The organism is Amycolatopsis sp. NPDC089917, from assembly GCF_040684635.1.
Taxonomy (GTDB): Bacteria; Actinomycetota; Actinomycetes; order Mycobacteriales; family Pseudonocardiaceae; genus Amycolatopsis.
On sequence record NZ_JBFBGL010000003.1, the window covers coordinates 115,344 to 206,207 of the forward strand.

Genomic DNA, 90,864 nt, shown 5'->3' on the forward strand with positions numbered 1-90,864 from the left:
TCTTGATGCGCTGATCCGGACCGCAGGTGGTGATGTCCCGCAACCCCGGACCGCCGAACGTGATCCGGACCAGGCTCTCGCCAACGGGCGCGGTCGCGAGCACCACCGCGTCGAAGTGAAGGAACGGCTCATTCCGGAGCAGGTCGGTCTTGCCGGTGGTCATGCGAATCCATCCCTCTGCGCGACTCGATCAGACGACGAAGGGTAGCCTAACCATACAGGGGGGTGGGTCCGCTAGATCTGAACGAATCATTGGACCACTTCCTCTCCGTGCGCTTGCCCACAGCGGAATCCCCGCCTCGCACACTTTCCCGGTATCGGAGGAAGGCCGTCCGCCGGGACGGGACCACCCGGCGTGGCAGGCCTCGCCGGTCGAGATGTTCACGGACCCGGTGACGACCCGAGCCAGGGGCGCCCTGGCGCGGATCCTCCCGCACGAGTCCGACTTCAGCCGATTCACGATCGTGACCGACGTCGGCGGCGCAGAAAGCACGCTCCTGACGGAGATCCTGCGAGCCCGTCCTCGCTGCGCGGTGCGGCCTCAGGAGTGCCCGGTCGAGGGCTGCAACGTGTTCTCCTCGTGATCGAGCTCGCTCTGCAGGATCCTCAGGCTCGTGTCCGGAAGACGGCCCGCGTCACGCCAGCGCAGAAGCTCCTCGCGTCGAGCCTCGATGACACTGTGCCGCGCGTGGACGGCTGCTTCGTACTCCGGTCCTCGACGACACCGACCTCCGCGGAACCAAGCTGACCGACAGCCGGGGTGTCACCCGGGAACAGCTACAGCGAGCGGTAACCGATCACCTCACCGAACTTCCGCACGATCTCGTGGAAGGCGGCCACTAGGACGGGTTCGGGGTGGCCGGGCTTGTCCCGGATACGCCTCGGCTTCTTGCCCGATGCTCCCGAATCCATCGACCTGGGCGGTCTGCGCGAAGCCGATCCCCGAAGCGGTGAGCGAGGCGGGGAGGTTCCTCGGTACTCCCTGATCCGGCGATCCCGGAGCACGACGGCAGACCACAGGTCCAACCAGAGCCGGTCCTGACGATCCCCACCACTTGATGGCTTGATAGATTCATCAAACCAGGAGGTGGTGCCCGTGCCCGCGAGGTCCCGCATGACCGAACCGCTTTACCGGATCAAAGCCGACTTGTTCAAATGCCTCGCCCATCCGATACGGATCCAGGTCCTCGAGGTCCTGGCCGCGGCCGGAGACCGGAGCACCCCGGTGACGCGACTACTCGAGGTCACCGAGTGCGAGGCCTCCCAGCTGTCTCAGCACCTGGCCTTGCTTCGCCGGAGCGGATTGGTCACCTCGAGTCGCACGGGCAACAACGTCGGTTACTGGCTCGCGGAACCACTGGTGGCCGAACTCCTCGTCGTGGCCCGCGCGTTCCTCCTCGCGAGCCTGAACCCCGATTCGGACCGGCTTCGCGCAGCGCACGCCCTTCCGCCACTGCCCGGCGCGACCCCGCAAGAGATGCTCGACGCGATCGCGGCCGAGACATGAAACTTCCTTCGGCGATGACCGGACTGCTGCCTTCCCGGGAGGACTTCGACCTCCGCCCCTCGACGATCCGCGTGGATCTGCTGGCCGGGGTCACCGTCGGGATCGTCGCCCTTCCTTTGGCCCTGGCGTTCGGGGTCAGTTCGGGCGCGGGCCCCGCAGCCGGTCTCATCACCGCGGTGGTCGCCGGGGTCGTGGCCGCGTTGTTCGGCGGCTCCCCGGTACAGGTATCCGGCCCGACCGGCGCCATGGCTGTCGTGCTGGCACCGATCGTGGCCGTGCACGGCAGCGGTTCGGTAGCGCTGGTCGCGGTCCTGAGCGGCGCGCTCGTGCTGATCGCGGGCACGGCCCGGCTGGGCAGGCTGGTCGGTTACCTGCCATGGCCGGTAGTGGAAGGCTTCACTCTCGGTATCGCCTGCATCATCTTCCTGCAGCAGATCCCGCCCGCGGTCGGCACGACCGCGTCGCCGGGTGAGAATCCGTTTCTTTCCGCCGTCGAAGCGCTGACCCAGGTCACGATCGGCACCGCGGCGGCCTGGCCACTGGCCACCGTTGCGCTAGTGGGGGCGATCATGATCGTGCTCCCGCGCCTGCACCGCGGCCTGCCCGCGTCCCTGTTCGCGGTCACCGTGACGACCGTCCTCGCCGAGATCGTCCACGCTCCCCTCACCCGGATCGGCACACTTCCCAGCACCCTGACTCCGACGCTGCCACACTTCTCACCCGGCACGATCCGGGACCTCTCCGGCGCGGCCATCGCGGTCGCCGCGCTCGCCGCGATCGAATCACTGCTGTCGGCACGAGTGGCGGTCACGATGACCCGCGGCGGTCCTCGGGTCACCCCGACCCATCCGGACCGGGAGCTCGTCGGACAGGGGCTGGCCTCGATCGCCAGTGGTCTGTTCGGCGGGATGCCAGCCACCGGTGCGATCGCCCGCACGGCGGTCAATGTGCGCTCCGGCGCCCGGACACGACTGGCCGCCATCACGCACGCCCTGGTCATTCTCCTCTTCCTCGCCATCGCCACGGCGGTCGTGTCCCGGATCCCCCTGGCCGCGCTCGCCGGCGTTCTCATGGTCACCAGCCTGCGGATGGTGCCCATCGGCACTGTCCGTGAAGTCGTCCGCGCGGGCCGTTCCACCGCGGTCACCTTCGCCGTGACCGCTGCCGTCACCATCGCCGCCGACCTGATCCTCGCCGTGGAGATCGGCCTGCTCGTCGCCGCGTTCTTCGCACTCCGCCACCTCGCACGCACCACGCGAGCACGGCTCGACCATCTCCCTGGCCCTTCGGAAAACGGTGACCAGCACATTGCCGTTTTCCGATTCGAAGGCGCGATGTTCTGGGGGGCCTCCGAACGCGTCCTGTCCGAGGTGGCGAACACCGCCGGGAATGTCCTCGTCGTCGTCCTGCGGATGTCGCGACTGCACCTTTTGGACGCGACCGGCGCCAAAGCACTGGGCCATACCATTCAGGAACTCGAAGCGAGAGGAATCACCGTTCTCGTCAAAGGCGTTCAGGACGACCACCGCCGCCTGCTCACCGCTACCGGCGCCCTCTCCAGTCTCCACGCGGACCACCTCTTCCAAAGCCTCGATGACGCGGTCACCCACGCCCGATTCCATGTGCAAGAGGCCCTCGGCACCACACGCGGACCGGCATCGGGCTGACCACCCAGCAGCGTCACTACGCTCTCCCACTCTGAAGGCAAAGGCTCGACGTCGACCGTCGACGGCAAACCCGGCACCCGATGGTCCAGCGGCTCCTGGGGCAACCAGCGACTGAGCGTCGATCTCGGCGCCACCAAGACCATCGACGGCGTCCAGCTCCAGCGGGAGACCGCCTACGCCGGCAGCTACCGCGTCATGACCTCGGACGACGGCCGGAACTGGACCACCGTCCACTCGACCACCTCAGGCGACGGCGGCAACGACTTCGTCCCGCTGCCCGCGACTCGTTCCCGCACGGATGTCCGACGAGCACTGGCGTCCTTTGTGGACTTTCCGGCCGGTCCGAGCGGCACCTGTCTTCGACCCGGACCGGCGGGTGGCCTCGCACCAGCATCGGGCGAGGCCACCCTTCGAGCCAGATCAGCCGAGACCGAGGAGACCACCATGGTCATCGCACTCGTCGTGATCCCAGCCGATGCCGTGACCGTGCAAGCCCAGCCAGATGCCGAGGTTCAGATTGAGGCCGAGACCCTGATGGTGGTGGTGATGGCCGTGGTCGGATGGTGCTGAGGGCGCAGGTGCCGCCGAGGCGGTCCCTGCGCCCGCCAGCAGGATGCCGAAAGCCGCTGCGGGCAAGACGACGACAGCGATGATGCGGCGACGAATGGTGCTCACGATCATGCTCCTTTTCCTGGGGCGAACATCGAACACGACCCTCGTCAGACCGGTCACGCTCTGATCCGGATCACGAACGATTCGTAGCGGAAAGGCAGGAGAGCAGGCCGTCTGGAGAATGATCACGCCTGTAGGTGACGCCGGAGAATCCCTCGAGAAGGTTGCCGGTACCCGGATCGACGACTGCCGATCGTGTGGCTCGAATAGCGGCCGTCGACCTCAGAGCACTCCCGACAGCTGCTCCGGTCGTGCCATCCTGCCTGCTGGTATCAGCACGAGAATCGACGGGATATCGTCACTGAATCGCCTTATCGGTGTGGATTCAGTTCTTGAGGACCGCTACCTTCGACGATTTCCGACGCCACGTCTCTCACCTTCAGGCTTCTCCGGCGCGCGTGGTCACGCAACCGGCTGAACGCCTCCCCCACCGAAACGCCGAAACGTTCGGACAGGACACCTTTCGCTTGCTCGATCACGACACGGCTGTGCAGCGCCCCCTGAAGCTGGTCCACGGTCAGACGGAGATCGTGCATCGAGTGACGCTGCGCGGCACAGGCCGTGGCCGCGTCAGCGAGGACCCGGGCCACACGCACCTCTAGCCCCGACAGCACCGGCTCCGCAGTGTTCACGAGCATGAGAACGCCCGCCTTCGCGTTCTGGATGCGCAAAGGAATGGCTGTGACCGCGGTGATGCCCGCCTCGCTGGCATAGCGGTCGAAACGCGGCCAGCGCCGATCACCCGAGCCGAACCTGACCGGCCCCAAGGATTCCCGGTTGTGCGCACTGTCCCAGCACGGCCCCTCGGCCAACCTCAGTTGCGCTTCCATCAGATCACGGCACAACCTGTTCGACGCGACCGTGCGACGCACTCTGCTACGCCCGTCCATCCGGGTGATGGCAACAGCCTGGACATTCAGGAGATCGTGCACGTGAACCGCGAGACCGCCGAGCAGATCCGGAGCGTTGGGCGCTCCCGCGCGGTGGGAGAGATCGAGCACCGCGTCAGCGATGCGAGCCTCGCGTTCAGTGGCCACGGTCTACTCCCCCAGTGCTCTGGTTTTCCATCGACGCCCCACCGCGGGCGCGGGAAACTTGCGGACTTCACAATGAGCCGGAGAAATACACTAGAGCACAGTACCAGCGGACACCATCAACACTTGTTCACCCGTGATCGGCTGAATGTCCGTACTGGAACGGTACTTAAGCCAGCAGGATGACACGCCTTGTTCCCGACATTCGGCTTTTTTAGGCTGTACACCCGGAACGAGGTCGAGCAGCCGGCCGTCGCCAGAGCACCCCACTCCGCCGCTGGGTGCCTTACCTCGAATTCGGAGGTCAGGATGACGTCGAGCAAGATCGATCTCGCCTGGCTGGGTCTCGACGGGATCACCATCTCCGTGATGACCGCCGCCACCATCGAACTGGCCTGGTTCAGCGACGAGACCAGCGCCCGGCTCGACGACGAGCAGTTCACGGCGGGAGAAGGACCGGTCTACGATGCCATCACCGGCTGCGAGCCGATACTGTGCCCAGCCCTCGCGACCACCTCTCGCTGGCCAGGGTTCACCGCTCAAGCCCTGAGACTCGGCGTGGGAGCCGTCTTCGCCTTCCCCATGTTCCTCGGATCGACCTGCGTCGGCGCGCGCATGTGTCATCGACAGGACACCGGGCCGATGAGCGACGCGCAGATAGCCGCGGCCACGACGCTCACCGACCTGCTCCACCCCCATCTCCTGGCCGGGGATCCCGACAATGACGGACCACAGGGACCTCGCTTGCGCCGGGCGGAGGTTCACCAAGCCGCAGGCATCCTGCGCGAGCGCCTCGACGTCCCCGTCGGTGACGCACTCGCATGTCTCAGGGCCTACGCCTTCAGTCAGCAGCGACCGATCATTGCCGTAGCCCGCGAGGTCACAGCCGGACGCCTGCGCCTCCTCTAGGACACCGCCTGACCACGACGTCACGTCCGGCCCGTCAGCAGTAACAACGAGATGAGTGGGCACTCCCTGCCACCCATTTCGACGCCAGAGTCCCAGCCGCGACCGGCGGGGCCCCGAACGCTGTGGCCGAGGTGATCACCGCGATCTCACCGATCGTGTCCTGATACTGCGCCGGACGGTTGCGCTCCACGGGGATCCCACCCGAGGACGTCGTCCAGGACGTACTGCTCGCCGTGTTCCTCGCCCTCTCGCGATACCGGAAACAGGGCGGACTCTCTTCTGCCGTTCGTGTTCGGTATTGCCGCGCACGAGGTCACCGACGCCCGAAGGTGCCGCCGCCCGTGACCGGCTCGAACTCGTCGCCGAGGTTCCGGACACCGGCGACGAAGACAACGCACCGCGATCGCCAGGGACTCCGCCGGCGAGCTCTACCGCCTGCTGGACACTGTGCACTTCACCCCAAGACAGTGGGGGACTCGTCGCGGGGAGCCGCTTCGCCGTTCTCCATCAACACCAGCTGTGCGACGAGATCGAAGATCGGCGTGGTTTCGTGCGGGAACGACTGCCGGGGTGTGTCCGTCTTGTCACTACTCATCAACCACAACTCCTTCAAGCGCCGCAGCCTCGGTCTTGCCACAGCCACAGGCCTTCATGATGGCGGTAGCACAGCGGGAGGCGTCGAGCAGGTCGGCGCGTAAGTCGTCGATCCGCCCATGCCGGGCATGGGCGAAAGCGGAACTGAGATATCCCAGGATTTCCGGATCCTTCTCCGCCAGCACTGGCTCAGCCTCAGCCGCCGTCGCAGCGAGTCCGCCCAACATGTTTTGCACATCAGCAGGGCTGGGGACCACTGTCAACACGACCACAAGTGCTTGCAACTGTTTGTGCAAACACTTGAGGCACTTCACTGAAGAACCCTCGTCCAGCCGATCCATCCCAGCTGCCTCCCCGCACATCCCGTAAACCCGGCCACTTCGCGGTGAGACGTTCACGCCACTGATTCGTGACGACACGAGAGGGAACTCTGCCGCCCAGGCCGCCCGGCCCGCGTACGGCTCGACGCACGATCCTCGAACATCACACGAACGTGTCACTTTGGCGGAGTGGACGTGGGAGCGAGGCAGCGCGGCCAGCGCACCGGGTATGAACGTTTCGACATCCCCATTGCCCGGGACGGCGGCATAGCGGACCTGCTCGCCGAGGCCAAGCGGCCCGACCGCCGCTTCGATGTGGTGATCTGCGAGTCGATGTCCCGGATAGCGCGGAAGATGTATGAGAACTTGTCCGTCGAGCGAGAGCTGGAACGCGCCGAGGTTCAGGTCTTCGCGTCCAACGAGCCGATCCTGCAACGCCGGATCAACCAATCGGTCGCCGAGTACGAAGTCCTGAACATGCTGGAGCTGTCGTGGGGCGGCACCTGCACCCATGTCCGCGAGGGCTACAACATCGGCAAACCACCCTACGGCTACCGCGCGAAGATCCTGCGCCATCCCAACCCCGCGAAAGCCGACAAAGGGATCACGAAGACGCGCCTGGAACCAGACGGAGCACGAGCGAAAACCGTGGCTCTGATCGCCAAGTGGCGCTATCACGAGGCGCTGGGGTTCGACACCATCGCCGAGCGCCTGAACCAGGACCTCGATGAGCACCCACCACACAGCCACCCGGTGGGAGCCGGGCGTGGGGCGTGGTCGAAGTCCAGCGTCGCCGACATCATGAAGAACCCGAAATACACCGGATATCAGGTCTACAACCGGCGAGCCCGCCGCAGCCGCGGCGCACGGAACCGGCAGAACCCACCCGAAATGTGGGTCTGGTCAACCGAACCCGTGCACGAACCGCTGATCCCCAAGTGGATGTTCGACGAGATGACCGCCACCAGGACCCAACGCCGAGGGTCACGCGACGGCGCCCGACTGAAACAGGACCCCCGCACGAAACGCACCTACCTGCTGCGAAGCCGCGTCACCTGTGATTGCGGCCGCCGCATGATGGGCACACCCCGAAAATCCGGCGTCTACTACCGCTGCCACCCGGCAGGCAACAACGGGGGACGACCGGACAAACACGAGGGCCACCCGCCCACCGTCTACATCCGCGAAGACCTCATCTTCGACCAAGTAGAGGCCTTCTTCAACGAGCGACTCTTCGGCACAAAACGCCACGCACTACTGGTCACGGACCAAGATGACAGCCACACCACCAAGAAACAGGACACCGAGCGCCAGCGTCGAGCAGTCCAGAAGAAGATCGCCGACGCTGCCCGCAAACAAGACAACCTGCTACGCCAAGCAGAAAACGCAGACCCCGACGACCCCTTCACCCAGGGCCTCAGACAGCGCTACAACGACGTCTTCAACGAGCGCAAGACACTCCTCGACGAACTAAGCCGAATCCCGGACGATGCCGACGACCCCCACCAAACGGGTCCAGCCCAGCTGAATTTGCTAGCCGCTCTGCCCTACCTGAAAGCCAACCTGCGCCACGCCCCAGCCGACCTGCTGCGCCGTCTGTTAGACCTGACCCAGCTCACGATCAAGGTCCACTACCAGACCGACCAGGCAACTATCACAGCCACCCTGCCCGGAGACCTGGATGCGATAACTGCCATCGGCGACGCCGCATCACGACAACAATGCCCAGGCCAGACCCAATGTGCATCCTGCTTGTGCCCCCGGTGAGATTCGAACTCACACTGGACGGGTTTTGAATCCGTTGCCTCTGCCAGTTGGGCTACGGGGGCGCTGCCGGACGAACTTTACGGGATCCCGCGAGTGCGCCTTCCGCCGGGCCCGGGAGTGTGACGACCGTCTGACGTGGTGAACGCCATCTCGCCGACTGGATCGTTCCCGGTAGGCTTCAGGTTCGCGGACAGCCCGCGAGCCGAACTGCCCGACGACCTTCAGGAGGACCCCGGTGACCGAGCAGGCTGCCGAGGCCAACGGTGCCGTCGCCGCACCCCAGCGGCGGGTGCTCGTGGCCGAAGACGAGGCCCTCATCCGTCTGGACCTCGTCGAGATGCTCCGCGAAGAGGGCTACGAGGTTGTCGGTGAGGCCGGGGATGGCGAGCAGGCCATCAACCTCGCCACCGAATTGAAGCCCGACCTGGTGATTCTCGACGTCAAGATGCCCAAGCTCGACGGTATCGAGGCCGCGTCCAAGATCACCGGCGACCGGATCGCGCCGGTCGTCATCCTGACCGCGTTCAGCCAGCGCGACCTCGTCGAGCGGGCCAGGGACGCGGGCACGATGGCGTACCTGGTCAAGCCGTTCGCCAAGCGTGACCTGGTGCCCGCCATCGAGCTGGCCGTGAGCCGGTTCGCCGAGCTCCAGGCCCTCGAGTCCGAGGTCGCGGGCCTCACCGACCGGCTCGAGACACGGAAGGTCATCGACCGCGCCAAGGGGTTGCTGATGAGCCGTCAGGGGCTCACCGAACCGGACGCTTTCCGCTGGATACAGCGCACCGCGATGGACCGCCGGACCACGATGAAGGCCGTGGCGGAGGCCGTCGTCGAGAGCATCGGCTGACGAAGCCGGAAAAGGGCCACCTCCGTCGCCGGAGGTGGCCCTTTCTCGTCAGAGACCGCTTGCCGCCCGCATCACCCAGTAGACGTCGGTGTTCTCGACCGTCCCACCCAACCGGGCCGAACCGGGGCCTTCCGCGGTGACCGGGGTGTCGGCGCCGGTGTGGTCGTGCGTCGTCCAGTCCACAGTGAACTTGAGTTTCGAGCCGGGTACGTCGAACGGACCGTCCTGGTCGGGGCCGGTGTCCTCGGCGTCGTAATTCTCGATGCTCAGTCCGCCGGTCTCGTGGTCGCCGCCGATGATCACCAGCGTGTCGGGGTGCGCGCGGACGAACCGCAGGACCTCGGCGATCGTGGCGTCGAGCGCGCGGCCGGCGTCGATCACACCGTGCGCGTTGTTCTCGTGCGACATCCCGTCGGTCCCTTCTTCCTCCAAGAAGAGGAAGAAGCCGCGCGGATTCTTCGACAGCGTGTCCAGCGCCTTGCGCGCCATCTGCTGGAGCGGCACCCGCGGCGCGTACTTCCCGACGCCGTCGGGGCCGTAGTCGACCATGTCCTCGTTGGCGAACAGGCCGAGGATCCGGTTCGCCCGCGTGTTCCGCAGTTCGTCGCCGTCACGCACGTACGTGTAGCCCGTTCGCTGCGCGCGTTCGACCAGGTTGCCGTACGGGCTGCGGCTCTCCTCCCCCGGCTTGTCCGGCCAGAGCCCGGGGTGGCCCTTCGGGTACCACCAGTCCTCGCCGCCGCCGAGCAGCACGTCCGGGCGGCTGTCCTCGATGTACTGCTTCGCGATGTCGCTCTGCGAATCCCGGCTGGGCACGTGCGCCGCGAAGGCCGCGGGCGAGGCACCTGTCACCTGCGCGGTGGTGACCAGGCCGGTCGACTTCCCCGCCCGTTTCGCCCGTTCGAGGATCGTTTCCAGCGGACGCCCGCGCGTGTCGACCCCGACTGCGCCGTTGCGCGTCTTGTGCCCGGTCGCCAGGGCGGTGGCCGCCGCGGCCGAGTCGGTGACGATCTCGTCCTCGTCGTCGGACGACGTCCGCACGAGACCGGTGGCCGCGAGCCCGTCCATGGCCAGTTCGCCGTGTTTGCCCTTGAGCGCCAGCCGGAGCAGGTCGCGCTGACCCAGACCGAGCCCGTCGCCCTGGATGTAGATGATGTTGCGCGCCGAACGCGCCCCGGACCCCGCCGTCGTCGTCTCCGCGACGGCGGCCGAACCGCCGCAGAGGACCACCAGAACCGTCGCCGCCGCCAGACCACGTCCGCGCACATCGCCTCCCATTAGTTAGGAACCTTTCCTAACAGAGAACCCACACGAACACCAGACAAAGCCGAGAGGGATACCCACCGGCGATGAGATCCAGACCACACGATCGGGTCGTGACGATCTTCTCCCGGCTGGGTCTATGGAGTGTGGAAGCAAACCGGGCGACCGCGAACTTCCGCCACAGGCAACGGAATCCGAACCGAGGAGATTGCGATGACGAACACCGCCACCACCGCCAAGCCGAGCTCGAACTCCGCCGCCCCCGCCGAGAACAGCGCGCTCGCTTCCACCCAGGGCGTCACCACGATCGCCGACACCGTCGTGCAGAAGGTCGCCGGCCTCGCGACCCGGGAGATCACCGGCGTCCACGCGCTCGGCGGCGGTGCCGTGCGCGCCTTCAACGCGCTGCGCGAGCGCATCCCGGGTGCCACCGCGTCCGCCGGACAGGGCGTCTCCGTCGAGGTCGGCGAGCGCCAGGCCGCGGTCGACCTGCAGATCGTCGTCGAATACGGCGTCGCGATCGCGGATCTCGCCAAATCGGTGCGCCGCAACGTGATCGGCGCGGTCGAGCAGATGACCGGGCTCGAGGTCGTCGAGGTCAACATCAACGTTTCCGACGTGTACATCCCGGGCGACGACGACGCCGACGACCACACCGAATCCGGCCGCGTCCAGTGACCACCGGCGCCGGCCCGCGCCCGACACAGCAAGGAGAACGTTCATGAACGCCACCCATCTCGGCCTGTTGACCGGTCTCGTGCTCGGCGTGGCCGGCGCGTTCGGCGGCTTCGGCGCGTTCCTCGTCGTGCTCGTCCTCGCCGTCCTCGGCCTGCTGGTCGGCCGGTTCCTCGACGGCAAGCTCGACCTTTCGGCCCTGGCCGGCCGCGACAGGGGCTGACCGCCATGACGACCATGACCGCCGCCGCACCGGACACGGACGGGCGCGGCGGGCTGACCGTGGCCGGCGGTGCCGTCGAGCGGATCGCCGCGCAGGCGATCACCGAACTCGACGGCATCGGCGGCGCGGCCTCCCGGGTGCTCGGGATCGCGGTCGGCGGTGAGGACCTCGACCAGGGCGCCAAGGTGAGCGCGCACGTCACCGGCTCGACGGTCACCTTGGCCGTCCGGCTCTCGGTGAAGTATCCGCTCTCGGTCCGTGCCACCACCGAAACCGCGCGAGAGCACCTGATCCGCCGCGTCGGCGACCTCTCGGGGCTGACCGTCACCCGGGTCGACGTCACCGTCACGGCCCTGCACTCCGCGGAGACCGAAACGAGGAGGGTCCGATGAAACGACGTCCTCGCCGCAGCGTCCCGGCCGTGCTCGTCGGCCTCGTGGTCCTCGCCGGTTGTGTCCTGGCCACCGCCGTCGCGGTCCAGACGATCATCGGGGAGAAACCGTGGATCAGCTACGACGCCGTCGCGTCCGCGTTGCATGGCACCCGATGGAGTGATCCGCTGCCGGCGATCGTGGGCGGCGGTGTCGCGCTGATCGGCCTGCTGCTCCTGGTGAGCGCGATCGTCCCGGGGAGGCCGACCGTGCTGCCGCTCGACGGCGGCCCCGATGTCGGTGCCTCCCGGCGCAGCTACCGATCGACGCTGCGCGCCGCCGCGTCCACTGTGGACGGCGTCTCGGCGGCGAAGCTGAAGCTCAAGCGGCGCGGGATCGTCTCGGTGGTGACCACCGGGCGGACGAACACCGCGGGACTCGCCGACGCCGTCCGCGCCGCCATCGAGCACCGTCTCTCCCAGATCGGCCCCGCCGCCGTTCCCGCCGTGCGGGTCCGGGTCAAGGCCACCAGGAGCGTGTCATGAGCGACCTCAACCGTCCCGCCCGGCTGAACCGCACCCTCCTGATCCTGACGGGGGTCGTGCTGATCGCCGGTGGCGCCTTCGCCGTCGGCACCCATTTCGGCAAGATCCCCCTGCTCGCTCCCACCACCACGCTCGTCCCCGGGACGGCCATGCCGCCCGGCTGGGTCTGGTACGCCGTCGCCGGGGGCGCGGTCGTCCTCGGCCTGCTGACACTGCGCTGGCTCGTCGCGCAGCCCGTCCGCAAACCCAAGTCCCGCACCTGGCGCTTCGACCAGGACACCGGCCAGACCGCGCTGGCCGCGAGCACCGCGGTGGAACCGTTCGTGGCGGAGGTGGCGGCCTATCCCGGCGTCCACGCCGCGCACGCCACGCTGGGCGGCACCCAGGACGCGCCGGTACTGGCCGTGGTGCTGAGCGCCGAACAGGACGGCGACCTGGCCGCCATCCGCGCACAGATCACCGAGGAAGGGCTCCCGCGGCTGCGTCAAGCACTGGATCTCGACGAGCTCCCGGCGACCATCGAGTTCCGCTTCTCCGCCAAGACCGGTTCCCGCCTGCAGTGACACCAGTCCGCTCCCCTGTCCGCTCCGAACACCTCGTGAGAGGTGTGGCGGCGAGGGGAGCTGGGTGCTGTGAACGGTGGCCAAGCCGAGCTGGAAGCCGAGCTCGACCGATTCTGCCGTCGCGTCGCCGGCGCCGCGGAAGTCATGCTCGACCTGCGGAATCTTCCCGAACTGCGCGATATCCGCGCCGTGGTCGCCGACCGGCTCGGCTTCGGCCGCGGCGAGGACGAACCCCTCGGGGCTCTGCTGCTGGTGGTCGACGAGCTGGTCAGCAACGCGTACCGGCACACCGACAGGCCCGGTGAACTGCGCGTCAACCGGCAGGTCCGCAGCTTCCTGGTCGAAGTCTCCGACGACGAACCCGACGTGGAAGCCCTGCGCTCCCCCGCCGAAAACGCGGGCTACGGACTCCGTCTGATCCATCACCTTTCCCTCGATTGGGGTTTCCGCCGGGAGCCGACCGGGAAAACGGTGTGGGCGCTGGTTCCCGCCCAGCTGTATTACGAACGTTGAGGAGCAGCCGTATGTCCACAGTGACCCGAGCCGCCGACACCATGCTCGACCGGACCCTGCTCGGTTACAGCAGCATCGGACACTTCCTCCGACGCCAGTGGTGGCCGGCGGACCCCGCCCCGGACGCGCTCGTGGGCAAGGTCGCCGTGGTGACCGGCGCGAAAGCGGGCCTGGGCAAGGCGACCGCCATCGGCCTGGCCAAGCTGGGCGCGACCGTCCGGATCGCGGTCCGCGGCGACGGTGAAGCCGCCCGCGCCGAGATCGAACGTGCCGCGCCCGGTGCCCGCGTAGTCGTCGACCATTGCGACGTCAGTCTGCTGTCGTCCGTCCGCGACTACGCGAAGGATCTCGACGGCGACGTCGACATCCTCGTGCACAACGCCGGGGTGATGCCCGCCGAACGGACGGAAACGGCGGAGGGCAACGAGGTCATGCTGGCCACGCACGTGCTCGGACCGCATCTCCTCACCGCGTCGCTCCGGCCGAAGTTCGCCGACGGCGCGCGGGTGATCTGGGTCAGCTCCGGCGGCATGTACGGCCAGCCCCTGCGCACCGACGACCTCCAGTACCTCCAGGGCGAGTACAAACCCGCCGCCGGATACGCGCGCACCAAACGCATGCAGGTGGTGCTCGCCGAGCTCTGGGCGGACGAGCTGGACGACTCCGGGATCACCGTGCACAGCGCCCATCCCGGCTGGGCCGACACTCCCGGGGTCGCGACCTCGCTGCCGACGTTCCAGAAGCTCACGCGACCGATCCTCCGGAACGCCGAGCAGGGCGCCGACACCTTCGTCTGGCTCGCCGCGGCCGAGGAACCGGCCCGGTACAACGGGATGTTCTGGCACGACCGCGTCCAGCGGCCGACACACTACCTCGGCAAGACCCGGGAAACCGCCGCGCAGCGCCAGGAACTCTGGCAGGCCTGCGGGCGGCTGACCGCCTAAGCGAGGTTCACCATGACGACCGCCGGGACGGTGGGAGCCACCGAACCCCCGGCGGGCTCCGCGGTGATGCCGACCCGGTCGATCCCGCCCGGCAAGTCCGCGAGGACCGGACGAGTCCGATGTGGACCGTCGTCGGCCAGCAGCCCGGCGGAATGCACGCCGCTCTTCCCGATGAGCCAGACCTGATACGCCTTGCCAGGCGCCAGCGGCGGGAGATCACCCGCCAGCACGACGATCTTGCCCTGGCTCCGCGAGGTCACGACCGTGGTCGTCCCGGGCACGGCGCCCTTGATCGTCGAGGAGTCGGGCGCGGTGAGCACCGAGTTCACCGAAGCGAGCTGCTGCTGCGCGGGTTCGGTGCCCTGCTCGGTGTTCGCGGTGACCAGGCCGAACACCAGCGCCCCGACGGCGGCCGCCGCGGCACCCCACAGCGCCATCCGCACGGGTGGCCTCTTCGCCGGCCGGGTGCTCCGGACGGCCGCGACCAGCGGAGGCCACTGCCGGGTCTGGGCGACCTGCGTGAGCGTCGCTACCCGCAGCCTCGGCGGCGGCACCGTGCCGAGCGCCGACCCCAGGCGCGCCGCGGTCTCCTGGAACTCCTTGACTTCCTGGGCGCACGCGGGGCAGCCGCGCAGGTGCTTTTCGAAAGCCTCGGCTTCTTCCTCCGGGACGGCGTCCACGGCGTAAGCCCCGGTCAATGTGTGCAGTTCCGCGGTCATTGCCCCACCCCCAAGCAGTCACGCAACCGAATGAGACCGTCGCGGATGCGGGTCTTCACCGTGCCGGGCGCGGTCTTCAGCACTTCCGCGACTTCCGGGTACGAATAGCCGTTGTAATAGGCCAGCACCACCGATTCCCGTTGCAGATCGGTGAGCGCGGACAGACACTGGCGCACGCGTTGCTGCTCCAGGTTGGTGATCGTGGACTCGGCGACCTCGTCGAACGGGCGCCGGAAGTCGAGCCTGCCCGCCCGGTCGTCCCGGTCGAGCGCGGCCTGATGCGAACGCACCCGGTCCACGGCGCGCCGGTGCGCGATGGTGAGCACCCAGGCCAGCGTGCTCCCCTTGCCCGGCTTGAACCGCGCCGCCGTCCGCCACACCTCCACCAGGACTTCCTGGGTCACCTCCTCGGCGAACGTGCCGTTGCGGACGACCCTGTTCACCACGCCCCAGACCGGTCCCGCCACGACGTCGTACAGGTCGGCGAACGCCTGTTCGTCACCGGCCGCGACCCGTTGCATCAGGCTCGCCCCGGCCGGCTCCGTTCCGGTGCCACCGCTTTCGCGCGGACTCGTCCGCACATCCTCGACCATCAAGCTGCCTCCACCTCACCCCGACGCCCGGCTACGCGGTTCCGTGGCGTCTGGGAAGGATTCGACGCCGAGGGCGGCGCGGACTGGTCGAAGTGGCGAGAACACTCGGACGGGGCCGGAGGGCCTACCCCTGTTCTTCGAGCACTTCGTCCATTGTGGACCGCAGGTGGCGCAGAAAGGCCTCGAACCGTTCGATCTCTTCCACCGGGTACTCCGCGACGAGCGCCATGAGCCCCGCGCTGAACGGGCCGAAGAACTCCCGCGCGAGCCCCTGGATGTCAGGGCCGCTGCGCAGGGTCACCTTCCGCCGATCGGCGCTCTCCCTGGTCCGCACGACGTAACCGAGGTTCTCCAGCCGGTTCAGCAGGTTCGTGGTCGCGCCGGAGGTCAGCGCGATGCGATCGCCGAGCCGCGCCGGGGAAAGCGGCGAGCCGGTGTCTTCGGCGTAGAGGATCTCCACGAGCGCGGCCGCGTCGGTGGAGTGCAGGCCGAGCCAGTTCGCGAAACGCCTGGTGAACTCGGTGTAATTCGCCCCGAAGCCGCGGAGGCCGTCCAGCAGCGACGCGCTCCGCGCCACGACGTCGTCCTCCATCACCCCTCCTCGGATCCGTGCTTTGACAACCTACCGGCCGCAAATATACCTTCATGATGAAGCTACTTTCTCATGAAGGAGTTGCCTTGCTCCCCGATCCCTTCGCCGCGACGACCCGCGGCATCACCGAGCCCGATCCCGTCCGACCGGCTCTGCGGACCGCCGGTCCCCTCGTCGAAGTGGCCGCCCCGGCGGGCGGAAGCGCGTGGATCGTGACCGAAGAGGAGCTGGCCCGCGAAGTCCTCTCCGACCCTCGCATCGCCAAAGACCCCGCGTGGGCGCCCGAAGACTGGGACCGCGCCGGACTCGAACAGACCGCGGCCGAGCAGCCGTCCTTGACCACGCTGGACGGCCCCGACCACGCGATCCTGAGGCGTGCGCACGCCCCGCTGCTGAGCGCCAAAAGGATTCAGGCGCGGGCCGGCCGGATCCACGAGATCGCGCGCGAACTGCTCACGGGCCTGGGCGAGGAGCCCGTCGATCTCATGGACGGGTTCTCCACCCGGTCCCCGCTGACGGTTCTGCTCGATCTGCTCGGCATCCCGCTCGACCTGCTCGACGCCGCCGTCGACGCCTGCCGCCGCATGTCCAGCCCGGAACCGGACGCGCAGGGCAAGGCCATCGGCGCGATCGCGGGTCTCGCGGCGGCGGGGCTGACGTCCGACCGGCACGGCCTCGCGGCGGAACTACGCGACCGCGTCCCGCCCGGGACGACCGAAGACGACCTGAGATATCACCTGTTCGCGTTGATCTTCGCCGGGCAGCTGACCACCGACGCCTCGATCGGCTTCCTGATCTCGCGGCTCCTCAACGGGGACAAGGCAGCCGAGGACGACCTCGTCCGCGAAACCCTGCGGGACCATCCTCCCGCGCCGTTCACGCTCTGGCGGTTCACCACCGCGGAACTCGACCTCGCCGGGGTCCGGCTCCCCGCCCGTGCTCCCGTGCTCGTCGACATCCAGGGCATCAACAGCGATCCCGGCCGACGGCCCGGACCGGATCTGGCCTTCGGCGGGGGTCCGCACTTCTGCGTCGGCGCCCAGCTCGCGCAGCTCGAACTGCGGGCGGCGGCGACGGTTCTGCGCACGGACTTCCCCGGCGCCAAGCTCGCCGTGCCCTACGCCGAGCTCCGGCAGACGTTCTTCGGCGGCATCCAGGGCACGCGGCTGACCAGCCTGCCTGTGCTGCTGCACGGGTGAAGAACGGGCCGGGGCGCGGAAACCCGCTGCCCCGGCCCGGAACGACCCGCTACTTCTTGAAGGTGTCGCGGATCTTGTCCGCCGCGTCCCCGACGGCGTCCTTCACGTTCTCGACGGCGCCCTTGAGACCGGCCTTCGCCTGGTCCGCCTGGCCTTCCGTGCGCAGTTCTTCGTTGCCGGTGGCGTCGCCGGCGGCCTCCTTGGCCTTACCACCGAGCTCTTCGGCCTTGTTGCTGATCTTGTCGCCCAACGACATCGGATCCTCCTCCGTCCGTGGCGCCCGGATCGTGCGCCGTACGAGGGAAGGACAAGCGAAGATCAGGATTCGTCACGCGCACGGACGGGTGATCGCGCTCACCCCACCCGCCAGGGCATGTGCTGGAGCGTCCAGGTGTTGCCGTCGGGATCGCTGAAGGCCGCGTAGAAGACGCCGCCCATGTCCTCGACCGGCCCGACTTCGGTGCCCCTGGCGATGAGCGCGGCGCGGGCCTCTTCGATGTCGGCGACCACGAGGTGCAGCCCGCGCAGGGTCCCGACCGGCATGTCGAGCGACGCGAGCCCGGTGGTCAGGGTGATCGAACAGGCCGAACCCGGCGGCGTGAGCTGGACGATCCGGACCCCGTCGGCGGGCCGCACGTCGACGTCGAGATGGAAACCGAGCCGGTCGGTGTAGAACTCCTTCGCCCGGTCGATGTCGCTGACCGGTACCGGGACGAGTTCGAGCAGGAACGTCCCCGGCGGGACCGGGGGCGCGGGCGGGGTGTCGGTCACCAACGTTCCTTTCGCCTGAAAGCCTTACCGAAGCAGTGAAGCTACCGCCGCGGCGAACGCTTCCGGAGCCTCCTGAGGAACGTTATGCCCGACCCCCGACAGAACCCGGTGCTCGTACGGGCCGGTGAAGTACTCGCGGTCGCCCTCGGCGCCGGGCCCGCCGATGCCGTCGTCCCCGCTTTCCAGCACGACCGTCGGCACCGTGATGACCGGTTCCTTCGCGATCAGGTCTTCGAGCGCCTGGTACCGCGGATCCCCTTCCGCCAGGCCGAAGCGGTGCCTGTACGAGTGGATGACGACGTCGACGAAGTCCGGGTTGTGGAGGCTGGGCGCGCTGGCGGGGAACGCCGCGTCGGCGCCTGCCCAGGTCGGCGACCAGGTGCGCCACAGCAGGCCGCACAGCTCTTCACGGTTCTCCGTCAGCCCGCGGCGGCCGCGTTCGGAGTGGAAATAGAACTGATACCAGTAGGTCCGTTCCCATTCGGGCGGCGCCGGTTCGCCCGCGTAGGCGAGGTTCTGGACGTTGTAGCCGTCCGCCGAGACCAGCCCGCGCACCCGCTCGGGCCGGAGCGCGGACACGATGCACGCCGCGCGGCCGCCCCAGTCGTATCCGGCGACGACGGCCTTTTCCAGCCCCAGCGCGTCCATGAAGTCGAGCAGATCCTGCGCGAGCGCGGCCTGCTGCCCGGAACGGGGCGTGGCGTCGTCGAGGAACCGCGTCCCGCCGAACCCGCGGAGATACGGGGCGTACACCGAGGCGCCGCCGGCCGCGAGGACCGGGACGACCTCGTCGTAGGCCCGCACGTCGTACGGGAACCCGTGGAGCAGGATCACCGGCGGCGCGTCCGCTTCACCGCTGTGTTCGTACTCGATCTCCAGGACCGGGGTGGTGACGCGCTTCGTGGCCATCACCCGATCCTTTCACGAAGATCAGCCGGACCAGCCGCTCAGCCGAGTCAGAAGCCGTTCCAGGACCTCGGGGTCGGCGCCGACGGGCTCACCGGAGACGGGTTCGTCCACCAGGGTCCGGCGATCGCCCCGCCGGGGCAGCCGGACCTGTCCGGCGGACAGGCCACCAGGCAGCGGCAGCTCGCACCAGAAGGTCACACCGCCGGTCGCGCTCGGCGCCACCCCGGTCCGCTCACCCGGCGCGGGAGTCGGCACGGGGAGGCCGTCCACCTCGTGGTCGACCTCGATGACCAGCACGTCCGACTGCAGGCGCAATCTCAGCGTCAGGAAGGGCGGCTCCTTCGGATCGGCCGCGTCGATCAGCGTGCCCACCAATCTGGCGGCGGCGGTCTTCGCCTGATCGAGCAACGGCCGCAAGGACCAGTCCGACAAGATGAGACGGACGAAGAGCTCGGAGCACAACACCGCGTTCGGTTGTGCCACCAGCCGGAGGTCGTCCACCTGGGAAGTGCGCGCGCTCAAACCAAGGCCTTCCTCGTCGACGTGCGAGCGTGCATCATGCCACTCCATCCGGTGAAGGACTCCGGCCGCCTCACTCAACGGTTTGGTCCACTGGAGTTGGCTGGCTTTGGCTCTGTCCGCGAGGCCAAACGGCGCGCAGAGTGGTCCTCGTGAGCATCGCCTTCCTGATAACCACGCTGATCGTGGTCGCCACGCCCGGCACCGGGGTGGTCTACACCTTGTCCGCCGCCCTGGCCCGCGGCAGGCGTGCGAGCATCGTCGCCGCGACCGCCTGCACCCTCGGGACAGTCCCCCACATGGTGGCCGCGGTGACCGGCCTCGCCGCGCTGCTGCACGCGAGCGCGGTGGCGTTCGAAATCATCAAGTACCTCGGTGTGGCCTACCTGCTCTACATGGCCTGGGCGACGTTGCGGGACCGGGACGCGATCGTCGTCGAGAGCGATCCCGAACCGGCTTCGACGCTGCGGACGATCACCTCCGGCGTGCTGATCAACGTCCTGAACCCGAAGCTGACGCTGTTCTTCTTCGCGTTCCTGCCCCAGTTCGTCCCGGCGGGCGAGCCCGGTTCCGTCCCGCGGATGCTGCTGCTCGGCGGCGTGTTCATGCTGGCGACGTTCGTGGTGTTCAGTGTGTACGGCATTCTCGCCGCCGGTGTGCGCCACCACGTCCTTTCCCGGCCGCGCGTGCTCGCCTGGACCCGGCGCGTCTTCGCCGGTTCGTTCGCCGCGCTCGGCGCCAAACTCGCGTTCACCACCCAGTAGACAGGTCTCCCATGCGACTCCAGCACCATCCCGACGTCCGCGCCGAGCACCCCACCCTCGCCGTCGGCACGTTCGAGGCCACCGGCATCACTCCCGAAATGCCCGTCGACCTCGAAAAGTTCATCGCTCGGGCGACGCGGCGGCTCGAAGACGGCCCGGAATCGGAATTCCCCGAGATCCAGGCCTGGCGGCGGGCGTTCGCCAAGATGGGCCTGAAACCCACGCAGTACCGCTGCGCGTCGGAATCGCTGCTGCGGCGGCTCCGGAAAGAGGGCACGCTCCCCCGGATCCATCCGGTGATCGACCTCTGCAACGCGGTCTCGGTCGCCTACGCCATCCCTGTCGCGGTGCTCGACGTCGCGAAGATCAGCGGCTCGCTGGAGGTCCGTCACGCGCGTGGCGACGAGAAATACGTGACCTTCGGCGGCACGGTCGAGCATCCGAACCCGGGCGAGGTGATCTTCGCCGACGAAGACGGGCAAGCCCACGCGCGCCGGTGGACGAACCGGCAGAGCGGGCATTCCGCGGTCTCCGCCACGACGTCCGACGTGCTGATCGTTTCCGAAGGGCTGCACGCGACGGCGGCCGAGGACGTCCGGCTGCTGATCGAGACCATCGAAGACGAGCTCAGGAGGCCTTGAGCGCCTTCTCCAGCCCGGCGCGCGTCATCTTCGAACGCCCCTTGATGTCCCGCTCCCGCGCGAGTTTCTCCAGATCCGCCTTCGACAGCGAGGACAGGTCCTTTTTGCCAGGCGGCTTCTTCGCCCCGGACTTCTTCTTGGCCTTACCGCTCTCGACGCTCTTCGAAAGCGCCTCGAACAGGTCGACGACCTTCGTCGGCTCACCGACCTCGGTGGCGGGCGTGATGGTCTCGCCCTTCTTCTTGGCCTTGATGAGCTTCCGGACGCGATCGGTGTAGGTGTCGCGGTAGTCCTCGGGCCGCCAGTCGTCGCTCATCGCGTCGATCAGGTCGGCGGCCATGTCGAGTTCCTTGCCGCGCGCCTTGGGTCTGCCCGGCAGATCCGGCAGCTCCGCGGCGGGATCGCGCAGGTCCGCGGCGAAATGCAGGGTGTTGAGCACCATGACGCCGTCCCCGGACCGGACCAGCGACAGGTACTCGCGGCCACGCATGACGAACTTCGCGATCCCGGCCTTGCCGGACGAACGCATCGCTTCGAGCAGCAGCGCGTACGGACGCTCGAACTCGTCTTTCGCGGGCGCGAGCCAATACGTCTTGTCGAAGAACATCGGGTCGACGGCGTCCAGCTCGACGAAGCTCTCGATGTCGAGCGACTTCGACCGGCCGGGGGCGATCTCGTCGAGCTCGCCCGGTTCGACGACCACGTACTCGCCGTTGTCGAGCTCGTAACCCTTGACGATGTCGTCGAAGTCAACTTCCTTGCCCGTGCGCTCGTTCACCCGCCGGTACCGGATGCGGTCTTCGGTACCGCGCTGGAACTGGCGGAAGTGCACGGTGTGGTCCTCGACCGCGCTGTACAGCCGGACCGGCACCGTCACCAGACCGAGCGAAAGCGAACCGCTCCAGACCGGACGCATGGGCAGACTCCTCTCCTCATGCGCCTGATACCCGCGAGAGCGGCGGATCACACCTGGTCAGAGGCTGAACGCGAGAGATTGGAGCAGGACGACACCGAGGAACACGAGGGTGAAGGCGAGATCGAACGCCACCCCGCCGGCTCGCACCGGGCGGACCACGCGGCGGACCGGCGCCAGCACGGGTTCGGTCAACCGGTGGGCGATCCCGCGCGCCCGGAAAACCCAGGAAGGCGGTCTGGTGGCGAGGGTGACGGCCCAGTCCAGCACCATCCGGACGACGAGCACGATCAGGTACAAGGTGAGCAGGAAGCCCAGCAGATCGCCGAGAGTACTCATGACGGCACACTCCTCTTTGGTCCAGTGTGCCGTGCTTTGCTGGGAGAAACCTGTGACCAGGAAAGGGGCTACCAGGGCGGTTGGCCACCCCCAGTACGAAGGCCAACCGCCGCGGAGCCCCCTGCAGACGGTTCGGCGCGCTGCCCCGTCGCGCCGTGCCCGCCGACTGAATGTCTTCAGCTTTCCAAGGGCCTGCATCGGAATTACATCGGCTCGTCACCGCCGGGCATCCGCGCAGTTCAGGGCCGCCAGGCGTAGAATCGGACCGGTCCGAAGGCACGAAAGAGCCCGCCCGTTGGGCCGAATGCCGTAACGGCGTCCCCGCGCCGATCTGGCTGGAGGCCGAGGCGGTGGGCTAGGGTGCCGGTCAGCTGGCGAACGGACTGGAGGTAGTGCGTGAGCACGCTCACGGTCTCGGACGACATAGTCGCATATGACCGCTGAACGTTTACCCGAATCGGCGGAATCGGCTCGAACTTCCGGCGATCCGAACCCCCCTGGCCAGCGATCCCATCTCGGCTTTTCCGTTCTCGGCCCGCTCGAGGCCGAGGTCGACGGCGTGCCCGTCCGGTTGGGCGGACGCCGTGAGCAGCGCCTCCTCGCCGCCCTGCTGATCAACGCGGGCAGGCTGGTCCCGGTGTCGTACCTGATCGGCACGATGTGGCCGGAAAACCCGCCGAAGACCGCGGTCCGCCAGGTCAGCAACGCGATCGCGCGGCTGCGGAACGATCTCGGCGTGGCCCGGTCTGCCGTGGTCACCACCGGCTCGGCCTACCGCGTCGTCACCAGCAGCGCCTCGGTCGACTCGGTCCGGTTCGAAGCGGACTACAACCAGGGCGCCGAGTTCCTGGCGGCCGGACTGCTCTCCCAGGCGGCCGCCAAGCTCGCGGACGCGCTCGCGCTCTGGCGCGGCCCGGCCTTCGACGGTCTCGAAGGCGACGCCATCGAGCAGACGGCGCGAAGGCTCGACGAAGAACGCCTCGCCGCTTCAGAGCTCCTGATCGGCGCGAGGCTCCGGCTCGGCGAGACCGAAGCGGCCGCGCGGGAGGCCTTCGACCTGGCCGCCTGGCATCCCACCCGCGAGACCCTCCAGGTCCTCACGATGCTGGCGCTCTACCGGGCGGGCCGCGGCGCCGACGCGCTCCGGGCGTTCGACCGGACCAGGATCGCGCTCGCCGACGAGCTCGGCGCCGACCCGAGCGCCGAGCTGAGCGCCCTCCACCAGCAGATCCTGCGCACCGACGCCGAATTGCTGCAGGACGCCGCCCTCGCGCGGTACGGCGTCGGCGGGCTCCGGGCCGGGATGGACACCGGCGGACGGCGCGAGGACGCGGACGCGCAGAAGGCCCTCTTCCCTCGTCCGGCGCAGCTTCCCGCGGACCTCCCGGCGTTCGGCGGGCGCACCGAGGAGCTGCGGACCGTCCTCGAAATCGGCCAGGACGACTCCTCGATGGGGCCGAGGCTGATCGCGATCGACGGGATGCCCGGTGTCGGCAAGACCGCGCTGGCCGTCCACGCCGCGCACCGGCTCGCCCCGTTGTTCCCCGACGGGCAGCTCTTCGTGAACCTCGAAGGGTTCTCGCCGGCGGGAGACCCCGTCGACCCGGGGACCGCGCTCGAAGGGCTGCTGCGGTCGTTCGGCATCCAGGGTTCGGACATCCCCGCCGGGACCGACCAGCGCGCGGCGTTGTTCCGCAGCTGCCTCTCCGGCAAACGCGTGCTCGTGGTGCTGGACAACGCCATCGGGGCGAAGCAGGTGAGCCCGCTGCTGCCCGGATCGGCGAGTTGCTGCGTGCTGATCACCAGCCGGACCCGGCTCGTGGACCTCGACGGCGCCGAACTGCTCTCCCTGGAACCGTTCAGCCGGGCGGACGCGGTGGACCTGCTGGGCCGGATCGTCGGGGCCTCCCGGCTGAAGCGGGAATCCCCCGACGCGGCCGACCAGGTCGCGAGCCTGTGCGGCGACCTCCCGCTCGCGCTGGCCGTCACGGCGAGCCGGCTGCGGGCGCGGGCGTCCTGGACGCTCGACTTCGTCGCCCGGCAGCTGCGGGACGAGCGGAACAGGTTCGGCGAGCTCACCGCGGGGGAACGCGACGTCGCGGGCGCCTTCCGACTGTCCTATCTGAACTTGACCGAGACCGAGCGCCGGGTGTTCCGCCGGTTGAGCCACCATCCGGGCGCCGCGTTCGATCTCCACTCGACGGCGGCGCTGGCCGAAGTGGACCTCGGCGAGGCCCGCCGCCTGGCCGACCGCCTCGTCGACGTGAACCTGCTGCGGCAGCCGTCGATGGACCGGTACGAGATGCACGACCTCCTCCGCAGCTACGGTCGCGAACTCCTGCTCGCGGAGGAGCCCGAACACCAGCGTGAAGCGATGATGCGGCGGCTGTTCGACTACTACCGCAGCACCGTCGCGGCCGCGATGGACTTCATCGACCCGGACTCCGAAGAGGAGCCGGGCGGCCTGGAGGCGCCGAAGAGCGAGTTCGGACAGTCCTTCGCCGACTACGACCAGGCCGCGCACTGGATGGACGCCCAGTGGCAGAACGTCCTGCCGGTGGCCGTCGCGATGAACAACCACCAGCGCTACTCGGATCTCGTGCTCTTCTGTTCGGCGGTCTGGCGCTACTTCGACAACCGCGGCTACTACCGGCAGGCCAGGGAGCTCGAAACCCTCGCCCTGTCCGCCGCGCGGGTCACGGGGAACGTGGTCCTCGAGTACCAGGCCCTGCACATGTACGCGCTGACCCTGTGGCGGCTCAACGAGTTCACCGAGGCGAACCGGCTGTTCAACGAGGTGTTCGAGCTGGCCTCGACCACCGGTGATGTCCGGATGCAATGCCGGGCCAGGGGCAATTCGGGGGTCACCCACTGGCTCAAGGGCGAGTCCGACCAGGCGATCGAACACCTCGGGTGGGTCCGCGAGACCGCCCACGCCCACGGCAGCGTCCTCATCGAAGCCCGGGCCAGGCATCGGATCGGGCTGATCCTCACCGAGAACAGGCGCTATGCCGAAGCCGCCGAGGAACTCGACCAAGCACTGAGACTGGCCCACGAGAACGAATCGCCCGATCTCGAGGCGGAATGCCTTCTCGCTCTCGGTATCAATTCGCGTGCACTCGGCGATGGCGCACTCGCGGTCACCCAGTTCAGGACCGCGATGAAAGTGCTCGAATCGACCGGTAATCGCAGCATGCTGCCCATCGCTCACAAGGAGTTGGCGGCCGCTTTCGACATTCTCGGTGAGCAGCTGAATGCGGAACGTCATCGCCGGTTCGCTTTGCGCTTATACACCGATCTCGGCATCTCGGAGTCCCCTGACGTTCGCGAACTCAAACAGCACCTGAACGATTACTCGGCGTAATTCTCCGTTTTGCCCCGGTACTCTGATGGCGTAGGTATATTCGCTTGACCGGAGTAACCGCTCACGGAGAGGATCGGCGACATGCACGACGAGGATGACGACGAGTTCTTGTACGAGCTCGAAGCGGAGTACAAGGCACAGAGCACTTGGGGCGGGTTCGAGCCGCCGCCGAACGGCGGGCCTCCTTTCCGTTCGCGATACTGAATGACCTGAAGTATTCGGAAAGAATTACTGGGGACTGGGGCGCAAGACTTTCGATGCTGGTAAGGGTTTCCTCCTGCGGAACGCTCTATTGGTCCGAGGGTGACCTCGTCTGGGACGATCACCTCGGACATCGCCAGCTCAAACTCGCCGAAGGAACCGAACGCGTCCTGCGATGGTTCGGTTCTTGGCGAGAACCGGAATCGATTCGCGAAGCGGACGAGAATCCCGAGACAGGGGAAAGACTCGTCCGTATCGCGCGAGCGATGATCCGGTACGACGTGCTGGTGGTCAAAGGTTCTTCCCGGCAACAACGGGAAGAAGAGATCCTTCGGGATTGGGGTCCTTGGGGAACGTCCGCGCGGGCGTTCCATTTCGGCACCCGCTCCTTGCGTGAGACCGAGTTCACGACCAGCGACATGACCGCGAAAACCTTGCTGGAGAAGGCGAAGGCCAGCCCTCCGCCTTCCCCGGTGAGGCCTACGGGCGAGTTCGACTCGATAGCACTGCCCGAACCGTCACCGGAGCCGCTGAACGCGATCGGGCTCGGCGACGCGTTGAACAAGCGCAGGAGCGTCCGTGAGTTCGGTGACGAACCCTTGCGGCTGCTCGATCTGAGCACGCTTCTCACCGCCGCCCGGCCGACGAGGCCGGAAACGCATCCCGACATCCCCGCCACCGGGAACGTCTTCAAGACGAGCCCGTCGGGTGGGGCGAGGCATCCGACCGAGGCGTACGTCTACGCGAGGAACGTCGAGGGCCTGGATCGGGGGATCTACCGCTACGACGGCTTCCGGCACGGGCTCACGCCCTTGGACGGCAAGATCGACGACGACGAACTGGTCGCGCTCGCCGGCGATCAGGACTGGACCAGGAACGCCGGCGCGCTGCTGATCTACACCAGCGTCATCGAGCGGAACCAGTGGAAGTACCCGGTGAGCCGGACCTATCGGGTGCTGCTGATGGACGTCGGGCACCTCAGCCAGACCGTCTACCTGCTGGCGACGGCCCTCGGGCTGAACGTCACGTTCACCGCGGCGCTTCGGGACGAACTGGTCGAGGACCTTCTCGGATGCGATCCGGCGAACGAACTGGTGCTCGGGATGTCGGTGCTCGGCACTCACTTGTGACGGCACGAGTCTCCGGATCGGGGTTCAAACAACCCCGGACGCCAAGAACTGCGGTACAGCAACGAAACCGTCACACCCAAGCTGCCCGGCGAGCCAGACTTCCCCTCTTCAGCGGAAACCGCCCCCACCCGCACGGCCGCCTCCGCCAACCCGCGGACGAGCCGATCCCCGCCGAAGAACCCGACGACTCCCTCCATCGAAACCTCGCGAAACCCGTTTTCCTCAAGCAGCCGCCGAAATCCTCGCGCGATCCGGGGCGCGGTGACCTCCGACGCGCGGGCCCGCACGATCTCCCGTGTCAGCGCCGGATGAGAGGAGTCGATGATCAGCGCCTCCCAGTCATGCCCGGACAGCACGATCCGCCCGCCCGGAGCCAGAATCCGGCGTGCTTCCGCGAGTGCGCGCTCCGGTCCCGCCAGTTCATGGAACACCTTGTCCGCTCGATATCCCGCGAACCCGCCGTCCACCGGGAGCGCGCAGGCGTCCCCGACCCGGAATTCCGCTTCGGGCGAACGCCGTCGCGCCTCCTCGACCATCTCGGCCGAGAGATCGACACCGACCGCGCGGAATCCGCGCGACGACAGCTCGGCCACGGCCAGCCCGGCTCCACAGCCGACGTCGAGCACGGCGGAACCCGGTTCGAGCCGCAGTAGTTCGTAGGTCCGGGCCCGCAGTTCGGCGGCTCCCGGCAGGACATCGGCGGCGTCGAGCCGCTGCACCATGGACATACCGGGGATCGTCCGACTTAATGACGACATGAAGTCAAGCACCTTGAGCGTCGGCGAGGTCGCGGAGCGCTTCGGCCTGGCGACGCACGTCCTGCGCCACTGGGAATCCGTCGGCCTTCTCAAGCCCGCGCGGTCCGGTGACCGGCGACGGTACGACGACGGCGACCTGTACCGCGTCTCGGTCATCCTGCGCGCGAAGGAAGCGGGTCTCAGCCTCGACGGCATCCGCGAGATGTTCCAGAAGCCCGCGGCGCGGGACGCGATTCTCAGGCGCCACAAGGAAGAACTCACCCGGCGCATCGCGGCCGCGCAGGCCTCGCTCACGATCATCGACTGCGCGCTCGGATGCGAACACGACGACTTCACCCAGTGCGCGCATTTCCGCGCGGCGGTGGCGCGGACCGGATGATCCGGACCCGCGCCACCGTCCTGCTCAGCCCAGCAAGGCGCGCATCTCGGTGATCTCGGCCTGCTGACCGTCGATCACCTTCTGCGCCAAGGCTTTCACCTCGGCGTCGCTACCCTGCCGCAACGCGGTCCTCGCCATCGCGAGCGCACCCTCGTGATGTTCGACCATCATTTCGAGCCACTGCTTGTCGAACGCGGCGTCCTTGGCCTTGCCGAGTTTCGCGAGGTCGTCCTCGGTCATCATGCCGGACATCGCGCCGTGCTCGGAGTGGCCGGCCGACGGCGCCACTCCCCAGCTCTTCAGCAGACCGTTCAGCTGCTGGATCTCCGGGTCCTGCGCCCGCTGGATCCGCGCGGCGAGGTCGACGACCTTCGCGTCGCGGGTGCGTCCCTCGACGAGTTTCGCCATCGTGAGCGCCTGCTCGTGGTGCGGGATCATCCCCTGGGCGAAGGCGACGTCGGCCTGGTTGTGCCCGGCCTGCTGGGGGTCCGGCGCCTTCATCGTGGACATGTCGTGCCCGCTGGACGCGGTGTCGGAGCTCGCGCAGCCGGTGAGCACGGCGAAGGAGGCCAGGGCGGCAAGGGCCGCCCCGACCAGTTTCCTGCTGGTCATGGTTCTTTCCTCAAGTCGGTTTTCGGGTAGGGCCAGGCGAACTCGCCTGTCACACCCGCAACACGCAGAGGAACGACAATCTCTCCGGAACCGGTCTCCACCGCGGCGGATCACGGCCCGACGACGAACCGCCGCCCTGCCACGACTTCCACGGCGCCGCGATCCGTCCTTTGCGGACGAGCAGCCAGGTGACGATCAGCAGCACGGCCGCGGCCAGCACCGCGAGACACAGGTGCAGTCCACTGTGTCCGCCGTCGTCGTGCGAAGGCGTGTCCGCGCAACAGGGATCGGCCATCGCGACCGCGGCGGTCCCGTGTCCCGCGCCGTGACCGGTTTCGGCGATGACGTGATGCATGCCGACCAGTCCCAGCGCCACCACGCACAACAACAGCCACCGCAGGGCGGCCGGGTACGAGGACTGGGTCACCGCTCCACCGTAGCGGGATTCAGCGCGCCGCCGGCCGGTGGGGTTTCCCCGCCGAATGCAGGGCGGGGATGTCGCGATCGATGTGGTCGGCGTGGAACAACGCCTGGGCGAGCAGGCCGCGGACATGGTCGTTGGCCGCCGAGTAGTAGACGAACGTCCCTTCGCGACGCCCCTTGACCAAGCCCGCGAGCCGCAGTTTCGCGAGATGCTGGCTGACCGCCGTCGGTGCCGCGCCCGCCAGGTCCGCGAGACAGGCGACGGAGGACTCACCCTGCAGAAGCGCCCAGAGGACCTTGACCCGCGTCGGATCCGCGAGCAGCCGGAACGTCTCCGCGGCCAAGTGGACCTGCTCCTCGGTGGGCATCTCGAAATCCGGGACCGACTCGTGCATGCCGGGAGGATACCCGCTACCCTTCTGCCTGCGTATCTGCATGACTGCGCAGATAGCATGACAGTGAGGTGAGGAATGACCGGGCACGGACACGGCCATGGGCACAGTCACGGTCACCAGCCGCGGAAGAGCCGTCTCCGCCATCTGCTGACCCCGCACAGCCACGACAGCGCCGACCGCGTCGACACCGCGCTGGAGACCAGCAAACGCGGGGTCCGGACGCTGATCTGGTCGTTCGCCGCCCTGTCCGTCACCGCCTTCGCCCAGCTCGCGCTCGTGCTGGTGACCGGCTCGGTGGCGCTGCTCGGCGACACGATCCACAACTTCGCCGACGCGCTGACCGCGGTCCCGCTCGGCATCGCCTTCCTGCTCGGCCGCCGCGCCGCGACCCGCCGCTACACCTACGGGCTCGGACGCGCCGAAGACCTCGCCGGCGTGCTCGTCGTGGTGCTCATCGCCGCGTCGGCCTTCCTCGCCGGGTACGAATCGGTCGAGCGGCTGCTCGATCCGCGTCCGGTCCGGCATCTGTGGGTGGTCGCGGCGGCGGGTGTGATCGGCTTCGCGGGCAACGAACTCGTGGCCCGCTACCGGATCACCGTCGGCCGCGAGATCGGGTCCGCCGCGCTGGTGGCCGACGGGCTGCACGCGCGCACGGACGGCTTCACGTCGCTCGCGGTCGTGCTCGGCGCCGTCGGGGTCGCGCTCGGCTTCCCGCTGGCCGACCCGATCATCGGCCTCGCCATCACGGTCGCGATCCTGTTCGTCCTGCGGGACGCCGCCAAGGAGGTCTTCCGCCGTCTGATGGACGCCGTCGACCCCGCCGACGTCGATCGCGCCGAACGCGCGGCCGCCGAGGTCCCCGGCGTACTCGGCACACGCGACCTGCGGATGCGGTGGATCGGCCACAGCCTGCGCGCGGAACTGGCGGTGTCGGTCGAGTCCGGGCTGACCGTCACCGAGGCGCATCACCTGGCCCATCGGGTCGAGGGGAGGCTGCGAGAGGTCCTGCCACGGCTCACGGAAGCCGTCGTGCACACCGAACCGGCGCACGCTCATGAGATCGTCAGCGGGTGACGCTGTCCGACAACGACATCCGCGCCGTACGCGCCCGCGCTCAGCTGCTCGGCGCCCCGGCCACCGACGTGGTCACGGTGGCGCGGTCCGCCGCCGCGATCCAGGCGCAGTCGAGTCCCGCCGCCAGGCTCGCGATCCGGGCTCGAAGCCGGGGTCTGACCGCGCGGGACGTCGACGCGTCCCGAGCGGTGGCGCGCACCTGGCTGATGCGCAAGACGCTCCACCTGGTGCCGACGGCGGATCTCCGCTGGCTGAACCGGCTGTTCGGCCCGCGCAACGCCCAGGCGGGGCAAGGACGCCGCCGTCAGCTGGACCTCACCGACGACCTCTGCGAACGCGCGCTGGGGAGCCTCCAGGATCTCTTTCCGGGCAAGGCACTCACCCGCCGGGAGATCCTCGACGGCTTGGCGGCCGGCGGCGTCGTGCTCGACGCGAAGTCCCAAGCACCCGCGCATCTTCTGGCGTACGCGGCCAACCGCGGCCTGCTCTGCCGAGGTCAGGACGACGGCGCCGAACCGACGTATGTCCTCCTCGACGAGTGGGCCACCGAGGACCACAGCCCGGACGAGCCGCACGCGGAACTCGCCCACCGCTACCTGACCGCGTACGGCATCGCGACGGCCGAGGACTTCAGCGTCTGGTCCGGGCTCCCGCTCGGCCCGTGCCGCAAGGCCTTCGACGCGCTGGATCTCGTGTCCGTCGGCAACGCCTTCGCCCTCGCGGAAACCGAACTGTCCGCTCCCCCAGGTCCCCCACGCCTGCTCGGCGCCTTCGACACCTTCCTGCTGGGCTATCGCGACCGCGATCTGCTCCTCGACCCGGCCGAGGCGAAACGCGTCAACGCCGGCGGCGGGATGATCGCGCCCACCGTACTGGTCGACGGCAGGATCGCCGGAACCTGGCACACCAAGCGCACCGCGAAGCAGACGAAGGTCTTCGTAGAACCCTTCGCCACGCTTTCGCGGACCGCCATCGCCGGACTTGAGTCCGAAGTGGACGATTACGGCCGCTTCCTCGGGGAGACGGCCGTCCTCGTCAGGTGAGGGACCGGAAGAACTCCCGCACGTCCGCGACCAGGATCTCGGGCTCCTCCATCGCCGCGAAGTGGCCACCACGATCGACGTCGGTCCACCGCACGATCGTATGCGCGTCCTCCGAGTACCGCCGGATCCCGACGTCGTGCGCGAAGATCAGCGCCGCCGTCGGCACGCCGGAGTTCTTCTCCACCGCTCCCCACGTCTCCGCCTGCGCGTAACCGACGTACGCGGACGAAGCCGCCGTGCCGGTGAGCCAGGTGAACATGACGTTGGTCAGCAACCGGTCCCGGCCGATGATCTCCTCGGGCGGCGTCGGGCGCGGATGCGTCCACTCACGGAACTTGTCCATGATCCAGGCCAGCTGCGCGACCGGGGAGTCCACGAGCCCGTAGCCCAGCGTCTGCGGTCGCGTCGACTGGATCGCGATGTATCCGAACTCCTCCCGCATGAAGGCCTTGATCCGCTTGATCCGATCGCGTTCGAGGTCGGTCAGCGAGGCGAGTTCCTCGTCCGAGAGCGACATCGGGGGCATCGGCGTCAGACCACCGTTGACGTGCACGCCGATCACCTTGTCCGGCGCGGACCGGGCCACCTCCGGCGACACGGAAGCGCCCAGGTCGCCGCCCTGGACGCCGTAGCGTTCGTAGCCGAGCCGTCGCATCAGCTCCGCCCAGGCACGGCCGATCCTCGGCATGGTCCAGCCGGAATCCGAGACAGGGCCCGAGAAACCGAAGCCGGGCAGCGACGGGATCACGAGGTGGAACGCCTCCGCCTCGTCGTCCCCGTGCGCTTTCGGGTCGGTGAGCGGACCGATGACGTCCAGGAACTCCACGATCGAACCCGGCCAGCCGTGCGTCAGGATCAGCGGTGTCGCGCCGGCTTCGGGCGAGCGGACGTGCAGGAAGTGGATGTTCTGCCCGTCGATCTCGGTGGTGAACTGCGGGAAGCGGTTGATCTCGCGTTCGGCAGCGCGCCAGTCGTAGCCGTCGCGCCAGTACTCGGCGAGTCCGCGCAGCCACGCCACCGGCACTCCCGTGTCCCAGCCGTCGCCGGGGAGCGGCGACGGCCAGCGCGCGCTGTCGAGCTTCGCGTGCAGGTCGTCCAGCTGATCCTGGGGGACGTCGAGGTGGAAGGGGCGGATCTCGGTGTTTTCCATGACGTCCACGCTACGAGGCATTGCGGACAGGTTCGGTCCTCGATGGAAAGGGCTTCCCGGATACGGGAGGATGCGTGGGTGACGGACAAGTACCTGGCCTACGGCACGCTCATCCGCGACGGGAAGTTCCTCTTCATCCGGCGTCGGCCGGGCTCTTTCCTCGGTGGCCGGTGGGAACTGCCGGGCGGGACCGTCGAGCCGGGTGAACCGCCCGCCGAGACCGTGGTCCGCGAGTTCGCCGAGGAGACCGGGCTGACCGTGCACGTCACCGGCGAACTCGGCACCCACAGCTGGGACGACGTCGCGGGCAGGCCGATGCGGATCCATGCCACGGTTTACGCACTCGCCGAGGAAAGCGCCGCCGACGTCGTGCTCGACCCCGAGGAACACGACGCTTTCGCCTGGCACACCCGGGAAGAAGCCGCGAAACTCGACCTCGCCGCTCACTTCCGCGAAGCGCTCGAAGGCTGATTCCGGGACCCGTCCCGAGTGGACCTCCCTACGCTCCCGGGATGCACCGACGCGTTTGGGTCCCCCTCGTCGCCCTCCTTCTCGTGGCGGGCTGCGGTCCGGACGCGCCCGAGCCCCCGAAACCCGCGGACGGCACGGATCTGGCGGCCTGCGCCGACGGTCTCTGCGAAGTGAGCGCACCGGTGGGCGCGAAAATGGCGCTCCCCGAACGGACCAACGTCGAATCCGTGCACGTGCAGTCCGTGGACGCCGAAAGTGTCGTGCTGATCGCCAGGGGCATCGGGAAGAGACAGGGCGGATCCTGCTCCGGCAGATGCGAGGCCTCGGGGGCGGGCAAGGATTTCAAAGCCAGGCTATGGGCGGGCGGCGAGCTGACCTACAACGACCTGTCGATCAAGCTTCTCGGCGTGGGCGACCGTGCCGCCGTCCTCAAGTTCACGCCGCAGTGACCGCTCCGCCCAGCGAACGGCGGGCGTGGTGAGCGTGCCCGCGAGCAGGAACAGCCCGCCCAGCACCACCCAGCCGAGCGCGCCGCCCACCAGGATCAACCCGGTCAGCAGGACCGGGCCGAGCATACGGGCGACGGCCGTCCCGGCGCCGAAAAGTCCTTGGTACTGACCCTGTTTGCCGTCGGGAGCGAGCCCGAAGCCGATCTCCCACGAGCCCGCCGCCTGCGCCATCTCCCCCACCACCTGCAGCGCCGCCCCCGCGAGCAGGACCAGCGCGGCCGCCCACGCGGAACTGCTCACTGCGGAGAACGAGAAGATCAAGCAGGAGAGGAAAAGCAGGAAGCCCGCGTACCGGGCATGGCGCGAGGCGCTGCGCAGACCGGTCACGCCGCGCGCCACCCGCACCTGGAAGACCACCACGCTCGCCGTGTTGAGCACGAGCATCGCCGAAACCAGCCAGCCCGGGGCGGCGGTCCTGGTCGAGATCCACAGCGGCAGGACCAGGCTGAACAGCGGCATGTACAGCAACATGACCATGTTGAGCAGCGCCAGCAGCGCGTACGGGCGGTCGCGGAGGACGGCCACGGACGGCTCGCCGGTCTTCGACGGCACCGGCGCGACCGTGGGCACCTCGCGGAGGACGAGAGCCGCGGCGACGAACGCCAGCGCGTCGAGGACGAAGACGGTCAGGAACGCCTCGCGCGTCCCGAGCGCCAGCGCGATCCCGCCGAGTGCCGCGCCGATCGCGATCCCCGCGTTGGACATCGCCTGCAAGCGAGCCCGGAACGTCGTGCGCTCGGCCGGGTCGATCAGTCCGGCGAGCAACGCCTGCCTCGCCGCGCCGAGACCGCATTGGAAGCAGGCGTAGACGCAGGCCGCGATCACGAACGCGACGACCGAGTCGACGAAGAGGAAAGCCGTGACCGACGCGGCGGTGCCGAGTCCCAGGAAGACGGCCGTGCCCTTCGGCCCGCGACGGTCCGCCACGTGCCCCAGCGCGACGCCCGCCACCGAGCCGATCGCCCAGCCCACGGTGAGGCCGAGGCCCACTTGCGCGGGCGAAAGCCCGACGATCACCGTGAAGTACAAGGCCGAGCTGACGTAGTAGGCGCCGTCGCCGACGGAGCTGATCAGCTGGGCCAAGGCCAGTCTCTTCGTGGACTCCATGGACTCAAGTTAGGCTCCGGATTGGCCACATCCCAGTTCCAATATCGAGCATTCCGATTGGGCCAATATAGGCTCGGGGCGTGCCGTTCCACATCAGCCTCGACGGTCAGACCGATCTGGCCGCCCGGATCTACCGCCAGCTCCGCGAAGGCATCCTCGACGGGCGCCTGCGCACCGGCGAACGCCTGCCGCCGACCAGGGAACTGGCCCGCGAGCTCGACGTCTCGCGCAACACGGTCGCGGTCGCCTACGAACGGCTGACCGCGGAGGGCTTCCTCGAAAGCCACGTCGGACGCGGGACGTTCGTCAGCGCCGATCCCGTGGCACGGGCGGGACGCGCCGCGCCGTCCGGCGCCGGGGTACGGCCGATCGCCCGCTGGCGGTCGCTCCCGGCCCCGCTCGGCGAAGACCGGCCTGCCCCCGAGTTCGACTTCCGCGTCGGCGTCCCGGATCCGGCCCTCTTCCCGCTGCGGACCTGGCGGCGGCTGGTCAGCCAGGCGCTGCGGCCTTCGTTGCTGCCGCCTTCGGGGTACGCCGATCCCGCCGGGCTCGAAGCGCTGCGGGTCGCGATCGCCCGGCACATCGGCGTTTCCCGGTCGGTGCGGGCCGCCGGCGAGGACGTCCTGGTCACCCAAGGGGCGCAGCAGGCCCTCGACCTGATCGGCCGGGTGCTGATCGAACCCGGGACGCGGGTCGCCGTCGAGGATCCCGGCTATCCCCCGGCCGAGCGGCTCTTCACCGTTCTCGGCGCCCAGGTCGTGAAGGTGCCTGTGGACGCCGAAGGGCTCGACGTCACCGCGCTCGTCCAGGGAACGCGCTTGATCTACACGACACCGTCGCACCAATTCCCGCTCGGCACGCCGATGTCACTCGCCAGGAGGACGGCGTTGCTGGCATGGGCGGAGCGGAACGGCGCCGTGATCGTCGAGGACGACTACGACAGCGAGTTCCGGTTCTCGGACCGGCCGCTCGAACCGCTCCAAAGCCTGGACCGCGACGGCAGGGTGATCTACGTCGGATCGTTTTCGAAAACCCTGCTTCCCTTGTTGCGGCTGGGTTTCCTCGTCGCGCCCGCGTCGCTTCGACCGGCCTTGCGGCAGGCGAAGCAACTGACGGACTGGCATGGCGACCTCGTCACGCAAACCGCGTTGGCGAGCTTCGTCGACGAGGGTTTGCTCGCCCGCCACGTACGCAAGGCGACCCGGGAGTACGCGGTGCGGCGGGACCGGATCCTGACCTTCCTGCGGGACGTCTTGGAGGTGGTCCCTTCCAGCGCCGGACTCCATTTGTGCGCTTTGGCCGATCCACATGCGACGGTCACTGTGGACAGTGTCGTCGCGGAAGCGGCGCGGGCCGGGGTGGCGGTCGAGAGCCTCTCCGCGTACGGAGGCACGCGCGAGGGGCTGGTGATCGGGTACGGGCTGGTCGGTTCCGATCGGATCGAGGAGGGGCTCGCTCGGCTCGGGGACTGCTTTTCGGCGGCCGGGATGTCAGGAAAGGGTCGTTCAGGACACTTTTCGTCTTGAACGACCCTTTCCTGACACCCGGCCGCCGCGGGACGCCGGAAACTGTCGTACCCCGGTGGTCTCCTCTTCCCAGGCGACAACGGGCCCGGCCGGGTCCGTGCGCGGAAGCGAGGAGGAAGTCCCATGGCAGGCGAAACGGTGCTCACGGTGATCGGCAACCTGACGACCGATCCGGAGCTGAGGTTCACCCCGTCGGGAGCGGCGGTCGCGAACTTCACGGTCGCGTCGACACCGCGCGTGCTGGACCGCGCGAGCGGGGAATGGCGCGACGGCGACCCGATGTTCCTGCGCTGCTCACTGTGGAAACAGGCCGCGGAGAACCTGGCCGAGTCACTCACCCGGGGCACCAGGGTGATCGTGCAGGGCAGGCTGAAACAGCGATCGTTCGAGACCAAGGAAGGCGAGAAACGGACGGTGATCGAACTCGACGTCGACGAGATCGGCCCGTCGCTGCGCTACGCCACGGCGAAGGTGAACAAGGCGGGCCGGAGTTCGGGTGGCGCCCCGTCCGACGGAGCGTGGGAGCGAACGCCAGTGACCGCGGGAAGCCCAGAGCCGCCCTTCTGACCCGGCCGCCGAACGACCCCACGGCGCGCGCGGCCGGGGTTAGGGTGGCGTGATGGCCACTGAAACCCTGGAAAACGTCGAAGGCCGCGACATCGGTTCCGGAGTCTCGATCATCCGCGAACGCACCGATGTCGACGGTTCCGGACCGAGGCTGCACCGGCACCCGTACCGCGAAACGTTCGTCATCATCCGCGGCCGGGCCAGGTTCACCGTCGGGGACACCGAACGCGATGGAGGGGCGGGCGAGGTCCTGGTCATCCCCGCGGACACCCCGCACAAGTTCGCCGTGATCGGTCCCGAAATCTACGAGGCCGTCCACATCCACGAAAGCGACCGGTTCGTCACCGAGTGGCTCGAATAAATTCTGTCGGCCGCAAGAAAAGCCTTCCCCGGGCTAGAATCCGACGACGTGCTCGTGGTCGGCGGGCACCCGAGGCGACGGGAACCGGGAACTGTGACCGACGTTGCGGACCGCAGCGGTGACGAAACCCGCCGGGTGGACAGATTCGATCAGCGACGCGCGCAGCTGGCGATGTCGGCACTGGTCACGTTGTCCGAATTGGGCTACGCCCGCACGAGCCTGCGGGAGATCGCCCAGAACTCCGAGTTCTCCCATGGAGTACTGCACTACTACTTCCGGAACAAGGCCGAGCTGATCACCTACTGCGTCAAGCAGTACAAGGCCGAATGCGTCACCCGGTACGACCGGATAGTCGAGACCGCGGAGACCGCCGAAGAACTGAAGCTGGCCTTCGGCGCCGCGACGGCGGGCACGTTGCGCGAGAACGCCCCGCTGCATCGGCTCTGGTACGACCTGCGCAACCAGAGCCTGTTCGAGAAGGTGTTCCAGGCCGACGTGCTCGCCATCGACGAGACACTCGAACTGATGATCTGGCGGGTCGTGTCCCGGTACGCGGAACTGCTGGGCAAGCCGCTGGATCTCGCGCCGTCGACGACGTACGCGCTCTTCGACGGGCTGTTCCAGCAGGGTCTGCTGAAACACCTCGCCGGCCGGGAGGACGCGGCGAGGTGCCTTCAGGATTCGGTCGGGCAGGTACTGGCGAGGCTTTTCACCATTTGACGGTCGGATACCAGATGACACCGGTCCGGCCGAGCACGCGCAGATCCCAGTACAGCAGCGTGAACGTGCCGGCGACCAGCAGCGCGGCGCCGGTCACGACGGCGATCCTGGTGGGTTTGGCGAGCATCCAGCGCTGCAGCCGTCCGCCGGTGCCGTTCGTGAGCAACAGGAACAACAACGCCATGACCACGATGTTGCCGACCGATTGGAGGGCGAACGCGGCCGCGCCGTAGAAGACGTTGTGGCTTTCGGCCGCGCTGCGGAACATCATCCGGAACAGCGGGAACGGCCTGCCGATCAGGAACCCGCCGATGAGCGCGCCCATCAGGACGAGCGGCGCGGGCGGGAACCGGCGGGTGAGCCCGGCGATCGGGTTGCGGACGATGCCGACGGAAGCCAGCCCCAGCACGATGAACACGATCCCGATCACGCCGTAGACGATCATCGACTGGATGTTCCGCGGCGTGAGCCCGCTCGGCGGCGAAGCGGTCGAGAACTGCGGCATCCGGGTACCGACGAGCGCGACGATCACGCCGTACACCACCGAAACCGTCAACATCCCCGCCGCGATCCAGCCCAGCGGTTTCACCGTGTCGACGAACTTCGGCCGCCCGGCGGTCTCGCCGCCGACGAGCGGGGCGACGGCGCCGAAAGCCGCGATGTTGCACGCGGTGAACGTGCCGGCGAGTCCGGAGACGAACGCGAAGAGCGTCCCGGCGAGGACACCGCCGATCGGGGTCTCCTTGGCGTTGTGCCCCAGGAGGGTGTTGGCCACACTGTCACCGATCACACTGTCCACAAAGGGCGCGGACCAGATCACCGTCAGCGCGAAACCGGCGAGGACGGACCAGGCCACCACGCGCCACCGATGCTCCGGGTACGGTCCTGAACCGAGGAAATTCGCTTGTGGCGTAACGGGAACGCTTTCGGTCACGGACATTCGTTCCTCCAGCGGCAGATGGCTTCCCCCTGACGCACATCGTCGTTCCGCCGAGGGGAGCCCGCCACCTCCAAAATGCCGATCTCCCCTTGGTCCGACCGGCTCCGGGCAATCCGGATTCACCGGTCCGGCGGGTGGCTCGGCGAAAGCCGATACGCTAGGCGCACACGGTGGCCCGGAACGGATCTTCGCCTCTCGGCATTCGCCGCCGAACTCCGCCACTTGCAGCACCGGCGTCGGCCATGACTCCCGAGAACCGCCGGCTGCCTTGATCCGAACGGAGCCGTGAACCCCCATGAGTGGTCCGATCCCCAACGCCGACGCAGTCCGGACCGCGCTGACCCGCCTCCGGACGCGAACCGGGCTGAACGCGGCCCGGCTGCGTTCGACCGAGGTCAGGGTACGCGCCCTCTTCGACCTGCCCATCGTCAAACGGGCCACGTCCGCCGACGGGCTGGCGCCGGAGGCGGCGGACACGGTCATCCGGCGGGTCGCCGGCCAGCTGCCCCTGACCGAGCTCGCGATCGTCGACGCCGCGCTGTCGCTCGGCCTGCTCGCGGAACGGCTGCCCGACCACCGGGAGATCGCCTCGCTCTACGCCGCCGACGTCGGCGAACGCCGTGAGCGCCTGGTGGAACTGTGGGGCCGGATCCACGAATGGCTCGGAGTGCCTGCCCCGGCCACCTCGATGACGGTCCGCGGCCTGCGCACGACGCAGGAGGCCGACGCCATCGAGAAGCTCGCCGAACTGTGTGTCCGCGAATCGTGGCCGGATCCGGTCCCCGCCGAAGCGAGCAGGTCCCGTGACGGCGAAGCCGGGGCGACGCTCACGGTGATCGGTTCCGCGGTGATGGACCAGGTCTACGTCACCGACCACCTCCCCGAGTCCGGGGCGTCGGCGGAACTGGAGACGTACGAGACGCATCCGGGCGGGAAGGGTCTCGTCCACGCCGTGGCGAGCGCTCGGATGGGGATGAACGTGCACCTCATGACCGCGATCGGTGACGACGCGCCGGGCCGGGAGCTGACCGGGTACATGGATCGCGAAGGGCTGAGCACGGATCTGGTCAAGATCACGCCGAACGCGATGTCGCCCGTCGTCGCGGTGCTCAAGACCCCGTCCGGCCGGGGAAGGTACCTCTCGTGGCCGAACCAGGAGCTGGTCCGCCTGGTCCCCACCGATTTCCACACCACGCGACTGCGGAGCGCGCTCGAAGCGTCCGACGCGGTCGTGCTCACCTTCGAACAACCGCTCGACACGGCCCGCGCCGCACTGCGCGCGGTACGAGAATCGGAGAACGATCCTCTCGTCGTGGTCAGGCCGTCACCTCCGGTGAAGGATCCCCAAGCGCTTTACGACCATTTCCGGGACATCGACTTCTTGATCGGCGATCGCTGGAACTGCGGAAGCTCATGCCGGGCTGTCAGGGCGAGCTGAGCATCGAAGAGCTGACGGAAGGCTTGCGGGCGCTGGGCGTCCGCGGGGTCTGCGTCACGGAGGAATTCGGCTGCGTCGTCCGTTCGGAAAGCACTGATCTGGACATCGCGCGGTTCCCGGCCCGGCTCCGGGACACCCCCGGAGCTCGCGAAGCGTTCAGCGCGGCCTTGATTCACCGGGTCCTGGCGAAGAAGCGGAATTTCGACCACGCCGATCTCGAATGGGCCACCGCCGCCATGAGCGCGTCGCAGTCCTCCGGCGGCGTCGCCGATTCGATGCCCGATGTCCACAAAGTCGAGCGGGTCGTCGAGGCGAGGGTGGAACGTGACCGGATATCCCCGAAAAGCTGAAAGCTCCGGAGTCTCATGGGATCATCGTCAGACGTGACAGCCACCTGATCTGCCCCTGCGGAGGACGATGGACTTCGACGAGGTCGCGGACGAGCTCTACGCCGGCGATCCGGCCGAGTTCGTCTCGGTGCGCAACCAGCGGGCGAAGGAAGCCAAGGCGGCCGGTGAAGCCGCCTTGGCCGAACGGATTCGCGCGCTCCGGAAACCCACGCTCGCCGCGACGATCCTCAATCGCCGCGCGGGCTCTCCGGAGCTGGCGGAACTGGCCCGGCTGGGTGACGATCTGCGCAAGGCGCATTCGGCGCTGGCGGGCGCGGAGCTGCGCAAACTCACCCGCCGGCGGCAGGAACTGGTGAACCGGATCCTCCAGGACGAGCGTTCGATGAGCGAGCCCGTCACCCGTGAGGTCGAAGCGACCCTCGAAGCCGTCGTGGCCGATCCCGAGGTGGCGGCGCTGGCGCTGGCCGGTCGGCTGAGCAGCGGCGCGGACAGCGCGGGCGACCAATGGCTGACCAGTGGGTTCATTCCGAGACCGAAGCAGGAGAAACCCGCTCCGGAGCGGGAAAAGCCCGCCACCGTGTCGCATTTGGACGATCGGCGCAAAGCGAAACGGGAGGCCGCCGAGAAGGCCGAGCAGGAGCGGATCGAGAAGGCCCGGGAAGAGGCCGAACGCGAACAGAAACGGCTGGCGGAGTTCAACCGGCTCCGGCGCGAAGCGGCCGATCTCGCGAAAGCCTGCAAACAAGCCGAAATCGACCTCTCCCGCGCGGAACGCCGGACCGAAAAGGCCACGGAGAAGGCGAACGAACTCCGGCGGCGGCTCGCCGACGCCGAACTCGAAGAAGAGACGGCGAACGACGAGACCGCCTCCGCGCAAACCGTCTTGGACGATTTGCGCGCCGAAGCGGACCGGATCGAGCAGGCTCTCGAACAGTTCTAGGCTCTAGGCGAGCCGGCTTTCGCGGGTCCGCGTCGCGGTCACACGGCGTCCGTAAGCCGTCTTGCCACCCGGCTTGTACACCGACAGCACGGTCATGGTCAGGTACATCGTCGAGGACACGATGATCGGGTAGAACCCGTCGACCCGGCGGCCCATCGGCACCAGTTCGCCGTCCATAGTGGACTCGGCGGCCGCGGCCAGTTCACGGAGCCCTGGCAGCAGGGAGAACAGCGTCAGCCCGAGGGCGATCAGAGTCAGCACCAGTTTGATCGCGACCCATTTGTACCGGATCAGCCCCCATTTCGTGCCGACGCTGAGCACGATCCCGCTGATCAGCGCGGTCAGGCTCACCGGCACCAGCAGGTAGCCGCCGACCTGGTCCATCATCAGGATGGCCGCGTGCTGGCGCCGGGCGTCGTCGGTGAACACGGAGGTGAAGGTCAGGACCGCGTTCACCATGGTGATCCCGAGCCAGCCGAGCGACGACACGATATGGACGACGAGGACGAACTTCCGCCACCGCGGGGTGAGCGTCCTCGGCGGTCTCCGCATTGTGGAAGTACTCATGCGCCCAGTGTTTCGGCGGGCGGGGCTCCCGTCGTCCGTCGAGGAGCGGCACCTCGGCTACGTATCGCGGAGTACGAGCCCCCGGAGGTACGCGGCCTGCCCGGCGTGCTGGAGGTCGTCGGAAAGCACGCTGACCAGGCGAACCCCGAGGGTGACGGGCGGATCCCAGGCGTCGTCGACGACCCGGTCGAGGTCGTCCTCGGTGAGGCCCGCGACCCACGCCGTCGTCGCTTCGTGCACCGCGTCGTAGTACTCGGTCAGCAGGTCGGCGGAGTCGACCCGGACCGCCTCGACGTCTTCGGGACGGTGCCCGTAGCCGATGTCGGCCGCCGGGAACGGCAGGCCGAACCGGTCCAGCCTGCCTTGTGCGGTCCAGAGCTGCTCGGTGCCCATCAGATCGGCGACGTGATCGTCCTGCACGCGGGTCAGATGCCAGACCAGCCACGCGATCGTGTTCGAGCCCGGCGCCGGGCTCCAGATCAGCTGCTCGGCGTCGAGACCCTCGACGGCTTCGTGCACGACCTCCCGGACGCGGCCGAACCCGTCGGCCAGCACCTCGGCCAGTTTCATCGATTCCCCTTCCGGCGTCTCCCGCCCACGATGCCACCGCGAGGTGACCCCTGCCTTGCACCCTTGACTTATATAAGCCCAGGCCGTGATAGTTGCCGGATGCACGCGTTCGACGTCCTGGGGGATCCGGTGCGCCGCCGGATCCTGGAACTGCTGACGGGCGGGGAACTGAGTTCCGGCGACGTGACCACGGTGGTGCGCGCCGAATTCGGCATCTCGCAACCCGCGGTCTCCCAGCATCTGCGCGTCCTGCGCGAGAACGGCTTCACCACGGTCCGCGCCGAGGGCGCGCGACGGCTGTACTCGGTGGATCCCGGCCCGCTCAAGGAGATCGACGGCTGGCTGGAGCAGTACCGGCGGTTCTGGACCGGGCCGCTCGACGCGCTCGCCACCGAAATCGCGCGCGGCCGCCGCGAACGCCGGAAGGCCGCCGAGGAGGACTAGAGTCTCCCCATGCGCAAGCAGTGGGGGCGCGCGGTGGTGATCGCCGTCGCGAGCGTCGTCGTCGTGCTGGGACTCGTCTTCGCGGTCACGATGCGGCGCGGGAAATCCGACGGCATGCAGTGGCTCTCGGCCGAGCAGGCCCCGGTGACCACACCGAAGACGCCGTCGTACTCCACCGCCGCGCCGATCCCCACGTCGCGGCCGACGTTGACCGTCGACAGCGGCTGCCGCCTCGGCCAGGGGCCCGCCGAGCTCGACCCGGTCCCCGAGGCCACCACCCGCCGGGTGAACGCCGCCTGGGACCGCGTCGAACGCTGGCTCGCGGCCAAGGCGCCGACCACGGCGGCGACCCTCCAGCCACCCGCGACGATCGCGCGGATCACCGAGGCTCAACGGCGGAGCGGCGTCGCCTTCCCCGCCGAACTCGTCGCGTCCCTTCTGCGGCACGACGGCGTTTCGGTCATCGGCGACAGCTTCGCCCTTCCGCCGTTCTACCACCTCGCGTCCGCGGAGAACGTGGAGCGCGAGGCGAAGGTCCTGTGCGAGGTGCTGATGTCGAGCGGCTCGGACGACAGCGTCGGTTCCTGGTGGCACGGACGGTTCGTGCCGATCGCCCTCGACGGCGGGGGCGACGGCCTGTTCCTCGACCAGCGCACCGCCACCGGGCGGCTCGGCGAGTGGGACCACGAGGGATCGGTGCGTTTCGATCAGTGGCCCGCCAGCCTGACCGAGCTGCTGGAGCAGACCGCGACGGCGCTCGAAACCGGCGGGCCGGTCGTCCACGGCTACCGGCCGGTCGTCACCGGAAAACGGTCGCTGGACTGGGACATCCCGCGTTGAGGCGCGCGGGCGCGTCGACTGTCGGACCCCGCCCCTAGAATCGTCCGGGTGGCAGCCCCCGACATCGGTACCTCGGAAGCCCTCGAAACGCTGAACCGCGTCTTCGGTTACGACGACTTCCGCGGCGATCAGCACGCGATCGTCGATCACGTCATCGCAGGCGGTGACGCGCTCGTCCTCATGCCCACCGGCGGTGGGAAGTCGCTGTGCTACCAGATCCCGGCGCTGGTACGGCCCGGGGTCGGCGTGGTGATCTCACCGCTGATCGCGTTGATGCAGGACCAGGTCGACGCCCTGCGCAACCTCGGCGTGCGCGCGGGCTTCCTCAACTCGACGCAGGACTACACCGAGCGGAACAAGGTCGAGGCCGCGTTCCTCGCCGGCGAGCTGGACCTGCTGTACCTGGCGCCGGAACGGCTTTCGGTCGAATCCACGGTGCGGCTGCTCGACCGCGGCAAGATCTCGCTGTTCGCGATCGACGAGGCGCACTGCGTCTCCCAGTGGGGGCACGACTTCCGGCCCGACTACCTGATGCTGTCCGCGGTGCACGAACGCTGGCCGGACGTGCCGCGCATCGCGCTGACCGCGACGGCCACCAAGACGACCCACGCGGAGATCGCGTCCCGGCTCAACCTCGAAGACGCGCGCCACTTCGTCGCGAGTTTCGACCGGCCGAACATCCAGTACCGGATCGTCGGCAAGAACTCGCCGCAGCGCCAGCTGCTGGAGCTGCTGCGCACCGAGCACAAGGGCGACGCGGGGATCGTCTACTGCCTGTCCCGGAATTCGGTGGAGAAGACCGCGGACTTCCTGGTGGAGAACGGGATTCCGGCGGTGCCGTATCACGCCGGGCTGGACGCGCGGACGCGTGCGAAACACCAGTCGCGGTTCCTGCGCGAGGACGGGCTGACCGTGGTCGCGACGATCGCGTTCGGCATGGGCATCGACAAGCCGGACGTCCGGTTCGTCGCGCATCTGGACCTGCCGAAGTCCGTCGAGGGCTACTACCAGGAGACCGGTCGCGCGGGCCGGGACGGGCTGCCGTCGACGGCGTGGCTGGCGTACGGCCTCCAGGACGTCGTCCAGCAGCGCAAGATGATCGACCTGTCGGAGGGATCCGAGGCGCACAAACGGCAGCAGAGCGCCCACCTCAACGCGATGCTGGCGCTGTGCGAGACGGTCGAATGCCGTCGCGTGCAGGTGCTGACGTACTTCGGTCAGCACAGCGAGCCCTGCGGCAACTGCGACACCTGCCTGGCGCCGCCGGAGACGTGGGACGGCACGATCCCGGCGCAGAAGATCCTCTCCACCATCGTCCGGCTGCAGAACGAGCGGCGGCAGAAGTTCGGCGCGGGGCAGATCATCGACATCCTGCTCGGCAAGTCGACGCCGAAGGTGACCCAGCACCGGCACGATTCGCTGAAGGTCTTCGGGATCGGCACGGAGCTGAAGGAGCCCGAGTGGCGGGCCGTGGTCCGGCAACTGCTGGCGCAGGGGCTCGCCGCGGTCGAGGGCGACTACGGCTCGCTCGTGCTGACCGAGGGCAGCTCCGAGGTGCTGAACGGGCAGCGGAAGGTCCAGCTGCGGCGTGAGCCGGAGCGGGCGGCCAAGGCCGCGGCCCGGTCCAGCGCAAAGAAGGCGGCGGCCGCCGACATGCCCGCCGAGGCGGCGCCGGTGTTCGAACTGCTGCGTTCGTGGCGGGCCGCGGCGGCGAAGGAGCAGGGAGTGCCCGCGTACGTGATCTTCCACGACGCGACCCTGCGCCAGATCGCCACCAAACGGCCCACCACGCTGCAGGAACTGGGCACGGTCAGCGGCGTCGGCGAGAACAAGCTCGCGAAGTACGGCGAGCAGGTCCTCGAGACGCTCGCCGAGGCTTAGGGCTGGTCGGGACGACGGGGCGGCCGTCCGGTCATCCCGTCGACCTTGCGCACCGCGCCGTCGATCTGGCTGTGGTACTTGCCCTTGGTCTTGTGATCGACGAAGGTCGCGGCCTTGTTCACGGCCTTGGACACCTTCTCGGGGTTCTTGCGCACGTAGGCACGCACGGCCCCGGCGGTGCCGGCCAGGGCGGTCAACTTCCGCAGTAGAGCCACGATGGTCCCTTTCCTCGGGGTCGTCTGGTTGCCTGCTCAACGACCGATCATGGCCGCCGGGTTCCCCGTAGCGCGCCAAATCACTCATTTCGGATATCAGGCTCCGGGAAAACGAGGCGCGCGACCGGTGCCAGGCCGCTAGGTTCGGGCTCATGCGGGATCTTTCGGTGCTGCCCAAGGCTCATCTGCACGTCCACCTCGAAAGCACCGTCCGGCCGGACACGCTCCGTGACATCGGGGAGGCGAACGGCATCGCCGTCCCCGCGGAACAACCCGTTTTCGAGGGGTTTCGCGCCTTCGGTGACTACAACGGGCTGCTGCGGTCCTGTCTGCGGAGGCCGGAGGACTTCGAACGGGTGGCGCGGGAGTTCTGCGAGGACCAGGTCGCCGACGGCGTCCGCTACGCCGAGGTCACCTTCACCGCGGCGTCGCACGGCGAACGGCTGGGCGAGCCGGACATGCCGCTGGCGTCCGTCCTCAAAGGACTCTCGGCGGGCGCGGCCGAACACGGGCTCCACTGGCGGGTGATCCTGGACCATTCGCGCCGCCGGTCGGTCGAGCGCGCCCGGCTCACCCTCGACCTCGCCCGCCGGTACGCCGGGGACGGGGTGTTCGCGATCGGCCTCGCCGGGGAGGAGAAGTACCCGCTCGCGCCGTTCGCCGGGATCTGCGACGAGGCCGAGGAAGCGGGGTTGAGCCTGATCCACCACGCCGGGGAGGACGCCGGACCGGCCAGCATCCGCGAGGCCCTCGAAATCGGCCGCAGCGAACGGATCGGCCACGGAATCCGGATCCTGGAGGACGACGCGCTGGTCGCCGAGGTGCGGGAACGCGGGATCGCGCTGGAGGTCTGCCCGTCGTCGAACGTGACGATCGGCCTCGTGCCGTCGTTCGAGGAGCACCCGCTGCCCCGGCTGGTCGACGCCGGGCTCGTGGTCACCCTCAGCACCGACGTCCCGTCGATCACCGGGACGACGCTGACCGACGAGTTCCTGCGCACACGGGAGGCGTTCGCCTACGACGACCTCGCGCTCGCCGGTCTCGCCCGGGCGTCCGTCGACGCGTCCTACGCGCCCGCCGAAGTGAAGCGCTCGATCCACGCGGAGATCGACACCTGGCTCACCTGACGAGTGGCCCAGCTCACCTGGACAACGGGCCTCACAAGTTCTCCACATTCGTCACGTACCGTGGATCCGGTGACCGCTTCGTCCCCTTCGGCGCTGGACTTCATGGACCAGTGGCAGCCTCCGCCCAGGAAACGCGGCCCGCGTGGCTGCGTGATGCTCTCGCTCCTGGTCGTGGGCGCCTTGGTGGCCGGTGCCGTCTGGGTCGTGGTCAGCCTCAACGACCGCGACCCCGTCCCGGTCAAACCGGCGTTCACCGTGCCCGCGCTCTCCCCCGCGCCGCGTTCGGCGATCCCCGGCGACGCCGGACCGCTGCCCGCCGCGGCCGCGAAGGACGCCTGGATCGCGAAGGTGTCGGAGAACACGGACATCCCTTCGCGCACCCTGCTGGCGTACGTGAACGCGGCTGAGAAGACCGCGAAGACCACTCCCCGCTGCGAAATCACCTGGGCGACCATCGCCGGGATCGGCCGCACCGAGTCGCAGCACGCCCGGCACGACGGTTCCCGCGCCGGCGAGGACGGCGTCGTGACGCCGCCGATCATCGGCATCCCGCTCGACGGCTCCCCCGGCGTGATGGCCGTCGTCGACACCGACAAGGGCGCGCTCGACGGCGACGCGAAGTGGGATCGCGCCGTCGGCCCCATGCAGTTCCTGCCCGCCACCTGGAAGCGGTACGGCGTCCGCGCGAACGGTGACGGCGCCAAGCCGGATCCGCAGAACATCGACGACGCCGCGCTGACCACCGCGCGGTACATGTGCGCGCGGGGCGGCGACCTCGGCGATCCCGACGGCTGGTGGACAGCGGTGCTGACCTACAACAACTCCACCCAGTACGGGCAGGAAGTCTTCAGCAACGCCGACGCTTACGGGAAGGCCGCGCTGAAGCCGGACCCGGCGCCGCGCTGAAGCCTTACAAGACGCAGCCTCAGGCGGGCAGAAGCCGGGTCACCAGCCGGGTCAGCTGGTGCACGTTCCGGCATTCGTGCATCTCGACGACCTCCGCGTAGGCGTGCGCCTCGGAATCGCCGGTGGACCACAACGCCGTCCGCTCGGGATTGAGCCAGTACGTATGCCTCGCCGCTGCCGCGATGCCACGCACCGCGGCCAGGTTCGGGTCGCCGCCGTTGGTCCTGGCGTCCCCGAGGATGAGCATGGATGTCTTGGGGCCCACGGCATCCGGGTACCGCTCGACGAATTCGCCGAGCGCGTGCCCGTAGTCGCTGTGCCCGTCCCAGCGGGTCAGCTCGGCGTCGGCGAGGATGCGCGCGCCGAGGTCCTCCGGATCGGCCGCGCCGGTGTCGACGAGGTGGGTGATCTCGTCGCACGCGTCGATGAACGCGAACACCCGCACCTTGCTGAACTGGTCCCGCAGGGCCTGCACCAGCAGCATGGTGAAGTTCGCGAAGCCGGCCACCGACCCCGACATGTCGCACAGCAACACGATTTCCGGCCTTCCCGGCCGGTGCCGCCGGTACGACGGCCGCATCGGGACGCCACCGGTGGACAGCGAACGCCGCAACGTCCGGCGCAGGTCGATCTGCCCGCGCGCGTGCCGCCGTCGCCGGGCGGCCAGCCGGGTGGCGAGCTTGCGCGACAACGGCTGGACGACCCGGCGGAGTTCGGCGAGTTGCGCGCGGCTAGCGAGCAGGAAGTCGACGCGGTCGGCGGCGGGCGGCACGGCGTGCCGCGAAACCCTTTCCCTGCCACGGACTTCCGCCACCCGGCGGCGCGCTTCGGTCCGCACCAGCCCGCGAAAGCCCTCGACCCGGCGGCGGACGTCGTCGCGATCCAGTCTGTCGGTGAAATCGTCCGAAGCCCCCGCGCGGATCGCTTCGAGCACACGGACCACGAGTGTCTGCGGCTGAAGCCGTTCCAGCGTCTGATGCGCCGACCAGCCACCGGTCCCCGCAGTGCCGCCGTACTCCCCCAGCATGTCGACGGCGAGCCCGGCCAGCTGCGTCAAGTCCGTCTGGTCGTTCGCGGCGAGCGCGGTGGCGAGCCGGTCGCGCAACGCGGCCAGGTCGTCGACGGGGTCCTGCGACGGCGCGCCGACGCCGAGCGGGAAGTAGAGGTCGAATGTCGCGTCGAACACCGCGCGCTGGCCGCCGCGCCGCACCAGCGCGGCCGCGAGCCCTTCCCGCATCTGCTCGCGGGAGGCCAGGCCGAGCACTTCGAGTGCCGCGGCGGCATCGACCGTCTCGCTGGGACCCGCCGGGATCCCGTGTTCCCGCAACGCTTCCACGAATTCGACGAGCCTGCCCGGCACGCCGCTCACGAGTCGAGGACCTTGCCGAGTTCCAGCCGCGCGTCCGCCTTCAGGACGTCGTCCTGGTGCTTGAGGATGACACCGAGGCTCGCGCGGACGACGTCCTCGCCGAGGCTGTCCGCGCCGAGCGCCAGCAGGGTCCGGGCCCAGTCGATGGTCTCGGCGACCGACGGCGCCTTCCGCAGTTCCATCGCCCGCAGCGCGGTGATCACCTTGACCACGGACGCCGCGAGCGCGTCGTCGACGCCCGGGACCTTGAGCCGCACGATGCGCTGTTCCAGTGCGGCGTCGGGGAAATCGATGTGCAGGAAGAGACACCGCCGTCGCAGCGCCTCGGAAAGCTCCCGCGTCGCGTTCGAGGTCAGCACCACGAACGGCTTGCGTCCGGCGGTGATCGTGCCGAGTTCCGGGACGGTGATCTGGAAGTCGCCGAGCACTTCCAGCAGCAATCCCTCGATCTCGACGTCGGCCTTGTCGGTCTCGTCGATGAGCAGGACGGTCGGCTCGTCGCCCTTGATGGCCGTCAGCAGCGGCCGGGCCAGCAGGAATTCCTCACCGAAGATGTCGTTGCGGGCTTCGTCCCACGTCTCGTCTTTGCCCGCTGTGATCCGGAGAAGCTGCTTCGCGTGGTTCCACTCGTACAGCGCCCGCGACTCGTCTACGCCTTCGTAGCACTGCAACCGCACGAGCCGGGAGCCGCTCGCCTGCGCGACGGCCTTCGCCAGCTCGGTCTTGCCGACCCCCGCGGGGCCCTCGATCAGCAACGGCTTGCCGAGGGCGTCCGCGAGGAACACCGTGGTGGCGACGGCCGCGGAGGCCAGGTAGCCGGTGTCGGCGAGCTTCGCCGTCACGTCTTCGACGGATGTGAAGTACCCGGTCCCAGCCACGCGGCCTCCCAGCTCGATCGCCTACCCGGCCGACTCTACGTCGCGGATCCGCTTGGGCAGCAGGAACCCGACCGCGAAGGTGAGCATCACCATCACCGCGACCACCCAGAACGTCCGCTGGGCGGCGTCGGTCGGGCCGGCGGTCCCGGCGTCGAAGAACACCGTGCCCAGCAGCGCCATCCCCAGCGCGCCGCCGACCTGCTGGAGCGAGGTCAGCGCCCCCGACGCCGAGCCCGCCTCAGACGGCTCCACACCGGACAACGCGATCTCGAAGTACGGCCCCATGATCAGCCCGGATCCGATCCCGACCACCAGCAACGCGGGCGCGAGCAGCCACGGACCGGCCTCCGGGCCGAGGAGTGACAGCAGGGCGACCACGCCCGCGGCCATGATCAGCGCGCCGGTGTGCAGCACCTTGCGACCGTGCTTGCGCACCACCTGCACCAGGCCCATCCCGACGATCATCCCGAGCGACATCGGCACCCCGGTCAGCCCGGCCTTCAGCGGCGAGAAACCGAGCCCGAGCTGCAGGTACAGCGTGAAGACGAGACCGAAGCCGGAGAACGCCGCGAAGTAGATCGTCCCGGTCGCCATCCCGGCGAGGAAGCTGCGCTTGCGGAACAGGCTGGGCTCGACCAGCGGGTCACCGCCGCGGCGGCTCTTGCGCTTCTCGAACCACGCGAACACCCCGAACACCACGACCGAGGCCGCCATCATCGCGAACGCCCACAGCGGCCAGCCGTACTCGCGGCCCTGGACCAGCGGGAAGACGATCAGCAGCGCACCGGTCGTGGCGAGCAGCGCGCCGGGGATGTCGAGTTTGAGCGAACCGCCGGGGCGGGATTCGGGCAGGAACTTCATGGCGGCGAGCACCGCCAGCGCGCCGATCGGGAGGTTGACCAGGAAGATCATCCGCCAGCCGGTGCCGAACAGATCGGCGTCGACCAGCCAGCCCGCCAGGATCGGGCCGCCGACCGCGGCGAGTCCCATCACCGGGCCGAACATGCCGAACGCGGACTGAAGCTCCTTCCCGGCGAACATCTCCTTCATCATGCCGAGGCCCTGCGGGACCATCGCGGCGCCGAACAGGCCCTGCACCACCCGCGCGCCGATGATCATCTCGGGGCTCACGGCGACCGCGCACAGCAGCGAACCGGCGACGAAGCCGATCGCGCCGATCAGGAACATGCGCTTGCGGCCGAAGATGTCGCCGAGCCGTCCGCCGGTGAGCAGACCGGACACCATCGCGAGGGTGTAGGCGACGCCGAGCCACTGGATCATCGCGGTGCCGCCGCCGAGCGAGGTCCGCATGACCGGTCCGGCGATGCTCGTGACCGTCATGTCGAGCAGTTCCATCACCGAGCCGGTCAGGATCACGAACAGCGCGGGCCAGCGCCAGCGGTACCGCTTCTCGGTGGGCGTGTTCTCCGTGGTCACGGCGCCCGGGGCATCCAGTGTCATCGTCATGGGAACAACGCTAAAGTCAATTCCGGCCACTTTCTGACCGGAATCGGAGCGAACCTGGATCCATGGCGAACACGAGTGCGCGGATGCTGCGATTGCTTTCCCTTCTGCAGACACACCGCTTCTGGACCGGGATCGAACTGAGCGACAAGCTCGAAGTGAGCGAGCGGACGCTGCGGCGCGACGTCGAGCGCCTGCGCGAGCTGGGCTATCCGGTCAACGCGAGCCGCGGCGTCGCGGGCGGCTACCAGCTGCGGTCGGGCACGGTCATGCCGCCGCTGCTGCTGGACGACGAGGAGGCCGTGGCGATCGCGGTCGGCCTGCGGACGGCGGCGAGCGGTTCGGTGGAAGGCATCGAGGAGACGTCGGTCCGCGCGCTGACGAAGGTCGTCCAGGTGATGCCGCCCCGGCTGCGCAGACGCGTCGACGCGCTCCAGGCGTACACGACACCGGCCGCCGTCACGGGTCCCCGCGTCAACGCCGCCAGCCTGACAGTGATCGCGCAGGCGTGCCGGGACGACGAGCGGCTGAAGTTCGACTACGCGGCGCGCGGCGGCGAGGAGTCCGCGCGGCTGGTCGAGCCGCATCGGCTCGTCTCGCTCGGACGGCGCTGGTACCTGGTGGCCTGGGACCTCGACAGGGTGGACTGGCGCACGTTCCGTGTCGACCGGCTCAGTGACCCTCGCACCACCGGCGCCCGCTACCGGCCGCGCGAGATCCCCGGCGGCGACGCGGTCAAGTTCGTCGAGGCCCAGATCAAGGCCAGGCCGACCACGCACACCCTGGTCGTCCGGGTCGAAGCGCCGCGAGCCCGGGTCGAGGCCGCGGTGCGGTACATCGGCGGCATGCTCGAAGCGATCGACGAGACGTCCTGCCGCCTGAAGATGAACTTCGACACCTTCGACTGGCCCGTGCTGATCCTCGCCGCCATCGGCGCGCCCTTCGAGGTCGAGAGCCCTTCCGCGTTCAAAGATCACCTCGGCGCCGTCGCCACCCTCTTCTCCCGAGCGTCCGGAGACGGAAACGCGAGCGGCGGTGAAGGGTGAGCACCCTTCACCGCCGCTCGTGATCGACAAAACCTTGCCCGGACGGCCCGATGGGGGCGTCAGGTCAGCAGAGGCCCGTGTACCACGCGTTGGTGGCGTTGTAGCCGAGCTTGGTGATACCCGGCGTGACGCAGAGGTCCTCGTCGCTGCCGACGATGTAGGTCACGTGGATGCGGACGTTGGTCGAGCCGCAGTGGTTGTAGTAGCTCATCGGACCGCCCTCGTAGTAGCCGCACACGGCCATGGTCCCCAGGTCACCCTGGGGAGTGGCCTCCGTGGCGGACGCGGTCGTGGCGGCACCGAACATCAGCGCGCCCGCCGAGGCGGCGACCGACGCGGCGACGGCGGCCCTGGTCGCGATCTGCTTCAACATGGCTGTTCCCTCCAGATTGGTTTTCCCGAGTCCGAGCAATTCCGGAAAGCCCCTTTCCCAATGAACGCGCGGGGACCATTCCGCCCATCGGGGAAGGGGGTCGGTATTTCACTCCGGTTCCGGTCGGACATCTCAAAACTTATGAATTCGGCTCGCGAGTGACAAGCCCTTTCACCGCAGCCTGAAACCGCGATCACGGCCGGAGCAATGCGGCCCCTCTTCGCGAGATCCGGTGCACCGCCGCGCCGTTCGTCCGTGCCGTCTGCACCAGGCCGGCGTTGCGCAGCACGGTCGTGTGCTGGCTGGCACCGGCGAGGGAGATGCCGAGGACGTTGGCGAGATCGGTGGTGTTGACCTGCGGCAGATCGGCGATCGTCCGCAGCACGGTGGCCCTGGTCCGGCCGAGCAGGGCGGTCAGCGAGCGGGCGCGCAGCGCCTCCTCGTCCGTGGTCGCCGCCCAGTCAGGCGACCGCTCGACGGGGTAGACGAGCATGGGCGCGGCGGAGTCACCGGAGAGCGTCGTGATGGGACCGCCCCAGCAGAAGAACGACGGCACCAGAACGAGACCGCGGCCGTCGAGGTGCAGGTCCTGTTCGACCGGGTAGTCGACCTCGAGCACCGGCGACCGCCACCGGACGGCGGGGTGCAGCCCGGCGAGAACGGCCTCGAAGCCGGCCGAGGCCACGACATCCGCCCTGCTCCGCCGGTCCTGCTCGACGTGCTGACGGATACCGGACCAGAACGGCTCGATGGCCTCGCGATGGTACGCGCGCAAGGCGCCTGCCAGCCGTCTCAGCGACTCCACCTCGCCGTCGGCGATCTCGGCCACCCAGGTCGGCAGCACCCGGTGCCGGGCGAGTTCGGCGATGTCGGTCTTCAACCTCGTCCTCGTGGTACCGAGGAGCAGGTCGATCCCGGTCTCCAGATCGGGGATGTCTCCGGGCGGCGTGAGGAAGTCCGGCGAGTAGCCCGTGGGTCTCGCCAGCGCGGTGAGCAGCCCCGCGCTCGCCGGGAGCCGAGGCCGCAGCTTCCGCCGCCAACCGCCGAAAACCGGCTGGTCCTGATCGGTTTGGACAAGATGAAGACTCAGCAGGATCTCCCACATCCGATGTGGTTCGGCCAGTAGCCGGATCCTGAGCAGATCATCCGTGGAAAAGTATATGCGCAGCATTAATGGAACCCCCAGTTCGTTCCGTTACCTTCGCAGGATAGCCCCTTTCACTGGTCCGACCACCCATCCATTCCGGTACTGCCCGACTAGTTCGAATCTCTTCGAACTAGTCGGGGCTTCCGTTAGCCGGGCCCGGCCGGGAATACACGACCGGGACGGCGGCAAGCGCGGTGTCACATTCGGCGGCGCGCCTCCTGCGGCTAGCATCGGGCCCGTGAGCACCTATGTCGCGGCCGAGGGCCGATACGAGAGCATCCCCTACCGTCGCACCGGGCGCAGCGGCCTGAAGCTGCCCGCGATCTCGCTGGGCCTGTGGCACAACTTCGGGAACGACAAGCCACTGGGCACCCAGCGGGACATCGCGCGGCGCGCGTTCGACCTGGGCATCACCCATTTCGACCTCGCCAACAACTACGGCCCGCCCTACGGCTCGGCCGAGGAGAACTTCGGCAGGCTGCTGGCCTCGGACTTCAAGCCGTACCGCGACGAGCTGGTCGTCTCGACCAAGGCCGGCTACGACATGTGGCCGGGCCCGTACGGCGAATGGGGTTCGCGCAAGTACCTGCTGTCCTCTTTGGACCAGTCGCTGGGCCGGATGGGCCTGGACTACGTCGACATCTTCTACTCGCACCGTTTCGACCCCGAGACGCCGCTCGAAGAGACCGTCGGCGCGCTCGACACCGCCGTCCGCTCCGGACGCGCGCTGTACGTCGGCATCTCGTCGTACTCGTCGGAGAAGACCGCCGAGGCCGCGCGGCTGCTGCGGGAACTGGGCACGCCGCTGCTGATCCACCAGCCGTCGTACTCGATGTTCAACCGCTGGCTCGAAGGCGACAAGCTGCTCGACACGCTCGAAGCCGAAGGCGCGGGCTGCATCGCCTTCTCGCCGCTGGCGCAGGGCCTGCTGACCAGCCGCTACCTCGACGGCGTCCCGGAGAATTCCCGTGCGGCGCAAGGGAAGTCCCTCAACCCGGACACGATCACCGAGGGCACCGTCGGCAAGATCCGGGCGCTGAACGAGATCGCCCAGCGGCGTGGTCAAACGCTGGCGCAACTCGCCCTGGCGTGGGGCCTGCGCGACCCGCGGATGACGTCGGTGCTGATCGGCGCGAGCAGCGTCGCCCAGCTTGAGGACAACGTCGGCGCGTTGAAGAACCTGCACTTCACCCACGAAGAGCTGGCCGAGATCGACCGCTACGCCACCGAGGCCGACATCAACCTGTGGAAGCGGTCCACCGACGCCGGATAGGGTGCACGTCGGGAAAACGCGTTGCCCCGCCGGTCGGCGGGCCCGAGACTGCGGACATGACGTTCGAAGATCAGCTCGCCGAAGGAGTGGCCGTCCCGGTCGAAGGCTGGGACTTCTCGTGGTTCGAAGGGCGGGCCACCGAGGAACGGCCGCCGTGGGGTTACTCGCGGCTGCTCGGCGAACGGATGGCGGCGGCTTCGGCGGGGCTGGACCTGCAGACCGGCGGCGGTGAGGTGCTCGCGGGCATCCCGAAACCGCCGCCGGTCCTCGCGGCCACCGAGGGCTGGCCGCCGAACGTCGAGGTCGCGCGGAAGAACCTCGCGCCCCTCGGCGGGCAGGTGGTCGAGGCGACGGACGACGCGCCGATCCCCTTCCCCGACGAATCCTTCGACCTGGTGAGCAGCCGCCATCCGGTCGAGAACCCGTGGCGGGAGATCGCCCGCGTGCTGCGGCCGGGCGGAACCTTTCTGTCGCAACAGATCGGCGCCGGCACTGTCCGCGAGCTGAAGGAGTTCTTCCTCGGCCCGCAGGACTACGGCGGCTGGACACCGGACGTGCTGCGCGTCGAGGCGGAGGCCGTCGGACTGCGGGTGGACCGCCTCGAACCGGCGAAACTGCGGATGGAGTTCTTCGACCTCGCCGCGGTCGTCCACTTCCTCCGGAAGGTGATCTGGATCGTGCCGGGGTTCGAAGTGGACAAGTACCGCGACAAGCTCGCGGAGCTCCATCGGATGATCGAGACCGACGGGATGTTCGTCGCGCATTCCCGACGGGTGCTCGTGGAGGCCGTCAAGCCTGGTGAGCGGTAAAGACGGCTAGAGCGGACCGGTATTTACCTACCCACGCCTGACCTGCGCGAGGGTGACGGTCGCCGGGCTCGACGATGAAGGAATTGGGACAGTGAACGTCCCAATTCCTTCATCGTCACTCCTGCATCGTCGCTCGGTGTCGCCCAGCTCGGGATCTTGATCAACGGAGGATCGGGGACGCTCAACGTCCCCGATCCTCCGTTGATCAAGATCGTGCCGGTCACCCCCGTCGACCACACTGCCATCCAGCACAGGCGCTACCCGTGGCGCCGCGAATCCCTCATCAACGAGACCGAGCGTGGAGGATTCAGGACGCTCAACGTCCCAAAACCTCCACACACGATCGCCGGCCACACCAATGGGTAGATAAATACGAGACGGCTAGAACCGTCCTTACCACTCACGAGCGCAAGCGCTCCAGCTGCTCGTCGGTCAGCTTGAGGTCCGCCGCGGCGAAGTTCTCCTCGAGATGGGCGATCTTCGCCGTCCCGGGAATCGGCAGGATCACCGGCGACCTCGCGAGCAGCCACGGAGCCCGACCTGCGCCGTGGTGACCCCGAGTTCCGCGGCGACGGCGGCGATCTCAGCGGTGGCGCTGGATGCCGACCCGAGCACCGGACGCCAAGGCAGGAAAGCGATCCCGGCCTCCTCGCACGCGTCCAAGACAGCCTCGTGGGTGCGGTCGAGAAGGCTGTAGCGGTTCTGCACACTCGCGACGTCCACGATCTCCCGTGCCCGCGCGAGCTCGTCCACGGTGATCTCGGACAACCCGATCCGGCCGATCTTGCCCGCGTCACGCAGGTCCCGCAGCGCGCCGAGCTGGTCCACCAACGGGGTTTCCGGGTCGATGCGGTGCAGCTGCAGCAGCTCGATCCGTTCGACGCGCAGCCGCTTCAGCCCCGCGTCCACCTGCGCGCGCAAGGATTCCGGCCGTCCGTCGTACTTCCAGTCGTCCCCGGTCCGCACGACGCCGACCTTCGTGGTGACCACCAGGTCGTCCGGGTACGGGTGAAGCGCCTCCGCGAGAAGTTCCTCGTTCGCTCCCCCGCCGTAGAGATGCGCGGTGTCGATCAGCGTGATGCCGAGTTCGACCGCTCGCCGGGCGACGGCGATCGCGTTCTCGCGCGCGGGTCCGGCTTCGGTGGGCAGGTGCATGGCGCCGAAACCGAGACGGCGCACGCGCAGGTCTCCGCCGATGGCGAACTCGTCCATGCGGGGAACCTACCGCAGCGGATCCCTCGGCGCGGGCAGATGCGAAGTGTCCGGGAACATGTGGAGCGCGCGCAAAGCGGCGCCGAGCTCGGCGATGTCGGCCGGGTCGGTCAGGGAGCGGCCCAGTTCCTCGGAAATCCGCTTCAGCCGGTGCCGGATCGTGTTGGGGTGACAGAACATCCGCTCCGACGTGAGTTTCGTGGAGCCCTGGCATTCGAACCACGCCCGCAACGTCAGCAGCAGCACGTTCCGGTCGTCGCCGGGCAGGTCCAGGATCGGCCGCAGCACGTGATGCGCGAGCTGGACCGACGCCTCCGGCGCGCTGGCGACGAGCCCGGCGAGCGGGGATTCGTTGAACTGCACCATTCCCTTCGTCCCCGGCATCATGCTGGAGAGCGCGACCCGCGCGAGATGCAAAGCGCGGGACGTGTTCCCGAGACCGGTGAACACCGGGCTGACGCCGATCCGGCCGGTCTGGTTCTCCCGCAGCAACTCGATGATCACCTGGGAAGCCGACTGGTCACGCATGGACACGACGCCGACCTGGAGGTCCGGGGTGAGCCGCCAGGCGGACGCGTGATGCCGGTCGCGGAGCCGGTTTTCGATCTGGGGTAACGGTTCCTGCCCGACGCGCGGGGTCTCCGCCGCGACGACGACGTAGGTCCCGTCGAGCGAAAGTTCCAGCACCCTGGCGATGTCCCACAGCGTGCCTTCGGTGGCCGTGCCGCCGGCGAACAGCGCCTCGATCAACGCGGACCGGCGGCTTTGGTGCGCCAGCATGACTTCGGCGGTGGTGTCCCGATAGGTCGTCGTCAGCGCCTCGGCGTAGTCGTCGATCAGCGCCCAGATCGCCGACGTCGCGGCGACGAGGCCGCGAAGATCCTGCTGTTCGCCCGCGGAAGTCAGGTCGACGAACCGGTTCCACACCTCGGTGAGCCCGATCCGGTACGCCCGCAGGAGTTCCGGCAGCGGCGCGCCCTGCAACGCCCGCGCGCGCCCGGTCGCCCGCGCCTGCGCGAGGTCGGGTTCCTCGGTGCCGCGCAGAGTCCGCATGACGTATTCGAGGTTGTTCCGCACCGAAGTCCGCAGTTCGGCGAGAGTGACGAACTGCGCGTCGTGGTACACCGGCATTTCGGCGCGGATCTGCTCGACGGTGGTCTCGATGACTCCGGGCAGCAGCTTCTCGACCTCGACGGCCAACTCGGCGACGACGGCGGCCGAGCCTTCGCGGAGCACGGTTCGGTAGTGCATGGACGTCCTCCGGGGCAGGGACACCTCGTCGAGCCCCTGGGGACGTCATCTAACACGACTTGCCCGGAAGTGGCCTGTCGAAGCCGAAATACTCCGCTGGTGCGGCGAAAATCTGGGATTTTCGCCGCACCAGCGGGTTTTCACATCTTCGCTGCCGCGCTCTTGATGGCTTCGCGGATCCGGAAATAGGTGCCGCACCGGCAGACGTTCTGGATCGCGTCGATCTCGGCGTCCGTCGGATTCTTCGTCTTCTTCAGCAACGCCACCGCGGCCATGATCTGCCCCGGCTGACAGTAGCCGCACTGCGCGACGTCCTGTTCCAGCCAGGCCTCCTGCACCGGGTGCAGGTCCTCACCGTCGGCGAGGCCTTCGATGGTGGTGACGTCCTTGCCCGAGCAGTCGGACACCGGCGTCACGCACGGGTTGAACGCCTCGCCGTCGAGGTGACTGGTGCAAGCCTTGCAGACGTTGATCCCGCAGCCGTACTTCGGGCCGCGGACGCCGAGTTTGTCCCGCAGCGCCCACAGCATGGGCAGATCGGCGGGCGCGTCGACGGTGACGGTCTTCCCGTTCACCGTGAAGGTGTAATTGGGCATCGGAACTCCTTGGCGGGGAAGGAAAGTCAGCGGGGGAAGGGGTCGAAGTCGATCGGGAAGTTGATCGGGAAGCTGCGCGGTTTGATCCCGGTGGCCCGCGCGTAGGCGTTCCCGATGGCGCCGACCGGCGCGGGCACGCCGAGTTCCCCGGCGCCGCCGATCTCGCCCGTCTCCGGCATCACGTGCACCTTGACGTCCATCGGCGAGTTCTTCTGCCGCGCGTAGTGGTACTGCGAGTAGCTGCCCTCCAGCGGGAGGCCCTTGTCGATGTGCAGCCCGGCGGTCAGCGTCGTGGAGATGCCGTCGGTCAGGCCGCCGAGCATCTGCGCCTCGATGCCGCGCGGGTTGATCGGCTTGCCGACGTCGACGGCGATGGTCGCCTTGGTGACGCGCGGGTTCTTCGGGTCGCGGGCGTCCATTTCGACCAGGCAGGCGGTGTACGACTTGTACTCGCCGTGCACCGCGACACCCTGCGCGAAGCCCTTGGGCATCTTCTTGCCCCACTCGCCGAGTTCGGCGACCTTGTCCAGCACGGCGCGCTGCCGGTCGTTCTTGATGAACTCGCGCCGGAACTCCACCGGGTCCTTCCCGAGTTTCGCGGCGATCTCGTCGACCATGATCTCTTCCGCGCCGCGGGTGCTCGACGAGTACACCGATCGCCAGGCGCCGGTGTGGAAGTCCACCGGGACCTCGTTGAGCAGCTGCGTGGTGACGCCGAAGTTGTACGGCGACTTCACCGTCAGCAGGAACACCGTCTGCGCGAAGCTCAGGTTGCCGCCCACCGGGAGCTTCGCGGCGAAGGCGGTCAGGACCTCGCCGAGACCATGGCTCCAGTCGGTCTCCACGCTGGCGACGCGGTGCTCGAAGGTGAGCACCTGACCGAGCGCGAAGGTGGCGCGGATCTTGTGGTGGCTCGCGGCGCGGGCGCGGCCGTGGCGCATGTCGTCGATACGGCTCCACATCAGCCGCACCGGGCGCTTCATCGCCTTCGAGATCCGCGCGGCTTCGATCGCGCCGTCGGAGAACAGGCGGCGGCCGAACGACCCGCCCGCCTGCTGGACGTGCACGGTGACCTTGTTCTCCGGCAGCCCGAGCTCCTGCGCGATGTTCTGCTTCGCGAGGATCGGCACCTTCATGCCCGACCAGATGGTCGCGCTGCCCTCGCGCACATCGGCGACCGCGGAGTTGGTCTCCAGCGGAGCGTGGCTGGCGAAGGCGAAGTCGAACTCGCCGTCGACGTACTGGGTCAGCAGCGGCGGCACGACGAACGGCAGCGCCGCGGCCTGGAGCTTCTTCTTGATCGTCGCGTTGTTCTCGCCGTCGACGGTGCCGTTGTTCCAGGTGACGTCGAGGGCGTTCTTGCCGTCGAGCGCCTGCCCGAAGGTCTCGGCCAGCACCGCGACCCCGGTCTTGATGACGGCGATGTCGATGATGCCCGGCATCGCGCGCACGGCGGCCTCGTTGTTGACCTTCTTGACCGTGCCGTTGATCGTCGGCGGGCGGCGGACCATGGCCGGCTTCGCACCGGGGATGTCCAGGTCGAGCGTGTACTTAAGCTGCCCGGTGACCATCGCGCGGGCGTCCTTGCGCGACTGCGGCGTGCCGACCAGCGTGTGCGCGGATTCCGCCTTCGGGGTGGCGGTGAGCTTCCCGAGGTCGGCGCGGGCGGCGGGCTTCGACAGCGCGCCGTAGTCCATCCGGCGGCCGTCGGGCGCGATCACCGCACCGTCCCTTGTGGACAGCCGGTCGGCCTCGGCGCCCCACTGCCGCGCGGCGGTCGCGACCAGGCGGGCGCGGGCGGCGGCGGCCGCGGTGCGCACCGGGGTGTAGAGCGAGCGCATCGTGTTGGAGCCACCGGTCAGCTGGTTGAACAGCAGTTCCGGGCGGGCGTCGGAGAGCACGACGTCGACGCGGTCGAGCGGCAGGTCCAGCTCCTCGGCGACCAGCATCGCGTTCGCGGTGGTGATGCCCTGGCCGACCTCGGTCCGCGGCAGCTCCAGCCGCACCCGGCCGTCTTCGCGGACCTCCAGCACGAGCAGGCCGGAGGTGGGGACGTTCGACAGCGTCAGCACGTCGCCGAGGTCGAGGATCTCGGCCGGTCCGGGCGGGGTCGGGATGACGGCTTCGGCCTCTTCGGGCGCGACGGTGTCGATACCGATCTTCGTGGCGATCGTGAGGGTGGGCGCTGCGACGAGGAAGCTCAGGAACCGGCGACGGCCGAGGCCGCCGGACTCCTGGCCGTCAGTCGTGGTGGGACTGGCCATCGGGAAGATCCCTTCGAGAGCGCGCGGTGAAGGCGGGGACCCTCGCGCGGCCTGGGGTTGGATGGCGACACGCTAGGCATCGGCATTTGGCCTAGTCAACGCGCAGTAGTCGTGTCAGCTCATCTGTGTGACGAGGTGACAGCGAAGAGCCCCAAATGTGTGACGCGCCACAGTGCGGATGGCGCAGCCAAGCCCCCGAACGCGTCAGATGGAGTCGCGCTCCCGGCCCGCTTCGAGCAGGTCTTCGCGGGCGCGGGCGATACGAGAGCGCACGGTGCCGACCGGGCAGCCGCAGATCTCGGCGGCCTCGGCGTAGGAAAGCCCCAGCACCTGGGTGAGGACGAGGACCTCGCGTCGCTCCGGGTCGAGCCCGTCGAGCAGCATCCGCAGCTCCACCAGGTCCTCGAACCCCGCGACACCTTCCGCCTGCCGGGCGCCACGACGCTCGGCGGTGGCCTCCCAGTCGACGTCGGCGAGCTTCGGACGGGCCGAAGCCGCCCGGATGCGGTCGACGACCACGCGGCGCGCGATCGACAGGAGCCAGGTCCGCGAGGAGGACCGGCCGGCGAACCGGCGCAGGCTGCCGAACGCCCGTAGGTACGTCTCCTGGGTGAGATCGTCGGCGGCGCCGACGTCGGCGAGGTGCGCGACGAAACGCCAGACGTCCGCCTGGGTGGCTCGCACCCAGTCCTCGAGCGCCCGCCGGTCGCCGCGGGCGGCGGCGAGTGCGAGCTCGGTCACCCGCTCGTCGTCGTGGTTGCGCGGCCCGGCCATACGAGAAACGTAGCAGCGTCGCGGGAACCGGGGCAGGCCCGCGCCCGACAAGTGAGACGTGAAGTGCGAGACCTGCCGCGAGGCCCTGTCGGCCCGGCTCGACGGCGAAACCGAACCCGCCCCGCCCGAGGTGGTCGACCGGCACGTGGCCGGCTGCGCCGCCTGCCGGTCGTGGCTCGCCGGCGCCGAGCGGCTGCACCGGACGATGCTGCTGCGCCCCGCTCCCCCGGTCCCGGACCTCACCGCCGTCATCCTGGAACGCACCCCCGCCCCGCCGAGCGAGGGCTGGCCGGCCCGGATCGCCCTGGCCGTGGTCGCGATCGCGCAGCTCGGCCTCGCCTTCGCCCAGCTGCTGGGCGTCGAAGACCACGCCGCGGGACACGGCACGGAATCCCTGATCGGGCACCTGTCCCACGAGAGCAGCGCGTGGAACCTCGCCGTCGGCGTCGGGCTCGGCTGGGCGGCCGTCCGCACGAAGGCGGCCGCGGGACAGCTGCCGGCGCTGACCGGTTTCGTCGCGCTGCTCCTGGCCCTGTCCGCGGGCGACCTCGTCGCGGGACAGGTCACCGCCGGGCGCGTGCTCACCCACGGATTGGTCGTCGCCGGAGTCCTGCTGCTGTACGTGGTGAACCGGCAACACCGTCTGCGCAACCGCCCCAGCCCGGCGACGACGGCCGACACCTCGGACGGCTACCCCGCCGAAGCGGGCCACGAAACCGGCGAAGCACCCGAACGACCTCGTCAGCACAGGGGATTCCGGCGCCCGGCGAGCCGTCACGTCGCCTGACCGGAGTATCACCGGCATGGTCTAGACCATTGCCGGTCACGGGGAGCACACGTCCGGATACCGGTGATTCACCGGATTTCACGCGCGGCGTGCACGATTTGCGGCCTGGGCACGGTTATCGTCGCCGGGGAGCCACCGAATGTAAACCTTCTTGCCCTTTTCGGGCCGGACCCGGATAACTTTGGTGGGAACACCTTGGTTCGACAGGAGGCGAAGCTCGTGGTTGGCGCAGAAAGTCCGCCCGTCGGCACCCCCGCCGGGATGCGGAAGATCAATCAGCGCGCCGTGCTGGACCTCCTGCGCCGCACCGGCCCCGCGACACGACCGCAAGTCGCCAAGGACACCGGTCTTTCGAAACCCACGGTGAGCCAAGCGTTACTGGCCCTCGAAGCGGCCGGGCTCGCCAGGGCGACCGGGCACACCTCGACCGGCACCGGCCGGTCCGCCGTCCTGTACGAAGCGGACCCCACGGCCGGGTACGTCCTGGGTGTCGACATCGGACGCGAGCATCTCCGCGTCGCCGTCTCGGATCTCGGTCACACCGTGGTCGCCCGCCGTGACGAGCGGAACACCTCGCGTTCGGGCACCGCTCTCGTCAGCGCCGTCGGCGCCCTCGCGGCGGCGACGGTCCGCGAAGCGGGACTGAGCCAGGCCGACATCATCGTGCGCGTCCTCGGCTCGCCCGGGGTCGCGGATCCGGACAAGCGCTGCTTCCGGCACGCGCCGAACCTGCCCGGCTGGGGCAAGGCCGGGCTGCTCGACGAGCTCGAAGGCGTCCTCGGCCCGGATCTGATGGTCGAGAACGACGCGAACCTCACCGCCGTCGGCGAATGGGAACGCGGTGCCGCGACCGGCGCGTCCGTGTTCGCCTGCATCACCATCGGCACCGGCGTCGGCATGGGCGTGATGGTGAACGGCCAGGTCTTCCGCGGCGCGACGGGCGCGGCGGGCGAGATCGGCTACCTGCCCTACGGCCAGTCGCGCGCGGCGGCCGAGGGCGAAGAGCCCCCGCCGGTCCGCGGCCACCTCGAAGAGGCGACGGCGGCGCAGTCCGTCGTCCGCGGCGCCCGCGAACTCGGCCTCGGCACGGCCAAATCGGCGCGCGAGGTCTTCCGGCTCGCCCGCGACGGCGACGAGCTCGCGATGCGCGCCGTCGAAGCGGAGGCGGACAGGCTCGCGTACACCGTGGCTTCGGTGGCGGCGGTGATCGACCCGGAACTGATCGTGCTCGGCGGCGGGATCGGCACCGCGGCCGATCTGCTGCTCGACCCGATCGACCGCGCCCTGCGCTCGTTCACCCCGCTCGTCCCGTCGGTCGTCCAGGGCGAACTCGGCGACGACGGCGTGCTGACCGGCGCGATCAGCGTCGGGCTGCGTGCCGCCGAGGGCCTGGTCTTCGAACGGAAGGTAGGCGCGGCCTAACCGGCGCGCCGCCAGGCCTTTCCGCCGGCGCTGACCCGCCACGGCGCCAGCCTCAGCACGGTGATGTCCGCGTCCAGCGGATCGTCACCGCCCATGATCTTCGGGTCGAACCCCAGCGGTTCCGGCGTTTCCGACGCCAGACGCCACAGGTGCCGTCGCGTTTCCTCGTCGTCGGCGTAGACGGCGCCGCATTCGGCGACGGCGACCTCGTGCGCCGGATCCCAGTACGAGCAGGAGACGAAAGGCGTACGCGCCAGGTGCGCCTTCTTCAACGGCGCCGGCCGGGTGAACAGGTGCCCGACGAGCTCGCCGTCCCGCTCCTCCCAGATCGGGTGCACCACCCGCGACCTCGGCCTGCCCTGTCTGTCGACAGTCGCGAGCGTGCACCAGACCACGCGGTGGGCGACGCGGACGAACTCCGTCCTCAGTTCCGGCGGGATCATGCTAGATTCCACAACCATGGTTGTGGATCCTACGCCGTCGAACCTCGACCTGTCAGTCGTCTCGCTGTTCGCGGGCTGGGCGATGGGCGGCGAAGTCCAGCGGCGGCTGACCGCCGACGGGCTCGGCGAACCGCGGTTCAACGACGGCGTCGTGTTCCAGCACGTGCTCGCGGAGCCGCTGTCGATCTCCGCGCTCGCCGAACGGATGGGCGTGACCCAGCAGGCGGCGTCGAAGGCCGTCGCCGACCTGGAACGCCGGGGCCTGCTGCGGCGCGAGCCCGATCCGGCCGACGCGCGGACCCGGCTGCTGCACCTGACGGACCAGGCCGAAAAGACGATCGCGGCGTCGCGGGAACATCGTGCCGCGGTGGAAAAGGAGCTCGCCGACGAATTCGGCGAAGAACGCGTCGCGGACGCGAAAGCCTTGCTGGCCGGGATACTCGGCCGCTACGGCGACCCGGAAGCGATCCGGGGTCGCCGGGTATTACCTCCGCGGTAATCGACGGCGGCACACCCGCGCGGAACGATGAGCGGCATGACCACAGCGAAGAAGATCGTCGTCGATTGCTTCGAGAACCTGTTCGCGCACAAGGACTTCGCCGCCGCGGGCGCGAACGTGCACCCGGATTTCGTCACCCACAGCCCGGGCTTCCCATCCGGCCGCGACGCTTTCGTCGAAGCGATGCGGACTTCGCCGATGATCGGCGCCGACGTCTCCGTGAAACGCGTGATCGCCGACGAAGACCACGTCGTCGTACACCTGCACGTCGTCCCGCCGGGCGAGGAACACGGGATGGCCGTCGTCGACATCGTGCGAGTGGCGGACGGGCTCATCGTGGAGCACTGGGACGTCAAGCAGCCGGTGCCGCCCGGTGCGGAAATGTTCTAGGGCTTGATGATCAGGCAGGTGCTCGACGCGGTCGCGAGCACCTTGCCCGCCGGGTCGCGGATGTCGCCCTCGGCGAACGCGACGCGCGAACCGGCCTTCACGATCCAGCCGTGCGCGCGGATCTCCCCCACCGAACCGGAAATGGCGCGCAGGAAGTTCACCTTCAACTCGACCGACGTGTACCCGACCCCGGCGGGCAGGGTCGAGTGCACCGCGCACGCCACCGCCGAGTCCAGCAGGGTCGCCGCGACGCCGCCGTGCACGGTCCCGATCGGGTTGTACAGCGACTCGTCCGGCGTCGCGGCCAGCACGACGTCGCCCTCGGCCACGCTCACCCAGCGCATGCCGAAATGCGCCGAGATCGGCGCCGGCGGGATCCGCCCCTCCGCGATACCGGTCAGGTAGTCGAGCCCGGACAGCTCGCGGCCGAGCCGGGCGGTGGGCAGCGGATCCTGCCAGGTCACGATCTTCTGCCTGGTCTCCGCGGTGGCGTCGACGGTCATACATGCCCCCTAAGACGGTCGTCCTAGATTTTCCTAAGACGATCGTCCTAGTCAAGGGCTATGCTGACGGACGTGTCGGATGCCACCACCCGCGAGCGCATGATCTCGACCGCGATGACGCTTTTCCGCCGAGAGGGCTACCAGGCGACCTCGTGGCGGCGGCTGGTCGAACAGGCCGGGACGCCGTGGGGGTCGGCGTATCACCACTTCCCCGGCGGCAAGGAGCAACTGGCGGTCGCCGCGATCGAACTCGGCACCGCCGTCGTGGCGAAGACCGTCCGCCGCGCTTTCGAGCGCAACGAGACCGTCGAGGACGCCGTCGGCTGGTGGTACCGCAAGGCGGGCGAAGCACTGGCCGCCGACGACTACCGCGGCGGCTGTCCGCTCGCCACGATCACGCTGGAGATGGCGCACGCGTCGCCCGCGATCACCGAGGCGTGCCAGGACGCGTTCGCCGCCTGGCACGTGCTGCTGGTGGAGCTGCTCACCGGGCACGGCGCCGAGAACGCCGAAGACCTCGCGACGGCCATCGTGAACAACCTCGAAGGCGCCCTGCTGGTCAGCCGGATCCGCCGCTCGCCCGATCCGCTGGAGCGGGCCGCGCGACACGTCGCGCTCGTGGTCGGCGCCACCCGACAAAGCCGAGCGGGTACCGGCGAGCGCGGGTAGCGTGGCCAGACATGATCGGTCTGCCCGACACCATCACGGCCTGCCTCTTCGACCTCGACGGCGTGCTGACCGGAACCGCGGCCCAGCACCGCGAAGCGTGGAAGCGCACGTTCGACGACTTCCTGCGCGCCCGTGACGGCGATTCGTACTCTCCCTTCACCGACACCGACTACGCGGCTTACGTCGACGGGCGGCCGAGGGCCGACGGCGTCCGCACTTTCCTCTCCTCGCGTGGGATCGAGCTACCCGAGGGGAAGCCGGACGACGGCATCGACGCCGCCACCGTCAACGGCGTCGGGAACCGCAAGAACCAGCTGGTGCTGAAGATCATCGACGACGAAGGCGTCACCCCGTACCCGGGTTCCGTCCGGTACCTGGAGGCGGCGAAGGCGGCCGGATTGCGCATCGGGGTCGTCACCTCGTCGGCCAACGGCGCGAAGGTGCTCGACGCCGCCGACCTGACCAAGTTCGTCGAGGCGCGGATCGACGGGATCGTGATCTCCGAGAAGGGTTTGCGCGGCAAGCCCGCCCCCGACTCGTTCCTCGCCGGCGCCGAGGCGTTCGACGTCGCGCCTGAGAACGCCGCCGTCTTCGAAGACGCGCTCGCGGGTGTGCGGGCCGGAAAGGACGGTGGGTTCGGTTACGTGGTCGGGGTGAACCGCGCGCATCAGGCGGGAGAGCTGCTCTCGCACGGTGCCGACGTCGTGGTGGACGACCTGGCCGAACTCCTGGAGGACCGCAAGTGACCGAATCGTTTCTCCGCGGCTACGAGGTCTCGCCCTGGGAGCTGCGCTGGCACGGCATGGACGTCGACGCGTTGCAGCGCACCGAATCGGCGTTCGCGGTGTCCAACGGGCACATCGGTCTGCGCGGCACGCTGGAGGAGGCCGAGCCCCGCGGTCTGCCGGGCACCTATCTCAACGGTTTCTACGAGCAGCACGACCTTCCGTACGCGGAAACCGGTTACGGCTACCCGGAAGAGGGACAGACCGTCGTCAACGTGACCGACGGCAAGGTCATCCGGCTCCTGGTCGAGGACGAGCCGCTCGACATGCGGTACGGACAGGCGACCGACCACGACCGCGTCCTCGACTTCCGGAAGGGCACGCTCGCGCGCGACACCGTGTGGTCCTCCCCGACCGGGCGCCGGGTACGGGTGAAGACCGAGCGCCTGGTCTCCTTCACCCAGCGGGCCGTCGCCGCGATCCGGTACGAGGTCGAACCGCTCGACGACGATCTCCAGCTGGTGGTGCAGTCGGATCTGCTGGCGAACGAACCGGTCGAGTCCGACACACGTGACCCGCGCGTCGCGGCGGCGCTGGAGTCGCCGCTGGTCGGCGAGTACCACCACGCGGAGGCGTACCACGCCGTGCTGGTGCACCAGACCCGCCGGTCCGGGCTGCGGATGGCCGCCGCGATGGACCACAAGATCGACGTCTCCGACGGAGTGCGAACGCATATCGAGGCCGAGGAGGATCTGGCGCGGCTCACCATCGCCGTGGACGTGCCCAAGGGCGGACGCCTGCGGATCACCAAGTTCCTCGCTTACGGCTGGTCCGCGCAGCGTTCGGTGCCCGCCGTCCGCGCCCAGGTCGAGGCCGCGCTGGCCGGGGCGCGGCAGACCGGCTGGAAGGGCCTGCTCGCCGAGCAGAAGGAGTTCCTCGACGGCTTCTGGGCGACCTCGGACATCGAGATCGACGGCGATCCGGAACTCCAGCAAGCGGTCCGGTTCTCGCTCTTCCATCTCCTGCAGGCCGGGGCCCGCGGCGAGACGAGAGCCCTGGCCGGCAAGGGATTGACCGGCCCCGGCTACGACGGGCACGCGTTCTGGGACACCGAGACGTTCGTCCTGCCCGTGCTCACCTACAGCATGCCGGACGCCGCCAGGGACGCGCTGCGCTGGCGTCACTCCACTTTGGATAAAGCGCGGGAACGGGCCGCGCAGCTGGGTCTGCGCGGCGCCGCGTTCCCCTGGCGGTCCATCAACGGCGCGGAATGTTCCGCGTACTGGCCGGCGGGCACGGCCGCGTTCCACGTCAGCGCGGACATCTCGGACGCCGTCGTGCGCTATCTCAACGCCACCGGCGACGACGAGTTCATGCGCACCTGCGGCGCGGAACTGCTCCTCGAAACCGCGCGGATGTGGTTGTCACTGGGTCATTTCGACCGGCGGGGCCGGTTCCGGATCGACGGCGTCACCGGGCCGGACGAGTACTCCGCGGTGGCGGACAACAACGTGTACACGAACCTCATGGCACGCCGGAACCTGTTCTACGCCGCCGAAATCTGCGGAGCACACGAAGACGTGGCGTCCGCCTTCGAGGTCACCGAGGACGAGGTCGCGCTGTGGCGCAAGGCGGCCGACTCGATGCTGGTGCCCTACGACGAGGATCTCGGCGTCCACCCGCAGTCCGAAGGCTTCCTGGAGCACGACGAGTGGGATTTCGAGGCCACGGACCCGGATTTCTACCCGCTGCTGCTGAACTTCCCGTACTTCGACCTGTACCGCAAGCAGGTGGTGAAGCAGGCGGATCTGGTACTCGCACTGCACCTGTGCGGCGATTCCTTCACCCCGGAGGAGAAAGCCCGCGATTTCGCCTACTACGAGGCGCGGACGGTACGGGATTCCTCACTGTCGGCGGGCACTCAGGCCGTGGTGGCGGCGGAGGTCGGGCATCTCGAACTGGCCTACGACTACCTCGCCGAGGCCGCGCTCACCGACCTGCACGACGTGCACAACAACGTCCGCAACGGCCTGCACCTGGCCTCGCTGGCGGGCGCGTGGCAAGGCACCGTCGCCGGGTTCGGCGGCCTGCGTGACCACGGCGGACGGCTGACCTTCGCGCCGCGCCTGCCGCCGCAGCTGCGGCGCATCGCGTTCCGGCTGACCTTCCGCGGCACCCGGTTCCAGGTCGAGATCGACCGCGAAGGCGCGACGTATCACGTGATCACCGGGGAGCCGCTGGAACTGGCGCACCACGGCGAGACCTTCACGGTGAACTCCGAACCGGTGCGGCTGCCGATCCCGGCGCTGGATCCGGGTCCGGCTCCGGCTCAGCCCACGGGCCGCGCTCCGGCGCGGAGGCGGCCGAAGGGCGCTTGACCGCTCCGCGAAACGTCATGAAAGGGTCGTTCAGGACATTTTCTGTCCTGAACGACCCTTTCATGACACACGCGGGCCGATCCCCCTGCCGCTCAGTCCGGGGGTTCGACCGGCACTTCACCGCTGCCGGGCACGCCGTCGACCTCTTCGGTGCCGTGCGGCCCGAGGTCGCGGTTGGGCGCGCTGGGCACGTCGGTCTTCGGCTGGATCCCGCGAAGGTCGTCGAGGTCTTCTTCCTCGTCCTGTCCGAAGCTCTTCTTGCTTTCCCTCATATGTCCGGGGTACCCGTTCCCGGCCCGATACGCCAGTTTTCAGGCGGCTTTCGCCGGTTTGCCGTCCAGGGTGACCAGGCCGTCGAGCATGCCGAGCAGCAGGCCGTCCCTGGTGGACCACGGGCAGATGGCGACCTGACCGCCGGAAAGCGTCAGCAGCGCCTCGGCGACGATCGCGCCCGCGAGAGCCTGATGCGAACGCTGCCGCGAGATGCCCGGCAGCTCGGCGCGGCGTTTCGCCGGCAGTTTCGCCAGCCGCGGGATCCAAGCGCGAAGGTCGTCGAGGTACAGCTCCCGCGAACGGGACGGCCGGTCACCGGCCAGCCGGGCGAGTTGCCGCAGCACCTTGGAGCAGCCGACGGCGCGGTGGTCGCGGATGTGCGGCAGGACGTCCTGCATCGCGTCGCGGACCTCGTCGAGCACGTGCTCCCGCATCGCCCGCACGACCTTGGGTGACGGGCATTCGGTGGCGAACCAGTCCCGTGTCAGCGAGCGGGCGCCGAGCGGCAGCGAATGCGCGAACCCGGCTTCCTCGGAGTTCCCCGCGGCGAGTTCGACGGTCCCGCCGCCGATGTCGAGCACCAGCAGCCCGCCGGCCGAAGCGCCGTACCACCGGCGCGCGCCGACGTAGGCCAGTTCGGCCTCGCGGCGGCCGGTGAGGAACCGCAGTTTGACCCCGGTGGCCTTCGCGACGTCGCAGACGACCTGCTTCACGTTCGCCGCGTCGCGGATCGAGGAGGTGGCGAGCGGGTACACGTCCTCGACGCCGTGCTTGGCGGCCATGGTCATCCCCGCTTCGACGGCGGAAGAGACCGCGTCGATGCCGCGCCGGGTCAGGTTTCCGTCATCGTCGAGTTCCCGGTCGAGCCGCAGTCGCGTCTGGTGGCTCAGCACGGGGTCGAGTGGCGAACCACCCTTGGCCAGAACCACCAGCCGCGCGCTGAACGACCCGACGTCCAGGACCGCGGCGGACGGCTCGCCGATCTGCTTGCGCACGCGAGGCACCTCACCTTCGTCGCGAACGTATTCCCCCGAGGACTCGCTTCCACTCCTGATAATGGCGGATTTTCCGCCCGTTCAGGCGTGGTTTACGTTCCCTTTCCACCGGGAAGACGTTTTTTGACCACGATGGGGCTACACCGGCGCAGGTCAAGTATACCGTACCGATACAGGTGAGAGTTTCGACTCCTTCGCGCGGCTAACCAACCAGTTCGCGCAACTTCGAAACCTGCGCGACGCGGGCTTCGCGACCGGGCAGCATCGGGTTGACCACCAGCGTGGTCGCGCCTGCCTCACGGAAGGCTGCCAGCCGCTCCTTCACGTACCCCTCGGACCCGATCAGCGAAATCGCCCTGATCAGCTCCTTCGGCACCGCCGCGGCGGCCTCGTCCTTCTTCCCGTCCAGGTACAGGTCCTGGATGAGCTTGGCTTCGGCCTCGTAGCCGTACCGCTGGGCGAGACTGTTGTAGAAGTTCTTGCCGCGCGCGCCCATCCCGCCGATGTACAGCGCCAGCATGCCGCGCAGGTGGTCCAGCATCCCGTCGACGTCGTCGCCGATGGCCAGCGCGGTACCCACGAAGGTGTCCAGCTCGCCCAGCGACGGGTCACGCTTCGCCTTGCCCTCGGCCAGCGACGCGCCCCAGACCTCGGCGGCCTTCTCGGGGTGGAAGAAGATCGGCTCCCAGCCCTCGGCGAGTTCGGCGGTGAGCGCGACGTTCTTCGGGCCGATCGAGGCCAGCAGGATCGGGATGCGCTCGCGCACCGGGTGGTTGATCAGCTTCAGCGGCTTGCCGAGGCCCGTGCCCTGTTCCGGCGGCAGCGGGATCGTGTAGTGCGCGCCGGAGTGCACGACCTTCTCCCGCCGCCACACCTGACGGCAGATGTCGATGATCTCGCGGGTGCGGCCGAGCGGCGCGTCGTACTTCACGCCGTGGAAACCCTCGATGACCTGCGGACCGGACGCGCCGATGCCGAGGGTGAACCGGCCGTCGGAGACGAAATCGAGCCCGGCGGCGGTCATCGCGGTGAGCGTCGGCGTCCGCGTGTAGATCTGGAAGATGCCGGAGGCGATCTGGACCCGCTCGGTCTTCGCCGCGACGTAGCCGAGCTGGCTGACCGCGTCGAACGAGTAGGCCTCCGGGACGAAGACGATGTCCAGCCCGGCCTTCTCCAGCTCGACGATGTCCGCCACGCTCTCGGCGAACCCGCCGGCGTAGTTGATCGCGGTCCCGATCCTCATCGTCGTCTCCTAGCAAGTTACTGAGCGGTTGCTTAGTACCAGTGTCGCGTGAGACCCCTGCGAAGGCAAGACGGCGGGCGCCCGAGGGCACCCGCCGTCTTCACGCCGCGCTTCACTTCACTGCGCGGCGACCCAGGCCTTCACCACGTTGTCCAGCACTCGCAGCGGCAGGATGCCGTTGCTCAGCACGACCTCGTGGAAGCCCTTGATGTCGAAGCGGTCGCCGAGGGCGGCTTCGGCCTCGGCGCGGACCCGCTCGATCTCCAGCCGTCCGACCATGTACGACAGCGCCTGCCCGGGAACCGCGGCGTAGCGGTCGATCTCGGCCTCGATCTCCACCCTGGCCATCGGGGTGTTCTCGGCGAGATAGTCGACAGCCTGCTGACGGCTCCAGCCGAGCGCGTGCATCCCGGTGTCGACGACCAGGCGGCCGGCGCGCATCGAGTCCTGGGTCAGCATGCCGAACCTGGTCAGATCGCTGGAGTACAGACCCATCTCGTCGGCGAGGCGCTCCGAGTAGAGCCCCCAGCCTTCGACATAGGCGTTGACGTCCGCGTGCCCGCGCAACATCGGCAGGCCCTTGAGCTTGTGCGCGATGCAGATCTGGAAGTGATGCCCCGGAACGGCTTCGTGGAAGGCGATCGCCTCGCTCGTGTGCTTCGGGCGCAGCTCGGCCTCGTGGGTGTTCGCGTAGTACGTGCCCGGCCGCGAGCCGTCGAGCGCCGCCTCGATGTAGTACGCGAGCGTGCCGCCCGGAGCCTCCGCGGGCGGGACCGGCTCGACCTGGCACCGCTCCTCGGGGATCGTCGAGAACCAGTGCGGGGCAACGGCTTCGGCGCGGGTGATGGCGTCACGCGCGGCGTCGAGCAGTTCGTCTCCGTCCCGCCAGCGCAGGGCCGGGTCGGTGCGGAGCCGCTCGAAGATCTCGGCGAGATCCTTGGTGCCGAAGATCTTCTCGCCCAGCTCGCGGTACTGGTCGGCCAGTTTCGCGATCATGTCGAGCCCGGTGTCGTGCAGATCCTGCGCGGTGCGCTCGGTGGAGGTGTGCGCCCGGATCAGCGCGGCGTACTTCTCCTGCCCGCCGGGAAGCGCGCACAGACCCGGCTCCTTTTCGGACTTCGCCACGGGACGCAGCTCGGTGGTGAGGAAGTCGCGGTACCGGGTGTAGGCCGGCCGGACGACCTCGGCCAGCAGCCGGTCGCGTTGGGCTTCGTAGCCCTCCACGGCGACGGACGCGGTGAGCGCCAGCGGGTCACCCGCCTCGTCGCCGAGATAGCGCTCCACGTAAGCGATCCCGCCTTCGACGAGGAAGCCGGGCGGGACCAGCCCGTCGGCCGCCGCCGCGCGCTGGCGCACGATCAGGGCGTCCAGGTAGTCGCCCAGTCCGTTCAGCCGCTTCAGGTATCCCCGGACCTTCTCCTCGTCGTTCAGGGACAGCACCGCGAGCTCGTTCAGGATGAACAACGCGGGCGAGGCCAGCCCGTCGCTGACCGAGAACTCGGCGGCGCGCGCGTCGGTCACGTCGACCATCGCCTTCGCCTGCTGGATCACGACCTCGCGAGTGACCGCTTCGGCGGTGGAAAGTCCTTCGGCGCTCAGGGCTTCGGCCCGCTCGGCGATGGCGACCGCAGCCGCGCGCTGGGCGGCCGCGGCCTCCGCGCTCGGATCCGGCAGGGAGCCTTCGTCACCGGGGAGCCCGAGCAGCGAACGCCACAGCGGGAGCTCGTCGAACTTGAGCTCCATCAGCTCTTCGGCGAGGCTGTTCGGGGTGTCGCCGTGGCCGGCGACCCAGTCGCGGACCACGCCGTCCAGCACCGAAAGCGGCAGCGCTCCGCCGCCGAGGACGACGTCGTGGAAAGCCTTGATGTCGAACCGGCCGCCCAGCGTCAGCTCGGCTTCCGCACGGATGCGCTGGATCTCCAGCCGTCCCACCATGTACGACAGCGCCTGGCCGGGGAAGGCGATGTAACGGTCCACTTCGGACTCGATCTCGACCAGTGCCATCGGCGTGTTCTCGGTGAGGAAGTCGATGGCCTGGCGGCGGCTCCAGCCCAGCGCGTGCAGCCCGGTGTCCACGACCAGACGGCCGGCGCGCATCGAATCCATGGTCAGCATGCCGAGCTTCGCGACGTCGTCGGAGTACAGGCCCATCTCGTCGGCGAGGCGCTCGGTGTAGAGACCCCAGCCCTCGGCGTACGCGGTGAAGTCGCCGACGCGGCGCAGCAGCGGGAGTTCGCTGAGGCTCTGCGCGAGGCTGAGCTGGAAGTGGTGGCCCGGGATGGCCTCGTGGAACGCCGTCGCCTCGGCCGCGTGCCGGAACCGCTCTTCGGCCTTGTGGGTGTTGGCGAAGTAGATCCCCGGGCGGGAGCCGTCGACGGCGGGCCACATGTAGTAGGCGGCGGGCGCGCCGGGCGCGGATTCGGCCGGGACCGGCTCGACCGTCCACGGCTGCGGCGGGATCCGGCCGAACCAGTTCGGCGCCTCGGCTTCGGCCCTGGTGATGGCCGCGCGGGCGGAATCCAGCAGCTCGTCCGCGCTGGACCAGCGCAGGGCCGGGTCGGTGCGGAGCTTGGTGAAGATTTCGGCGAGGTCGGTGGTGCCGAAGACGCGGGAGCCGTACTCGCGATACTCATCGGCGAGGTTCGCGATCACGTCGAGCCCGGTCTGGTGCAGCTCGCGCGGGGTGCGGACGGTCGTGGTGTGCATCTCGGCGAGCAGGGCGTAGATGCGCTCGCCGTCGGGCAGCCAGCAGACGCCGGGCTTGTCCTCGGGGCGGCCGTGCGGCGCGATCTCCTTCGCGAGGACCTCGCGGTACTCGGCGATCGCGGGCCGGACGACGTCGCGCAGCAGTCCGGCGCGGCGGGTCTCGAAGTCCTCGTCGGGCGCGGGCTGGCGCAGCAGCGGGTCGGCCGACGGCTCGGCGAGGTGCCGGTCGAGGTACGCGACGGCGGCGTCGACCAGGTACGCGACCGGGACCAGGCCGCGGGCGACGCCGTCGCGGTGCCGCCGCGCGGCCTGCTTCAGGTACTCCGGGATCGCGGCGATCCGCCCGAGGTGCGCCTCCGCCTGCGCGCCCGTGCCGACCGACATCATCGGCAGCACGGTGAGCACCTCGGCGGCGGGCGAGATGAAGAGGTCACTGACGGTGAACTCGACGAACCGCGAGTCCAGCAGCGCGATCCTCGCCCGTGCCGTCGCGATCAGGACGTCCCGGGTGGTCTTCTCCTCCGCGCTCAGGCCGTCGGTGCCGAGCGCCTCGGCCCGCTCGGCGAGATCGGCCAGCTTCGCGCGGAAGGCGTCGCCCGCGGCCTCGCTGAGGTCGGTGAGCCCGGTCGATTCGGGACGGAAGCCCTGCAAAGCGGGCGTGACCGGCTCGGCGTCGAACAGGACTTCGACGAACTCGTCGGCGAGGGCGGAGACTTCGCTCATGTTTCTTCCCCAGGGGTCGGTGGAGGCGGTGCCTCCGACCCTAATGGAGAGCGCGTACTACCGAAGCCGGGTTTTGCCGCGGGCGGACGGCCACTCCCACGGTGCCGGGGACGAGACGGTAGCGTTCCCGGACGTGGCCGTGACCGATCCCGTGGACATCCGCCTGCTCGCCGCCCTCGCGGACCTGGGCAAGGCGGCGGTCCACGAACTCGCGGCGAAGGTCGGCATGGATCCGCGTGAGGTCGCGTACCGCCTGGTCGCGCTGTCCGGCAGCGGGTTGCCGCTGCTCGTGGGTGTGGAGAGCGACCCGAACGGGTTACGGGCCGCCATCGCGAGCGCGCCGCCATCGTGGGCGCAGCAGGCTCCTCCGCCGCAGCAGCCCCAGCGTCCGCCGGGGCAGTCCGGGCCGCACAACGTCCAAGGCACCCCCTCCGGGCCGTACAACGTCCAGGGGACGCCTTCGGGGCCGTACAACGTGCACGGCACGCCGTCGGGCCGGTACCCCGGGCCGCCGTCCGCTCCGGTGCGCCAGCCGATGGCGCCGCCCCAGCAGCAGCCACCGCCCCAGCGTCCGCCCGCCCCGCCGCAGCAGCAGTTCGCGCCGCCGCCCGCGCCCGCCGACCCGGTGATGAGCACCTGGGGCGTCCCGCAGACGGCGTCCTGGGCCCGCGGCGACGAGCAGCAGCCGGTGCCGCAGCAGGTCCCGGAGGGCAAGAAGGGCAAGACCGGCGACGTCATGGAGACCCAGGGGCTGGAGGGCGAGCAGCTCACCGTCCAGTTGCTGGAGGTCCAGGACCCGGCGGACTACCTGTTCAGCGCGGCGGGCTACTCGCTGGAGGCCGGGGAACGGTCGGTCGTGGTGCACACCGAGATCACCAACCGCGGGAACATCCCATTCGTGTCGCTGCCGGACAACTACCTCGAACTGCTCACCGCGGACGGCAAGCCGATCGCGAAGGCGCCGGTCTCCCTGACCTCGCGGCCGCCGCACAAGATCGGCGTCCGGCCGGGAGAGACGCTCGGCGGGCACACGGTCTACGTGCTGCCGGACGCCACCCGCGTGGTCGCCGTGCGCTGGTCGCCGCGGCCGGAACCGGACGAACGCACCCTGACCTGGTCGATCGACGACTGACCCCCTTCACGCCGATCCAAAGACATGAAGGGGTCCTTCACGGACCGCGCCCGCGGGGTAGCGAAGGCCCCCTTGCCTACCCTCAAGGTAGTGAAGGACTCCTTGAGGGACCTGGGTCCCTCAAGGAGTCCTTCATGGACCACCGAATCGCCTCAGGCACCTCAAGAAGCCCCAGTGACCTCATGCGTCACATCGGTCCGAGCCCCGGCGACGGCCCAAGCCCGCATTCAGAGGACGAAGGCGAGGAGGGCTAGTTCTCGTCCTGCAGGATCCGCAGCGCGTTGGCCAGGTCGTCCGGGTACTCCGACTCGAACTCGACCCAGCGCCCGTCGGACGGGTGCGCGAAGCCGAGCGTCTTCGCGTGCAGCCACTGCCGGGAAAGCCCCAGCTTGCGCGCGAGCACCGGGTCGGCGCCGTAGGTCAGGTCACCGACGCACGGGTGCTTGAGCGCCGAGAAGTGCACGCGGATCTGGTGCGTGCGCCCGGTCTCCAGCTTGATCTTGGCCAGCGACGCGGCACGGAAGGCCTCGACGACCTCGTAATGCGTCACGCTCGGCCGCCCACCCTGGACGACGGCGAACTTGTAATCGTGCCGAGGGTGCCGGTCGATCGGCGCGTCGATGGTGCCGCGCGTCGGGTCCGGATGGCCCTGGACGATGGCGTGGTAGCCCTTGTCGACGGTGCGTTCCTTGAACGCCCGCTTCAGCACGGTGTACGCGTGCTCGCTCTTCGCGACGACCATCACGCCGGTGGTGCCGGCGTCCAGCCGGTGCACGACGCCCTGGCGTTCGGCCGCGCCCGAGGTCGCGATCCGCAGTCCGGCGGCGGCGAGCCCGCCGACGACGGTCGGCCCGGTCCAGCCGGGACTCGGGTGCACGGCGACGCCGACCGGCTTCGAAATCACCACGATGTCGTCATCGTCGTGCAGGATCTTCATGCCTTCGACGGGTTCCGCCACGACCTCGACGGCCGAGGCGGGGTCCGGCAGCGTCACTTCGAGCAGGCCGCCGGCGGACAGCCGGTCCGACTTCCCGGCGGGCCTGCCGTCGAGGAAGATCTCGCCGGATTCGGCCAGCTCCGCCACGACAGTGCGGGAAAGTCCCAGCAGTTTCGCCAGCCCCGCGTCGACGCGCATGCCGTCGAGCCCGTCGGGGACGGGCAACATCCGCGCGCTCATTCGCTCGCCGCCTTCTTCTTGTCCTTTGTAGACGATCCGTCGTAGTCCTTGCCCAGCAGGGAAAGGATCACGATGAGCACACCGCCGACGCAGATCGCGGAGTCGGCGACGTTGAAGATCGCCCAGCCCTGCCCGTTCGGCGCGAACGCGGAGATCATGTCGACGACGTGTCCCTGCAGCGGCCCGGGGGCGCGGAAGATCCGGTCGGTCAGGTTGCCGAGCGCGCCCGCCAGCACCAGGCCGAGGCCGATCGCCCAGCCGACCGAGCGCAGCCGCCGGGACAGCCAGATGATGGCGACCACGACGGCGACGGCGACCAGCGCGAGCACCCAGGTCAGCCCGGTCGCCATCGAGAAGGCGGCGCCGGGGTTGCGCACCAGCTGGAAGTACACCAGCCCGCCGAGGAACTCGACCGGCTGCTTGCCCTCCAGCGTCGACACGGCGATCTGCTTGGTGAGGAGGTCGATCCCCCACAGCACCGCAGCGACGACGAACACGACGGCGACGCGCTTCTTGGGCAGCGGCGGCGCCGGTGGCGCGGTTTCGGGCTCTGTGCTCACTCCCCCATTGTCCACGGAGCGTGCTCAGGGCTCCCCGGCGGCCGCCTTCGGCCTGCTCAGGAGCGCCGCGAACGCCCCGGCGAGCGCGACCAGCGACGACAGCACCAGCGCGAGCGGTCCTTGCGCGAGCACGACGGCACAGAGCACGAACGCCGCGGCCACGACCAGCACGAGCACGCTCCGCTCCAGCCAGGCGAGCGCGACCAGGCCCAAGGTCAGCAGGATCGCGCTCCGCGCGTCGCCGTCGATCTCGAATTCCCAGAAACCGACCAGATCCGCCAGCAGGATCGCGACCAGGCCCCCGACCGCGATCGCGGCGACCTTCCACCATCGCACGGGCCGCGACCGACAAGCGTAGAAAAGCACCGTGCCGAGGTAGACCGCGAGGACGGCGAACAGCCAGTTGTCCATCCGGCTCATGCCGATGACCGAGACGGCACTCGCGGTCTCACGGCTCATCTCCAGGCCGTAGAGGCCTTGGTACACCCCCGGGCCCGGGTTGGGCGCGTAGGCGAACCATCCTCCGGATCGGCTCGAACCGACGGACAAGGCCACCACCACCAGCTGAGCGAATCCCAGCAACGCCAGCGGAAACCAGTAACGCGGTCGCTCGTTCCCCATGCGGGGTGAGGGTAGTGGGTCAGGCGCAGAACGGAGGAAGCTCCCGCGGATCGTTCTCCGGCACCCAGCGGCCCTCCGGCTTCTCGTACTGCCAGCGCGCGCCGCGGGCGACGATCTGGCGCAGCGCCAGAACGAGCCGGTCGACGTGTTCGGTGGTGCTGCCGAGGCCGAGGCTGACCCGGATGGCCTGCTGCCCCGTCGAACCGGCGGCGGAGATCAGCCGTTTGGTCGCCACGTGCGCGCAGAACGCGCCGTCCCGGACGCCGATGCCGTACTCCGCGGACAGGACCGCGGCGAGCCAGCCCGGTTCGAAGCCGTCGACGACGAAGCTGAGCGTGCCGACCCTGTCGACCGGCGCGTCGAACAGCCGCAGCTCGGCGAATCCGGGGATCCCGGCGAGACCGCGACGCAGCCGCGCCAGCAGTTCGTCCTCGTGGGCGACGATGGCGTCCCAGTTCTCGGACAGCGCCTCGCAGGCGACGCCGAGCGCGTAGACGCCGACGGTGTTGGGGGAACCTGCTTCGTGCCGCTCGGCGCCCGCGTTCCAGACCACGCCGAAGTCTTCGGCTTCGCGGGTGACGAGCTTCGTCGCACCGCCGCCGGCGAGGTACGGCTGGGCGGCGCGCAGCCAGTCGGCACGGCCGATCAGCGCACCGGCGCCGAAGGGCGCGTACAGCTTGTGGCCCGACAGCGCGATGTAGTCGACGTCCAGCTTGCGCACGGAGATCTTGCGGTGCGGCGCGAGCTGCGCCGCGTCCAGCGCGATCCGGGCGCCGTGCCGGCGCGCGACGGCCGCGATCTCCTTGACGGGCAACAGTTCCCCGGTCACGTTGGACGCGCCGGTGATGACGACCAGCCGCGGGCCCTGCGGGCAGTCCGCGAGCGCTTCGTCCACAGCGGACACCGCGGCGAGGCGGGTGCGCGGGGTCTCGATCCGGCGGACGTTCGGGCCCTTCCACGGCAGCAGCGCGGCGTGGTGGTCGGTGTCGAACACGACGACCGACGTGTGCTTCGGCAGGCTACGGGCGAGAAGGTTGAAGGAATCGGTGGTGTTGCGGGTGAAAACGACGGTATCGGTCGACCGCGCGTCGACGAAGTCGCGCAGGATCCCGCGCGTGCGCTCGTAAAGCCTGGTGGAGATCTGCGAGGCGAACCCGGCGCCGCGGTGGACGCTGGCGTACCAGGGAAGGAACTCGTCGACCGCGTCGCGCACCTTGTCCAGACACGGGGCGCTCGCCGCGTGATCGAGGTTGGCGTAGCCGATTTCGCCGCCGGTGACCAGCGGAACCCGCAGACCGGCACACGCCACCGTCGGAATTTCGTGCGAGACAACGGTTTCCGCGACGGCGGCGGGGGCGTTCGTGCGTTCGAGAGCGAGAGTCATGGTCATCCTCCGGGCCAGGGGACCCGACGAGGATCCCGCGCTTGCCCGTCGCACCACGCGACGAGCCAGGTCCTCACCCGGGGCACCCCACCGCGGAAGGAGGGTTGCCGGCCAGCTAGCCGGGGCTTGACGCTGACACTCGTGACCTACGAACGAAGTTAGCGGATCAGCGGGCGATCAAGCCACCCCTTGTCCGCATCTTGAGACGCCGCTCACGTACTCCGCAAGCGAAAAGAACCGTTGCCCGGCGCCGCGCCGCGCCGGGCAACGGGAGGTCAGACGCGGAATCGGCCCGGCAACGGGACGATCGAACGCGAAGAGACCTCGGTCGCGGTACCGGAGTACTGATCGGTGCCCGCGGTGAACTGCCAGCCGCCGAACGTCTTGCCGTCGACAGCCTCGCCGTAGGCCTCGGCGACCTTGGTCGAGACCTCGTCGTAGGACATGCCGTTCCAGTTGCCCGCGCCGACGCCGAAGTCGCGCGAGTCGCCGCCCTGGGCCGCGGCCGCGGGCAGGGTCCACAGGGTGAAGTGCACGTGGGCGCCGGTGCTGCTGCCACCGCAGGGCAGCGCGTTGCCGGTCCGGCCGAGGGCGTCGCCAGGAGCGACCTTCTGGCCGTCGGTGACCGAAATGCGCTCCATGTGGTAGTACCCGGTCCGCCAGCCGCCGTCGTGATCGACGGTCACCCAGTCACCGCCCGAGCAGTGCTGGATCCGGACCGTGCCGGCCAGCGGGGCGCGGACGGTCTTGTCACCGGGACTGAAGTCGATGGCGTTCTTCACGCCGGAGTTCCCGTCGTCCGAGTGGATCCCCGCCGAGTAGACCGACTGGCCCGTGTCGAAGGGCAAGCCGAACGCCGGGAAGGCGCCGGCCGCGGAAGCCGCCGGCGCGGCGAGAACCACTCCGACGAGTGTGGCCGCGGCCCCCAGACCGGCGAACCGTGCAGGAAGTTTCGTCACCTTGCGTACTCCTTACCCCGTGACACTCACCCATTCGATGGAGTCGATTGCCGGGAAAGTAATCCAAAAGGAGTACAAAGGGAAGAATTTTCTGAGATCAACCGACGAACAGCTGGTGCCGGTTCGTGACCTACTGGCCGGATTCGCCCTTCCACCTGGCGAGGCGTCCGGCGCGGTCGACGGCGCGGAGCCGTCGTTCGGCCGCGTCACGGGCGTCGGAGGTGGTCACGACGAGTAACTGGTCGCGTTCCTGGAGGCGGGTGTTCTTGTTGGGCGTGAAGCCGGCGCCGCCGCGGACGAGGAGGCTGATCGTCGCCCCCACCGGCAGCCGCAGTTCGGCCAGGTAGACGCCGTGCATCTTGGATCCTGCGTTGATCCGGACCTGCAGGAGTTCCGCGCCCATCTCGTCGAGCGGCGCGGAGTCGACGTCGATCTCGTGCGCTTCGGCGTGCTGGGCCAGCCCGAGCGCTCTCGCGAGCGGGGTCAGCGTCGCGCCCTGGAGCAGCGTCAGCACGATGACCAGCACGAACACCGCGTCGACCAGCTCCTGCGCGCCGGGCACGCCGGACGACAGCGGGATCAGCGCGAGCACGATCGGCACCGCCCCGCGCAACCCGGCCCAGGACAGGAACACCTGTTCTCGCCAGGGGACCTTGAACGGCAGCGCCGACAGCAGCACCGACAGCGGCCGGGCCAGCAGCAGCACGACCGCGCCCGCGACCAGGCCCTGGACCAGGCTTTCGAAGATCCGGCCCGGTGAGGCGAACAGGCCCAGCAGCACGAACAGCCCGATCTGGGCGAGCCAGCCGAGCCCCTCGGCGAAGGACAGCGTGTCCGACCGGTGCGGCAGCTTCGAGTTCCCCAGCACCAGGGCCGCGACGTAGGTGGCGAGCAGGCCCGAAGCGTGCGCGAGCTGCCCGCTCGAATACGCCACGACACAGACGGCCATCGTGGCCAGCGGATACAGGCCGGTCGCCGGGAGCGCGGCCCGTCTCAGCGCCTGCGCGCCGATCCAGCCGAAGGCCAGGCCGATCACCAGGCCGGCCGCGAGTTCGTAGACGACCAGCAGGGGCAGCGACCAGTCCACGGTCGTGCCCTCGGCGAGGACGACGACGGCGATGTAGGCCGGGGCGTCGTTGATCCCCGACTCGATCTCCAGCGCGCCGACGAGCCGCTTCCCGATACCCGCCGATCTCAGCACGGAGAAGACCGCGGCGGCGTCGGTCGAGGCCAGCACCGCGCCCCACAGCAGGGCCATCCGCCAGTCCAGGCCCAGCAGCCAGTGCAGGGCCGCGCCGGTGACCGCGATGCTCACCGCCACGGCCACTGTGGACAGTGCGATCCCGATGCCCAGCGAGGGTTTCACGGCCGTCCACCGGGTGGTGAGGCCACCTTCGGACAGGATCATCACCAGCGCGGCGAGGCCGAGGGACTGGGTGAGCTCGGGGTTGTCGTAATGGATGCCGAACCCGGCTTCGCCGAGCAGGACGCCCATCCCCAAGTACAGCAGCAGCGAGGGAAGGCCGACCCGGATCGACACCCGGACGGCGATCACGGCGACGAGAAGCACGGCGCCACCGGTGCCGAGGACGAGCGGGAGCTGCTCCATGTCGCCTCCCGTCCGGTCGCCGTGAGGGCTACAGAATAGTGAGGCAGTGGTCGTCACTCGATCGTGTACCGGTCGAAAACCGTCCGGTTGGCCTGTGTTACAGACTGTCCTTTACGGACGGCGCAGGGCGGCCAGGTCGACACCGAGGTCCGCGAACGGTTTTTCCGCCGCGGGCAGGACTTTCACCGCGCGATTGCCCTCACGGGACAACCAGCCGGCACTCACTCCGTGAGACAGTAACGCCGCGGGGACCCGTCCTGCCAAATGATCACGGCGCACTGTCCAATCGAGACAGTCACGCAACATCGCGCGGCGGCCGTCGGCGATCTCCACCCCGAGCGCGCCGAGCACCTCACGGCCGCGGCCGGTCAGCGTCAGGCCGTCGGCCTCGTCGATCAGCCCGGCGGCGAGCATCCCGTCCCGCAGCGCGACGCCGACCGTGCCCGCGAGGTGGTCGTAGCAGGTCCGGGCGAATTCGAGCCGCTTCACCCGGACCGACGAGCGCAATCCCTTCACCGGACGGTGTGCGGCGTGCTGCGCCAGATGCTCGATCAGCTCCGCCACCCGGGGGTCGGCGATCCGGACGTAGCTGTGCCGCCCCTGCTTGACCCGGACCACGAACCCGGCCTCGGTCAGCTTCGTCACGTGCTCACTCGCCGTCGACGCGGCGACCTCGGCCGCCCCGGCCAGTTCGGTCACCGTCCAGGCACGTCCGTCGAGCAGCGCGAGGCACATGGACGCACGGCTCGGGTCGGCGAGCACGGCCGCGACCTCGGCCAAGGCGATCGTTTCCATGCGTTCACCGTAGAAGACCCACGGTTCGGCGAGCGCCGAACCGTCAGCCCGCCAGGAACTTCGCCGCCAGCTGGACCGCGGGTTTCGAGTCGTTGGAACCCTCGAGCATGACCGCGAAAGCGACGTCCCCGCGATAGCCGACGAACCACCCGTTGGCGTCGGCGCCCGAACCGAACTGCGCCGTCCCCGTCTTGCCGAAGACGGTGCCGCTGCCCTTCAACGCCTTCGCCGTTCCCGTCGTGCAGACCTCGCGCATCATCGCCCGGACCTGGTTCAGCACCCCGGCGGTCGGGGCCTGGTAGCCGGTGTTGACCTTGGTCTCCAGCCCCTGCCACAGCTTCGGCACGACCGGCTTCCCGGTGGCGACCGTGGCCGCCATGAGCGTCGCGCCCAGTGGGCTGACCTGCACCTTTCCCTGTCCGATGCCAGCTTCGACCTTCTCGTCGGCGTTGCTCGACGGTTCCACCTTGCCGGTCTCGGTGGCCAGCCCGGGGATCTCGAAGTCCGCGTTGAGGCCGAGCTGCGTCGCCGCCTTCGAGAGGCCGTCCGCGGGCAGCTGCCCGGCGAGCTGCCCGAAGGTCGTGTTGCACGACGCGGCGAACGCGGTCTTCAGCGAAACGGTCCCGAGGTCGAACCCGTTCTCGTTCTTGAGCGTGCGGGTCCCGATCTGCTCACTGCCCGGGCAGGCGACCTGCGAGTCGACGGAGACCCCGCCCTGCTGCAAAGCCGCGGTCGCCGTGGCGATCTTGAAGGCCGAACCCGGCGAGTACAGGCCGCTGAGGGCCTTCGGCTGGCTCCCGGCGGCGCCGTTCTGCGCGACCGCCAGGAGTTCGCCCGAGGTCTTCATCGCGACGATGATCGCCGGGCCTTGGAAGCCGTCGACGGCTTTCTGCGCGGCGGTCTGGGAGGCCACGCTCAAGGTCGAGACCAGCGGTTTGTCGGTCTCCGAGGCCTGTCCGAACAACGTCTCGACCGGTTTGCCGGAGGCGTCGACACGGGACACGCTGACGGTGGCCGGGGTCCCGGTGCCGCCGTTCTGCTCGGACGCGACCTTGGACAACGCCCCCTGGAGCAGCGGCGCGACACCGGCCGCGTCCCCGCCGACGAGCGCTTTGCCGTCCCTGTCGGCCACCGCCGGCTTGGCCGAAGCGCGGGCGAGGGAGAGCTGCTGACCGGCTTCGAGCTTCGGGTGGATCACCGACATCGCCCAGCGGACCACCCATTTCCCGGCGTTGCGGACCAGCTCCAGCTTGCCCTCGTACCGCCAGTCGCTTCCGCCGGGAAGGCTCCACGCGGCGTGGAAGGTGGCCGACGTCGTGGTCGCGTTCCCCGGCGTGGTCGGGACCTCGCCGAGGGTCGTCTTGACCGGCGCCGCGCCGAGCGCGCCGCGTGTCGCGGACACGGCGGCCGTGGCCGCCGCCGGATCGTCGACCGGCGCACCGGTCAGGTCACCGGTGTCGAACTGCCGCAGGAACCGGGCGGCGACCTGCGCCGGGCTGTCCATCGCCGTCGCGGTGGACTCCCCTGGCCCGCCCGACGCGGCGGGTGCCTGTTCCTCCCTGACCAGCAGCACCACCGCGGCCACCACGACGGCGACGACCGCGAGCGCGGCGCCGATCAGGATCCCTCTTTTCCGGGCAGGACTCATGGATTCGCTCTCCCCATACGGCGCGCACCCCTTCGCGCGCGCCCCCGGGCGCCAGCCTGCCGATTTCCCGCGCGCGAGGTGGTCGGGCGGCGAGAAAGCGACGGTTCCGAATCCTTTTCGTGATCCCGGTGATCGGGACCTCCCGGCCAGTGTCATGAAAGGGTCGTTCAGGACGGAAAACGTCCTGAACGACCCTTTCATGACATTTCTTGCGGGACGCGCGGGTCAGGCCTTGGCGACCGCCACGGTCACCTTCGTGCCCTCCCCGACCGTCCCGGCCGAACCGTCCGCGACGTCGCCGTAGGCAACCGAAGTCGCCAGAGTCTCCGAAGCGATGAACTCCTCGTGCGTCTTCGCGGCCGCGACCACGTCCTCCGGCGCGTCGACCGTCAGCGCGATCCGGTCGGCGACGTCGAGTCCGGCGTCACGGCGGGCCTGCTGCACGACCCGGACCAGGTCGCGGGCCAGGCCCTCGGCCGCCAGTTCGTCGGTCACCTCGGTGTCGAGCAGGACCAGTCCGGCGCCGCCGGGCAGTTCCGCGGCCGCGCCGCCGCCCTTGGCGACCAGACGCCGGTCGTACTCGCCTTCGACGAGTTCGATCCCGGCGGCCACGACGGCGCCGCTCTCCGACGTCGTCCACTCGCCCGCCTTGACGGCCTTGATCACCGTCTGGACGTCCTTGCCCAGCCGCGGTCCGGCGGCGCGGGCGTTCACCGCGACCTCGAAACCGCCGTGGGCGGCGACGTCCGCGGTCAGCTCGACGGATTTGACGTTGACCTCGTCGCGCAGGATGTCGGTGAACTCGCGCAGCGAGTCGGCCTCGTGCGCGGCGACGACCAGCTTGGCCAGCGGCAGCCGCACCCGCAGCTTGTTCGACTTCCGCAGCGAAAGCGCCGAAGACGCCACCTGGCGCACCCGGTCCATCGCCGTCACCAGCGCCGCGTCGGCGGGCAGGTCGAGCGCGTTCGGCCAGTCGGCCAGGTGCACCGAACGACCGCCGGTCAGCCCGCGCCAGACGACCTCGGTGGTCAGCGGCAGCAGCGGCGCCACCACCCGCGACGTCACCTCCAGCACGGTGTGCAGGGTGTCGATCGCGTCCTGCTCGCCCGCCCAGAACCGGTCGCGCGAGCGGCGCACGTACCAGTTCGTCAGCACTTCCAGGAAGTCGCGGACGGTCGAGCAGGCACCGGCGACGTCGTAGGTGTCGAGCGCGTGCTCGACGTCGGTCACCAGTTCGTGCGTCTTCGCCAGCACGTACCGGTCGAGGATGTGCTTCGAATCCGTGCGCCACTTGCCTTCCACGCCTTCGGCGTTCGCGTAGAGCGCGAGGAAGTAGTACGAGTTCCACAGCGGCAGCACGGCCTGGCGGACGGCGTCGCGGATGCCCTTGTCGGTGACGACCAGGTTGCCGCCGCGCAGGATCGGGCTCGCCATCAGGTACCAGCGCATCGCGTCGGAGCCGTCGCGGTCGAAGACCTCGTTGACGTCCGGGTAGTTGCGCAGCGACTTGGACATCTTCTGGCCGTCCGAGCCGAGGACGATCCCGTGCGAGACGCAGGTGCGGAACGCCGGCCGGTCGAACAACGCGGTCGCCAGCACGTGCAGCAGGTAGAACCAGCCGCGGGTCTGCCCGATGTACTCGACGATGAAGTCGCCCGGGTAGTGGTGCTCGAACCACTCGGTGTTCTCGAACGGGTAGTGCACCTGGGCGTACGGCATCGAGCCCGAGTCGAACCAGACGTCGAACACGTCCTCGATCCGGCGCATGGTGGACTTCCCGGTCGGGTCGTCCGGGTTGGGCCGGGTCAGCTCGTCGATGAAGGGCCGGTGCAGGTTCTCCAGCCGGACGCCGAAGTCGCGCTCGAGTTCGTCGAGCGAGCCGTAGACGTCCGTGCGCGGGTACGCCGGGTCGTCCGACTGCCACACCGGGATCGGCGTGCCGAAGTACCGGTTGCGGGAGACCGACCAGTCGCGGGCGTTCTCCAGCCACTTGCCGAACTGGCCGTCCTTGACGTTCTCCGGGTACCAGGTGATCTGCTGGTTCAGCTCGATCATCCGGTCCTTAAACTCGGTCACCGCGACGAACCACGACGAGACGGCGCGGTAGATCAGCGGGTTCCGGCAGCGCCAGCAATGCGGGTACGGGTGTTCGTAGGTCTCGTGGCGCAGCAGCACCGCGCCCTGGCGGCCGGCGGAACCGGTGCCGTTCTTGAGGTCCTTGATGATGTTCGGGTTGGCGTCGAACACCTGCTGGCCCGCGTAGTCCGAGACGGTCGCGTCGAACTTGCCCTGCGCGTCGACCGGGGTGACCGGGACGATGCCGACCGCGTCGGTGACGGCCTTGTCCTCTTCACCGTAGGCGGGCGCGATGTGGACGACACCGGTGCCGTCCTCGGTGGTCACGTAGTCCGCGGACAGCACGCGGTGTGCGTTCTCGTGCCCGGCGAAGTACGGGAACGGTGGGGCGTAACGGGTTCCGAGCAGTTCGGTCCCGGTGTAGTGCCCGACGACCGTGGGCTCTTCGCCGAGCTCGCGGGCGTAAGAGGCGACCCGCGCTTCGGCGAGCAGGAACCGCTTGCCTTCCTGCGCCTCGGATTCCACGACGACGTACCGCACATCGGGGTGCACCGCGGTCGCGAGGTTGGACGGCAGCGTCCACGGGGTCGTGGTCCAGATCAGCAGATACGTGCCGTCGAGCTCGTTGTCGTTGCCCTCCAGGCGGAAACCGACCGTGACGGCCGGGTCCTGGCGGCTGGCGTAGACCTCGTCGTCCATGCGCAGCTCGTGGTTGGACAGCGGGGTCTCGTCGCGCCAGCAGTAGGGCAGGACGCGGTAGCCCTCGTAGACCAGGCCCTTGTCCCACAGCTGCTTGAACGCCCAGATGACCGACTCCATGTAGGACAGGTCGAGCGTCTTGTAGTCGTTGTCGAAGTCGACCCAGCGCGCCTGGCGGGTGACGTAGTCCTGCCATTCGCCGGTGTAGCGCAGCACGGACTCGCGGCAGGCGTCGTTGAAGACGTCGATGCCCATCGCGTCGATCTCGGACTTCTCGGTGATCCCGAGCTGGCGCATGGCCTCGAGTTCGGCGGGCAGGCCGTGGGTGTCCCAGCCGAAGCGGCGCTCGACGCGCTTGCCCTTCATGGTCTGGTAACGCGGCACCAGGTCCTTCACGTACCCGGTGAGCAGGTGACCGTAGTGCGGGAGGCCGTTCGCGAACGGCGGACCGTCGTAGAAGACGTACTCGTTCGAGCCGTTGACGCCGGGGTCGCGGGCGTCGATGGAGGCCTGGAAGGTCCGATCGGATTCCCAGTACGCGAGGACGCGCTTTTCCGATTCGGGGAACGAAGGCTGGGACGGGACGCCGGTCTCGCCGTCCACCTGTGCCTTGGGATACATCTTCGGTGCTCCTCAGATCCGACACTGCTCGTCTCGTACGGGCTTCCGCCCACACGGGGACGAGACGGCCGTTTCCGGCGCGTTCCGCGGTACCACCCCGCTTGCCCGGCCGGTGGTGTTCCGGCTGGGCCGCTCATTCGACGGCTGTGACGGGCCGTACCCGTCCGGTTCTACTGGGGGCGTGGGCCCTGTTCTTCCGGAGGCTCCCCGGTGATGGCCGGATCGGTGCCAGTTGAGTCAAGGGTAGCGCGCGGGGGCAACCGGGTTGTCCGGGGTGGGCGAAATCCGGGGACGGCGGTGGCCGAGCCGCTCCCCTGTGCGTGATCGTCGCCTTGAGGTTCGGGGATCAAGCGGATCAGGCCGACCCACGCGGCTTCCCCTTCCGCGTGGACGGCGCGAACGATGAACCGTCCTTTCTCGATCTCGACGGATGCCCGCTCGGGCTCTCCGCCGGCGGGATACTCGACGCCCAGTTCCGGTCCCGCGGTCACCGAGTCCATGAGGACCGCGGGGCCGTCGGTTTCCCAATGGCCGCAGTCTTCCCACGGCGTGGCGGGATCGGCGAGGAGTCGTCCGGCTTCGGCGAGCAGGTCGTCCTCGGAGTCGGCTGCGAGCCAGCGAAGGAAGACGCGATGTTCCGGCAGGTAGCAAGTGATGGCGGGTTCATCGCCGAGGACCAGACCTTTCGCCTCGCCGATGGGGAGAGTTTCCGCGAGCGCGCTCACCGCGCAGGCACGGGTCGTAGTCGTCCTCGCCCCCTTCGACGCTTCCTTTCCACTGCGCCAAGGCGGCAAGTTCCGGCATCCAGGCGCGGCCGTGTAGGTCGTTATACAGTCGGCGGAGGCTTCGGAACCGGATGGAGTTCATTGGTGACACGGGCGGTTATTGGGAGGAAGGCAGAGGTGTCGTGCTCATCGCTCGCGCGCCTGCCGGCTTCGAGTGTCGCGAAAGCCACTTTCGGGACGTCAGGCGTCTCGAAAGTGGCTTTCG

98 protein-coding genes, 1 tRNA gene, 2 pseudogenes and 1 riboswitch (1 of these 102 cut by a window edge) are annotated in these 90,864 nt (G+C 69.0%); of the genes and pseudogenes, 48 read left to right on the top strand and 53 right to left on the bottom strand.

Annotated elements, in window-relative coordinates; translation table 11 throughout:
• On the bottom strand, positions 1-163 hold the beginning of the coding sequence (locus AB0N89_RS03825; protein WP_364199873.1) for a siderophore-interacting protein. Its footprint begins 695 nt before the window's first position; only the first 163 of its 858 coding nucleotides appear in the window; its start codon is at positions 161-163; its stop codon lies off the left edge, out of view.
• A gap of 229 nt (positions 164-392) precedes the next feature.
• On the opposite strand from AB0N89_RS03825, the gene AB0N89_RS03830 reads away from it, so the two are divergent.
• The gene (locus tag AB0N89_RS03830; RefSeq protein ID WP_364199875.1) at positions 393-584 is read left to right on the top strand and encodes a hypothetical protein; all 192 of its coding nucleotides are present in this window, start codon (positions 393-395) and stop codon (positions 582-584) included.
• Positions 585-777: 193 nt separating this feature from the next.
• Here AB0N89_RS03830 and AB0N89_RS03835 read toward each other — a convergent pair whose 3' ends face one another.
• The gene (locus AB0N89_RS03835) at positions 778-912 is read right to left on the bottom strand and encodes a hypothetical protein (RefSeq protein WP_364199877.1); all 135 of its coding nucleotides are present in this window, start codon (positions 910-912) and stop codon (positions 778-780) included.
• Between the two features lie 202 nt (positions 913-1,114).
• On the opposite strand from AB0N89_RS03835, the gene AB0N89_RS03840 reads away from it, so the two are divergent.
• From AB0N89_RS03840 to AB0N89_RS03850, 3 genes and pseudogenes are all read left to right on the top strand, one after another.
• Positions 1,115-1,507 carry a metalloregulator ArsR/SmtB family transcription factor gene (locus AB0N89_RS03840; RefSeq protein WP_364199879.1) on the top strand — a complete coding sequence of 131 codons (393 nt, stop codon included), beginning with the start codon at positions 1,115-1,117 and terminating at the stop codon, positions 1,505-1,507.
• A 14-nt stretch (positions 1,508-1,521) separates the two neighbouring features.
• Positions 1,522-3,174, top strand: a complete 1,653-nt coding sequence (locus tag AB0N89_RS03845) for a SulP family inorganic anion transporter (protein WP_364199881.1) — start codon at positions 1,522-1,524, stop codon at positions 3,172-3,174.
• Positions 3,175-3,201: 27 nt separating this feature from the next.
• Positions 3,202-3,423 (top strand): annotated as a pseudogene (locus AB0N89_RS03850) (discoidin domain-containing protein); the annotation flags it as partial.
• Between the two features lie 171 nt (positions 3,424-3,594).
• Here AB0N89_RS03850 and AB0N89_RS03855 read toward each other — a convergent pair.
• On the bottom strand, positions 3,595-3,849 hold the full coding sequence (locus AB0N89_RS03855) for a hypothetical protein (protein WP_364199883.1): 255 nt from the start codon (positions 3,847-3,849) through the stop codon (positions 3,595-3,597).
• Between the two features lie 308 nt (positions 3,850-4,157).
• Entirely contained in the window at positions 4,158-4,883 is a 726-nt protein-coding gene (locus AB0N89_RS03860) for a GAF and ANTAR domain-containing protein (protein ID WP_364199885.1), read from the bottom strand.
• A 306-nt stretch (positions 4,884-5,189) separates the two neighbouring features.
• On the opposite strand from AB0N89_RS03860, the gene AB0N89_RS03865 reads away from it, so the two are divergent.
• Positions 5,190-5,789 (top strand): ANTAR domain-containing protein, encoded by a 600-nt coding sequence (locus AB0N89_RS03865; protein ID WP_364199887.1) that lies wholly within the window; start codon positions 5,190-5,192, stop codon positions 5,787-5,789.
• 454 nt (positions 5,790-6,243) lie between these two features.
• On the opposite strand, the gene AB0N89_RS03870 is transcribed toward AB0N89_RS03865, so the two are convergent.
• On the bottom strand, positions 6,244-6,384 hold the full coding sequence (locus AB0N89_RS03870; RefSeq protein ID WP_364199889.1) for a hypothetical protein: 141 nt from the start codon (positions 6,382-6,384) through the stop codon (positions 6,244-6,246).
• Positions 6,377-6,724 carry a hypothetical protein gene (locus AB0N89_RS03875; RefSeq protein ID WP_364199891.1) on the bottom strand — a complete coding sequence of 116 codons (348 nt, stop codon included), beginning with the start codon at positions 6,722-6,724 and terminating at the stop codon, positions 6,377-6,379. Before AB0N89_RS03875 ends, AB0N89_RS03870 begins: the two co-directional genes overlap by 8 nt.
• Positions 6,725-6,898: 174 nt before the next feature.
• Between AB0N89_RS03875 and AB0N89_RS03880 the strand changes: the two genes are divergently transcribed.
• Positions 6,899-8,470 (top strand): recombinase family protein, encoded by a 1,572-nt coding sequence (locus AB0N89_RS03880; RefSeq protein ID WP_364199893.1) that lies wholly within the window; start codon positions 6,899-6,901, stop codon positions 8,468-8,470.
• Here AB0N89_RS03880 and AB0N89_RS03885 read toward each other — a convergent pair.
• Positions 8,459-8,532, bottom strand: a tRNA-Leu gene (locus AB0N89_RS03885). The two genes, AB0N89_RS03880 and AB0N89_RS03885, sit on opposite strands and share 12 nt — an antisense overlap.
• A 173-nt stretch (positions 8,533-8,705) precedes the next feature.
• Here AB0N89_RS03885 and AB0N89_RS03890 point away from each other — a divergent pair.
• Positions 8,706-9,317 (top strand): response regulator, encoded by a 612-nt coding sequence (locus tag AB0N89_RS03890; protein WP_005157321.1) that lies wholly within the window; start codon positions 8,706-8,708, stop codon positions 9,315-9,317.
• Between the two features lie 48 nt (positions 9,318-9,365).
• Here AB0N89_RS03890 and AB0N89_RS03895 read toward each other — a convergent pair whose 3' ends face one another.
• On the bottom strand, positions 9,366-10,583 hold the full coding sequence (locus tag AB0N89_RS03895; RefSeq protein ID WP_364199895.1) for an alkaline phosphatase: 1,218 nt from the start codon (positions 10,581-10,583) through the stop codon (positions 9,366-9,368).
• A gap of 210 nt (positions 10,584-10,793) precedes the next feature.
• On the opposite strand from AB0N89_RS03895, the gene AB0N89_RS03900 reads away from it, so the two are divergent.
• The 7 genes from AB0N89_RS03900 to AB0N89_RS03930 all read left to right on the top strand — a co-directional run bounded on the left by AB0N89_RS03900 (position 10,794) and on the right by AB0N89_RS03930 (position 14,414).
• Positions 10,794-11,258: an Asp23/Gls24 family envelope stress response protein gene (locus tag AB0N89_RS03900; RefSeq protein ID WP_364199897.1), complete on the top strand. Its 465-nt coding sequence runs from the start codon at positions 10,794-10,796 to the stop codon at positions 11,256-11,258.
• Positions 11,259-11,301: 43 nt separating this feature from the next.
• The gene (locus AB0N89_RS03905; protein ID WP_005154991.1) at positions 11,302-11,478 is read left to right on the top strand and encodes a hypothetical protein; all 177 of its coding nucleotides are present in this window, start codon (positions 11,302-11,304) and stop codon (positions 11,476-11,478) included.
• Positions 11,479-11,483: 5 nt separating this feature from the next.
• Positions 11,484-11,870 (top strand): Asp23/Gls24 family envelope stress response protein, encoded by a 387-nt coding sequence (locus AB0N89_RS03910; RefSeq protein WP_364199899.1) that lies wholly within the window; start codon positions 11,484-11,486, stop codon positions 11,868-11,870.
• Positions 11,867-12,394 (top strand): DUF6286 domain-containing protein, encoded by a 528-nt coding sequence (locus AB0N89_RS03915; protein WP_364199901.1) that lies wholly within the window; start codon positions 11,867-11,869, stop codon positions 12,392-12,394. Before AB0N89_RS03910 ends, AB0N89_RS03915 begins: the two co-directional genes overlap by 4 nt.
• On the top strand, positions 12,391-12,957 hold the full coding sequence (locus AB0N89_RS03920; protein WP_364199903.1) for an alkaline shock response membrane anchor protein AmaP: 567 nt from the start codon (positions 12,391-12,393) through the stop codon (positions 12,955-12,957). Before AB0N89_RS03915 ends, AB0N89_RS03920 begins: the two co-directional genes overlap by 4 nt.
• A gap of 69 nt (positions 12,958-13,026) precedes the next feature.
• Positions 13,027-13,470, top strand: a complete 444-nt coding sequence (locus tag AB0N89_RS03925; RefSeq protein WP_364199905.1) for an ATP-binding protein — start codon at positions 13,027-13,029, stop codon at positions 13,468-13,470.
• Positions 13,471-13,481: 11 nt separating this feature from the next.
• Complete coding sequence (locus AB0N89_RS03930) at positions 13,482-14,414, top strand: SDR family NAD(P)-dependent oxidoreductase (RefSeq protein WP_364199907.1); 933 nt, start codon at positions 13,482-13,484, stop codon at positions 14,412-14,414.
• Here the strand turns inward: AB0N89_RS03930 and AB0N89_RS03935 are convergent.
• The 3 genes from AB0N89_RS03935 to AB0N89_RS03945 form a co-directional block, all read right to left on the bottom strand.
• Positions 14,411-15,133: an anti-sigma factor gene (locus AB0N89_RS03935; protein WP_364199909.1), complete on the bottom strand. Its 723-nt coding sequence runs from the start codon at positions 15,131-15,133 to the stop codon at positions 14,411-14,413. The two genes, AB0N89_RS03930 and AB0N89_RS03935, sit on opposite strands and share 4 nt — an antisense overlap.
• Positions 15,130-15,726, bottom strand: coding sequence for an ECF RNA polymerase sigma factor SigK (sigK, locus tag AB0N89_RS03940; protein WP_364199911.1), 597 nt, complete (start codon positions 15,724-15,726; stop codon positions 15,130-15,132). The genes AB0N89_RS03935 and sigK overlap by 4 nt, the downstream gene beginning before the upstream one ends.
• A 124-nt stretch (positions 15,727-15,850) precedes the next feature.
• A complete protein-coding gene (locus tag AB0N89_RS03945; protein WP_364199913.1) occupies positions 15,851-16,318 on the bottom strand; it encodes a helix-turn-helix domain-containing protein in 468 nt (155 codons plus the stop codon).
• A gap of 86 nt (positions 16,319-16,404) precedes the next feature.
• Between AB0N89_RS03945 and AB0N89_RS03950 the strand changes: the two genes are divergently transcribed.
• Positions 16,405-17,517 (top strand): cytochrome P450, encoded by a 1,113-nt coding sequence (locus AB0N89_RS03950; RefSeq protein WP_364199914.1) that lies wholly within the window; start codon positions 16,405-16,407, stop codon positions 17,515-17,517.
• 49 nt (positions 17,518-17,566) lie between these two features.
• Here AB0N89_RS03950 and AB0N89_RS03955 read toward each other — a convergent pair whose 3' ends face one another.
• From AB0N89_RS03955 to AB0N89_RS03970, 4 genes are all read right to left on the bottom strand, one after another.
• Positions 17,567-17,773, bottom strand: coding sequence for a CsbD family protein (locus tag AB0N89_RS03955; protein ID WP_364199916.1), 207 nt, complete (start codon positions 17,771-17,773; stop codon positions 17,567-17,569).
• A gap of 98 nt (positions 17,774-17,871) precedes the next feature.
• Positions 17,872-18,288, bottom strand: a complete 417-nt coding sequence (locus tag AB0N89_RS03960) for a VOC family protein (RefSeq protein WP_364199918.1) — start codon at positions 18,286-18,288, stop codon at positions 17,872-17,874.
• Positions 18,289-18,312: 24 nt separating this feature from the next.
• Positions 18,313-19,197, bottom strand: a complete 885-nt coding sequence (locus AB0N89_RS03965; RefSeq protein WP_364199920.1) for an alpha/beta hydrolase — start codon at positions 19,195-19,197, stop codon at positions 18,313-18,315.
• A gap of 21 nt (positions 19,198-19,218) precedes the next feature.
• Positions 19,219-19,719, bottom strand: coding sequence for an ATP-binding protein (locus tag AB0N89_RS03970; protein WP_364199922.1), 501 nt, complete (start codon positions 19,717-19,719; stop codon positions 19,219-19,221).
• A gap of 149 nt (positions 19,720-19,868) precedes the next feature.
• Between AB0N89_RS03970 and AB0N89_RS03975 the strand changes: the two genes are divergently transcribed.
• A complete protein-coding gene (locus tag AB0N89_RS03975) occupies positions 19,869-20,480 on the top strand; it encodes a LysE family translocator (RefSeq protein WP_364199924.1) in 612 nt (203 codons plus the stop codon).
• A gap of 11 nt (positions 20,481-20,491) precedes the next feature.
• Positions 20,492-21,121 (top strand): phenylalanine--tRNA ligase beta subunit-related protein, encoded by a 630-nt coding sequence (locus tag AB0N89_RS03980; protein ID WP_364199926.1) that lies wholly within the window; start codon positions 20,492-20,494, stop codon positions 21,119-21,121.
• Here the strand turns inward: AB0N89_RS03980 and AB0N89_RS03985 are convergent.
• Positions 21,108-22,037, bottom strand: a complete 930-nt coding sequence (locus AB0N89_RS03985; RefSeq protein WP_364199928.1) for a Ku protein — start codon at positions 22,035-22,037, stop codon at positions 21,108-21,110. The two genes, AB0N89_RS03980 and AB0N89_RS03985, sit on opposite strands and share 14 nt — an antisense overlap.
• Before the next feature lie 57 nt (positions 22,038-22,094).
• A complete protein-coding gene (locus AB0N89_RS03990; RefSeq protein ID WP_364199930.1) occupies positions 22,095-22,373 on the bottom strand; it encodes a YggT family protein in 279 nt (92 codons plus the stop codon).
• Positions 22,374-22,932: 559 nt separating this feature from the next.
• Between AB0N89_RS03990 and AB0N89_RS03995 the strand changes: the two genes are divergently transcribed.
• From AB0N89_RS03995 to AB0N89_RS04005, 3 genes are all read left to right on the top strand, one after another.
• The gene (locus AB0N89_RS03995) at positions 22,933-25,737 is read left to right on the top strand and encodes a BTAD domain-containing putative transcriptional regulator (RefSeq protein ID WP_364199932.1); all 2,805 of its coding nucleotides are present in this window, start codon (positions 22,933-22,935) and stop codon (positions 25,735-25,737) included.
• 81 nt (positions 25,738-25,818) lie between these two features.
• Positions 25,819-25,941, top strand: coding sequence for a hypothetical protein (locus AB0N89_RS04000; RefSeq protein ID WP_364199933.1), 123 nt, complete (start codon positions 25,819-25,821; stop codon positions 25,939-25,941).
• Between the two features lie 263 nt (positions 25,942-26,204).
• Positions 26,205-27,068 carry a SagB/ThcOx family dehydrogenase gene (locus tag AB0N89_RS04005; RefSeq protein WP_364199935.1) on the top strand — a complete coding sequence of 288 codons (864 nt, stop codon included), beginning with the start codon at positions 26,205-26,207 and terminating at the stop codon, positions 27,066-27,068.
• Here the strand turns inward: AB0N89_RS04005 and AB0N89_RS04010 are convergent.
• Positions 27,059-27,796, bottom strand: a complete 738-nt coding sequence (locus AB0N89_RS04010) for a methyltransferase domain-containing protein (protein WP_364199937.1) — start codon at positions 27,794-27,796, stop codon at positions 27,059-27,061. The genes AB0N89_RS04005 and AB0N89_RS04010 overlap by 10 nt on opposite strands.
• A gap of 28 nt (positions 27,797-27,824) precedes the next feature.
• On the opposite strand from AB0N89_RS04010, the gene AB0N89_RS04015 reads away from it, so the two are divergent.
• Positions 27,825-28,205, top strand: coding sequence for a MerR family transcriptional regulator (locus tag AB0N89_RS04015; RefSeq protein WP_364199939.1), 381 nt, complete (start codon positions 27,825-27,827; stop codon positions 28,203-28,205).
• 24 nt (positions 28,206-28,229) lie between these two features.
• Here the strand turns inward: AB0N89_RS04015 and AB0N89_RS04020 are convergent, their stop codons facing one another.
• Genes AB0N89_RS04020 through AB0N89_RS04030 form a run of 3 tightly spaced genes read right to left on the bottom strand, consistent with a single transcriptional unit; the run spans position 28,230 to position 29,635 of the window.
• The gene (locus AB0N89_RS04020) at positions 28,230-28,817 is read right to left on the bottom strand and encodes a DUF305 domain-containing protein (RefSeq protein ID WP_364199941.1); all 588 of its coding nucleotides are present in this window, start codon (positions 28,815-28,817) and stop codon (positions 28,230-28,232) included.
• A 49-nt stretch (positions 28,818-28,866) separates the two neighbouring features.
• Entirely contained in the window at positions 28,867-29,244 is a 378-nt protein-coding gene (locus AB0N89_RS04025) for a DUF6153 family protein (RefSeq protein WP_364199943.1), read from the bottom strand.
• A gap of 19 nt (positions 29,245-29,263) precedes the next feature.
• Complete coding sequence (locus AB0N89_RS04030; RefSeq protein ID WP_093936292.1) at positions 29,264-29,635, bottom strand: metalloregulator ArsR/SmtB family transcription factor; 372 nt, start codon at positions 29,633-29,635, stop codon at positions 29,264-29,266.
• A 75-nt stretch (positions 29,636-29,710) separates the two neighbouring features.
• On the opposite strand from AB0N89_RS04030, the gene AB0N89_RS04035 reads away from it, so the two are divergent.
• Positions 29,711-30,709, top strand: a complete 999-nt coding sequence (locus AB0N89_RS04035) for a cation diffusion facilitator family transporter (RefSeq protein WP_364199945.1) — start codon at positions 29,711-29,713, stop codon at positions 30,707-30,709.
• A complete protein-coding gene (locus AB0N89_RS04040) occupies positions 30,706-31,752 on the top strand; it encodes a winged helix DNA-binding domain-containing protein (RefSeq protein WP_364199947.1) in 1,047 nt (348 codons plus the stop codon). The genes AB0N89_RS04035 and AB0N89_RS04040 overlap by 4 nt, the downstream gene beginning before the upstream one ends.
• On the opposite strand, the gene AB0N89_RS04045 is transcribed toward AB0N89_RS04040, so the two are convergent.
• Positions 31,745-32,902 carry an epoxide hydrolase family protein gene (locus tag AB0N89_RS04045; protein ID WP_364199949.1) on the bottom strand — a complete coding sequence of 386 codons (1,158 nt, stop codon included), beginning with the start codon at positions 32,900-32,902 and terminating at the stop codon, positions 31,745-31,747. The genes AB0N89_RS04040 and AB0N89_RS04045 overlap by 8 nt on opposite strands.
• A 78-nt stretch (positions 32,903-32,980) precedes the next feature.
• Between AB0N89_RS04045 and AB0N89_RS04050 the strand changes: the two genes are divergently transcribed.
• Together AB0N89_RS04050 and AB0N89_RS04055 are read left to right on the top strand one after the other, a co-directional pair.
• Positions 32,981-33,373 (top strand): NUDIX hydrolase, encoded by a 393-nt coding sequence (locus tag AB0N89_RS04050; protein WP_364199951.1) that lies wholly within the window; start codon positions 32,981-32,983, stop codon positions 33,371-33,373.
• Positions 33,374-33,414: 41 nt separating this feature from the next.
• The gene (locus AB0N89_RS04055; RefSeq protein WP_364199953.1) at positions 33,415-33,822 is read left to right on the top strand and encodes a hypothetical protein; all 408 of its coding nucleotides are present in this window, start codon (positions 33,415-33,417) and stop codon (positions 33,820-33,822) included.
• Here the strand turns inward: AB0N89_RS04055 and AB0N89_RS04060 are convergent.
• Positions 33,727-34,989 (bottom strand): MFS transporter, encoded by a 1,263-nt coding sequence (locus AB0N89_RS04060; RefSeq protein WP_364199955.1) that lies wholly within the window; start codon positions 34,987-34,989, stop codon positions 33,727-33,729. The genes AB0N89_RS04055 and AB0N89_RS04060 overlap by 96 nt on opposite strands.
• Before the next feature lie 80 nt (positions 34,990-35,069).
• On the opposite strand from AB0N89_RS04060, the gene AB0N89_RS04065 reads away from it, so the two are divergent.
• The 4 genes from AB0N89_RS04065 (at position 35,070) to AB0N89_RS04080 (ending at position 38,163) form a co-directional block, all read left to right on the top strand.
• A complete protein-coding gene (locus tag AB0N89_RS04065; RefSeq protein ID WP_364199957.1) occupies positions 35,070-36,515 on the top strand; it encodes a PLP-dependent aminotransferase family protein in 1,446 nt (481 codons plus the stop codon).
• 123 nt (positions 36,516-36,638) lie between these two features.
• Positions 36,639-37,082 (top strand): single-stranded DNA-binding protein, encoded by a 444-nt coding sequence (locus tag AB0N89_RS04070; RefSeq protein ID WP_364199959.1) that lies wholly within the window; start codon positions 36,639-36,641, stop codon positions 37,080-37,082.
• A gap of 52 nt (positions 37,083-37,134) precedes the next feature.
• Positions 37,135-37,443 (top strand): cupin domain-containing protein, encoded by a 309-nt coding sequence (locus AB0N89_RS04075; protein ID WP_364199961.1) that lies wholly within the window; start codon positions 37,135-37,137, stop codon positions 37,441-37,443.
• A gap of 93 nt (positions 37,444-37,536) precedes the next feature.
• A complete protein-coding gene (locus tag AB0N89_RS04080; protein WP_364199963.1) occupies positions 37,537-38,163 on the top strand; it encodes a TetR/AcrR family transcriptional regulator in 627 nt (208 codons plus the stop codon).
• On the opposite strand, the gene AB0N89_RS04085 is transcribed toward AB0N89_RS04080, so the two are convergent.
• The gene (locus tag AB0N89_RS04085; RefSeq protein ID WP_364199965.1) at positions 38,153-39,103 is read right to left on the bottom strand and encodes a hypothetical protein; all 951 of its coding nucleotides are present in this window, start codon (positions 39,101-39,103) and stop codon (positions 38,153-38,155) included. The genes AB0N89_RS04080 and AB0N89_RS04085 overlap by 11 nt on opposite strands.
• A gap of 295 nt (positions 39,104-39,398) precedes the next feature.
• Between AB0N89_RS04085 and AB0N89_RS04090 the strand changes: the two genes are divergently transcribed.
• The 3 genes from AB0N89_RS04090 to AB0N89_RS04100 all read left to right on the top strand — a co-directional run bounded on the left by AB0N89_RS04090 (position 39,399) and on the right by AB0N89_RS04100 (position 41,831).
• Positions 39,399-40,541 (top strand): PfkB family carbohydrate kinase, encoded by a 1,143-nt coding sequence (locus AB0N89_RS04090; protein ID WP_364199966.1) that lies wholly within the window; start codon positions 39,399-39,401, stop codon positions 40,539-40,541.
• The gene (locus AB0N89_RS04095) at positions 40,517-40,891 is read left to right on the top strand and encodes a hypothetical protein (protein WP_364199968.1); all 375 of its coding nucleotides are present in this window, start codon (positions 40,517-40,519) and stop codon (positions 40,889-40,891) included. Before AB0N89_RS04090 ends, AB0N89_RS04095 begins: the two co-directional genes overlap by 25 nt.
• Positions 40,892-40,958: 67 nt before the next feature.
• Complete coding sequence (locus AB0N89_RS04100) at positions 40,959-41,831, top strand: hypothetical protein (RefSeq protein ID WP_364199970.1); 873 nt, start codon at positions 40,959-40,961, stop codon at positions 41,829-41,831.
• A gap of 3 nt (positions 41,832-41,834) precedes the next feature.
• On the opposite strand, the gene AB0N89_RS04105 is transcribed toward AB0N89_RS04100, so the two are convergent.
• On the bottom strand, positions 41,835-42,398 hold the full coding sequence (locus tag AB0N89_RS04105) for a hypothetical protein (protein ID WP_364199972.1): 564 nt from the start codon (positions 42,396-42,398) through the stop codon (positions 41,835-41,837).
• Between the two features lie 57 nt (positions 42,399-42,455).
• Entirely contained in the window at positions 42,456-42,968 is a 513-nt protein-coding gene (locus AB0N89_RS04110) for a DUF664 domain-containing protein (protein WP_364199974.1), read from the bottom strand.
• Between the two features lie 99 nt (positions 42,969-43,067).
• Between AB0N89_RS04110 and AB0N89_RS04115 the strand changes: the two genes are divergently transcribed.
• Genes AB0N89_RS04115 through recQ form a run of 3 tightly spaced genes read left to right on the top strand, consistent with a single transcriptional unit; the run spans position 43,068 to position 46,133 of the window.
• Positions 43,068-43,412 (top strand): metalloregulator ArsR/SmtB family transcription factor, encoded by a 345-nt coding sequence (locus tag AB0N89_RS04115; protein WP_364199976.1) that lies wholly within the window; start codon positions 43,068-43,070, stop codon positions 43,410-43,412.
• A gap of 9 nt (positions 43,413-43,421) precedes the next feature.
• Positions 43,422-44,252 (top strand): SMI1/KNR4 family protein, encoded by an 831-nt coding sequence (locus AB0N89_RS04120; RefSeq protein ID WP_364199978.1) that lies wholly within the window; start codon positions 43,422-43,424, stop codon positions 44,250-44,252.
• A 48-nt stretch (positions 44,253-44,300) separates the two neighbouring features.
• Positions 44,301-46,133, top strand: coding sequence for a DNA helicase RecQ (recQ, locus tag AB0N89_RS04125; RefSeq protein WP_364199980.1), 1,833 nt, complete (start codon positions 44,301-44,303; stop codon positions 46,131-46,133).
• Here the strand turns inward: recQ and AB0N89_RS04130 are convergent.
• Entirely contained in the window at positions 46,130-46,348 is a 219-nt protein-coding gene (locus AB0N89_RS04130; protein WP_364199982.1) for an antitoxin, read from the bottom strand. The genes recQ and AB0N89_RS04130 overlap by 4 nt on opposite strands.
• 152 nt (positions 46,349-46,500) lie before the next feature.
• Between AB0N89_RS04130 and add the strand changes: the two genes are divergently transcribed.
• Positions 46,501-47,475, top strand: a complete 975-nt coding sequence (gene add, locus AB0N89_RS04135) for an adenosine deaminase (RefSeq protein WP_364199984.1) — start codon at positions 46,501-46,503, stop codon at positions 47,473-47,475.
• Positions 47,476-47,544: 69 nt separating this feature from the next.
• A complete protein-coding gene (locus AB0N89_RS04140) occupies positions 47,545-48,381 on the top strand; it encodes a lytic murein transglycosylase (RefSeq protein ID WP_364199986.1) in 837 nt (278 codons plus the stop codon).
• Positions 48,382-48,400: 19 nt separating this feature from the next.
• Here AB0N89_RS04140 and AB0N89_RS04145 read toward each other — a convergent pair whose 3' ends face one another.
• The 3 genes from AB0N89_RS04145 to AB0N89_RS04155 are packed head-to-tail and all read right to left on the bottom strand — an operon-like array spanning position 48,401 to position 52,095.
• On the bottom strand, positions 48,401-49,750 hold the full coding sequence (locus AB0N89_RS04145; protein WP_364199988.1) for a VWA domain-containing protein: 1,350 nt from the start codon (positions 49,748-49,750) through the stop codon (positions 48,401-48,403).
• Entirely contained in the window at positions 49,747-50,628 is an 882-nt protein-coding gene (locus AB0N89_RS04150) for a MoxR family ATPase (RefSeq protein ID WP_364199990.1), read from the bottom strand. Before AB0N89_RS04150 ends, AB0N89_RS04145 begins: the two co-directional genes overlap by 4 nt.
• A 21-nt stretch (positions 50,629-50,649) precedes the next feature.
• Complete coding sequence (locus tag AB0N89_RS04155) at positions 50,650-52,095, bottom strand: MFS transporter (protein WP_364199992.1); 1,446 nt, start codon at positions 52,093-52,095, stop codon at positions 50,650-50,652.
• Between the two features lie 62 nt (positions 52,096-52,157).
• Between AB0N89_RS04155 and AB0N89_RS04160 the strand changes: the two genes are divergently transcribed.
• Complete coding sequence (locus AB0N89_RS04160; RefSeq protein WP_364199994.1) at positions 52,158-53,138, top strand: YafY family protein; 981 nt, start codon at positions 52,158-52,160, stop codon at positions 53,136-53,138.
• Between the two features lie 64 nt (positions 53,139-53,202).
• On the opposite strand, the gene AB0N89_RS04165 is transcribed toward AB0N89_RS04160, so the two are convergent.
• Positions 53,203-53,511, bottom strand: coding sequence for a DUF6355 family natural product biosynthesis protein (locus AB0N89_RS04165; protein ID WP_364199996.1), 309 nt, complete (start codon positions 53,509-53,511; stop codon positions 53,203-53,205).
• A 193-nt stretch (positions 53,512-53,704) separates the two neighbouring features.
• Complete coding sequence (locus tag AB0N89_RS04170; RefSeq protein ID WP_364199998.1) at positions 53,705-54,616, bottom strand: helix-turn-helix transcriptional regulator; 912 nt, start codon at positions 54,614-54,616, stop codon at positions 53,705-53,707.
• 280 nt (positions 54,617-54,896) lie between these two features.
• Here AB0N89_RS04170 and mgrA point away from each other — a divergent pair, with 280 nt between their 5' ends.
• Together mgrA and AB0N89_RS04180 are read left to right on the top strand one after the other, a co-directional pair.
• On the top strand, positions 54,897-55,931 hold the full coding sequence (mgrA, locus tag AB0N89_RS04175; protein WP_364200000.1) for an L-glyceraldehyde 3-phosphate reductase: 1,035 nt from the start codon (positions 54,897-54,899) through the stop codon (positions 55,929-55,931).
• Between the two features lie 56 nt (positions 55,932-55,987).
• Complete coding sequence (locus tag AB0N89_RS04180; protein WP_364200002.1) at positions 55,988-56,740, top strand: class I SAM-dependent methyltransferase; 753 nt, start codon at positions 55,988-55,990, stop codon at positions 56,738-56,740.
• 400 nt (positions 56,741-57,140) lie between these two features.
• On the opposite strand, the pseudogene AB0N89_RS04185 reads toward AB0N89_RS04180, so the two are convergent.
• From AB0N89_RS04185 to sigC, 5 genes and pseudogenes are all read right to left on the bottom strand, one after another.
• Positions 57,141-57,952 (bottom strand): annotated as a pseudogene (locus AB0N89_RS04185) (aldo/keto reductase).
• A gap of 9 nt (positions 57,953-57,961) precedes the next feature.
• Positions 57,962-59,203, bottom strand: a complete 1,242-nt coding sequence (locus tag AB0N89_RS04190) for a helix-turn-helix domain-containing protein (protein WP_364200004.1) — start codon at positions 59,201-59,203, stop codon at positions 57,962-57,964.
• A 140-nt stretch (positions 59,204-59,343) separates the two neighbouring features.
• Positions 59,344-59,799 (bottom strand): (2Fe-2S)-binding protein, encoded by a 456-nt coding sequence (locus AB0N89_RS04195; protein ID WP_005155104.1) that lies wholly within the window; start codon positions 59,797-59,799, stop codon positions 59,344-59,346.
• Between the two features lie 26 nt (positions 59,800-59,825).
• The gene (locus AB0N89_RS04200; protein WP_364200006.1) at positions 59,826-62,063 is read right to left on the bottom strand and encodes a molybdopterin cofactor-binding domain-containing protein; all 2,238 of its coding nucleotides are present in this window, start codon (positions 62,061-62,063) and stop codon (positions 59,826-59,828) included.
• A gap of 204 nt (positions 62,064-62,267) precedes the next feature.
• Entirely contained in the window at positions 62,268-62,837 is a 570-nt protein-coding gene (sigC, locus tag AB0N89_RS04205) for an RNA polymerase sigma factor SigC (protein WP_093936321.1), read from the bottom strand.
• Positions 62,838-62,895: 58 nt separating this feature from the next.
• Between sigC and AB0N89_RS04210 the strand changes: the two genes are divergently transcribed.
• Both AB0N89_RS04210 and AB0N89_RS04215 read left to right on the top strand, forming a co-directional pair.
• The gene (locus tag AB0N89_RS04210) at positions 62,896-63,624 is read left to right on the top strand and encodes a zf-HC2 domain-containing protein (protein ID WP_364200008.1); all 729 of its coding nucleotides are present in this window, start codon (positions 62,896-62,898) and stop codon (positions 63,622-63,624) included.
• A 219-nt stretch (positions 63,625-63,843) separates the two neighbouring features.
• Positions 63,844-65,046 carry an ROK family protein gene (locus AB0N89_RS04215; protein WP_364200010.1) on the top strand — a complete coding sequence of 401 codons (1,203 nt, stop codon included), beginning with the start codon at positions 63,844-63,846 and terminating at the stop codon, positions 65,044-65,046.
• Here the strand turns inward: AB0N89_RS04215 and AB0N89_RS04220 are convergent.
• Positions 65,043-65,507: a pyridoxamine 5'-phosphate oxidase gene (locus AB0N89_RS04220; protein WP_364200012.1), complete on the bottom strand. Its 465-nt coding sequence runs from the start codon at positions 65,505-65,507 to the stop codon at positions 65,043-65,045. The genes AB0N89_RS04215 and AB0N89_RS04220 overlap by 4 nt on opposite strands.
• Between AB0N89_RS04220 and AB0N89_RS04225 the strand changes: the two genes are divergently transcribed.
• Together AB0N89_RS04225 and AB0N89_RS04230 are read left to right on the top strand one after the other, a co-directional pair.
• Positions 65,506-65,988 carry a MarR family transcriptional regulator gene (locus AB0N89_RS04225; protein WP_364200014.1) on the top strand — a complete coding sequence of 161 codons (483 nt, stop codon included), beginning with the start codon at positions 65,506-65,508 and terminating at the stop codon, positions 65,986-65,988. The two genes, AB0N89_RS04220 and AB0N89_RS04225, sit on opposite strands and share 2 nt — an antisense overlap.
• Positions 65,989-66,024: 36 nt before the next feature.
• Complete coding sequence (locus tag AB0N89_RS04230) at positions 66,025-66,378, top strand: nuclear transport factor 2 family protein (RefSeq protein ID WP_364200016.1); 354 nt, start codon at positions 66,025-66,027, stop codon at positions 66,376-66,378.
• Here AB0N89_RS04230 and AB0N89_RS04235 read toward each other — a convergent pair.
• On the bottom strand, positions 66,375-66,881 hold the full coding sequence (locus tag AB0N89_RS04235; protein WP_364200018.1) for a PaaI family thioesterase: 507 nt from the start codon (positions 66,879-66,881) through the stop codon (positions 66,375-66,377). The two genes, AB0N89_RS04230 and AB0N89_RS04235, sit on opposite strands and share 4 nt — an antisense overlap.
• A 72-nt stretch (positions 66,882-66,953) precedes the next feature.
• On the opposite strand from AB0N89_RS04235, the gene AB0N89_RS04240 reads away from it, so the two are divergent.
• From AB0N89_RS04240 to AB0N89_RS04250, 3 genes are read left to right on the top strand one after another with little or no spacing between them, the layout of a single operon-like run.
• Complete coding sequence (locus AB0N89_RS04240) at positions 66,954-67,550, top strand: TetR family transcriptional regulator (protein WP_364200020.1); 597 nt, start codon at positions 66,954-66,956, stop codon at positions 67,548-67,550.
• A gap of 11 nt (positions 67,551-67,561) precedes the next feature.
• Entirely contained in the window at positions 67,562-68,296 is a 735-nt protein-coding gene (locus tag AB0N89_RS04245; protein ID WP_364200022.1) for a beta-phosphoglucomutase family hydrolase, read from the top strand.
• Entirely contained in the window at positions 68,293-70,653 is a 2,361-nt protein-coding gene (locus tag AB0N89_RS04250; protein ID WP_364200024.1) for a glycosyl hydrolase family 65 protein, read from the top strand. Before AB0N89_RS04245 ends, AB0N89_RS04250 begins: the two co-directional genes overlap by 4 nt.
• A 92-nt stretch (positions 70,654-70,745) precedes the next feature.
• On the opposite strand, the gene AB0N89_RS04255 is transcribed toward AB0N89_RS04250, so the two are convergent.
• The 4 genes from AB0N89_RS04255 to AB0N89_RS04270 form a co-directional block, all read right to left on the bottom strand.
• Positions 70,746-70,925: a hypothetical protein gene (locus AB0N89_RS04255; protein ID WP_093936327.1), complete on the bottom strand. Its 180-nt coding sequence runs from the start codon at positions 70,923-70,925 to the stop codon at positions 70,746-70,748.
• Between the two features lie 39 nt (positions 70,926-70,964).
• Entirely contained in the window at positions 70,965-71,921 is a 957-nt protein-coding gene (locus AB0N89_RS04260; RefSeq protein WP_364200026.1) for an exopolyphosphatase, read from the bottom strand.
• Between the two features lie 202 nt (positions 71,922-72,123).
• Positions 72,124-73,164, bottom strand: coding sequence for an LLM class F420-dependent oxidoreductase (locus tag AB0N89_RS04265; RefSeq protein WP_364200028.1), 1,041 nt, complete (start codon positions 73,162-73,164; stop codon positions 72,124-72,126).
• A 117-nt stretch (positions 73,165-73,281) separates the two neighbouring features.
• Positions 73,282-76,593: a DUF885 domain-containing protein gene (locus AB0N89_RS04270; RefSeq protein WP_364200030.1), complete on the bottom strand. Its 3,312-nt coding sequence runs from the start codon at positions 76,591-76,593 to the stop codon at positions 73,282-73,284.
• Between the two features lie 133 nt (positions 76,594-76,726).
• Between AB0N89_RS04270 and AB0N89_RS04275 the strand changes: the two genes are divergently transcribed.
• Positions 76,727-77,725 carry an AsnC family protein gene (locus AB0N89_RS04275; RefSeq protein WP_364200032.1) on the top strand — a complete coding sequence of 333 codons (999 nt, stop codon included), beginning with the start codon at positions 76,727-76,729 and terminating at the stop codon, positions 77,723-77,725.
• A 250-nt stretch (positions 77,726-77,975) separates the two neighbouring features.
• Here AB0N89_RS04275 and AB0N89_RS04280 read toward each other — a convergent pair whose 3' ends face one another.
• The 10 genes from AB0N89_RS04280 to AB0N89_RS04325 all read right to left on the bottom strand — a co-directional run bounded on the left by AB0N89_RS04280 (position 77,976) and on the right by AB0N89_RS04325 (position 90,599).
• On the bottom strand, positions 77,976-78,902 hold the full coding sequence (locus AB0N89_RS04280; protein WP_364200034.1) for an RluA family pseudouridine synthase: 927 nt from the start codon (positions 78,900-78,902) through the stop codon (positions 77,976-77,978).
• Positions 78,899-79,462: a signal peptidase II gene (gene lspA, locus AB0N89_RS04285; protein ID WP_364200036.1), complete on the bottom strand. Its 564-nt coding sequence runs from the start codon at positions 79,460-79,462 to the stop codon at positions 78,899-78,901. Before lspA ends, AB0N89_RS04280 begins: the two co-directional genes overlap by 4 nt.
• 24 nt (positions 79,463-79,486) lie before the next feature.
• Positions 79,487-80,083 (bottom strand): hypothetical protein, encoded by a 597-nt coding sequence (locus tag AB0N89_RS04290; protein ID WP_364200038.1) that lies wholly within the window; start codon positions 80,081-80,083, stop codon positions 79,487-79,489.
• Positions 80,084-80,102: 19 nt separating this feature from the next.
• Entirely contained in the window at positions 80,103-81,467 is a 1,365-nt protein-coding gene (locus AB0N89_RS04295; RefSeq protein ID WP_364200040.1) for an aminotransferase class V-fold PLP-dependent enzyme, read from the bottom strand.
• A gap of 32 nt (positions 81,468-81,499) precedes the next feature.
• Positions 81,500-81,614, bottom strand: a riboswitch (SAM riboswitch).
• 128 nt (positions 81,615-81,742) lie between these two features.
• Positions 81,743-82,426, bottom strand: coding sequence for a M23 family metallopeptidase (locus tag AB0N89_RS04300; RefSeq protein ID WP_364200041.1), 684 nt, complete (start codon positions 82,424-82,426; stop codon positions 81,743-81,745).
• A 130-nt stretch (positions 82,427-82,556) separates the two neighbouring features.
• Entirely contained in the window at positions 82,557-84,035 is a 1,479-nt protein-coding gene (locus AB0N89_RS04305) for a potassium/proton antiporter (protein WP_364200043.1), read from the bottom strand.
• Positions 84,036-84,146: 111 nt separating this feature from the next.
• A complete protein-coding gene (locus tag AB0N89_RS04310) occupies positions 84,147-84,830 on the bottom strand; it encodes a helix-turn-helix domain-containing protein (protein WP_364200045.1) in 684 nt (227 codons plus the stop codon).
• A 43-nt stretch (positions 84,831-84,873) separates the two neighbouring features.
• Positions 84,874-86,478 (bottom strand): penicillin-binding transpeptidase domain-containing protein, encoded by a 1,605-nt coding sequence (locus tag AB0N89_RS04315; protein WP_364200047.1) that lies wholly within the window; start codon positions 86,476-86,478, stop codon positions 84,874-84,876.
• Between the two features lie 225 nt (positions 86,479-86,703).
• Positions 86,704-89,874, bottom strand: coding sequence for an isoleucine--tRNA ligase (ileS, locus tag AB0N89_RS04320; RefSeq protein ID WP_364200049.1), 3,171 nt, complete (start codon positions 89,872-89,874; stop codon positions 86,704-86,706).
• A gap of 170 nt (positions 89,875-90,044) precedes the next feature.
• On the bottom strand, positions 90,045-90,599 hold the full coding sequence (locus tag AB0N89_RS04325; RefSeq protein WP_364200051.1) for an Imm21 family immunity protein: 555 nt from the start codon (positions 90,597-90,599) through the stop codon (positions 90,045-90,047).
• Between the last annotated feature and the right edge of the window lie 265 nt (positions 90,600-90,864).

Excerpts from the sequence above, each read along its gene's own strand:
- AB0N89_RS03835 (WP_364199877.1), bottom strand. The coding sequence starts at position 912 with ATGGATTCGGGAGCATCGGGCAAGAAGCCGAGGCGTATCCGGGACAAG.
- AB0N89_RS03840 (WP_364199879.1), top strand. The coding sequence starts at position 1,115 with ATGACCGAACCGCTTTACCGGATCAAAGCCGACTTGTTCAAATGCCTC.
- AB0N89_RS03845 (WP_364199881.1), top strand. The coding sequence starts at position 1,522 with ATGACCGGACTGCTGCCTTCCCGGGAGGACTTCGACCTCCGCCCCTCG.
- AB0N89_RS03865 (WP_364199887.1), top strand. The coding sequence starts at position 5,190 with ATGACGTCGAGCAAGATCGATCTCGCCTGGCTGGGTCTCGACGGGATC.
- AB0N89_RS03870 (WP_364199889.1), bottom strand. The coding sequence starts at position 6,384 with ATGAGTAGTGACAAGACGGACACACCCCGGCAGTCGTTCCCGCACGAA.
- AB0N89_RS03875 (WP_364199891.1), bottom strand. The coding sequence starts at position 6,724 with ATGGATCGGCTGGACGAGGGTTCTTCAGTGAAGTGCCTCAAGTGTTTG.
- AB0N89_RS03900 (WP_364199897.1), top strand. The coding sequence starts at position 10,794 with ATGACGAACACCGCCACCACCGCCAAGCCGAGCTCGAACTCCGCCGCC.
- AB0N89_RS03905 (WP_005154991.1), top strand. The coding sequence starts at position 11,302 with ATGAACGCCACCCATCTCGGCCTGTTGACCGGTCTCGTGCTCGGCGTG.
- AB0N89_RS03910 (WP_364199899.1), top strand. The coding sequence starts at position 11,484 with ATGACGACCATGACCGCCGCCGCACCGGACACGGACGGGCGCGGCGGG.
- AB0N89_RS03915 (WP_364199901.1), top strand. The coding sequence starts at position 11,867 with ATGAAACGACGTCCTCGCCGCAGCGTCCCGGCCGTGCTCGTCGGCCTC.
- AB0N89_RS03920 (WP_364199903.1), top strand. The coding sequence starts at position 12,391 with ATGAGCGACCTCAACCGTCCCGCCCGGCTGAACCGCACCCTCCTGATC.
- AB0N89_RS03930 (WP_364199907.1), top strand. The coding sequence starts at position 13,482 with ATGTCCACAGTGACCCGAGCCGCCGACACCATGCTCGACCGGACCCTG.
- AB0N89_RS03935 (WP_364199909.1), bottom strand. The coding sequence starts at position 15,133 with ATGACCGCGGAACTGCACACATTGACCGGGGCTTACGCCGTGGACGCC.
- sigK (WP_364199911.1), bottom strand. The coding sequence starts at position 15,726 with ATGGTCGAGGATGTGCGGACGAGTCCGCGCGAAAGCGGTGGCACCGGA.
- AB0N89_RS03945 (WP_364199913.1), bottom strand. The coding sequence starts at position 16,318 with ATGGAGGACGACGTCGTGGCGCGGAGCGCGTCGCTGCTGGACGGCCTC.
- AB0N89_RS03955 (WP_364199916.1), bottom strand. The coding sequence starts at position 17,773 with ATGTCGTTGGGCGACAAGATCAGCAACAAGGCCGAAGAGCTCGGTGGT.
- AB0N89_RS03965 (WP_364199920.1), bottom strand. The coding sequence starts at position 19,197 with ATGGCCACGAAGCGCGTCACCACCCCGGTCCTGGAGATCGAGTACGAA.
- AB0N89_RS03980 (WP_364199926.1), top strand. The coding sequence starts at position 20,492 with ATGCGACTCCAGCACCATCCCGACGTCCGCGCCGAGCACCCCACCCTC.
- AB0N89_RS03985 (WP_364199928.1), bottom strand. The coding sequence starts at position 22,037 with ATGCGTCCGGTCTGGAGCGGTTCGCTTTCGCTCGGTCTGGTGACGGTG.
- AB0N89_RS03990 (WP_364199930.1), bottom strand. The coding sequence starts at position 22,373 with ATGAGTACTCTCGGCGATCTGCTGGGCTTCCTGCTCACCTTGTACCTG.
- AB0N89_RS04000 (WP_364199933.1), top strand. The coding sequence starts at position 25,819 with ATGCACGACGAGGATGACGACGAGTTCTTGTACGAGCTCGAAGCGGAG.
- AB0N89_RS04005 (WP_364199935.1), top strand. The coding sequence starts at position 26,205 with ATGATCCGGTACGACGTGCTGGTGGTCAAAGGTTCTTCCCGGCAACAA.
- AB0N89_RS04010 (WP_364199937.1), bottom strand. The coding sequence starts at position 27,796 with ATGTCCATGGTGCAGCGGCTCGACGCCGCCGATGTCCTGCCGGGAGCC.
- AB0N89_RS04015 (WP_364199939.1), top strand. The coding sequence starts at position 27,825 with ATGAAGTCAAGCACCTTGAGCGTCGGCGAGGTCGCGGAGCGCTTCGGC.
- AB0N89_RS04020 (WP_364199941.1), bottom strand. The coding sequence starts at position 28,817 with ATGACCAGCAGGAAACTGGTCGGGGCGGCCCTTGCCGCCCTGGCCTCC.
- AB0N89_RS04030 (WP_093936292.1), bottom strand. The coding sequence starts at position 29,635 with ATGCACGAGTCGGTCCCGGATTTCGAGATGCCCACCGAGGAGCAGGTC.
- AB0N89_RS04035 (WP_364199945.1), top strand. The coding sequence starts at position 29,711 with ATGACCGGGCACGGACACGGCCATGGGCACAGTCACGGTCACCAGCCG.
- AB0N89_RS04045 (WP_364199949.1), bottom strand. The coding sequence starts at position 32,902 with ATGGAAAACACCGAGATCCGCCCCTTCCACCTCGACGTCCCCCAGGAT.
- AB0N89_RS04055 (WP_364199953.1), top strand. The coding sequence starts at position 33,415 with ATGCACCGACGCGTTTGGGTCCCCCTCGTCGCCCTCCTTCTCGTGGCG.
- AB0N89_RS04060 (WP_364199955.1), bottom strand. The coding sequence starts at position 34,989 with ATGGAGTCCACGAAGAGACTGGCCTTGGCCCAGCTGATCAGCTCCGTC.
- AB0N89_RS04070 (WP_364199959.1), top strand. The coding sequence starts at position 36,639 with ATGGCAGGCGAAACGGTGCTCACGGTGATCGGCAACCTGACGACCGAT.
- AB0N89_RS04075 (WP_364199961.1), top strand. The coding sequence starts at position 37,135 with ATGGCCACTGAAACCCTGGAAAACGTCGAAGGCCGCGACATCGGTTCC.
- AB0N89_RS04085 (WP_364199965.1), bottom strand. The coding sequence starts at position 39,103 with ATGTCCGTGACCGAAAGCGTTCCCGTTACGCCACAAGCGAATTTCCTC.
- AB0N89_RS04090 (WP_364199966.1), top strand. The coding sequence starts at position 39,399 with ATGAGTGGTCCGATCCCCAACGCCGACGCAGTCCGGACCGCGCTGACC.
- AB0N89_RS04095 (WP_364199968.1), top strand. The coding sequence starts at position 40,517 with ATGCCGGGCTGTCAGGGCGAGCTGAGCATCGAAGAGCTGACGGAAGGC.
- AB0N89_RS04100 (WP_364199970.1), top strand. The coding sequence starts at position 40,959 with ATGGACTTCGACGAGGTCGCGGACGAGCTCTACGCCGGCGATCCGGCC.
- AB0N89_RS04105 (WP_364199972.1), bottom strand. The coding sequence starts at position 42,398 with ATGAGTACTTCCACAATGCGGAGACCGCCGAGGACGCTCACCCCGCGG.
- AB0N89_RS04110 (WP_364199974.1), bottom strand. The coding sequence starts at position 42,968 with ATGAAACTGGCCGAGGTGCTGGCCGACGGGTTCGGCCGCGTCCGGGAG.
- AB0N89_RS04115 (WP_364199976.1), top strand. The coding sequence starts at position 43,068 with ATGCACGCGTTCGACGTCCTGGGGGATCCGGTGCGCCGCCGGATCCTG.
- AB0N89_RS04120 (WP_364199978.1), top strand. The coding sequence starts at position 43,422 with ATGCGCAAGCAGTGGGGGCGCGCGGTGGTGATCGCCGTCGCGAGCGTC.
- add (WP_364199984.1), top strand. The coding sequence starts at position 46,501 with ATGCGGGATCTTTCGGTGCTGCCCAAGGCTCATCTGCACGTCCACCTC.
- AB0N89_RS04155 (WP_364199992.1), bottom strand. The coding sequence starts at position 52,095 with ATGACGATGACACTGGATGCCCCGGGCGCCGTGACCACGGAGAACACG.
- AB0N89_RS04160 (WP_364199994.1), top strand. The coding sequence starts at position 52,158 with ATGGCGAACACGAGTGCGCGGATGCTGCGATTGCTTTCCCTTCTGCAG.
- AB0N89_RS04165 (WP_364199996.1), bottom strand. The coding sequence starts at position 53,511 with ATGTTGAAGCAGATCGCGACCAGGGCCGCCGTCGCCGCGTCGGTCGCC.
- AB0N89_RS04170 (WP_364199998.1), bottom strand. The coding sequence starts at position 54,616 with ATGTGGGAGATCCTGCTGAGTCTTCATCTTGTCCAAACCGATCAGGAC.
- AB0N89_RS04180 (WP_364200002.1), top strand. The coding sequence starts at position 55,988 with ATGACGTTCGAAGATCAGCTCGCCGAAGGAGTGGCCGTCCCGGTCGAA.
- AB0N89_RS04190 (WP_364200004.1), bottom strand. The coding sequence starts at position 59,203 with ATGCACTACCGAACCGTGCTCCGCGAAGGCTCGGCCGCCGTCGTCGCC.
- AB0N89_RS04195 (WP_005155104.1), bottom strand. The coding sequence starts at position 59,799 with ATGCCCAATTACACCTTCACGGTGAACGGGAAGACCGTCACCGTCGAC.
- AB0N89_RS04200 (WP_364200006.1), bottom strand. The coding sequence starts at position 62,063 with ATGGCCAGTCCCACCACGACTGACGGCCAGGAGTCCGGCGGCCTCGGC.
- sigC (WP_093936321.1), bottom strand. The coding sequence starts at position 62,837 with ATGGCCGGGCCGCGCAACCACGACGACGAGCGGGTGACCGAGCTCGCA.
- AB0N89_RS04225 (WP_364200014.1), top strand. The coding sequence starts at position 65,506 with ATGGTTGTGGATCCTACGCCGTCGAACCTCGACCTGTCAGTCGTCTCG.
- AB0N89_RS04220 (WP_364200012.1), bottom strand. The coding sequence starts at position 65,507 with ATGGTTGTGGAATCTAGCATGATCCCGCCGGAACTGAGGACGGAGTTC.
- AB0N89_RS04230 (WP_364200016.1), top strand. The coding sequence starts at position 66,025 with ATGACCACAGCGAAGAAGATCGTCGTCGATTGCTTCGAGAACCTGTTC.
- AB0N89_RS04235 (WP_364200018.1), bottom strand. The coding sequence starts at position 66,881 with ATGACCGTCGACGCCACCGCGGAGACCAGGCAGAAGATCGTGACCTGG.
- AB0N89_RS04245 (WP_364200022.1), top strand. The coding sequence starts at position 67,562 with ATGATCGGTCTGCCCGACACCATCACGGCCTGCCTCTTCGACCTCGAC.
- AB0N89_RS04255 (WP_093936327.1), bottom strand. The coding sequence starts at position 70,925 with ATGAGGGAAAGCAAGAAGAGCTTCGGACAGGACGAGGAAGAAGACCTC.
- AB0N89_RS04265 (WP_364200028.1), bottom strand. The coding sequence starts at position 73,164 with ATGAGGATCGGGACCGCGATCAACTACGCCGGCGGGTTCGCCGAGAGC.
- AB0N89_RS04270 (WP_364200030.1), bottom strand. The coding sequence starts at position 76,593 with ATGAGCGAAGTCTCCGCCCTCGCCGACGAGTTCGTCGAAGTCCTGTTC.
- AB0N89_RS04280 (WP_364200034.1), bottom strand. The coding sequence starts at position 78,902 with ATGAGCGCGCGGATGTTGCCCGTCCCCGACGGGCTCGACGGCATGCGC.
- AB0N89_RS04290 (WP_364200038.1), bottom strand. The coding sequence starts at position 80,083 with ATGGGGAACGAGCGACCGCGTTACTGGTTTCCGCTGGCGTTGCTGGGA.
- AB0N89_RS04295 (WP_364200040.1), bottom strand. The coding sequence starts at position 81,467 with ATGACTCTCGCTCTCGAACGCACGAACGCCCCCGCCGCCGTCGCGGAA.
- AB0N89_RS04305 (WP_364200043.1), bottom strand. The coding sequence starts at position 84,035 with ATGGAGCAGCTCCCGCTCGTCCTCGGCACCGGTGGCGCCGTGCTTCTC.
- AB0N89_RS04310 (WP_364200045.1), bottom strand. The coding sequence starts at position 84,830 with ATGGAAACGATCGCCTTGGCCGAGGTCGCGGCCGTGCTCGCCGACCCG.
- AB0N89_RS04315 (WP_364200047.1), bottom strand. The coding sequence starts at position 86,478 with ATGAGTCCTGCCCGGAAAAGAGGGATCCTGATCGGCGCCGCGCTCGCG.
- ileS (WP_364200049.1), bottom strand. The coding sequence starts at position 89,874 with ATGTATCCCAAGGCACAGGTGGACGGCGAGACCGGCGTCCCGTCCCAG.